This window comes from Rhizobium sp. HT1-10 (genome assembly GCF_049472505.1).
Taxonomy (GTDB): Bacteria; Pseudomonadota; Alphaproteobacteria; order Rhizobiales; family Rhizobiaceae; genus Rhizobium.
Map to the genome: position 1 here is coordinate 57,672 of NZ_JBCEBQ010000002.1, position 115,343 is coordinate 173,014.

102 protein-coding genes and 2 pseudogenes (1 of these 104 only partly in view) are annotated in these 115,343 nt (G+C 60.5%); 35 read left to right on the top strand and 69 right to left on the bottom strand.

Annotated features, from left to right (window positions below):
* From VH564_RS05400 to VH564_RS05480, 17 genes and pseudogenes are all read right to left on the bottom strand, one after another.
* A protein-coding gene (locus tag VH564_RS05400) for a LamB/YcsF family protein (RefSeq protein WP_423338795.1) crosses the window boundary here: on the bottom strand, positions 1–25 show its beginning. Its footprint begins 701 nt before the window's first position; the window shows 25 of its 726 coding nt (coding positions 1–25); the start codon lies at positions 23–25; the stop codon falls past the left edge of the window.
* Positions 26–84: 59 nt separating this feature from the next.
* A complete protein-coding gene (locus VH564_RS05405; protein ID WP_423338796.1) occupies positions 85–2,433 on the bottom strand; it encodes a xanthine dehydrogenase family protein molybdopterin-binding subunit in 2,349 nt (782 codons plus the stop codon).
* Complete coding sequence (locus VH564_RS05410) at positions 2,426–2,908, bottom strand: (2Fe-2S)-binding protein (RefSeq protein ID WP_423338797.1); 483 nt, start codon at positions 2,906–2,908, stop codon at positions 2,426–2,428. Before VH564_RS05410 ends, VH564_RS05405 begins: the two co-directional genes overlap by 8 nt.
* Entirely contained in the window at positions 2,905–3,759 is an 855-nt protein-coding gene (locus VH564_RS05415) for an FAD binding domain-containing protein (protein WP_423338798.1), read from the bottom strand. The genes VH564_RS05410 and VH564_RS05415 overlap by 4 nt, the downstream gene beginning before the upstream one ends.
* Positions 3,760–3,907: 148 nt before the next feature.
* A complete protein-coding gene (locus VH564_RS05420; RefSeq protein ID WP_423338799.1) occupies positions 3,908–5,875 on the bottom strand; it encodes a hydantoinase B/oxoprolinase family protein in 1,968 nt (655 codons plus the stop codon).
* Positions 5,876–5,878: 3 nt separating this feature from the next.
* On the bottom strand, positions 5,879–7,906 hold the full coding sequence (locus VH564_RS05425) for a hydantoinase/oxoprolinase family protein (protein WP_423338800.1): 2,028 nt from the start codon (positions 7,904–7,906) through the stop codon (positions 5,879–5,881).
* Between the two features lie 182 nt (positions 7,907–8,088).
* Positions 8,089–9,066 carry a helix-turn-helix domain-containing protein gene (locus VH564_RS05430; RefSeq protein WP_423338801.1) on the bottom strand — a complete coding sequence of 326 codons (978 nt, stop codon included), beginning with the start codon at positions 9,064–9,066 and terminating at the stop codon, positions 8,089–8,091.
* Positions 9,067–9,290: 224 nt separating this feature from the next.
* Positions 9,291–9,451, bottom strand: a pseudogene (locus VH564_RS05435) (IS30 family transposase); the annotation flags it as partial.
* A gap of 291 nt (positions 9,452–9,742) precedes the next feature.
* Positions 9,743–10,684: a sugar kinase gene (locus VH564_RS05440; RefSeq protein ID WP_423338802.1), complete on the bottom strand. Its 942-nt coding sequence runs from the start codon at positions 10,682–10,684 to the stop codon at positions 9,743–9,745.
* A gap of 30 nt (positions 10,685–10,714) precedes the next feature.
* Entirely contained in the window at positions 10,715–11,734 is a 1,020-nt protein-coding gene (locus VH564_RS05445) for a Zn-dependent oxidoreductase (RefSeq protein ID WP_423339378.1), read from the bottom strand.
* Between the two features lie 65 nt (positions 11,735–11,799).
* Positions 11,800–13,215, bottom strand: coding sequence for a mannitol dehydrogenase family protein (locus VH564_RS05450; protein ID WP_423339379.1), 1,416 nt, complete (start codon positions 13,213–13,215; stop codon positions 11,800–11,802).
* Positions 13,215–14,411: a mannonate dehydratase gene (uxuA, locus tag VH564_RS05455; protein ID WP_423338803.1), complete on the bottom strand. Its 1,197-nt coding sequence runs from the start codon at positions 14,409–14,411 to the stop codon at positions 13,215–13,217. The genes VH564_RS05450 and uxuA overlap by 1 nt, the downstream gene beginning before the upstream one ends.
* A complete protein-coding gene (locus VH564_RS05460; protein ID WP_423338804.1) occupies positions 14,408–15,175 on the bottom strand; it encodes a cyclase family protein in 768 nt (255 codons plus the stop codon). Before VH564_RS05460 ends, uxuA begins: the two co-directional genes overlap by 4 nt.
* 1 nt (position 15,176) lies before the next feature.
* Positions 15,177–16,112 carry an ABC transporter permease gene (locus VH564_RS05465; RefSeq protein WP_423338805.1) on the bottom strand — a complete coding sequence of 312 codons (936 nt, stop codon included), beginning with the start codon at positions 16,110–16,112 and terminating at the stop codon, positions 15,177–15,179.
* Complete coding sequence (locus VH564_RS05470) at positions 16,112–17,077, bottom strand: ABC transporter permease (RefSeq protein ID WP_423338806.1); 966 nt, start codon at positions 17,075–17,077, stop codon at positions 16,112–16,114. Before VH564_RS05470 ends, VH564_RS05465 begins: the two co-directional genes overlap by 1 nt.
* A complete protein-coding gene (locus tag VH564_RS05475) occupies positions 17,070–18,545 on the bottom strand; it encodes a sugar ABC transporter ATP-binding protein (protein WP_423338807.1) in 1,476 nt (491 codons plus the stop codon). The genes VH564_RS05470 and VH564_RS05475 overlap by 8 nt, the downstream gene beginning before the upstream one ends.
* Before the next feature lie 10 nt (positions 18,546–18,555).
* On the bottom strand, positions 18,556–19,641 hold the full coding sequence (locus VH564_RS05480; RefSeq protein WP_423338808.1) for an ABC transporter substrate-binding protein: 1,086 nt from the start codon (positions 19,639–19,641) through the stop codon (positions 18,556–18,558).
* Positions 19,642–19,898: 257 nt separating this feature from the next.
* Between VH564_RS05480 and VH564_RS05485 the strand changes: the two genes are divergently transcribed.
* Positions 19,899–20,642 (top strand): GntR family transcriptional regulator, encoded by a 744-nt coding sequence (locus VH564_RS05485; protein WP_423338809.1) that lies wholly within the window; start codon positions 19,899–19,901, stop codon positions 20,640–20,642.
* Positions 20,643–20,923: 281 nt separating this feature from the next.
* On the opposite strand, the gene VH564_RS05490 is transcribed toward VH564_RS05485, so the two are convergent.
* From VH564_RS05490 to VH564_RS05510, 5 genes are all read right to left on the bottom strand, one after another.
* A complete protein-coding gene (locus VH564_RS05490; protein ID WP_423338810.1) occupies positions 20,924–21,667 on the bottom strand; it encodes an SDR family NAD(P)-dependent oxidoreductase in 744 nt (247 codons plus the stop codon).
* Positions 21,668–21,778: 111 nt separating this feature from the next.
* Positions 21,779–22,186, bottom strand: a complete 408-nt coding sequence (locus VH564_RS05495; protein WP_423338811.1) for a VOC family protein — start codon at positions 22,184–22,186, stop codon at positions 21,779–21,781.
* A 78-nt stretch (positions 22,187–22,264) separates the two neighbouring features.
* Positions 22,265–22,948: an EthD family reductase gene (locus tag VH564_RS05500; RefSeq protein WP_423338812.1), complete on the bottom strand. Its 684-nt coding sequence runs from the start codon at positions 22,946–22,948 to the stop codon at positions 22,265–22,267.
* A 190-nt stretch (positions 22,949–23,138) separates the two neighbouring features.
* Positions 23,139–23,918: an alpha/beta hydrolase gene (locus VH564_RS05505; protein ID WP_423338813.1), complete on the bottom strand. Its 780-nt coding sequence runs from the start codon at positions 23,916–23,918 to the stop codon at positions 23,139–23,141.
* A 233-nt stretch (positions 23,919–24,151) separates the two neighbouring features.
* The gene (locus VH564_RS05510; RefSeq protein WP_423338814.1) at positions 24,152–24,544 is read right to left on the bottom strand and encodes a winged helix-turn-helix transcriptional regulator; all 393 of its coding nucleotides are present in this window, start codon (positions 24,542–24,544) and stop codon (positions 24,152–24,154) included.
* A 436-nt stretch (positions 24,545–24,980) separates the two neighbouring features.
* Here VH564_RS05510 and VH564_RS05515 point away from each other — a divergent pair, with 436 nt between their 5' ends.
* Positions 24,981–25,709 carry an SDR family NAD(P)-dependent oxidoreductase gene (locus tag VH564_RS05515; RefSeq protein ID WP_423338815.1) on the top strand — a complete coding sequence of 243 codons (729 nt, stop codon included), beginning with the start codon at positions 24,981–24,983 and terminating at the stop codon, positions 25,707–25,709.
* Positions 25,710–26,139: 430 nt separating this feature from the next.
* Here VH564_RS05515 and VH564_RS05520 read toward each other — a convergent pair whose 3' ends face one another.
* The gene (locus tag VH564_RS05520; protein WP_423338816.1) at positions 26,140–27,282 is read right to left on the bottom strand and encodes an FAD-dependent oxidoreductase; all 1,143 of its coding nucleotides are present in this window, start codon (positions 27,280–27,282) and stop codon (positions 26,140–26,142) included.
* A 96-nt stretch (positions 27,283–27,378) separates the two neighbouring features.
* Here VH564_RS05520 and VH564_RS05525 point away from each other — a divergent pair, with 96 nt between their 5' ends.
* Positions 27,379–28,050, top strand: a complete 672-nt coding sequence (locus VH564_RS05525; RefSeq protein WP_423338817.1) for a TetR/AcrR family transcriptional regulator — start codon at positions 27,379–27,381, stop codon at positions 28,048–28,050.
* Here the strand turns inward: VH564_RS05525 and VH564_RS05530 are convergent.
* The 4 genes from VH564_RS05530 to VH564_RS05545 all read right to left on the bottom strand — a co-directional run bounded on the left by VH564_RS05530 (position 28,022) and on the right by VH564_RS05545 (position 29,907).
* Positions 28,022–28,393 carry a hypothetical protein gene (locus VH564_RS05530; RefSeq protein ID WP_423338818.1) on the bottom strand — a complete coding sequence of 124 codons (372 nt, stop codon included), beginning with the start codon at positions 28,391–28,393 and terminating at the stop codon, positions 28,022–28,024. The genes VH564_RS05525 and VH564_RS05530 overlap by 29 nt on opposite strands.
* A gap of 292 nt (positions 28,394–28,685) precedes the next feature.
* Positions 28,686–29,033: a hypothetical protein gene (locus VH564_RS05535; protein ID WP_423338819.1), complete on the bottom strand. Its 348-nt coding sequence runs from the start codon at positions 29,031–29,033 to the stop codon at positions 28,686–28,688.
* 27 nt (positions 29,034–29,060) lie between these two features.
* Positions 29,061–29,300 carry a hypothetical protein gene (locus VH564_RS05540; protein ID WP_423338820.1) on the bottom strand — a complete coding sequence of 80 codons (240 nt, stop codon included), beginning with the start codon at positions 29,298–29,300 and terminating at the stop codon, positions 29,061–29,063.
* A 79-nt stretch (positions 29,301–29,379) separates the two neighbouring features.
* Entirely contained in the window at positions 29,380–29,907 is a 528-nt protein-coding gene (locus tag VH564_RS05545; RefSeq protein WP_423338821.1) for a hypothetical protein, read from the bottom strand.
* A gap of 278 nt (positions 29,908–30,185) precedes the next feature.
* Between VH564_RS05545 and VH564_RS05550 the strand changes: the two genes are divergently transcribed.
* Complete coding sequence (locus tag VH564_RS05550) at positions 30,186–30,515, top strand: HNH endonuclease (RefSeq protein WP_423338822.1); 330 nt, start codon at positions 30,186–30,188, stop codon at positions 30,513–30,515.
* A gap of 33 nt (positions 30,516–30,548) precedes the next feature.
* Here the strand turns inward: VH564_RS05550 and VH564_RS05555 are convergent.
* Both VH564_RS05555 and VH564_RS05560 read right to left on the bottom strand, forming a co-directional pair.
* Positions 30,549–30,788 (bottom strand): annotated as a pseudogene (locus tag VH564_RS05555) (LysR family transcriptional regulator); the annotation flags it as partial.
* 2 nt (positions 30,789–30,790) lie between these two features.
* Positions 30,791–31,720 carry a LysR substrate-binding domain-containing protein gene (locus tag VH564_RS05560; RefSeq protein ID WP_423338823.1) on the bottom strand — a complete coding sequence of 310 codons (930 nt, stop codon included), beginning with the start codon at positions 31,718–31,720 and terminating at the stop codon, positions 30,791–30,793.
* A 171-nt stretch (positions 31,721–31,891) separates the two neighbouring features.
* On the opposite strand from VH564_RS05560, the gene VH564_RS05565 reads away from it, so the two are divergent.
* Positions 31,892–32,719 carry an alpha/beta fold hydrolase gene (locus tag VH564_RS05565; protein ID WP_423338824.1) on the top strand — a complete coding sequence of 276 codons (828 nt, stop codon included), beginning with the start codon at positions 31,892–31,894 and terminating at the stop codon, positions 32,717–32,719.
* Positions 32,720–32,810: 91 nt separating this feature from the next.
* Complete coding sequence (locus VH564_RS05570) at positions 32,811–33,719, top strand: glyoxalase (RefSeq protein WP_423338825.1); 909 nt, start codon at positions 32,811–32,813, stop codon at positions 33,717–33,719.
* Between the two features lie 558 nt (positions 33,720–34,277).
* Here VH564_RS05570 and VH564_RS05575 read toward each other — a convergent pair.
* From VH564_RS05575 to VH564_RS05620, 10 genes are all read right to left on the bottom strand, one after another.
* Positions 34,278–35,348 carry an ABC transporter ATP-binding protein gene (locus VH564_RS05575; protein WP_423338826.1) on the bottom strand — a complete coding sequence of 357 codons (1,071 nt, stop codon included), beginning with the start codon at positions 35,346–35,348 and terminating at the stop codon, positions 34,278–34,280.
* A gap of 4 nt (positions 35,349–35,352) precedes the next feature.
* Positions 35,353–36,183 (bottom strand): carbohydrate ABC transporter permease, encoded by an 831-nt coding sequence (locus tag VH564_RS05580; protein ID WP_423338827.1) that lies wholly within the window; start codon positions 36,181–36,183, stop codon positions 35,353–35,355.
* Positions 36,184–36,187: 4 nt separating this feature from the next.
* Positions 36,188–37,123 (bottom strand): carbohydrate ABC transporter permease, encoded by a 936-nt coding sequence (locus VH564_RS05585; protein WP_423338828.1) that lies wholly within the window; start codon positions 37,121–37,123, stop codon positions 36,188–36,190.
* Between the two features lie 93 nt (positions 37,124–37,216).
* Positions 37,217–38,476 carry an ABC transporter substrate-binding protein gene (locus VH564_RS05590; RefSeq protein WP_423338829.1) on the bottom strand — a complete coding sequence of 420 codons (1,260 nt, stop codon included), beginning with the start codon at positions 38,474–38,476 and terminating at the stop codon, positions 37,217–37,219.
* 40 nt (positions 38,477–38,516) lie between these two features.
* Positions 38,517–39,683 carry a PLP-dependent transferase gene (locus VH564_RS05595; protein WP_423338830.1) on the bottom strand — a complete coding sequence of 389 codons (1,167 nt, stop codon included), beginning with the start codon at positions 39,681–39,683 and terminating at the stop codon, positions 38,517–38,519.
* Positions 39,680–40,411: a FadR/GntR family transcriptional regulator gene (locus tag VH564_RS05600; RefSeq protein WP_423338831.1), complete on the bottom strand. Its 732-nt coding sequence runs from the start codon at positions 40,409–40,411 to the stop codon at positions 39,680–39,682. Before VH564_RS05600 ends, VH564_RS05595 begins: the two co-directional genes overlap by 4 nt.
* A gap of 325 nt (positions 40,412–40,736) precedes the next feature.
* A complete protein-coding gene (locus VH564_RS05605) occupies positions 40,737–42,866 on the bottom strand; it encodes a putative bifunctional diguanylate cyclase/phosphodiesterase (RefSeq protein WP_423338832.1) in 2,130 nt (709 codons plus the stop codon).
* A 417-nt stretch (positions 42,867–43,283) separates the two neighbouring features.
* On the bottom strand, positions 43,284–44,489 hold the full coding sequence (gene pcaF / locus VH564_RS05610; RefSeq protein ID WP_423338833.1) for a 3-oxoadipyl-CoA thiolase: 1,206 nt from the start codon (positions 44,487–44,489) through the stop codon (positions 43,284–43,286).
* 13 nt (positions 44,490–44,502) lie between these two features.
* Positions 44,503–45,204, bottom strand: a complete 702-nt coding sequence (locus tag VH564_RS05615) for a 3-oxoacid CoA-transferase subunit B (RefSeq protein WP_423338834.1) — start codon at positions 45,202–45,204, stop codon at positions 44,503–44,505.
* The gene (locus tag VH564_RS05620) at positions 45,201–45,908 is read right to left on the bottom strand and encodes a 3-oxoacid CoA-transferase subunit A (RefSeq protein ID WP_423338835.1); all 708 of its coding nucleotides are present in this window, start codon (positions 45,906–45,908) and stop codon (positions 45,201–45,203) included. Before VH564_RS05620 ends, VH564_RS05615 begins: the two co-directional genes overlap by 4 nt.
* Positions 45,909–46,060: 152 nt before the next feature.
* On the opposite strand from VH564_RS05620, the gene VH564_RS05625 reads away from it, so the two are divergent.
* On the top strand, positions 46,061–46,801 hold the full coding sequence (locus VH564_RS05625; RefSeq protein ID WP_423339380.1) for an IclR family transcriptional regulator domain-containing protein: 741 nt from the start codon (positions 46,061–46,063) through the stop codon (positions 46,799–46,801).
* Between the two features lie 13 nt (positions 46,802–46,814).
* On the opposite strand, the gene VH564_RS05630 is transcribed toward VH564_RS05625, so the two are convergent.
* From VH564_RS05630 to VH564_RS05695, 14 genes are all read right to left on the bottom strand, one after another.
* Entirely contained in the window at positions 46,815–47,342 is a 528-nt protein-coding gene (locus VH564_RS05630) for a VOC family protein (RefSeq protein ID WP_423338836.1), read from the bottom strand.
* A gap of 29 nt (positions 47,343–47,371) precedes the next feature.
* Complete coding sequence (locus VH564_RS05635; protein WP_423338837.1) at positions 47,372–49,870, bottom strand: ATP-binding cassette domain-containing protein; 2,499 nt, start codon at positions 49,868–49,870, stop codon at positions 47,372–47,374.
* Between the two features lie 71 nt (positions 49,871–49,941).
* A complete protein-coding gene (locus tag VH564_RS05640) occupies positions 49,942–51,009 on the bottom strand; it encodes a substrate-binding domain-containing protein (protein ID WP_423338838.1) in 1,068 nt (355 codons plus the stop codon).
* The gene (locus tag VH564_RS05645; RefSeq protein WP_423339381.1) at positions 51,006–51,974 is read right to left on the bottom strand and encodes an ABC transporter permease; all 969 of its coding nucleotides are present in this window, start codon (positions 51,972–51,974) and stop codon (positions 51,006–51,008) included. Before VH564_RS05645 ends, VH564_RS05640 begins: the two co-directional genes overlap by 4 nt.
* 1,013 nt (positions 51,975–52,987) lie before the next feature.
* On the bottom strand, positions 52,988–54,049 hold the full coding sequence (locus VH564_RS05650) for a ketopantoate reductase family protein (RefSeq protein WP_423338839.1): 1,062 nt from the start codon (positions 54,047–54,049) through the stop codon (positions 52,988–52,990).
* Between the two features lie 313 nt (positions 54,050–54,362).
* A complete protein-coding gene (locus tag VH564_RS05655; protein WP_423338840.1) occupies positions 54,363–54,671 on the bottom strand; it encodes a Dabb family protein in 309 nt (102 codons plus the stop codon).
* Between the two features lie 316 nt (positions 54,672–54,987).
* Entirely contained in the window at positions 54,988–56,052 is a 1,065-nt protein-coding gene (locus VH564_RS05660; protein ID WP_423338841.1) for a maleylacetate reductase, read from the bottom strand.
* 23 nt (positions 56,053–56,075) lie between these two features.
* Positions 56,076–56,942: a dioxygenase gene (locus VH564_RS05665; RefSeq protein ID WP_423338842.1), complete on the bottom strand. Its 867-nt coding sequence runs from the start codon at positions 56,940–56,942 to the stop codon at positions 56,076–56,078.
* Between the two features lie 17 nt (positions 56,943–56,959).
* The gene (locus VH564_RS05670; protein WP_423338843.1) at positions 56,960–58,018 is read right to left on the bottom strand and encodes an SDR family oxidoreductase; all 1,059 of its coding nucleotides are present in this window, start codon (positions 58,016–58,018) and stop codon (positions 56,960–56,962) included.
* Positions 58,019–58,022: 4 nt separating this feature from the next.
* A complete protein-coding gene (locus VH564_RS05675; RefSeq protein WP_423338844.1) occupies positions 58,023–59,006 on the bottom strand; it encodes a zinc-dependent alcohol dehydrogenase in 984 nt (327 codons plus the stop codon).
* Between the two features lie 12 nt (positions 59,007–59,018).
* Positions 59,019–60,032 (bottom strand): Gfo/Idh/MocA family protein, encoded by a 1,014-nt coding sequence (locus VH564_RS05680; RefSeq protein ID WP_423338845.1) that lies wholly within the window; start codon positions 60,030–60,032, stop codon positions 59,019–59,021.
* The gene (locus VH564_RS05685; RefSeq protein WP_423338846.1) at positions 60,029–60,313 is read right to left on the bottom strand and encodes a YciI family protein; all 285 of its coding nucleotides are present in this window, start codon (positions 60,311–60,313) and stop codon (positions 60,029–60,031) included. Before VH564_RS05685 ends, VH564_RS05680 begins: the two co-directional genes overlap by 4 nt.
* 203 nt (positions 60,314–60,516) lie before the next feature.
* Positions 60,517–61,590: a 2,3-butanediol dehydrogenase gene (locus tag VH564_RS05690; RefSeq protein ID WP_423338847.1), complete on the bottom strand. Its 1,074-nt coding sequence runs from the start codon at positions 61,588–61,590 to the stop codon at positions 60,517–60,519.
* A 34-nt stretch (positions 61,591–61,624) separates the two neighbouring features.
* Complete coding sequence (locus VH564_RS05695) at positions 61,625–62,413, bottom strand: glucose 1-dehydrogenase (RefSeq protein WP_423338848.1); 789 nt, start codon at positions 62,411–62,413, stop codon at positions 61,625–61,627.
* 507 nt (positions 62,414–62,920) lie between these two features.
* Here VH564_RS05695 and VH564_RS05700 point away from each other — a divergent pair.
* The 8 genes from VH564_RS05700 to VH564_RS05735 all read left to right on the top strand — a co-directional run bounded on the left by VH564_RS05700 (position 62,921) and on the right by VH564_RS05735 (position 73,269).
* A complete protein-coding gene (locus VH564_RS05700; RefSeq protein WP_423338849.1) occupies positions 62,921–63,823 on the top strand; it encodes an NAD(P)-dependent oxidoreductase in 903 nt (300 codons plus the stop codon).
* Positions 63,824–63,926: 103 nt separating this feature from the next.
* Positions 63,927–65,645, top strand: coding sequence for an extracellular solute-binding protein (locus VH564_RS05705; RefSeq protein WP_423338850.1), 1,719 nt, complete (start codon positions 63,927–63,929; stop codon positions 65,643–65,645).
* A gap of 293 nt (positions 65,646–65,938) precedes the next feature.
* A complete protein-coding gene (locus VH564_RS05710) occupies positions 65,939–66,994 on the top strand; it encodes a LacI family DNA-binding transcriptional regulator (RefSeq protein WP_423338851.1) in 1,056 nt (351 codons plus the stop codon).
* A 46-nt stretch (positions 66,995–67,040) separates the two neighbouring features.
* Entirely contained in the window at positions 67,041–68,291 is a 1,251-nt protein-coding gene (locus tag VH564_RS05715; RefSeq protein ID WP_423338852.1) for an ABC transporter substrate-binding protein, read from the top strand.
* A gap of 67 nt (positions 68,292–68,358) precedes the next feature.
* Positions 68,359–69,294 carry a carbohydrate ABC transporter permease gene (locus tag VH564_RS05720; RefSeq protein ID WP_423338853.1) on the top strand — a complete coding sequence of 312 codons (936 nt, stop codon included), beginning with the start codon at positions 68,359–68,361 and terminating at the stop codon, positions 69,292–69,294.
* A 2-nt stretch (positions 69,295–69,296) separates the two neighbouring features.
* The gene (locus tag VH564_RS05725; RefSeq protein ID WP_423339382.1) at positions 69,297–70,172 is read left to right on the top strand and encodes a carbohydrate ABC transporter permease; all 876 of its coding nucleotides are present in this window, start codon (positions 69,297–69,299) and stop codon (positions 70,170–70,172) included.
* A gap of 32 nt (positions 70,173–70,204) precedes the next feature.
* The gene (locus VH564_RS05730; protein WP_423338854.1) at positions 70,205–72,157 is read left to right on the top strand and encodes a glycoside hydrolase family 127 protein; all 1,953 of its coding nucleotides are present in this window, start codon (positions 70,205–70,207) and stop codon (positions 72,155–72,157) included.
* 5 nt (positions 72,158–72,162) lie between these two features.
* Complete coding sequence (locus tag VH564_RS05735) at positions 72,163–73,269, top strand: ABC transporter ATP-binding protein (RefSeq protein WP_423339383.1); 1,107 nt, start codon at positions 72,163–72,165, stop codon at positions 73,267–73,269.
* Between the two features lie 321 nt (positions 73,270–73,590).
* On the opposite strand, the gene VH564_RS05740 is transcribed toward VH564_RS05735, so the two are convergent.
* A complete protein-coding gene (locus VH564_RS05740; RefSeq protein WP_423338855.1) occupies positions 73,591–75,597 on the bottom strand; it encodes an aldo/keto reductase in 2,007 nt (668 codons plus the stop codon).
* Between the two features lie 422 nt (positions 75,598–76,019).
* Here VH564_RS05740 and VH564_RS05745 point away from each other — a divergent pair, with 422 nt between their 5' ends.
* Both VH564_RS05745 and VH564_RS05750 read left to right on the top strand, forming a co-directional pair.
* The gene (locus tag VH564_RS05745; protein ID WP_423338856.1) at positions 76,020–77,222 is read left to right on the top strand and encodes an ROK family protein; all 1,203 of its coding nucleotides are present in this window, start codon (positions 76,020–76,022) and stop codon (positions 77,220–77,222) included.
* A 233-nt stretch (positions 77,223–77,455) separates the two neighbouring features.
* On the top strand, positions 77,456–78,253 hold the full coding sequence (locus VH564_RS05750) for a potassium channel family protein (RefSeq protein ID WP_423338857.1): 798 nt from the start codon (positions 77,456–77,458) through the stop codon (positions 78,251–78,253).
* Here the strand turns inward: VH564_RS05750 and VH564_RS05755 are convergent.
* Positions 78,228–79,190 (bottom strand): quinone oxidoreductase family protein, encoded by a 963-nt coding sequence (locus VH564_RS05755; RefSeq protein ID WP_423338858.1) that lies wholly within the window; start codon positions 79,188–79,190, stop codon positions 78,228–78,230. The two genes, VH564_RS05750 and VH564_RS05755, sit on opposite strands and share 26 nt — an antisense overlap.
* A 90-nt stretch (positions 79,191–79,280) precedes the next feature.
* Here VH564_RS05755 and VH564_RS05760 point away from each other — a divergent pair, with 90 nt between their 5' ends.
* Together VH564_RS05760 and VH564_RS05765 are read left to right on the top strand one after the other, a co-directional pair.
* A complete protein-coding gene (locus VH564_RS05760) occupies positions 79,281–79,736 on the top strand; it encodes a MarR family winged helix-turn-helix transcriptional regulator (RefSeq protein ID WP_423338859.1) in 456 nt (151 codons plus the stop codon).
* Between the two features lie 135 nt (positions 79,737–79,871).
* Positions 79,872–80,813, top strand: a complete 942-nt coding sequence (locus VH564_RS05765; RefSeq protein WP_423338860.1) for a dihydrodipicolinate synthase family protein — start codon at positions 79,872–79,874, stop codon at positions 80,811–80,813.
* A 117-nt stretch (positions 80,814–80,930) separates the two neighbouring features.
* On the opposite strand, the gene VH564_RS05770 is transcribed toward VH564_RS05765, so the two are convergent.
* The 5 genes from VH564_RS05770 to VH564_RS05790 form a co-directional block, all read right to left on the bottom strand.
* On the bottom strand, positions 80,931–83,453 hold the full coding sequence (locus VH564_RS05770; protein WP_423338861.1) for a methyl-accepting chemotaxis protein: 2,523 nt from the start codon (positions 83,451–83,453) through the stop codon (positions 80,931–80,933).
* A 258-nt stretch (positions 83,454–83,711) separates the two neighbouring features.
* Positions 83,712–84,743 (bottom strand): ABC transporter permease, encoded by a 1,032-nt coding sequence (locus VH564_RS05775; protein ID WP_423338862.1) that lies wholly within the window; start codon positions 84,741–84,743, stop codon positions 83,712–83,714.
* Entirely contained in the window at positions 84,740–86,320 is a 1,581-nt protein-coding gene (locus VH564_RS05780; protein WP_423338863.1) for a sugar ABC transporter ATP-binding protein, read from the bottom strand. The genes VH564_RS05775 and VH564_RS05780 overlap by 4 nt, the downstream gene beginning before the upstream one ends.
* Before the next feature lie 71 nt (positions 86,321–86,391).
* The gene (locus VH564_RS05785; protein WP_423338864.1) at positions 86,392–87,396 is read right to left on the bottom strand and encodes an autoinducer 2 ABC transporter substrate-binding protein; all 1,005 of its coding nucleotides are present in this window, start codon (positions 87,394–87,396) and stop codon (positions 86,392–86,394) included.
* Positions 87,397–87,480: 84 nt separating this feature from the next.
* Positions 87,481–88,467 carry an ABC transporter permease gene (locus VH564_RS05790; protein ID WP_423338865.1) on the bottom strand — a complete coding sequence of 329 codons (987 nt, stop codon included), beginning with the start codon at positions 88,465–88,467 and terminating at the stop codon, positions 87,481–87,483.
* A gap of 823 nt (positions 88,468–89,290) precedes the next feature.
* Between VH564_RS05790 and VH564_RS05795 the strand changes: the two genes are divergently transcribed.
* Both VH564_RS05795 and VH564_RS05800 read left to right on the top strand, forming a co-directional pair.
* Entirely contained in the window at positions 89,291–89,428 is a 138-nt protein-coding gene (locus VH564_RS05795; protein ID WP_423338866.1) for a hypothetical protein, read from the top strand.
* Between the two features lie 66 nt (positions 89,429–89,494).
* On the top strand, positions 89,495–89,818 hold the full coding sequence (locus VH564_RS05800; protein WP_423338867.1) for a hypothetical protein: 324 nt from the start codon (positions 89,495–89,497) through the stop codon (positions 89,816–89,818).
* A 207-nt stretch (positions 89,819–90,025) separates the two neighbouring features.
* On the opposite strand, the gene VH564_RS05805 is transcribed toward VH564_RS05800, so the two are convergent.
* On the bottom strand, positions 90,026–90,700 hold the full coding sequence (locus VH564_RS05805; RefSeq protein ID WP_423338868.1) for a CHASE3 domain-containing protein: 675 nt from the start codon (positions 90,698–90,700) through the stop codon (positions 90,026–90,028).
* 306 nt (positions 90,701–91,006) lie between these two features.
* Here VH564_RS05805 and VH564_RS05810 point away from each other — a divergent pair, with 306 nt between their 5' ends.
* The gene (locus VH564_RS05810) at positions 91,007–92,041 is read left to right on the top strand and encodes a LacI family DNA-binding transcriptional regulator (RefSeq protein ID WP_423338869.1); all 1,035 of its coding nucleotides are present in this window, start codon (positions 91,007–91,009) and stop codon (positions 92,039–92,041) included.
* 10 nt (positions 92,042–92,051) lie between these two features.
* Here VH564_RS05810 and VH564_RS05815 read toward each other — a convergent pair whose 3' ends face one another.
* Both VH564_RS05815 and VH564_RS05820 read right to left on the bottom strand, forming a co-directional pair.
* Entirely contained in the window at positions 92,052–93,011 is a 960-nt protein-coding gene (locus VH564_RS05815) for an alpha/beta hydrolase (protein ID WP_423338870.1), read from the bottom strand.
* Positions 93,008–94,156, bottom strand: coding sequence for a Gfo/Idh/MocA family protein (locus VH564_RS05820; RefSeq protein WP_423338871.1), 1,149 nt, complete (start codon positions 94,154–94,156; stop codon positions 93,008–93,010). Before VH564_RS05820 ends, VH564_RS05815 begins: the two co-directional genes overlap by 4 nt.
* Before the next feature lie 176 nt (positions 94,157–94,332).
* Here VH564_RS05820 and VH564_RS05825 point away from each other — a divergent pair, with 176 nt between their 5' ends.
* The 11 genes from VH564_RS05825 to VH564_RS05875 all read left to right on the top strand — a co-directional run bounded on the left by VH564_RS05825 (position 94,333) and on the right by VH564_RS05875 (position 104,302).
* On the top strand, positions 94,333–95,679 hold the full coding sequence (locus tag VH564_RS05825; protein ID WP_423338872.1) for an ABC transporter substrate-binding protein: 1,347 nt from the start codon (positions 94,333–94,335) through the stop codon (positions 95,677–95,679).
* Positions 95,680–95,770: 91 nt separating this feature from the next.
* Positions 95,771–96,613, top strand: a complete 843-nt coding sequence (locus tag VH564_RS05830; protein WP_423338873.1) for a carbohydrate ABC transporter permease — start codon at positions 95,771–95,773, stop codon at positions 96,611–96,613.
* Positions 96,610–97,446, top strand: a complete 837-nt coding sequence (locus tag VH564_RS05835) for a carbohydrate ABC transporter permease (protein WP_423338874.1) — start codon at positions 96,610–96,612, stop codon at positions 97,444–97,446. The genes VH564_RS05830 and VH564_RS05835 overlap by 4 nt, the downstream gene beginning before the upstream one ends.
* Positions 97,447–97,449: 3 nt before the next feature.
* A complete protein-coding gene (locus tag VH564_RS05840; protein WP_423338875.1) occupies positions 97,450–98,268 on the top strand; it encodes a sugar phosphate isomerase/epimerase family protein in 819 nt (272 codons plus the stop codon).
* Between the two features lie 12 nt (positions 98,269–98,280).
* Positions 98,281–99,357, top strand: coding sequence for a Gfo/Idh/MocA family protein (locus tag VH564_RS05845; protein ID WP_423338876.1), 1,077 nt, complete (start codon positions 98,281–98,283; stop codon positions 99,355–99,357).
* Positions 99,357–100,178, top strand: coding sequence for a sugar phosphate isomerase/epimerase family protein (locus tag VH564_RS05850; protein WP_423338877.1), 822 nt, complete (start codon positions 99,357–99,359; stop codon positions 100,176–100,178). Before VH564_RS05845 ends, VH564_RS05850 begins: the two co-directional genes overlap by 1 nt.
* Positions 100,175–101,005, top strand: coding sequence for an alpha/beta fold hydrolase (locus tag VH564_RS05855; protein ID WP_423338878.1), 831 nt, complete (start codon positions 100,175–100,177; stop codon positions 101,003–101,005). The genes VH564_RS05850 and VH564_RS05855 overlap by 4 nt, the downstream gene beginning before the upstream one ends.
* A complete protein-coding gene (locus VH564_RS05860; RefSeq protein WP_423338879.1) occupies positions 101,002–101,727 on the top strand; it encodes a ribulose-phosphate 3-epimerase in 726 nt (241 codons plus the stop codon). The genes VH564_RS05855 and VH564_RS05860 overlap by 4 nt, the downstream gene beginning before the upstream one ends.
* Positions 101,724–102,752 (top strand): ROK family protein, encoded by a 1,029-nt coding sequence (locus VH564_RS05865; RefSeq protein WP_423338880.1) that lies wholly within the window; start codon positions 101,724–101,726, stop codon positions 102,750–102,752. The genes VH564_RS05860 and VH564_RS05865 overlap by 4 nt, the downstream gene beginning before the upstream one ends.
* A complete protein-coding gene (locus VH564_RS05870; protein ID WP_423338881.1) occupies positions 102,745–103,830 on the top strand; it encodes an ABC transporter ATP-binding protein in 1,086 nt (361 codons plus the stop codon). The genes VH564_RS05865 and VH564_RS05870 overlap by 8 nt, the downstream gene beginning before the upstream one ends.
* Before the next feature lie 52 nt (positions 103,831–103,882).
* Positions 103,883–104,302 (top strand): GlcG/HbpS family heme-binding protein, encoded by a 420-nt coding sequence (locus tag VH564_RS05875; protein WP_423338882.1) that lies wholly within the window; start codon positions 103,883–103,885, stop codon positions 104,300–104,302.
* 156 nt (positions 104,303–104,458) lie between these two features.
* Here the strand turns inward: VH564_RS05875 and glcF are convergent, their stop codons facing one another.
* The 3 genes from glcF to VH564_RS05890 are packed head-to-tail and all read right to left on the bottom strand — an operon-like array spanning position 104,459 to position 108,447.
* The gene (gene glcF / locus VH564_RS05880; protein WP_423338883.1) at positions 104,459–105,781 is read right to left on the bottom strand and encodes a glycolate oxidase subunit GlcF; all 1,323 of its coding nucleotides are present in this window, start codon (positions 105,779–105,781) and stop codon (positions 104,459–104,461) included.
* Positions 105,782–105,814: 33 nt separating this feature from the next.
* Positions 105,815–107,011 (bottom strand): glycolate oxidase subunit GlcE, encoded by a 1,197-nt coding sequence (gene glcE / locus VH564_RS05885; protein ID WP_423338884.1) that lies wholly within the window; start codon positions 107,009–107,011, stop codon positions 105,815–105,817.
* Positions 107,011–108,447 carry an FAD-linked oxidase C-terminal domain-containing protein gene (locus tag VH564_RS05890; RefSeq protein WP_423338885.1) on the bottom strand — a complete coding sequence of 479 codons (1,437 nt, stop codon included), beginning with the start codon at positions 108,445–108,447 and terminating at the stop codon, positions 107,011–107,013. Before VH564_RS05890 ends, glcE begins: the two co-directional genes overlap by 1 nt.
* A 183-nt stretch (positions 108,448–108,630) precedes the next feature.
* Between VH564_RS05890 and VH564_RS05895 the strand changes: the two genes are divergently transcribed.
* Both VH564_RS05895 and VH564_RS05900 read left to right on the top strand, forming a co-directional pair.
* On the top strand, positions 108,631–109,527 hold the full coding sequence (locus VH564_RS05895; protein ID WP_423338886.1) for a LysR family transcriptional regulator: 897 nt from the start codon (positions 108,631–108,633) through the stop codon (positions 109,525–109,527).
* Positions 109,528–109,636: 109 nt separating this feature from the next.
* Entirely contained in the window at positions 109,637–111,802 is a 2,166-nt protein-coding gene (locus tag VH564_RS05900) for a malate synthase G (protein ID WP_423338887.1), read from the top strand.
* A gap of 106 nt (positions 111,803–111,908) precedes the next feature.
* Here VH564_RS05900 and VH564_RS05905 read toward each other — a convergent pair whose 3' ends face one another.
* From VH564_RS05905 to VH564_RS05915, 3 genes are all read right to left on the bottom strand, one after another.
* Positions 111,909–112,745 (bottom strand): ABC transporter permease, encoded by an 837-nt coding sequence (locus VH564_RS05905; RefSeq protein ID WP_423338888.1) that lies wholly within the window; start codon positions 112,743–112,745, stop codon positions 111,909–111,911.
* A gap of 1 nt (position 112,746) precedes the next feature.
* Positions 112,747–113,691, bottom strand: a complete 945-nt coding sequence (locus VH564_RS05910; RefSeq protein ID WP_423338889.1) for an ABC transporter permease — start codon at positions 113,689–113,691, stop codon at positions 112,747–112,749.
* A 123-nt stretch (positions 113,692–113,814) separates the two neighbouring features.
* Positions 113,815–115,338 carry an ABC transporter substrate-binding protein gene (locus VH564_RS05915; RefSeq protein ID WP_423338890.1) on the bottom strand — a complete coding sequence of 508 codons (1,524 nt, stop codon included), beginning with the start codon at positions 115,336–115,338 and terminating at the stop codon, positions 113,815–113,817.
* Positions 115,339–115,343: the final 5 nt, after the last annotated feature.

Sequence of the window (115,343 nt, forward strand, 5' to 3'; positions counted from 1 at the left end):
CCATGTCGCAATTCAACGTAATCATGCTTTTATACTTTTCATAACAATAGGATCAGTGGTGTGCAGTCGGTTGGCGTTGGTCACTCAATTCAGGATGTTGGCCGTCCAGTCAGCCGCGATATGAGGATGGACAGGCGCGGGCTCGAGACCATGGATCAGCCGCAGGACGCGCGGCGGCGTCAGCGGCAATCGCGCCACCGGCTTGCCGATCGCGTGTGCGACGGCACAGGCGATGGCCGAGCCGACCGCAAGAATGGGAACCTCGCCGGCGCCTTTCGTGCCGAGCGGCCCCATGGAAGGCGCACCCTCGTAGAGATCCGCGACGACCGGAACTGCGTCCTGCGCCAACGGCACCCGATAGGTTTCGAAGCTGTCCTGGGCAATCCGCCCGTCCTCGGTGATCGTCACTTCCTCATGCAACGCGTAGCCGAGGCCCTGCACGACGCCACCCTGGATCTGCCCCATGATGGCGCGCGGGTTAAGCGCCCTGCCGACGTCCTGCACCACCCTATAGGCCAGGACTTCGACATGCCCGGTATCGGGATCGACCGCCACTTCCGCTTCGTGGACGACGAAGACCGGGATATCGAGGGCATCGACGAAATGGCCCATCGCGCAGCCGGCCATGGCGGGCGTGTTCCTGGCGGTAAAGCTCCCGGTGCCGCTGATCGGCCCCGTTGTTGCCTGCGCATGGGCGACAACCGTGGGGATCGAGACACCGGAACCGGGGCGGCCAGCGACTTCCACCCGCCCGTCCCGCAGCACCAGCTTTTCCGGCACGGTCTGCAGCATCTCGCCGGCGGTGCGCAGCAGCTTCTCCCGCACCTCCGCCGAGGCGCCCATGCTGGCAGCGCCAATGGAAACCGTCGTACGGCCGCCGCCGACACCGACGTCGAGCCCCGCCGAATCCGTGTCGGCTTCGCGGACCACGACCTGCTCCGGTTTCAGTCCGAGCTGGCCCGCCACGATCTGCGGCAGCGATTGCATCATCGTGCCCGAACCGATCTCGACGCCCGATGTGACCAGTGTCGCGCTGCCGTCCGCGTTCAGATTAATGGTCGCGGCGGACGGGCCGACGAAGATGAACCAGGTGCCGACCGCCGTCGCGCGACCGTAGAGGCGGCCATCCGCCTTGTGCTCGACTGTCCCCGTCCTGGCTCGCAGCGTCTCCATCCGCTCCAGCATCGGACGCAGGACATCGCCCTCGAAAACCTGGCCCGTCGGTCCAAGGTCGCCGTCGCCCAAAACGTTGCGCTTGCGGAATTTCATCGGGTCCATGTCGAGCGCGGCGCAGATCTCGTCTGTGTGGCGCTCCAGCGCAAAGCTGTTGTAGACTCCGTTGCACGCCCTGAACGCGCCGTTCGGCGGCGTGTTCGTATAGACTGCACGACTGACGAGGCGGGCGGCCCCAAGCCGGTAGCTGCCACCGAGCGTATGGGACGTCATCGTGGTGAGGAAAACCTGCTCGCCGCCATAGGCGCCGCAATCCATCAGCACGACAGCCTCGCGTCCGACAATTTCCCCGTCGGTAGTCACCGCCGAGCGTATGGTGATCTCTGCGTTTTCGCGGCAGAGACATGTCGCCATCTCCTCCTGCCGCGTATGCTCCAGGATGACCTTGCGACCCGTGATGCGCGCCAGAAGCGCGGTTATCGGTTCGATCGATGCATCGAATTTGAGGCCAAAGCCACCGCCCACCGGCGGAACCGTGACTCTTACGCGCCCGGGCGGTAGCTGCATAACGCGCCCGGTGACGTTGCGCACCGTCCAAGGCACCTGTGTGGATGCCTGGATATGGGCGCGCCCGTCTTCCCAGCTGCCGATCGCCACGCGCGGCTCGAAAGGAACATGGCTTTGCCGACCAACGGCGAAGCTGCTTTCGACGATGGTGACATCATTGCGTGCGAAGGCGGCATCGACATCGCCGCGCACGGATTTCGCCTCCCAGGCGATATTGCCGGAGCGGGCGCCACCCTCGCTCAGGACATCGTAGCTGCGCCAATCCTCATGCACCAGCCGCGCCCCCGGGGCGAGAGCGTCGGCCATGGTCAGGATCGGCTCGACAGGCTCAATTTCCAGAATGATCGCGGCCAGCGCCGCACGGGCCTCGTCTTCGGTTTCCGCAGCGATGGCAGCGATCGGCTCACCATTGTAGCGGATGGTGTCGAGGGCAAACAAAGGATGATCGGCAATGCCGATGCCGTAATTTGCAGAGGCATCGGCGCCCGTCACGATCCCCCGCACGCCGGGGCATTCGAGCGCCGCCGATACGTCGAGGCGGACGATGCGCCCTGACGGAATGGTCGATCGCAGCAGCGCCGCATGCAGCATATCGGGCGTGGCACGGTCATTGGTATATCTGGTCCGGCCGCGCAGTTTGTCGCGCGCGTCGCGGCGGGGAAAATCCATCACGGTCGCGGCAGCGTCATTCATCGACAGATCCTCCCGGCTGTGTCGCAAGGAAGCCCATGATGGCATCGACGATACGTTCATACCCCGTGCATCGACAGATGTTGCCCGCCATCGCGGCCTTCACCTCCGCGCGGCTGGCGGATGGGTTGTCCTTGAGAAACGGCGAAAGAGCCATCACCATGCCGGGAAAGCACATGCCGCACTGGACGACGTCCGCCGCCTCGAATGCGGCCTGCAACGGATGCAGCGGCCCGTCGCCCGTCGCCATTCCCTCGATCGAGGTCACGACCGCACCATCCAGCAAGCCAACGGGTCGAAGGCAGGACATGACGGCCTCCCCGTTGACATCGACCGTGCAGGCTCCGCAAAAGCCTTCGCGGCAGACGGCTTTCGTGCCCGTGAGGAAGCGTTCGCGGCGAAGCAGATCCACCAGCGGCAGCATCGGGTCGCCGGTGAAGCGGCAGGCAGAGCCATTGATCCGAAGTGTAACGGTCATGCAGCGACCCCCGCGGTGAAAAGCGCACCCATGCTGCGGCGGACGAGCGCCGGCATTACTTGCCGGCGATACCAGCCGTCGGCCTCCGTTCCATCGCGCCCCTGAAAGTCGTTGCAGTCTCCGGCGAGTTCGGCCGCCTCTTCGGCGCTCGCCGGCCGGCCGCCGGGCCGGGCAGCAAATGCATTCTCTAGGGAATTCCATCGGCGCGCGACGTTCTCGACAGATCCGACCGCAACCGACATCCTGCCGTTGATGTCCACGGCCATCGAAACAATGGCGACCGGATAGTCCCCCGCCTTGCGCAACGGCAGCCGCGCGTGAGCACTGGCGGCGATCGTGCGGTCGAGGATAACCCTGGAGAGGATGGCATCACCAAGAAAGGTCTTGCGATCCTTGAGAAAGGCGCCGATCGGCAAAAGCAAAGGCCCGTCCGAGCCTTGCAGTTCCACGGTCGCTCCTGCCGCAAGGAGTGCCGGCAGGAGGTCGGCAGCGGCAAAATCCTGTGTGCAAAGATTGCCGCCCACTGTCGCCACACGGCGGATGGCGGGGTTGGCCGCGCCCATTGCTGCAGCGACAATTGCCTCAAAACCCGCTATGTCGATCAATGATCGGCCCAGCGCCTCGTGGGTTACCGCTGCACCGACAGAGATGCTGTCGCTACCAATCTGAATGTCGGTGAAGCCAGGGATTTTATGTAAGGTCACCAGTGCGTCGGCGATCGGTCGACCGCGACGCGGGTCTCGCATCAGCCATGTACCGCCGGCCAGGATCGCAGCACCTTGCCGACATGCGGCAAGCGCCTCGTCGATACTGCCAGCAACGGTCAGCGACCGCTCCGGTTTATCGAACATTGTATAGTACCCCTAAATGCCGTCTTCTGCGGCGTTGCAGCATACTGTCCCAGGCGTGCGCTCATGTGAAATAGTAGTTTTTTGAAAGTAATATCGATAAAACAGATACGGGCGCTGACACCGTGGCAGCGCCCGTCAATGCCGACGTTCAAGCCCAGTGCGCGACGCTGCGCTTTTCGAAGCTCTCGCGAAACTGAGCGGTGGTCTTCTCGAGCACTTCGCCGCTCTCCCATTCCAGGATCACGGCAAACCGGCGCACGGCATCCAGCGCGTTGATCTCGCCTGCCTTGTAGCGGGCGGAAACGATCGACGGGTCCATGCGGGCCCACGCCTTGCGCTGGCTGCGGATATCGGCGCGAGCAGCATCGGTCGCTGCGGCTTCGATTTCGTAGGCGCACATGTCGCGATCGATCACCTTCAGCACAACGCCATAATCGACAGCTGCCCGTTCGATCGAAACGTAGTCGTCGATCACGTCTTCCATGACGTGAAGCGGGTCACGCTCCAGCGGGTCCCCGAAACCACCCCCACCGGCCGTCGGACGCGCAAACTCGTCCCCGGTGAAAACGGGATAGTCGGAGAATACCGAACCGAGCCAAGTGTCGGCATCTGTTCCGGCGCGGCGGATCGTGAGACCATGCGGCATGGAGGGCAGCCCCCCCTCGATGCCCCAGACGACAGCGCGCTCGCGATCGCAGATGTAGGACATGACGGCATTTTCGGCATCGAGCAGCACGGATGTCTTCTGCACGCCCACGCCGCCGCGCCATTTGCCCGGCCCTGCCGAATCCGTCTTGATCTGGAACTCGGTCGTCCTCGTCGGGTTGACGCGCTCGTTACCTTCGTTCGGCTGGGACATCAGTCCCGTGCCGAAGCAGGCGGTGGTCACATCGGCCCCATCCTTGCCGTTGCGACCGCCCCAGCCGCCTGGCAGCCACTCGTAGAACATGAAGATCGGCTTTTCCGGCTTTCGGGCATCCCGGCCACCGGCCAGTAGGTATTCAAGATTGAAAGCGCAGGCGATGGCGCGGTCGGGCATGATCTGCGACCACATCTCGAAAATTGCATTCATGATCTTCTCGAAGGGCATGAGAAAGCCGGTGACCGCCACCGGCCATTCGGCGCTGACGATGCTGTTCTTTGGTGCGGTGACCTGGATCATCCGGTAGAAGCCGCTGTTGAGCGGCAGATCGGGAAAGAATGTCTTCATGCCGGCGACAACAGCCGAAAACGTCGCGCCCGGCGCGGAGTTGTACATGGAAGCGATCGTCGCGTGGCTGCCGGCAAAATCGTAGTGCACTGTGTCGCCCTTGATCGTCATCTTGATACGGATCGGGATCATCCCCTCCCCTGCGCCGAGATCACGGTCGATGTAGTCAACGGTCTCCCATGTGCCGTCAGGAAGCTCGGCAAGCCGCTTGCGAACCGCCCGCTCGACGTAGTCCTGGACTTCCTCCATGCCACGGGTCACCTTTTCGCGGCCGTATTTTTTGACGAGACGCAGAAGTTCACGTTCCGCCGCCTGCGTCGCCTGTGCCTGGGAATGGATATCGCCGATGATCGAGGCGGGATCGCGCGTGTTGGCGGCGATCATGTTGGCGACATCGGAACAGAAGCGACCGGCTCGAAACAGCCGCACGGGCGTGATGCGCAGCCCTTCCCGGAACATGTCCCGGGCGGTCACGTCAAAGGAACCAGGGACGGAGCCGCCGAGGTCCGACCAATGACCATTTGACTGGGCAAAGCCGATCAACGTGTCTTCATCGAAAATCGGACGCACGAGGCGCACGTCGCTGAAATGCGTTCCGCCGGCATAGGGATCGTTGATGGCGTAGACATCGCCCGGCGCCATATCGTTTTCGAAAACGCGGATAACTTCCTTGCAGGTGTTGTGCAGGGTGCCGACATGGACGGCGATGTCATAGTTACCCTGCGCCACGGAATTGCCGTCGGCATCATGCAGTGCGTTGGAGAGGTCGCGGTTATAGATGACGAAGGAATAGCAGGTGCGCAGCATCTGCTCGGCCATCTGGTCGACCGTTGTGATGAAGGAGTTCTTGAGGACTTCGAAGGTGACGGGATCGAGGCTCTTGTCCGCTTCCATGGGCGTGCTCATGTCTCAGCCTTTCGTTCCGATAAGAATGTTCAGGAAGGCATCGACCCTGGCGCTCATGGCGGGCGGGACGACGGTGGTGGAATCGAATTGCTCGACGATGGCCGGACCGCGGAAGGTCGCCCCCGCCTCCAGCGCTTCACGCTGATAGATTGCCGCATCGTAGGCGACGCCGTCGAACCATACCGGTCGGTGGCCGACCGGTGCCGCTGTATGTTCGCGGACTTCGTATTTCGGCAATTCCGCCTTTGGCACGACGCCAACAGCCTTGATGGCGATCCGGAAGATCGACACCGGCTCTTCATCGCGCCGATAATTGAATTCGCGTTCATGCTCCGCATGAAATGCTTCGATCAGGGCGGCAACGCTAGTGATCGGGGCCGGCGCGCTGACGCTCAGGGAGCGCCATTGTCCCTGATACATCATCTCGACCGTGCGCTGCATCGCCATGTCCGCAGGCGCGATGCCCTCATGCGCAAGCCGTTCAGCGGCCTGCGCTTCCATGCGGCCGAACGCCGTTTCGATATTGTCCACCGAGACGACCGAGGCATCGGTCATGAAGCTTTCGGAAAAGTCGTGCTGGACATCGACGAGCAGGCAGCCGAGCGCTGAGGTAACACCGGGATTGGGAGGAACGATAACCGTCGGTATAGAGAGCTCCTTCGCGACCGCAGCGCCATGCAAGGCACCGGCGCCGCCGAAGGCGACGAGTGCAAAATCGCGGGGATCGTAACCGCGGCTGATAGAGAGCAGACGGACAGCATTGGCCATGTTGGCGTTGGCAACCGAGACGATGGCTTCCGCCGCCTTGTGCAGTTCCATGCCGAACGGTCCCGCCACCGTCTGCTGGACGGCTTGCGAAGCTAAGGTGGGATCAAGGGTGATCTTGCCACCGGCCAGGCTGCTGCCAAGCCGGCCGAGGACCACGTTTGCATCCGTGTTCGTGGCCACCCGGTTGCCGTTTCGGTAGCAGGCGGGCCCCGGATGGGCGCCTGCCGATTGCGGACCATTGCGCAACGAACCGCCCTCGTCCTGCCAGGCCAGCGAGCCACCCCCGGCGCCGATCGTCAGCACCTCGATCGATGGAAAGCGGATGGGATATCCATACTCGATGTACCAGTCCTTGGTGATGCGCGACTCACCGTTCCAGGCGAGCGACACGTCGGTGCTGGTCCCCCCCATGTCAAAGCCGATGGAATTCCGGAATCCGCAGAGATTGCCGATGAACCGGCTGGCGATGGCACCGGCGGCTATACCCGATCCAGCCAGCCGCGCCGAAAAATCGCGGACACTGGCAGGCGTCATGACGCCGCCTCCGGAGTGGAGCAACAACAGGTCGCGCCGGTAACCGCCGGCGGCCAGCTTCTCGCTCAGTCGCGAGACGTAATCGACCACCACAGGCGCGCAGACCGCATTGGCCATGGTGGTGGAAAAGCGCTCGTGTTCGAAGATCTCCGGCATCACCTCGGAGGATATCGACACCGGCAAATCAGGCATCACCTCCTTGACGATGTCGCGCATCCGGCGTTCGTTGGCGCCGTTGGTATACGAGTTCACGAAACAGATCGCGATCGACTTGACCTGGCGTCTTTTCAGTATGCCCGCGACACGATAGGCATCCGCCTCGTTCAGAGGCTGTAGCACGACACCCTCTGCATCTATCCGCTCGCCGACCGTCAGCCTGTCACGGCGCGGGATGTAGGGCTTGGCGACATCCTTGTAGGTGTCCCAGAGATCTTCCTTGTTGGCGCGGCGGATCTCGACGACGTCGCGAAATCCTTCCGTGCAGATCATTGCCGCGCGCGGCAGGCGCCGGGTGATCAGAGCGTTTGTCGCAACGGTCGTGCCGTGCGAGAACATCGTCACCTCCGAGAGATCGATCTTTGCCTGCTCCACTCCATCAAGGATGGCGCGCATCGGATCGTCGGGCGTGGAACCGATTTTCTCGATCCGGATCGCCCCTGTTTCCTCGTTCATGATGCAGATGTCGGTGAAAGTCCCACCGACGTCCACGGCAACCCTTGTCTTGGTCATGCTCAATCCTCTGCGGCCGGTGCAGCCAGTGACATTCTATCCACCCGCCCCACAGCAGGGCGGCATCTTCGTCGTCTGCGAGCGACAGCAGTCGGAGAGCCCGTAGTAGGCGCAACCTCGCTCCTTCCGCTTTCAGGAAAAGCGGAACAATCAAAATATAAGACATTGAATCAATAGCTTGATTAGTGCCGAAGAGCCGTTTCCGATGCCCTTGCACGAAGCGCTGCTTCGCGCCGGGTCTCTCCGGGCGAACAGCCGAAGCGGGCGCGGTAGTGTCGGCAGAACTGGGACTGGTCCGCGAAGCCCCACCGGTAGGCGATTTCCGCTATCGTCGCAGTCGATGTCACGGACATCAGCTCCTCGGCGCAATGATCGAGCCGACTGTCGCGAATAAAGCCGTTGATCGATTTCTTGTTTTCCTGGAACAGCCCTTGCAGATAGCGAAGCGATATACCGCCGGCTTCGGCAACGGCTTGCGGACCAAGATGGCGGCTTTTGATGTTGTCGCGGATATATTGTTCGGCACGGTGGAGATGCCCGGCGCGGATCGATGAGACATTGCTGTCGAGCACACGGTCGTCGCTGACGATCGACAGGCACAGCATTTCGAGAAGATGTCGACCGGACATTTCACGCGCCGCGTCATCGATCTCCCCGACACGGCCGATCGTGGTGCGAACGGTATCCAAAAACAGCGCGGCGATGCCACGCGTTGCATCGAAACTCAGGGCGCTGAACCGATCGGCCGAGCCAATGCGCGACCGCACACTGGCAGACGGGACCTTGAGAACCCAGAGGGCGTTCGGTCGCCCGTGCCAGAATTCATAGGGTGCGTCGCCGCGCTCCAGGATGAAACCGCCTGGATTGCACTTGACGCTGCGTGAGCCCTGGGAAAAGTTAATTTCGCTCACCTCCGGAATAGAGATCAGCAAGCTGGCGTCACCCTCGTTGAGGAAATGTCGTCGCTGGCGCTTATAGCAGACGCCGTCGCACTTCATTCGCGAAACGCCGACGAGCCCGAGCGACCACGTCTCAAGCTCCCCAGCAAATTCATGCCGGTTTCGGTATTCGGTATCGAGCGGAAAATAGGTTTCTGTGACAGCGGCCTGCCAGGCATCGCCAGCAGCACGTCGGCCAATCGTGTCGACTACGTATCTCATGTCTCGACATTCCCCTGATGGCCCGGTTTTCCGGTTCCGTGTTATTGAGGAAAAGAATACATCAATTTTATCGCTGATATTGACAGAAAACGCATAAATTTGTGAGCCTCACCGCAATGGCGGTTCCGCCGATGTTCATCCGTAAATCGGTTGCGCTACATTCTCTGGTGCTGTCCGAGAGCCATAACTTACTTCCAGTGGATTAATTTAGCGGGGCAAGGTCACGTCTCATGGCCGACGCAATTTTTTTGACCTTTGACCTGTAGCCGGCCGGCATTTTGCTGTGGCGACCAGCCATGCAAATCTGCCCGATGACTCCCTGACTCAGCTCGGAGAGACGGGCAAGCTTGCGCAACTTTGCGCGCCTGTCGCGCGCCATCTCGTGATGGGAACGTTTGCCGCCACAGGTGATGAAGGCGTCGGCGATCAGCGAGGGTGATCTGCGTATAGCACCGATTCATACCAAATCCCAAAGTGAAACCCTTGAAGTCATTGGCAAGTTGTACTTGGAAATAGAGTGTACTCGGCTACATCTATAAAATAGATAAAAACTATCTATGGAACTCATGTGAGGAGCGGCAACGCCTGGCATGATCCGCCTTGACTTGTATCGAGCCGACGGCGCCCTTTTTCGACCGCATCAGCTACCGATATGTCCATCACTTCTTTCCTTACATCAATTTGATTTGCTGGGAATGCATGGTGACATCAATTTGGCATGGGGGGTCAGAGCGCCTTTGCTCTGGATCGAAATAGCCGCGACCGAATGGGCGTCACGCAAGGAGATCGAGATTCCACGACCAAGCAGGCGGTTCGCTAGATATCCACCATTGAAGGCATCACCAGCACCTGTCGTATCGACGGGTGTGTGAACGGTTTGCGCTGGCGATGTTCCTCCGTCTCCATCCAGACGGTAAAATGCCGGATCTGATCCACACTTCACCACGATTTCGCTTGGACCACTCATGGAAACTCGATCGAGCGTGGCGATGGGATTTTCATCGCCATAGAGGCTTCGCTCATCATCGAATGTTGGCAGGACTATATCACTTAGCGATAGAGCCTCGCCGATCACCTCCATCGCGAACTTTTGGTTGCTCCACAAGCGGCTGCGGTAGTTGGGATCAAATGCAATCCTGGTGCCACGTTGGCGTGCGGCCGAAAGTTCATCAAAAAGAGTTTCAAGATGTTCATTGGGCATGACTGCCGTTGTAATGCCGGAGAAGTAGATCAGGTCTCTTCCAGAGAGGCTTTGTCTCAGTGCGTTACGGTCAACAGCCAACTGGCGTGCGGCGGACTGGCTACGCCAATAATCGAAGCTCCGCTCATAGCCATCCAGCGTAGTGGCGTAGAGACCGGGTCGCAATCCTGGGATGACTGGGCTGTGGGCAGTGCCGATCCCGCGTTCGTTGAAGAATGCCTGTTGTCTTCGAGAGAATCCATCGTCTCCGAAGGCCGTCACAAAATCAAGAATGCTATCAGAGGGCAGGAGCGCCCGCATCGTCCATAGAGTGTTGAACGTATCACCAGCATAGGCCGACTGCCAGCTGTCCGGCCCGGTGCTGGATAGCTCGATCATGCACTCCCCCACGGAGGCAATGCTCAATCTCTTTTCCATGTTATCCCACTACTACAATTGCGCATACCATCACGCATCAAAAGCCAGCTGTACTTTCAGCGTTTGCTCAGGATGCTTCTCGACCAAATCGAAGGCCTTGCGAGCGTCGGCCGCGTTGAATGTTTGCGTGATCATGTCTACGGGTTTCAGCTTGCCCGTCTCGAGCCAATGCACGACTTCGGCGATGAACCGTCGGTTGAGGCGCGAACCAACTAGGCTCAATTCCTTGCGGACGATTTCCTGCTGGCTAACGTTGCACGGCGCTGCAGAGAAGCCGAGAAGCCCAATGCGGCCGGCTGGGCCAGCAATGCGGCAGGCTTCATTGAGTAGTGCCGGGATACCTGCACCATCGATGACGACCGATGGCCCCAAGCCCTCCATCTCCGCTGCGACCTCCTCGGGAACCGATTTCTCCCGGGAATTGATGACGATATCGGCACCAAACTCAACGGCTCGCTCGAGGCGTTGCGGGTCGATATCAGCGACGATGCAGCGCGCGCCGCGCATCTTCGCAACCTGAAGGACCGTGATACCCACCGTACCGGCGCCGTAAATCATCACGACGTCGTCAGCGCCGCATTCTGTGCGAGATAGAACATTCGCCGCCACCGCCAGCGGCTCGGCAAGTGCTGCAACGTCAAAGCCGAGCGACGGCGAGATCTTGACGGCATTTTCCTGCGGGATGATGGCGACCGACCGGAATCCGCCGTCTCGGTGGACGCCAATGACCTGCAACTTGGCGCAAACGTTCGAGCGGCCAATGCGGCATGGATGGCATTTGCCGCAGGATATCACCGGATCGGCAACCACATGATCGCCGATCGCGAGGTGAGATACGCCACGGCCAAGCGCCGTTATAACTCCCGCGAACTCGTGCCCGATGATGCGCGGATAGGTTACGAACGGATTGGAGCCGTGAAGGATGTGCATATCCGAGCCGCAAATACCGGCCCTTATGACTTGGATAGCGACCTCCCCTTCGCCCGGCGGCAGCGCATCGCGCTGGTCGATGCCTAGCTTGTGGGGTTCCAAAACAGATATCGTAACCATGTTGTCTCCGTTGTTGTCTTGTCTGGTGCCAGACCTCCGGCGGAGGGTCCTTTGAAGAGCAGTGCTCAGACCGATTGAATGGATTTCAGATGCCGGTCGACGCTGGCTCGCCACGCAGCATCAATCATGAGTGTAGGCGGAAAAAGCCCAGGGATATCGAAGAAAGCCACGGAACCGTCATTGCGTAGCGTACTGTCTTGGGCCGCTTTTCGCAGCTCGTCAGCACGGGGGTCATCAACATTTTCCGTTGTCAGCACGTAGGCGATCCACAATGCCGTAGCATAGGCGAATGCGTCGGCCTCCCGTCCGGCTGCTATCGTCTCTGATGCTGGAGCAAAGATCCGCTGCGGCAATTTCTGGGTACCATCCATGGCGATCTGCGCCGTCCGATGGGCGATAGCCGGATTGGCAAATCGGGCGATCAACTGCTCGATATATGCGTCAAGATCGATTCCGGGCACCGGATCGAGCGTCGGCAGCGCTGCTTGCATATGGTGGCGAACGATTTGCTGATAATCGGCTTTGGCCATGACATCGCGAACGTATTCCAGGCCGCGTATTTGCCCTAGATAGGCAATAAGCGAATGCGAGCCGTTGAGAAGTCTGAGCTTCATCTTCTCGTACGGTTCGACTGCCTCAACAAAAAGCGCGCCACCCGCCTCCCAGGCGGGTCGTCCGGAGACAAAGCTGTTTTCAATCACCCATTGCGTAAACGGCTCGGTCTCGAGTGCCAGGGCGTCCGCAGCTTCGATGATGCTGGCCGCGCGTTCACGGTCAGCGTCTGTTGCGGCCGGCACGATGCGATCCACCATGCTTGACGGGAAACGGCCTTGCGTCTCGATCCACTGGCCGAGCTCAGGATCGCGTCGAAAGGCCATTTCAATCACCAAACGGCGAACGACATGGCCATTGCCGGGAAGGTTATCGCAGCAAAGCACGGTGAATGGCGCGTGGCCAAGCGCATTCCTGCGGGCAAGGCCTTCGACGAGAAAGCCTACTGCTCCGACGGGATGATGGGGATCCGCGAGATCGTGAGCCACTGCGGCATGACCCGTATCGAGACCACCGGTGCTCGGATCTATACCGTACGCTTTTTCGCTGACAGTCAACGTCACGATCCTGATGGCCGGATCTGAAAGGCAATCGAGAAGTGCATCTCGATCTTCAGTTGCCGCGATTGCCCTGACAGTCGAACCGACGATACGTGCACGATCTCCCAGGTGGTCACGCGTAACGACACTGTGCAGGCAATTTTGCACGGTCAGTGCGTGGACGATGTCTGTCGACCGGAGACTTGCTCCGACGATGCCCCAGTCACCGAACTCGTGCGCAAGCGCATCGTCGGTATAGACCGCCTGATGGGCACGATGGAAAGCGCCGATACCGAGGTGGACGATGCCCGGTTTCAGCCTTGCTCGGTCGTACCCAGGCAGCTGCACGCCTTCTGGGAGGGATGTCTGCATACTCAACCTTTGCATGATCAAGCCAGTCCATAAGTCGCGTGCGACAGGGTCCGCTCGATGCCGCGAAGCTCTGCCAGGCCCTTGAGCCGGCCGATGGCCGGATAGCCCGGTTGCGCGCCGCGCGTCAGATCGTTGAGGATTTCCTGGCCGTGGTCGGGTCGCATGAAAATCTGGTGATCTGCGCGGCCCTCAGTCCTGCGGCGATTTTCTTCAGCGACGATAGCAGCGATAACCGCCACCATGTCGGTATTGCCCTCCAGATGTTCGTCCTCAAAGAACGAGCATGGCGTAGTCTCATCTTCCCGTCGGACGTTGCGCAGATGCACGAAGTGGATGCGCGGTGCAAGGCGCCTGACCATGCCCGGAAGATCATTATCGGCGCGCACGCCAAGCGAGCCGGTGCAGAACGTCACGCCGTTTGCGGGACTGTCGACGGCGCCGAGCACCTCGACATAATCCGCTTCCGTCGACAGGATACGCGGTAATCCTAGCAGCGGCCATGGCGGATCATCCCCATGGGCACACAGACGCATCCCGAGCTCTTCGGCAACAGGAACCACCTCCGACAGGAACGTAATCAGGTTGGCGCGCAGGGTCTTCGCATCGATAGATGCGTAGCGCGCGAGTGCCTCGCGCAACTCGCCGATGCTGTAGCCGTCGGAAGACCCTGGAAGGCCGGCTCCAATATTGCGAGAGAGCGCGTCCTTTTTCTCATCGGACATGGCTCGGTATCGCTCCTCGGCTTGTGCGATCACATTTGGCGGGTAGTCCGCGTTAGCTGCGGGTCGCTGAAGAACATGGATATCAAACGCCACGAAGTCGATCAGGTCGAAGCGCATTGCCCGTGCACCGCTCGGCGTTTCCCAGCGGAGGTCGGTCCGTGTCCAGTCTAGGACCGGCATGAAGTTGTAGCAGACAGTGAAAATGCCGGCGCCTGCCAAGACGCGCAGGCTTTCCTTCCAGGCCTCAACATGGGCCTCCCAATCGCCCGACATGGTCTTGATGCTTTCGGATATCGGAATGCTTTCCACTAGTTCCCATTCCAGGCCCCCGGCCCGGACCTCGCTTTGTCTCTTGGCGACGTCCTCGGTCGTCCATGCCGTTCCGGTTGGCACATGGTGAAGTGCGCTGACGATAGCCTGAGCCCCCGCCTGGGCCGCGTCGCGAACACTGACCTTGTCGATGGGCCCGAACCAGCGCCATGTATGTCTCATGCCTTACCTCTTGTATTCATTTCTGCGTGCAAAGCACCCGAAGCGCCTCGATCGGATGCCATGTTAGATTCGACGAGTGCCACTGCTCTCGCTGGAGATCCGGAGCCGCCCACGATTGGCAATGGCAAGGCCACCAGAAAGCAGTAGGGCGGCAATTGTCCGAGATTGGCAAAGTTTTCGCCGACGAGGATGTTTCCGCCAAGGAGGATATTGTGGGCGGGGAAATTCGAACTGCCATAGCAATCGATCGAAAGGCAGTCTGAGCCGACGACGCGAACGCTCCGCTCCTGCAACAACTCGCTGGCAGCCTGCGACAGGCCTGGCCAATCCTTGAGAAAGCAATCCTGTTGGGAGGCATCATTCCAGTAGCGGTCCCAACCGAAATGGAAGAACACCGCATCTCCTGCCTCGATCGGACCGTAGCGGTCCTCGAACTCCAGGATTCGATCGATAGTTACGGCTTCGCAAGGGGCACAATCTTGCGCGTCGATGGTCGCGAGGCGGCCAAAGAATTGATCAAGGGAAATCTCTGCAATCGACTGGCCACCCTTGATAAAATGCAAAGGCGCATCGAAATGCGTGCCGGAATGTTCGCTTAAGCAAAGCGAGTGATTACAGGCGAGATCGCCGTTATCATAGCTCTCGATGACTTCCTGACAGAATGCCGGATGGGTTGGCCAGACCGGCATCCCTTCTTTCATGGGATGGGTGAGATCGATCAACCTGAAGCGGCCTTCCTTGAAGAGAGCGGTGAGGTTGTCCATGTCAGGCAACCCGCGGTCGGGGCGCGATTGCCACGATGAGGATGATCAACGCGCCGGTCAGCACGAAGCGCACGCCCGCCTGCATCTGGAAGGTATTCAGCATTGTCGCCATCAGATTGAAGAAAAGCGCGGCACCCCAGATGCCGACGGCATTTGCCTGGCCGCCCGCGACGCTGGTACCGCCAAGCACCACGACGGCAATGGATTCCAGAAGGTAGACATCCCCCATGTTCAGCGCTGCACCGCCGGAAAAGCCGGACAGCAGGAAGCCCGCGAGACCGCCGGCAACGCCGCAAAGGCTGTAGGCAATAAGCCGAACACGCCCCGCCGATATACCGGCCAGCCGCGCTGCCGGCTCGCTTTGGCCGACGGCCAGAAGACGGCGACCCCAGATGCCGCGCGAAAGGACAAGCATGGTGATGACGGTCAAGAGCATGACGGCGAAAGGCATGAATGGAATGCCCCCAACGCGCCATTGTGTGAACGCAGACAACATGGCCGGCGGCTTCAGCGTCGCCTCTCCGCCAAGGTTGAAGGCGAAGGACTGGAACACGAAACTCCACGCCAGCGTCGCGATGATCGGCGGTAGTCGTAGAAGCGTAATGGCAAGGAAATTGAGCATCCCCGCGACCGCGCCCACGGCAATCGCTGCAAGCAAACCCGCCAGGATCATGCCGTCCTGGGCCTTCATCACGGTCATGGACACATAGGCCGCAAGCGTCAGCACCGATGGTACCGACAGATCGATATTACCCGGCCCCGATGCAATGACCAACATCTGGCCGGTTCCTACCAGCACGCTGAAGGCGCCGAAGGTAAGCGCAGCTGTCAGGGTTGCCTCGGCGCTACTAAAGCCGGCATAGGCGGTGGTGGCAATCCACATCAACAGCGCGACGATGAAGCCGTAGGTCCAGGGTGCAAGAGTAAGACGGGACATCATGATTTTTTCTCCGACAGGAGGACACGCCCGGCCAGCACGAGGAACAGGATCCCGCCCTGTGCGCCGATCTGCCATGTTGGAGGCACCTGCAGGAAGCTCAACAGAGACCCGGCAAGGGAAAGCGTCAGTGCGCCGATGACCGTTCCGACCGGCGAGACGACGCCGCCGTTGAACGAACCGCCGCCAAGAATGACGGCGCCGACCCCAAGCAGCGTATACGCTGGCGCCACGTTGGGATCCCCTGAAGTCGTCAGACCAGTCAACGTTACACCGGCAAGGGATGCAAGCACGCCGGCTGCTGCGTACACCAGCACACGGATACGAGTGGTTGACCAACCTGCCCGTTCGATCGAACGGGGATTGGCGCCAGCACCGCGAAGAACCGCTCCATAGGAGGACCGGGTAATGATCAGGTGGCCCACCGCAGCGGCGACGACGGCTAACAAGATCGGCAGCGGAATGAGTGGTGGACGCCAGTTCATGAAGCCCGACAGCCATGCTGGCACCGAACCGCCCGGCGAGGGCAGGATGATAATGGCGATGCCTAGCCAGATGAACGACATGCCAAGCGTGACGATGATCGAGGGCAGCTGGCGAAGATGGATGAGCAGGCCAATGCCGGCATAGACGGCGATCGTCACCATATAGAGGAGAACCGCCAGCAACGGATGGGGGTCGAGGTTGAGGGCGGTGATGCAGGTGATCAGCCCGACGAAGGCGCCATTGGACAGATCGATATCACCCAGCATGATGATCAGCATCTGGGCAAGCGCTGCAAAGACCAGCGGCGTCGCCAGCTTGAAAAGCAGCGTGAAGCCAAAATAGCTCATGGCGGACGGCCTTATCCAGAAGATGACCGCAAGCATGAGAACAAGCGTGACTGCTGGCAGACCAACCTGCAGCGCCGCGGACAGCCATGCGGGACGGCCGACCGACTGAGGTCGGATCATCACATCAGCCATTTGCACCTCCAAACGAAGCTTCAAGGATTCGGCCATGATCGATGTCAGCGCCGTGTATCTCCTCCACGGCCCTGCCCTCTCGGAATACATAGAGCCTGTCGCAATTATTGAGTTCCTCCATCTCGGTCGTGTACCAGACGAAAGTTCGGCCCCGCTCGGCTTCGCTGCGAATCAATTCATAGACCTCCTGCTTGGTGCCGACATCGACGCCGCGCATTGGGTCATCCAGGAAAATGACGCTGGCGTCGGAGGCGAGAGCTCGTGCGAAAAGCACTTTCTGTTGATTTCCGCCGCTGAGGGACAGGATCGGCGTATCGATGGATGGTGCCTTCACCTTGAGGCGTGCAGACCACTTTCCGGCGAGATCTTTCGCTCCGGCGCTCGATACGAAACCGTATTTCTGCAGGGCATTAAGACTGCGAATCGTCAGATTATCGGCGATCGACCATAGTCCGAAAATACCTTCCAGCCCGCGGTCGCCGGCGACATAGGCCGCTCGGATCTTGCCGCTCCTTTCGATCGCCGCGAAGATTGCGCGTAATCTCTCTCGCTGGCCGTGGCCGTCGAGACCCGCAAATCCGATGACCTCGCCGGCTGCGGCTTGGATCGGCCGGTCGGCAGCATCGATCCCTGCATGATCTATCTGCGGCTTGCCGAAGCCACGCGAACTCTGATTTTGTCTATGCTCGTGCGCTGCCTCGATGCTGCCCATCATCTCGACCAGATTGGAGCGCGACAATCCTCGAGTTGCGCGCTCCGCAACGACCTTGCCGTCCACCATGACGACAGCACGGTTGCAGACAGAAATGATTTCGTTCAGTCGGTGCGTAATGAGAATACAGGCGACACCCTTTGAGGCTGCCTTGCGGATATAGGCCAGGAGTTGCTCTGTGGCCTGATGCCCGAGGGACGATGTCGGCTCGTCAAGGATAACGCAGCGGACAGGGATATCCGTTTCCGTGAAGGCTCGGGCAATTTCCACCATCTGCCGCAACGCGATCGAAAGCTCCGAGATCTTCGCATTTGGATCAATGCCGTGGCCGGGAAAGATTTCATCAAGCGACCTCGCGATCAGATCTCGCGCGCGGCCGCGCCAGCCAAAACCCCGCAGCTGACGGTGGACAATGCGCGTGTTCTCGGCAGCAGAAAGGTTGGCGCAAAGCGACAGCTCCTGAAATATGCAGCGCAGGCCTCCCGACTGGGCTCGCCCTGCGCTCCATATATCAACGTCTTCTCCACCATAGCGGAAACTGCCTGCTGTGCGCTGGACTGCGCCTGACAGGACATTCATCAGCGTCGACTTGCCGGCGCCGTTGTGACCGACCAAGCCAACCACCTCGCCGGAGCGTAGCTGAAAATCCACACCACCGAGTGCGTGAACTGCGCCGTAGCTCTTACGAATATCGCGAACATCGATCATCTCGCCTGCTGCAGCCTGCGCCGACGAGGGGGTTGCAAGGTCATTCATATGTCAATTCTCACTTCGGTGCTGGAACAGCCGGAAGAGCAGTCTTGTTGACGTTGGCATCAATAATCTTCGCCACGAGATCTTGCGGGTACTGCGCGTTGACCACGCCACCTTCCGGAACCGTCTTCAACCATGCGTCGAGATCGGGCTGATTGATCTGCAGCAAAGGCACCTCGACGAATTTCGGCACCTTTTTGCCCGCCAGGATCTGCTGGGCGACCCAGAATGCCACCTGTGAAACCGATGGCGTTGCGCCAAGTGAGAAGGTCTCGTAGCCCGACGCATCATGCTCCTGCTTCCACAGCGCCAGTTCATCCTGGCGATTTCCCATGATGATGATCGGCAGATCACGCTTCGCCGCCTTGAAAGCCTGAGCCGCGCCATAACCATCGCCGCCCTGGGTCAGGACTGCATCGACCTTCGGCAGAGATGGCAGGATGCCGGAGACTTCCTTCTGGGCGACCGTGGCCGTCCACTGCCCATAGACTTCGCCAACGCTCTTGTAGGTCGGATGCTCGGCCAGCGCCTTGACGACGCCGTCATGCAGGCGCTTATCGAAGCCATCGCCAGCCATGCCGCGGATCTCGAGGATATTCGCCGGCTTGTCGCCCTGCTTTCCCTTGATGAAATCAAGCTCTGCCTTGGCATAGGAATTAAGGTTGTAGTCAACTACGTAGGCGCAAGGTTCGGTTACGCCGCTGGCGAAAGCAACGACAACGATACCCGCATCGCATGCATCCTTGATCGCGCCGTTGAGTGCTGTATCCGAACCGGCCAGAACGATGATTGCGTCATACCCTTGCAGGATCAGGTTCTGGATCTGCGAGGCCTGTTCGGTAACCGAGTTGTTGGCGCTAACGACCGCCGTATCGGCGATCTTGCCGTCGACCTTCGCCTTTGCGCCCATGTCCTGGAAGCTCTTGATCATCACCTGGCGAAACGAATTGCCGGCATAGGAATTGCTGAACGCGATCTTTTTACCAGCGGTGTCGCCGGTCGCGACACCATCCTCTGCCCGTGCGAGACCGACCATAAAAGTCGTTGTCAAAAGTGCGACGCCAAGCGCAATGGCTGCCCTATTGTAAATGTAATTCATGGGTGCTCTCCTCCACTCCCCGTTAGAGGGCCACGCTCTTGTCGAGACCCTAGGGTTGGCGCAGATCGATCAACGATTGGTTCCACAATGGCATCCACCGTTGCGAACATCCTGACGCAACTTCGTCGACCATCCTCCGCTCCCCAAAAACCAATATATAGGCTGCCATGGTAGCATGTCAATCTCTATGGTAGACTGCCTGGAACGGATATGCGATTTGCGAGTTGTGACGATACACGCGGTGCGGAGAGTGAAGGATGGCAAATAAACGCCGTGTGGAAGAACCAGCAGGGGTCGAGGGCACATTGGTCTCAGGAACCGAGGGGCTTGAAGCGATCAACATTCGCCAGCCTATCGCACCGCAGGTTTACGAGCGTGTCCGACGGGCCATCACCACGCTTGCAATGCTGCCTTCCGAAGCGCTGAGTGAAAAGGAGCTATCACTTCAACTCGGGGTAAGCCGAACGCCCGTCCGGGAAGCATTGATCCGTCTGGCGGACGAAGGTCTTATCGACATATTGCCACAACGCGGAAGTTTCGTAGCGCCCATACGCCTCAAGGACGTAGAAGAAGCTCAGTTCATCCGCGAGTCGCTGGAAGTCGCCGTTGTGCGGCGACTGGCTGGACAGTCTTCACCGCAGTTCTTGACCGACATCAAAGCAAACCTTGCCCGCCAGGAAATTGCTGTGGCAGATAGAAATGGCGACCTCTTCCTCGAGCTTGACGAAGCGTTTCACAAAAGCTTTTGCGAGGAGGCCGGATTATCCAAAAGCTGGCGCGTCATTCAGACGGTGAAACTGCAGATGGATCGCGTTCGTTATCTGAGCCTCCCCGATCCTGCTCACTTGAAGACGCTTCTGGCACAGCACTGGGAGATCGTTCATGCAATCGAACACCAGGAACCGCAGCACGCGAGTGACGCCATGACAGCGCATTTACAGGAGGTGCTTCGGACTGCGCGGCGGTTGAGCGTTCAGCGAGCCGACCTCATCGAGCGATGACCCCTCTTTAATCACCTAGCGATTTGAATATCCCGGGACCAATAGCCGGAAGACGATGTCGGCGTCGATCGAATCGGCCAGGCGCGACTGACCTTTCCTCGTTCATGACCTGTGTTGCCCGTTCAGGATTGCCCGTGGGCAGGCTGGCGTTGAATTTCCAACTATCCGGGCGATAACTCATCACTCTCGTTGCTTGCTTGCGCTGGAGCAAAGACGAGATAGTTACGCCCGGATAGTCGGCAGATTAGTTCCAGTTGGACGTCGTAAATGAATCAGAGAATTCAGACGGCAGCAACACCACCATCGACGAAGAGTTCGTGACCGGCAACAAAACTACTATCGCTCGATGCGAGGAACATCACGGCACGTGCGACCTCCTCGGTCTTGGCCAATCGCCCAAGCGGAACACTTTGCGTGAGCATTTCCTCCACGCCCGGTCGCTCATCGAGATAGTTGCGGATCATTGGTGTTTCCGTGCCGGCGGGCGCGACGACGTTGACCCGAATACCACGGTCCTTGAGCTCGTTCGTCCAACTCCGCGCGAAGGATCGGACTGCTGCCTTGCTGGCATTATAGAGCGATTGGTTCAGCAGGCCTTTAACGGAAACAATCGAGCCGCTCAGGACAATAGCGCCGCCCGCTGTCATCAGGGGCAAGGCTTTCTGAACGGTAAAAATCATGCCTTTGACGTTCACGTTCAACATACGATCGATGTGATCCTCGTCGATGTCCTCGATCCCGACGACCTCGTAGATACCCGCATTCGCGAATACGACGTCTACCCGACCGTGATCAGCCTTGATCCTCTCGTACAGTCTAACAACATCCGCGCTATCGGCGACGTTTCCCTGAACGCCGATGGCTCCGTTTCCGATTTCGGCCACCGCCTTATCGAGCGGCTCCTGCCGCCGACCCGTGATGTAAACCAGGGCGCCTTCACTGGCGAAAAGCTTCGCTGTGGTTAGCCCGATGCCGTCGCTACCGCCGGTGATCACGACAACCTTGTTCTCAAATCGCTTCGTCATTTGCTTCCTTTCGAGGGTAGTGGAGAATTGCTTGATATTCTTGTAAAATTCACGCGGCGCATGCTGGTGCCTGCACGGAAAGGCAGAGCAGCATGGCGTCTGTCTTTCGGGTCAGATCTGAGAGGCCGGCGTCCCGGCACGGAGCGGTGCGAAAATATGCCGCTCTACCAGTTCGGGCGTCCACTGGACGTATTCGACCACGCTGCCGTCGGCATGCCGCATGTACATCATTCGCCCGTTCGTGATGTCTCTGACATCTTGCATCACGGAGGCGCCGTTCGCGAGAAGCATGCCCTTTACGGCCTCGATGTCCTCGACGATCCAGGGACCGTAGCTGCCGCGGATCGGCTCCAGCGCCTCATCGGTTCCACCGATCGCGAGCACATCGCCAATGCCGACGAGCGTTAATGGATCGTAGTTGAACCTGAAATGCGGTTCCGTGCCGTGAACCGCCTTAAGTGTCGCGACGGTGGCTTCGATGTCCGTCGTGAGGATGCGGGTGTAAGTCTTGAGGATCATGAAACTGCCTTTCTGCTGAAATGAAGGCCAAGAAGGCGGCTGGCTCAAGGCTCAACCGCCCGGCGTCCTTGACGAAGCTCAGCGCACGAACCGCTCCGAGACCGCCAGCATGGTGACGGCGTGACCGGCCTGGGCGAGGAGCTCGTCGAAAGCTGCCCGATCGGCGTCCACGCCGTCCTGGAACGCCGTCAGGGTGGGCCACCACAACTGGCGGGCACCTAGGAACGGTGCGCCGCCGCTGTGCACCTCCGCGCTCGGCCGGTTCACCGCGTGACGCAGCGCACCGATCCGCAGGCCTAACTCGGCGTCGTTCGCGCCCGCCCAGCCGAGATTGCCATCAAGGTGCACGAACTGCAGGAGATGGATGCTCGTCGGCCGCTCCAGCACGTCCCATTGCCGATCGACGGCGGATACGGCTCCGATTGGGGGCCGCGAGACGATTACATCCTCTTCGGTGATGAAGAAGATGACATTCGGCAGATCCTGGAACAACGGCTCGTCGGGGCGGATGTTGTCGACGAACAAGGGCTCGTCGACCAGTGCGGCGGCGTCTTTCGGGGAGTCGAACGAGGGCATCGCGACGCCGTCGTACTTGTCCTGACCCGGGCCGAGGCGGTCGGTGTCGAACTGGTGCCCCTGGACGTAGGTGAGCATGCCCGGAATCTGGCGGCCCATGGTGCCGTGCGGGTGGCGCCAATGGTCATGGAATCGCTGGCGATCGATGTCGGGGCGGCGGGGGAGGAGGGCAAAGAAGCGGATCAAGGGAAACTCCTGATTTGGTTGAGTTGATTGACTTGGTTGGATCAAAACGAGCTTGATTGACTTGTTACGGGTGCGAGTGCCCTCCTCCTTGGGAAGGACCCTCGGGGCGCGGCTTCTCAGTCAAGCTCTGCTATCTGCCTTCGAAACAGCACAGAGGTTCCTCTATACGCCCACGGATGGGAGCGTTGCCCTATTTTACCGAGCTGGCGGCCTCAAGAATGACATCAGCCGTCTCCTGTGGGTGAGACATGTAGACCATGTGACTTGACTTCACTTCCGTCATCTTCGTGCCTGAGCGCTGATACATCCACCGCAGAAAGTCGGATGAGAGCACCTTGTCTTCGGTCGTCACGATGCCGAACGAGGGCTTGTCATGCCATGCAGCATGCTGGAACGGGATCTGGAATGTATCCAACCTCATCGGCTTGGACATCGCAGACATGAAATCGGTGACGTCGCGCGGAAGGTCCGCACCGATCATCTCGTGATAGGTCGCTGGATTTGGAACGAACCTCTTGTCGTTGTCGAGCTTCTTCATGTCGATGCCCATGGGAAAGCGGCTGCTAATCTCAAGCAGAGTTTCGCCCTTATCGGGTTGAAGGGCCGCTACGTATACCAGTGCCTTGACGTTGGGTGCTATGCCGGCCTCGGTGATAACGGCACCACCGTAGCTGTGGCCGACCAGAACCGTGGGGCCGCTTTGAGTAGCGACAGCCAGATTCGTTGCGGCAATATCATCTTCGAGGCTTGTATGCGGCAATTCGACAACAGTGACTGCCAACCCCTTCGCCCGTAGAATTTGGAAGACATCCTTCCATCCCGAGCCGTCCGTGGTCCCACCATGCACCAGGACAACGTTGGTTGCACCGGCATTGACAGATCCAACAACTTTGGCAGGCCCATCGGCTTTGGCAGGTCCCGAAATTGCTAGAGCCAACAGGGCACCAGCCAGAAATCTTTTCATCGTCATCCTATTTCCTTCAACTATCTTTGATGCGCGTCGGGACGCTCGTTTGTTCCCGACATCATCTCATGATGATGAGGCATAGATACACGATGGATATCTGATATCAATTACGCACCTAGATTAGCCTAGATATGGACGAGTATATCGGACCCGGAAGCCATCGCATCGCGCGCCGGATCATGCGCAGGCCGACGACCATCTTCCGCATCGAGCCCCAGCCGAACATAGCGACCTTGTCAGCGGCGATTTACCGTGTCGTCATAGCGCCGCGTGGCCGCCTCGACCTGGTCGCCATTGGCTTCTGCCCAGTCACACAGTGCTTCAAATGGCTCCCGCAGAGAATGGCCGAGCGCAGTGATTGCATATTCCACGCCAATCGGCTGCGTTGGCAGTACGGTTCTGGTCACAAGGCCGTTCCGCTCAAGCCTCTTCAAAGCGTCGGCCAGAGCCTTGTGCGTGATCCCGTCGAGACGCCGCTTGAGATCGTTGAAGCGTGAGGGTTTGGGACAGATCACCGTCAATATCATGATCGTCCATTTGTCAGCGATCTTGTCGAGTACCGGGCGAACCTGCGCCATGTCACCACAGGCACGCTGAGACAGTGCTTCAAGGTCAGTATACTGGTCCATATCTGGGCTAATCCGTGTGGTTAGAGGATATCAGGTATCCAGCGTATATCACGGAGAGACCGCTCGGGGAAAGGATATACGATGGCTCGAATGAGTAACGAGGTGGCTGGTCGCCAGCGGCGTGAACGGTATCGGCCTGCCTGTTGCGGAGTGACTTTCTGCCGAGGGTGCACCTGTCTTCATCACCAGTCGCAGAGGTGAAGATGCTGCAAAGGCCGCGACAGGCATCGGCAATCGCGCGGCCGGTATCGCTGTTTTTGATCGAAGCTACAGAGGCGGACACTGTTGAAATGTGATCGGTGCACCGGCGTTCCTGGCAGGTCTTCAACCCTGGCTGACACAGGTATACTCCTCGATATCTACTCTATATAAAGTGCGTAATTGACCCTAGATAGCAAATATATATCTATCACCTGTCACTTTTAATGGAGCCAACATGACCAGATTAGACAACAAAATTGCCCTCGTTATCGGGGGACAAGGCGGCATCGGTGGAGCCGTTTCGCAGCGGTTTGCCCACGAGGGCGCGCAGGTTTATGCGACCAGCCGCAAGGGCACGGATGGCGTGTCAGAAGAAACGGGCACAGGCAGCGTACGCGGCGTCCAGGCGGATGCGAGCAACACGGCCGATCTGAATCGTGTCTTCGAGCAGGTAAAGTCGGAACAGGGGCGCATCGACATCCTTGTCGTCAACGCAGGCCTATCCGAATACGCCCCCTTGGAAGACATATCCGAAGACCATTTCGATCGTGCATTCGGGCTTAACGTCCGCTCGCTCGTTTTCGCGGCACAAGGTGCTACCGACCTCATGCAACCCGGCGGGACGATTGTGTTGATCGGCTCCATCGCGGGCGAGATCGGCACCAAGGGATATGGCGTCTACGGTGCCACAAAGGCCGCTGTCCGCTCCTTCACCCGCACCTGGGCCAACGAACTTGCTCCCAAAGGCATCCGTGTCAACGTCGTCAGCCCCGGCCCGACCGATACGGCGATGATGGCCGGAGCCTCGCAAGAGGTCCGCGATGCGCTTTCCGGCATGATCCCGCTGGGGCGCATGGGCCGGCCAGACGAGGTTGCCGCCGCAGTCCTTTTCCTTGCCAGCGAAGAGAGTAGTTTTACGACCGGCGCGGAACTGGTCGTCGATGGTGGCATGGCTCAAGTCTGACGCGCACAAATGGGCGGCTGGCCGCGCGTTTCGCAGCTTTGCGTGTGCGCGTGGCAGACAGTCCGAATCAGCGTATCCGCCGCAGGCAACCGGCGGGCATCGTAAACTTAACGGATGAAAGGCCAGCGAAAAACGCCTTCCGCAGAGACCCCTCATGCTCGGGCAAGATGTCGTGTCGTGGGATTGGAAATAGGTTGGCGATTGGATCAGAATGTAGACGAATTGCTGCCGTATCAGTATCTTCGCCTTGATGGGAATCCAACCATCTCCCCCTTACTCATAGAGAGCCTTCTCTGGCGGTTGGCGTCCAAGGGAACACGATGGGTTCCTGTATTTCGTCGACATTCGCTAGGGCGTCCTGCCCCCAATTTTCCAGCGCGATATTGATTCCGGACGCAGATAGACTACGACCCATAGCGGCGCTTCCCGATCAGGCATTACCGGAAGCCGCTGCAACAATCTGCGTGAAGAACTCGACCAAACTGTTGGGTGCCCGGTTATCAAAAAAAAGTCCAAGGTTATGTTCACTTTCAGCCGCAAATGGTTCGGTTCGAACGACGAGATCCCTCTCGTACGCAATTAGAGCAGAATCGTAGACCTTTGGGCTGGAAGAAATAAATCGTCCAAGTTCAGCTCCGTCGAAAAGCGCCAAATTTGCTCCTTCACCAGCAAATGGAGACATCAGATGCGCCGCATCGCCAACCAAGGTCACGCCCGGTTTGTGATCCCAACGATGACCGACCGGGAATGCATAGATCGGGCGAACAATCGGTTTTGTCTCACTGTCAGTAATAAGGGCGGTGAGCGCAGGAGCCCAGCCTTCAAATTTTGCTGCTATTGTACTTAGGGCTAGCTTCGTATCGGTGAAATCAACGGATGAAAGCCAGTCCTTCGGCTTGTTGAGAGCTATATAGGCCTGCAGAGCCCCGTCCGCATGCCGATGGGCAAGAATGCCCTTGCCCGGCGCAACCGCCATCAGAGTGCCATTTCCGACGACTTCGGCTGCCGCCTTGTGACGGACATCTGCATTGTGCAAGACAGTTTCGATAAAAGACGTACCCGAGTAAACGGGCTGAATATCGGTAAGTAGCGGGCGAACTTTCGACCACGCGCCGTCAGCGCCGACCAGAAGGCTGGTTGTCACCGATGCACCGTTGGTGAAAGTCAAACGATATTGCGCGGCGTCTAATGAATGGACCTCCTTTAGCTTATGACCCCAGCGCACTGTTTCATCGGGAAGCGAATCGAGCAAGATCTGGCGCAAATCTCCGCGATCGACCTCGGGACGTCCGCCCATACCGGGCCAATCGACCAATATGCGTCCGTCTTTATCGGCGACCCTTTTGGCGTCCGCACCTTCAATAATAAGGCTGAGGAATTCGTCGTAGAGGCCGGCAGCCTTGAGCGCGAGCTGACCGTTGTATTCGTGAATATCGAGCAGGCCGCCCTGCATGCGCGAAGTTGATGAGGCTTCAGCTTCATAAACCGTCGAAGGGATTCCGTTGACGTGCAGCACACGAGCCAGCGCAAGCCCGCCAAGACCAGCACCAATAATGGTTATGGGAACGTCCATTATGTTCTTCCTTCAACAGCCAGCATCAAGTTGATCAAGTTATGGAATGTCATTCCATTGTATTGGAGCGCCGTTCCATTCGTGTCAAGATGCGGAATGGAGAAAGCCAAACGCACGACCGTCCGACGCAGCAGCGCCCTAACCCGCGAAGGGATCATTACTGCTGCAATCGAGATTCTGGACACTGCCGGAGAAACCGGTCTCACGTTCCAGTCCTTGTCGAAAAAACTCAAAACCGGTCCTGGTGCCCTATACTGGCATATCTCCGACAAGAGCGACTTGCTGGCGGCTGCGTGCGACGCTGTCATCGCTCCGAAACTTGAAATTCAATCCGTTGGCGCTACGCCGCAAAAAATCGTCCGCGATATTGCGGGAGCCTTGTTCGATACGATCGACCGGCATCCCTGGGTCGGCGCAGCGCTGATCCGTCTGCCGGGAAAAATGCCCATGGTGCGGGTTCTAGAATGTCTCGGGCAACAGGTTGGCGCCCTTAACGTCCCGGAAAATGATCAGTGGATCCTCGTCTCAACGCTTCTAATGTATATTCTCGGCGTCGCTGGGCAGAACGCGGCAAATGCCCAACTTGCTCAGGAACTGGCTCTTGAGAGATCCCACTTTCTGAACGAAGTATCGACGGCCTGGTCCAAGCTGCCTATGACAGGTTTCGCGTTTACCCGGAGCATGGCCGCGCGGTTGCAAAACCACAACGACCGGGAAGATTTCCTGAGCGGGGTAGACATTATCCTTCGCGGCGCAAAGTTCGCATGACTACCTCCGAAATCATCGGATCTTTTTCGGCCGCGCCGCCGTGGCCGGGCCTTGTCGCGTTTGCGATCGCCGCATCCGATCGGGCGAGCACGGCATCGATGGCGGCGTAGTCGATGCCGGGAAGATTTTCGATGTCGTCGACATCCGCCCCTTCCGCGTTGATCGCGACCGCCGACCGAACTCTGGCCGCCGTCCCCTCGTCCCCGCCGCTCGACCCGAACCGACTTCGCTGCCTATGATGGCTGCCAAAGCGGTTGGCGGACAAGGTAGGAGGCGGATGGATCGAATGCCAAAATTCACTGTGAGCATCGAGATGGATTTTGAGGCCGACGATGAGGAACACGCGGCAGCACTCGGCTACAAAGCGCTGCTGAACAATCCGCCACCGCTCTGGTATATGGTAACCGGCACTGACGGCAGAAGCAGAAATATCGTGGTTAAAAGGGAGGCTGTACAGTCGTTCGGAGTTAACGATGATTTCATTGAGGTAGCTGATTCACTGCTCTCAGCTCTTAAGCCTCGTCTATAGATCAGCAAGCCCGCGTCGGCCGCATGGCGCACCCGTCACTCAAGTCGGGTGGTCGTTAAGGTGGCAAACGAGTGCCATCTCTCGGCACCACAGAAGCCCGGCTTGGTTAGTCAACTCCCTGTCTGTGAGCCGTCCTCGTCGAGTCGGTTCGGTTCCCCACTTTTCCGACGATACAGGTGTGCTGCTCCTCGTACGGTCCGTAGGAAAGCAAAGGCATTGTTTCGGACACTTCTCTAAACCCGCTACTGTCTTCTGAAGCCGCTTGCCCGGTCAAGGAAAGGTATTTGCCACCATATCGTTTCACCTTCCCTTTTTCATCCAGCTTAAACTCGCCGGTCTTCATGTTATACACCGCGAGAAAGTCGGCATAAGACTCTGGATCCGGATGTTTGATCACGCAGCAGTTGTTGTTGTCGCGATTATGGATCGATGGCACTCTGGTGATCCGTATCATGAACTATCCTCAGGCGGACGGAATTGCTCAAAGCCAGCTGCGTCCGTCGGCACCGGCGCACCCGTATGGCGGCAACTGGCCCGGGAAACGCGCCTGAATTTTGTGGCAGCCCCAGCTGCGCAGCGGCCCTGGCATATAGCCATTCAGCGCAATGCCGACCTCATCGTACGGGCTGTCTGCAAGCGCCACGTACATATACCACCTCCCGCCAAACATCACGACAACGGCGACGAGGACGACACAGACGACCTGAATTACTTTTTGCATTGATTACCTTTTGTGAAGGAAAGCTGCCCCGTTGAAGGCAACAGGCATTAGTTTCAGCCACCGGCGTGGTCAATCATTATCATTGATAGGAGAACCGCCGATCACAGATATCGGTAGGTCGCGCTTGCCTTTGATAGCGGCCATCCTCTCCGCAAGTGGCCATCGCCGCGACCGGAGCCGCCGCTGTTGCCACCGGCTTTCTTCTTTGCGCACCGCCCTCATCGAGCCGCTTCATGTAGCCTGCTAGTTTCTCGTCGGCTTCGTTGATGAACCTGGTCAACGATCCACGCCTGAAGTTGCGATCCTTGTTGTTCACCGCATTGATGCACGTAAATCGACCGCAAGAAGCTCTCGACGAATAATCGGGCTGCCGGCACAGGATGTACCAACTCGCGGAATACCTGTTTGAAGGCCGACCGTTCACACGGCGGAGATCGCCGATGGTGCGCAAGTGACGCTGCGCCGCAGCTGCCAGATCACTTCGATGTTGCGATGGCCCTCCGCCTTCAGCCGCCGGCTGGATCGCACGGTTGATGTAGCCGGAAACGTACAACTTCAGCAAATCGGCAGGACCGTAACCCGGGCGACCGGTCTCCTTCGCAGCCACGAGCCCGAAGCCTGCGACAGCAAGATCGAGGCCGTCGACGAAGTCCTGAAGCGGACTGGGTCGTGCGGGCCGACGTACTCGTCCACCGCTTCCGGCAGAAGCAGCAATTGCGCGCGATCTGTTCCTGAAAGATGTCCCATGTCGCAAAAAACCGAGGCGCCGACCGCCTATTGCTGCATTTCCCAAAGGCGGATGACCTTCCCTTTTTTATTGTCGGCAGGCAGAGGATGAGCTACCGAAGCCGAACGGACGAAGTCCGACCGCCGACGGAGAGACTGATGGCACGCAAAATCAGAGACGATTTCGCTTCGCACGAGATGCAAGCGGAGCCGATCAACTGCCCGCTGTGCGAGCGGGTGATACCGAACGACCAGATAGAGGACCACCATCTGGTTCCCAAGAGCAAAGGCGGCAAGGTAAAAGTGCCCCTGCACCGCATATGCCACAGCCACATCCACGGGGTTTTCACCGACGCGCAGCTGGCGAAGAAGTTCTCAACGATCACCGCCCTTCTCGAGGACCCCGCGACCCAGAAGTTCGTCGCGTGGGTGAAAACCAAGCCACCAAGCTTCGAGGACAAGGCTGAGGAACCTACCAGACGTCGCTGACAATCTGCGACGGGACAGCCAGCGTTACGCGTCGTTGATGCCGGCTTCACACACCGCATTCACGTCAGGCATTATCCGGACAAGCCGTCCCGCGGCGGGACCGTTGAAGACGACGAAGCTCGGCGCCAGAAACACGCCCCGCCCTGTCACCGCGAGGTGTCGGAGCGTCTCGGCGCTGTTCGATACCACGTTTCCTAAAATCTTTACGCTCTGTTGACCTCCGTCAGGCCCTTCGAAACGCCATTCCTCTCCGTAGGGGTAATAGGCGTAGCGAGTTATTCTGCAGAAAGGGTGCCGGCCCAAGGGGCGTGTGAGAATTCGCGCGCGAGGTGCTCGATGACGGCCTTGACGCGCAGCGGACGCAAGGGGCTGGGCGGCGTGACGAGAAAAAGGCCCAGCGGATTTGCCGACCACTCCCGAAGTCCGATTTCGAGCCTGCCGGCCTCAACGTCTTTCCAGACCATGAAGTCGGGTTGCAGGGCGAGACCCTGGCCGGCCATCAAGGCGGGATTCAAGATGTCGGCGTTATCCGTCCAGATCTTGACAGGCGGCTCTACGGTTTCGTCGCCGAGAGTCGGATGGGTGAATTTCCAGATACCCCTCGCTGGGCCACCCGTGTAGCCCAATGCGCAATGGTTTGTCAGGTCACACGGGCGGGACGGCCGTCCATGCTTGGCGAAATAGTCCGGGGAGCCGACGAGCAAGATGCGAACGGTCGCCAGGCGCCGCGCCAGCAACGAAGAGTCCTCGAGGCTGGCGATCCGCAACGCCATATCGAACCCCTCGGCAATCAGGTCCACCTTGCGATCGCTGAGCGCCAGTTCAAGCGTGATTTCCGGATAGGTCTGCAGCAGAGTTGGTAGCGTTCCGCCGAGATAGGCTGTGCCGAACGATAGCGGCGCACTGATCCGGACAACACCGCGTGGCGCCTCTGTCTGCTCGCTTGCCTCTTCCTCAAGCGCTCTTGCTTCTTGGAGGATGCGGGTGGCTCGCTCAAGAGAGGATCTACCGGCCTCGGTGACGGACAGCCGACGCGAGGTGCGGGCGAACAGCGAAAATCCCAGCCGGAGTTCGAGGCGCGTGATTGCTTTCGACACGGTCGGGTTGGACAGGCCAAATTCCTCGGCCGTACGCGAAAACGAGCCGAGTTCGGCGACCTTCGCGAAAATGGCCCAGGCTTCCAGATCGGGGAGACGGTTTTTCATTGTCATTTCAGGAAACAATATGTTTCCAACGTTTCTATTTCGTCAAGATCGAAACCGCTGCATTCTGTCCTCGTCGGAACAACACACGGTCGAACGGACCTGCAGCCGGCAACGAGATTTGAGACAACCTTCTGAACATCATCCGAAACCTAGATATCAATGGAGACGACCATGCCGACGATCAAAACTCAGGACGGAACCGAAATCTTCTACAAGGACTGGGGCTCCAAGGATGCACAGGCCATCATGTTCCACCATGGCTGGCCGCTCAGCTCGGACGACTGGGATGCACAGATGATGTTCTTCCTCGAAAAGGGCTATCGGGTCATCGCCCATGATCGCCGCGGCCATGGACGCTCGTCGCAGTCCGCCACTGGCCACGACATGGACACCTACGTTGCCGACGTCGTCGCGCTGACGGATGCTCTCGACCTTCGCAATGCAATCCACATCGGTCATTCGACGGGCGGCGGCGAGGTTGCCCGGTATGTCGCCAAGGCAAAGCCCGGCCGCGTTTCCAAGGCGGTGCTGGTCAGTGCTGTGGCGCCGATCATGGTCAAGACCGAAAACAATCCCGACGGCGTGCCGATGGATGTCTTTAACTTCGTCCGCGAGCAGACCGCCACCAATCGCGCGCAATTCTTTTACGACTTCACGATGCAGTTCTTCGGCTACAACCGCGAGGGGGCGGATATCAAGGAAGGCGTTCGTCGCAACTGGTGGCGGCAGGGCATGATGGGCAGCGTGCTGGCCCACTACAAAGGTATTGCCGCTTTCTCGGAAACCGACTTCACCGAAGATCTAAAGAAAATCGCCGTCCCGACGCTGGTCATGCATGGCGAAGACGACCAGGTCGTTCCGTTCCCAACCACCGGCAAGATGTCGGCTGCGATCGTTCCGGGCGCAGTTCTGAAGTCCTACCCTGGTTATCCGCATGGCATGCCGACAACGAACGCCGACGTCATCAACGCCGACCTGTTGGCCTTTATCCAGGGATGAGCGCCGTCTTTGAGGAGGAGGCCAATAGTCGGCTCCCTCCTCAGATCTCCACAAACAGTCTACATTCTCCTATGACCATAAGGGATCATCCATGTCCAACCATAACAAACTTCGCAACGGACTACTGCTGACCGTGGGTTTGGCAACCTTCTTCTCGACGCCTCTGGCGGCTTTCGCCGACACCGCCGCGGTGGCCGTTGGACCGCAGTACGACACCACCCATGTCTACGTTGACGTCGCCGATGTCGATCGTTTTGTCTCGAGCTTCACGGCGACGTTCGGCGGGGCCTCTACCAAGCAGGTGGTTGCCACTGTGACACCCACTCCAAGCAGCACGAGCTCGCAGTTGGTCAAGACACCAGTCGGCGCGATTTCGCTCTTTGGGTTCAAGACGCCGATTCCATACCCGTTTGGCTCCGAGCGCACAGGCTATCTGGTCAAGGACATGGACAGCGCCGTTGACGCCGCCCGCAGCGCCGGAGCTGCTGTGATCGTCGACAGCTTTCCCGACCCGATCGGCCGGGATGCCATCATCCAGTGGCCAGGCGGCGTCAATATGCAGCTCTACTGGCACACCAGCGCGCCGTCCTACCAGGCCCTGACGACAGTACCAGAAAACCGCGTCTACATGTCCAAGGACACCGCCGACACTTTTGTTCGCGATTTTATTTCCTTCTCGCATGGCAAGATCAAATCAGATGTCAGAGATGCTCCCGGCACGGATATCGGCCGCGAGGCTGCGGAGGTCTATCGCCGTATCCAAATAGAATCTGACTTCGGGAAGATGACTGTTCTGGTCACCGATGGCCACCTGCCTTACCCCTTCGGCCTCGAGACGACCGGCTACGAAGTGGCGAACCTGGGCGAAACGCTGGGGAAGGCGACGGCGTCTGGGGCAGAAATCCTGGTCCGACCATTCAATGCCGACCGCCAGAAGGCGGCGATTGTGAAGTTCCCTGGCGGTTACATTGCAGAGATACATGGCCCGGTGTCTGAATAGCGTTTCTCGATGTGAGGGCGTGTTCTTGACAGATGCAGGCCACCGCAATGGAAGGGGGTTGGAAAGGTCGTGGCGGTGCGCGCTGGGCAGAGCCGCTTCCAAGCTATTGCCATTCCAGGTCTCGCGGCACATCGGGGCTTCGGCGGCAAGCACCGACAGCGGTGGCGGCAAGGTCAGATCAAGCATTGCCTTTCCTGAGCGCGCGCCACAACCTGGCAGGGGACATCCCTCCCTGCTCCACGCTCGCAACAACGACTGCTGGCCCGCCCCGCCGCCGAACCTCGATGCTCTCACCTTGCATGCCTGAAAGCAATCGCACCTGCGGCCCCACGGCTTGGAGCCTGAGTATCTTTAGACATCACCCCTCAATTTCAGACCTGTCGCAAAACTTCATCTGAACCGATGGGGATAAAATCGGCGCTGGCGCGCACTTGCCGATGATGACGAGCATCAAAATGAGTGCGAATGGGTGAAATGTAGATATTCATTTTGATTTCAGACAAACGACAGCGAATCTAACGCCTACGGCCACGGCGGCTGAGGCGCTACGCACGCTCCTTATTCTCTGGCTGATGCTATCCTTTTTCCATCGGCGTCGAAGACATGCATGTGTTGTGGTGGGAAAAGTGTCGAGACCTTCGGTTCAGCCTGCAAGACCGCACGATCGAGCGTGAAGATCTTGAAGGGCACACCATGCAGCGAGAGATGGACGATAATGCCAAATCCCGTCGGCTCGATCAGCACGACGTCAGCCTCGATACCCGATCCGTCAGATGTCAGCCCGACATGCTCGGGCCGTATCCCCAGGGTCACTTTCGCGCCCGGCGCCAGGTCCAGTTTGGTGTCGGTGGCAACGACCGTCCCGTCCCCGAGTTTGATCTGGCCGGCCTCGACGGTCGCGTCGAGAAAATTCATCCCCGGAGAACCGATGAACCCTGCAACGAACAGGTTGGCGGGTCGATCGTAGAGTTCGAGCGGGCTGCCGACCTGCTGAACCACGCCGCCATGCATGGCGACGATCCGGTCGGCCAGCGTCATTGCCTCGATCTGGTCGTGGGTGACATAGATCGAAGTTGCCTTGAGGTCGGCATGCAGCTTCTTGATCTCGGCCCGCATCTGTTCGCGAAGACGGGCATCGAGGTTGGACAGCGGTTCGTCGAAGAGGAAGGCCTTGGGCTCGCGCACGATGGCGCGCCCCATGGCGACCCGCTGCCGCTGACCGCCGGACAGCGCCTTCGGCCGGCGGGCCAGCAGCGGATCGAGGCCGAGCTTGGCAGAGGCGAGCGACACGGCCGCGGCAATCTTTTCCTTGGCGATCTTCCGGATCTTGAGGCTGTAGCTCATGTTGCCCGCGACATTCATATGCGGGTAGAGCGCATAGGACTGGAACACCATGGCGATGTCCCGGTCCTTCGGATGTAGCTCGTTGACGCGGCGGCCGGCGATGCGGATCTCGCCGCCGGTCACGTCTTCCAGCCCGGCGATCATCCTCAGCAGCGTTGACTTGCCGCATCCGGACGGGCCAACCAGCACGATGAATTCCCCGTCCTCGATCTTGAGGTCGACGTCGTGCAGGACCTGCACATGGCCGTAGGCCTTCTTGACGTTCTGGATATCGATCGATGCCATGTGACTAACCCTTGACCGCGCCGGCCGTCAGGCCCTGGACGAGATAACGTTGAATGAGCAGGAAGAAGAGCGCAGCCGGGACGAGCGCCATGACGCCGGCGGCCATCATCTGCCCGAAATCCACGGAGAATTTCGAAACGAAGGTGAGCAGCCCAACCGGGAAGGTGGCGGCCTGGTTGCCGTTGATCAGCATCAGCGCAAACAGCAGCTCGCTCCAGGCTGCGGTGAAGACGAAGCCGAGCGTCGCGGCGATACCGGGCAGCGTCAGTGGCAGGATGATCTGCCGGAACGCAACGAACTGGGTCGCGCCGTCGATCATGGCGGCTTCCTCAAGGTCCTTGGGAATGCCGTCGAAGAAGGATTGCATCAGGAAGGTCGCAAAGGGCACGTTGAAGGCGGTGTAGACGATGACCAGACCGGTCAGGCTGTTCGTCAGATGCAGCGGCGACAGGATCTTGAAGATGGGCGCAACCAGCATGACGAGGGGAAACATCTGCGTCAGCAGCATGAGCGCCACGATCCAGTATTTGCCGCGGAAGTCGAACCTCGACAGCGCATAGCCGGCCAACGACGCGCAAAGAGTGACCGCGATGGCTGTCGACCCCGACACGATGAGGCTGTTCTTGAAGAAGGTCGGGAAGTCGCTGTGTTGAAGCACGAAAGCATAATGCTCCCATGTGGTCCGCGACGGCCACATCCGCACGCCCTCGGTATAAAGCAGGTCGTTCGGCGTCAGCGACACCTTGAGCAGCCAGTACAGCGGGAACAGTGCGAAGACGACATAGGCCAGGATCGCGAGCCGGTGGGCAATAGTCTGCAGGATGGATCGTCTCATGGTTCTAGTCCTTGTTCAGCAACGTCTGCCGGAGCAGGATGATCACCATGGAATAGGCCAGCAGCAGCACCAGCAGCACCAGTGCGATGGCCGAGGCATAGCCGAAATCCAACCGCTTGAAGGCTTGCGTGAATATATAGCTGGCGACGATCTGGGTCCTATCGGCCGGGCCGCCGCCGGTCATGACGACGATGAGGTCGGCAAAGTTCGAGACCCAGACGGTGCGCAGCAGGACGGTGATGGCGATCGTCGGCGCCAGGAACGGCAGCGTGATCGACCAGAACCGCTGGAACCACGTGGCGCCATCGATCGAGGCCGCCTCGTAGAGGTCGCGCGGAATGGCCTGCAGGGCGGCCAGAAGGGTGATGGCGAAGAAGGGGATGCCCCACCAGACATTGGCGATGATCGGTCCCCACATGGCATATTGCGGATCGGAAAGGATGTTCTCTGGCTGGTTCATCAGGCCAAGGGCAAACAGCCAGTGCGGGATCGGTCCGATGACCGGATTGAACAGCCAGGCCCAGTTGAGACCGGCGAGGAAGGATGGCACGGCCCATGGCAGGAAAACCAGCGCCTGGACGATGCCACGGCCCCAGAACGGCTTGTCCAGCAAAAGGGCAAGGATCAGCCCGAAGGCGAATTGCAGAATGACCGACGCACCGGTCCACCACAGGGTGTTGCGCAGTGCGCCGTAGAAGGCGGCATCCTTCGAAAGGTCGCGAAAGTGATCGAGCCCGATGAAGCCGCCGGAAAACGGCTTGAGCAGCTGCACGTCGCGGAATGCATAGGAAATGCCGATCACCAGCGGCACCAGCATGACGGCGATGATCAGGATCAGTGCGGGCGCGCTGTAGAGGTAAGGCTCCAAGGCATCGGCAAGACGCTTTAGCCGGGGCCTGCGTTCGCGACGCCTGTCGTGTGTGTCGGCGGTCATGGTCATCGGCCAAGGGTCCATTCCAGTTCGCTGCGGCGACGCCGCAGGCAAAGTTGCGTGCAGGCGCGGCGGCAGATTGCTCCGCCGCCGCGCCGTGCCTTACTTCTTGGTAAGGAATTTCTGCTGCGCCTTGGTCAGGTAGTCAGCCCACTGATCGGCGAGATCCTTAGCCGAGATATCGCCGAGCAGGGCCTGTTGCGAGGTCTTGATGGCGAGCGAGTCCTTGAAATAGGCGAACTCCTCGAGATAGGTCGGCATGACCGTGGGCACGGTGTTCTTGTCGGCCAGCTCCTCGAACCAGCCCTTGAACTGGTCGCCGGCATAGAAGGGGTCCTTCTCCGCCGACGTATAGGCCGGCAGCGCGCCGATCTTCTTGTTCCACTCGAGATTGCCTTCCTTGCCCTCGAGGGTGGCGATCAGCTTCCAGGACAGTTCCTTGTTCTCGCTCGTCGCGAACATCGACCAGCCGGCATAGCCGATGGTCGGGAAGGACTTGCCGCTTGGCCCCTTCGGCAGCGGCGTGACGCCGAAGTCGTCCTTGTTCATGCGCTCGGCAACGGCGATCAGCGCATCCGGATCCTGGTCGAGGAAGGCACAGGTGCCTGAGTAGAAGCCGGCGACGACTTCGTTGAAGCCCCAGTTGACGCTGTCCTTCGGCGCGTAGCCTTTCTTGTAGAGATCGACCATCCACTCGATGCCCTTGGCCCAGCCCTCGCTGTTCATGGTGGAGGTGCCGTCGTCCTTGAAGTACTTGTTGTCGCCGGCCATCGAGGCTGCAAAGATCATCCAGCCGTTGAGGCCGCCTGCTCCGCCGCGCATGCAGTAGCCGTACTTGCCGGGGATCTTGGAGACCGCTGCCGACGCCTTGACGAAATCGTCCATCGTCTTCGGCGGTTCGGAAATACCGGCCTGCGCCAGGAGCTTCTTGTTGTAGAACATGGCTCGCAGGTAGAAGCCGTAGGGCAGCATGTAGGCGGTGTTTTTCACATCGCGGCCGAGTTCGAGCGCCCGCGGCGTCAGTTCCTTGGTGGCATCCCATTTCGCAAGGTAGGGCTCAAGGCTTTCGAGCATGCCGTTGTTGCCGTAGAGCGACAGCCAAGTATCCGGCATTTCCATCACATCAGGCGTGTCGCCGGCGGATACCATTGTCGCGAATTTCTGGAAGGCCTCGTTCCAGGGCAAGGAAATGATGTCGACCTTGGTGCCGGGATTGGCGGCTTCGAACTTGCCGACGATCGACTTCAGCGTCTCCGTGCGTTCCGGGCTGGTGATGACCTCGACGAGCTTGAGCGTGGTATCGGCGAAGGCGGTTCCCGCCATCATCGCGGTAAAGAGTGCGGCTGTGATCAGTCTTTTCATGCTTATTCCCCCTCTTCGGTTTTTCTTCAGGTTGATGGTTCTACGAGGCGGCTGATATCGCTGCCTCGATGTCACTCCACAGGGCCTCGGTTCCTTCGAGACCCACATGCAGACGGACGGACCGCGCGCTGATCCCGAAGGTCTGCGCGGAATTGGGCTGTGCCTTCTGTTGAAGGACGACTTCGCCCGGGACGATGAGGCTCTCGTGGCCACCCCAGCTCACGCCCAGTTTGAAAAGCCTGAGGTGGTCGGCAAAGGCACGGATGTCGACGCCTTCCCGGAAGATGAACGAGAACAGGCCGGACGTGCCGTTGAGGCCGGCCGGCAGGCGATTGGAGAGGCCGGGATGGCAAACCATCTCGACGACGTCGAGGTCCTGCAGCCGCTTGGCGATGGTCATGGCCGCGGCCTCATGGGCTTTCATGCGCAGCGGCAGGGTGCGCATGCCGCGGATCAGCAGCCAAGCATCGAAAGGCGAGAGCTTGCCGCCGAGATAGGGATAGGCTTCCGCCTTGATCCGTCCAATGAGCACCTTCGAGCCCGCGACCACGCCGGCAACGACATCGCTGTGGCCACCGAGATACTTGGAGGCGGAGTGGATGACGAGATCGACGCCGAGCGTCAGCGGCTGCTGGAAATAGGGGCTGGCCCAGCTGTTGTCGATCATCGAGACAACGCCATGCCGTCTGGCCAGCGCCGCAAGCGCGCCGACATCGTGCGCTTCCATGACCCAGCTTGTCGGGCTTTCCATGTAGAACAGCTTTGCGCCCGGCAGCGCCCTGGCCACGGCCTCCTCGTCACGTCCGTCGACATAGGTGACCTCGACCTTCATGCGCTTCAGGATCGTTCCGAACAGGCGGAAGGCATCGGGATAGACATGATTGACGGCGACGATCCGGTCGCCCGGCTCGACGAAGCTCAGCACCGCCGAAGAGATAGCCGACATGCCGCTCGCAAATCCGAGCGCATCCTCGGCCGCCTCGAGCTTGGCCAGCATCTCCTCGAACATCCGCACCGTCGGGTTAAGGCCGCGCGTGTAAATCGGCCGGACCTTTTCGCCGCGATAGGAAGCGATCATATCGTCGTAATCGGAAAAGGTGAAAAGCGATGTCTGGAAGATCGGCGGTACAACGGCTTCAGCGTAGTTGCCCTCGTCATGGGCGGTGATCAGCGAGGCGAGATCGAATGGCTCGAGCGATCCGGTCATTTGGACATTTCCTTGATATCTTCCTCGACAACGTCGAGAATCCTGAGCGTTTCGACGCGGGCAGCCTCGGGGTCCCGGCTGACGATCGCGTCGAACAATGTGCGGTGGAAGGGAAAGGAGCGGCGGGCGAAGTCCTGCCGCTCGAAAGGATGGGTCCAGAAGCGCTCGAACGTGCCGCGCATCTGCTCCAGCAACTGCTTGAACAACGGGTTGTGGGTCGCGTCGTAGATGGCAAGATGGAATGCCAGGTCCTCAGGTCCCGAGGTGCCCTTGGCAATATGCACCCGCTCCATCTCGTCGAGCCTGGCCTCGATGACGGCGAGGTCCTCGTCCGTGCGCTTCCTGGCCGCGACCATGCCCGCCTCGCACTCGATGCCGCGGCGAACCTCCAGCGTCTGCAGCAACGCATCGCGCAGATGCGGCGTGTCCATCGACAACGGCATGTGGAGGGTCGTCTTGGAAACGGGCTTCAGCAGATAGGTGCCGCTGCCCTTGCGGGTCTCCATGACCCCGAGCGCCTGGAAATGGGTCACCACCTCGCGAATGGTTGAGCGCCCGACCGAGAGGGCCGTCATCATTTCACGCTCGGATGGCAACCGCTCGCCCGACTTCAGCTTCGTCTTCTCTATGAAATCTGACAGGGCGTCGATGACTTGCCGCGTCCGATCATGTGTTGGCAGGGGTGTGAGCAATGTGCTTCTCCGACTGCCAACAAATTGGTCTGACATCTGCTGTCAGGTCAACTGCTATTTTCGCTTTTCCAACGCATCAAGTGACTGGCCCGTGCGAGATGGGTCTGGCTTCCCATTTCTTCGGGAGTCGCTGGGTTGCTGGAGATGCTTCGCGACCCGGTCGCGCACCCGCGTCTCGAAGCAATCGAGGCCGGGGCAATGGTCAAGCGTAAAGACGATGCGGGTTTTTCACGTTTGCACAGGGGCCGCAGTTGCCCGCAGTGCTTGAAATGCCTTCTCATCATCAAGCACGCGGATTGACAGCTCCACCCCTAACGACGCAGCGACAGGAGGTTGGATGGTCGCCTTTCTGGCCTAAAACTCAAGCCGCAGATGAGCTTGGGCGGAACCCATTCCCGCCAGTTCTGAATCGAGACAAGTCTTCGGCCGACATCGGTCGCCCAACCATATATCCCTGAAGCTGATCGCAACCCGCTTCTCGCAGAAAGTTTGCCTGCCCCTCGTTTTCAATGCCTTCTGCTGTGACAGGGATTGATAAAGCAATGGCAAGCGCAATCGTCGCCTTCAAGACCTCCCGTCCTCGCCCGTCGTCGGCTGCCCAGACGAGAGACCGATCGATTTTCATGCTGTCAAAGCCGAACTGCCTGAGCGCACCGATACTGGCATAACCGCAGCCAAAATCATCAAGAGAAAACCGGACGCCGATCTTCTTAAGCTCATCGATCGCCCTTCGCGCATGAGTTGGGTTTGACATCAGGACCCCCTCTGTAATCTCCAGTGTCAGCCTAGCAGGCTCAAAGTCCTCTTCGTCCAGCAGGCTGGCAACCCGCGGAGCAAAGGAAGGATTGCATATCTGGACCGGTGAAACATTGACGGACAACCCAAGCTCCGGCCAGTCGGCGGCCGCTCTTACGGATTGGCGTAAGATTGACATCCCGAGTTGGTCAATCAATCCACAACGCTCTGCCATGGGGATGAATATTTCAGGACTGATGGCCCCCGTCGGGCGATGCCATCGCGCAAGCGCTTCCGCGCCGTTCAACTTGCCCGTGCCTGAGGCAACGAGGGGTTGGTAAGCGACGCTAATGCCGCCATCTGCAACGGCCTGTTTGAGCTCTCCTTCGAGCACGGCAGTCGCCTCGCGGTCGCGATCAAGCTCTGGCTGATAGTCTACAGCCTTTCCCTTGCCTTCGTGCTTCGCTCGATAAAGCGCCATGTCGGCTCGGCGAAGCAATTCAAAGGGGTCGGTGACGTCGCTTGACCGCGCGCTGCCAATGCTAACGCCAACTTCGACTGTCCGACCTTCGATCTCAAATGGCCTTTCAAAAAGCGAAAGCACCCGTGCCCCAAGATCTGTCGACGAATTCAGGGTGCGCTGAACAAGGGCAAACTCGTCACCTCCCAATCTCGCAGCAGACACAATTTGCGGGTGGCATTCGCGAATGGCCTCAGCAACTCGCTGGATGAGAATGTCGCCAATTTGGTGGCCCCAGGTGTCGTTCACTGCCTTGAAACCGTCCAGGTCAAGAAGGTGAAGCGTAACATCGTCAGCGTTTGCGATTGCTCCATTCAACTCCGTCAGGAGCCCGTTTCGGTTCAAGAGGCCACTGAGACCATCGTGGCTCGCTTCATAACGGGCCACGCGCGCCAGTCTGGCCATCTTCCGTGACTCCGCACCGCCCGCGATCACCACCACAACAAGGAATGCGACCAGAATGACTGCGCCGGCAAGGACTTGATTTCTGACCTCCTGATAAACTCGGCTCCCTGGCCGAAGTCTATTCCATCCCAGATAAGCAACGGGGACGCCCGAAGCGCCTCGCAGGGCGACGACGAGCATATGGCGGGGTGCTTCCTCATAAAGGCGCAGGCCTTCAAGCTGATACTGTTCGGCAAGCAAGCCAAGATCAGAATCCCGGACGTGCCGGAAAAGCGACAAGACTGCATAAGGCGTCATGACAGTCTTGCCGCCGTCCGGATGGATCATCGTAGACGCCAGGATATCCACACCGTCCCAGGTCTTAACGAATTCAACCAGCGGCTTGCCGTCGTGATTGAGAGCTGCCGAAGATTGCGTTTCGAGCACCTTTCCAAACCGTGTTGAGGGGTCGAAAACCGATCCTTTATAACTCGCCATAGCGGTCGCTCCACTACGCGTCGTGATTATGGCTCCATCGTAAATTGATGAGGCTCCGCTCGTTCCTCGCCATTTCTCAATCGCCCAGCGAGAGAATTCGCCAGTTTGTGAAACCTGATAGGCGTCACTTGATCCCGCATTGTCGAGAAGTGTCATCGAAACCCGCTCTTTAAGCGATCGGATTGCGGACTGGGCAGCACGGGAGGCACGCTCATCATCCCGAATGTCGGCGGAGTGGCGCATCGTTGTGATGACATTTGTTGTTAGAATGCCGAGTGTGACAAGGACTACAACAAATAAAGCAGTAGAGATAACAACGGACCACTTCGAAAGACCGGCCTGCATTGATAGCATTTATTTCTCCCCCAGAAATGAAGCATCCACGCGGTAAATTTTTAATCAAATATTTCCTCAATTTCGAAAGGTAACCCGACCTTATTATCATGTCGCTTACGCTTGTGGTTAAAAGCCAATTAATCTGACAAATCCGCGAAACTCATGGGCGACTGGGATCACGTTGTTCAAACTCATACGCCGTCAACTCAGCTCATAGCCCCCTTCAATCACCCGCGCGTCGTTTGACCGGGAAACTCGCGTTTCCAGGCAACGCCGCTTTGAAGGAAAGCTGGGAAGAATTGGGAGGTCCAATGCACAAGACACGACCCGCGCCGAGATGATCCCCGGCGTGATGGGCAGCGAACCACTGACGGTGCTATGTCAAAGTCAGGCCCATTGGCTATTCATGGGAAAGACACTTTAGCGAGCCCTGCGTCAAATCCTCTCGAGGGCAATGGCAATTCCCTGCCCCACGCCGATGCACATGGTCGATAGCGAATAGCATCCGCCCGTTTCGGCGAGTTCGAGCGCCGCGGTTCCGGTGATGCGGGCGCCGGACATGCCCAGCGGATGACCCAGGGCAATTGCCCCACCATTGCGGTTCACCCTGCTGTCGTCATCGGCGATTCCAAGCTCGCGAAGAACAGCTAGACCTTGAGAGGCGAAGGCCTCATTGAGTTCGATGACATCGAACTGGTCCTGGGTCATGCCGAGCCGTGCCATCAGCTTTCTGGAGGCCGGAACCGGACCGATACCCATCACCCGTGGTGGGACACCGGCCGCCGCGCCACCGAGGATGCGAGCGATCGGCCTGAGGCCATACTTCTTCGCCGCGGCTTCCGAGGCGATGATCAGCGCGGTAGCCCCGTCGTTCACGCCGGATGCGTTGCCGGCCGTCACCGTCCCACCTTCCTTCTTGAAGGGCGTGCCGAGCTTGGCCAGTGTCTCGATGGTCGTCGCGCGCGGATGCTCGTCCCTGTCGACGACAACCGGATCGCCTTTGCGCTGCGGAATCGCAACCGGCGTAATTTCCTTGGCGAGACGGCCGCGTTCCTGTGACGCAGCAGCCTTTGCCTGGCTCCTCACCGCAAACGCATCCTGATCCTCGCGGGTGACCTTGTAGTCTGCCGCAACGTTCTCGCCTGTCTCCGGCATGCTGTCGACGCCGTATTGCGTCTTCATCAACGGATTGATGAAGCGCCATCCGATCGTCGTGTCGTAGATCTCGGCGCTACGGGAATAGGCGGTCTCGGCTTTCGGCATGACAAAGGGTGCACGTGACATGCTCTCGACGCCGCCTGCGATCATCAACTCCGCCTCACCCGCGCGGATGGCTCGGGCCGCCGTGATGACAGCGTCCATGCCGGACCCGCAAAGGCGATTGATGGTCGTGCCGGATATCGAAACCGGAAGTCCGGCCAGAAGTGACGACATCCGCGCAACGTTGCGGTTGTCCTCGCCGGCCTGGTTGGCACAGCCGAAGATCACGTCGTCGACGGCCTCCCAATCGACCTGGCTGTTACGTGCCATGAGCGCCTTCAAGGGGATGGCGCCAAGATCATCGGTACGCACGCTCGCAAGCGAGCCGCCAAACCGGCCGATCGGGGTGCGGATGTAGTCACAGATGAATGCATCGGTCATCGCAGTCTCTCTTTCAAAGGGCGGGAACGACGAGGTCGGCAACGGGCCCATCGGTATGGAGCTTCGCGCCTGTGATCGCCTGTAGTTCTTCCATGCTCATGTCGACCAATTTCTCGCGGACGACGAATTTTCCGCCAACGATGTCGATAACCGCGTGGCTGGTATAGACGCGCGTGATGCAGCCGACGCCGGTGAGCGGGAAGGTGCAGGCGTCGACCAGCTTCGGCTTGCCATCCTTGGTGACATGCTCGGTGATGACGAAGACCTGTTTGGCCCCATGCACAAGATCCATGGCACCGCCGACGGCGGGTACGCCCTTGCTGCCGACACGCCAGTTGGCGAGGTCACCGCTTTGCGCCACCTGGTAGGCACCAAGGATCGCCACGTCGAGGTGCCCTCCCCGAACCATGGCGAAACTATCGGCATGGTGAAAGAAGGCGGCGCCCGGCTTCAGTGTCACGGCCCGCTTTCCGGCATTGATCAGGTCCCAGTCCTCTTCTCCAGCGGCCGGCGGCTCGCCGAAGTCGAGAATGCCGTTTTCGGTATGAAAAATCGCCTGCCGGCCGGGCGGCTGATACCTCGCCACCATTTCCGGAAAGCCTATCCCCAGATTGACATAGGCGCCGTCCTCGATGTCCTGCGCAGCCCGCCAGGCAATCTGGGCGTTGGAGAGCTTGATATCGTCGCGAGTGTTGACTGATGTATCGGCGGTCATGCGTAGGCCACTCCAGCGCGGATGAGTTCTTCTTCCTGTTGCGGCGCGGCGACTTCGACGACGCCATTGACGAAGATCCCGGGGGTCACTACCAGTTCCGGATCTATGGATCCGAGCGGCACGATCTTCGAGACCTGCGCGACGGTTCTGGCAGCCGCCATGCACATCAGCGGATTGAAGTTCCTCGCGGCCTTGTTGTAGGTGAGGTTGCCATGGACATCGCCGAGATGCGCCTTGACGATGGCGAAGTCTGCCTTCAGCCACCTCTCCTGGACATAATGCCTGCCGTCGAATTCGGCGATCGGCTTGCCTTCTGCAAGCTCGGTGCCATAGGCCGTCGGCGTGAAGAACGCCGGAATGCCGGCGCCGCCGGCGCGAATGCGCTCAGCAAGGGTTCCCTGCGGCACCAGTTCAAGCTCGATCTCGCCTGCCAGATACCGGTCGGTGAAGGCGCGTGGATCGGAAGAGCGGGGGAAGGAGCAGATCATCTTCCGGACCATGCCCGCATCGATCATCGCGGCTATGCCGATGCGCCCATTTCCGGCGTTGTTATTGATAACTGTAAGGTTCTTTGGGCCCTTGTCGATCAGCGCATGAATGAGCTCGATGGGCGCGCCGGAGCCGCCGAAGCCGCCGATCATGACGGTTGCGCCATCGCCGATATCCTTGACCGCCTCCGCGAGGCTCCCGATCGTCTTGTCCATTCGCATCCTCCTCGGCGGACCAGCCCGATAGCCTAATCCGCCCTCGAATTAGTAACGCCAGCCCATATCGACGGCAACGACTTTGTGCGATATAGATTTTTTGTTCTAATATCGCACATGGGTATTTCTTGGAAACCAAGCAAAGCGATCTTATGGGTGGGCTGGCGAAGGGCCTTCGTGTCATCGAGGCATTCACCGCCGAGAACCCGCGCCTCAGCATCTCCGAGGCCGCCACGATTGCCGGACTGGATCGGGCGACGACGCGCCGCTGTCTGCTGACCCTGGCCGAGCATGGCTACTGTGCCTATGACGGCAAGTATTTCACGGTAACGCCTCGTGTCCTTCGCCTCGGTACGGGCTGCCTGGCATCCATGCCCCTGCCGCGGATCGTTCAGCCGTGGCTCGACCATCTGTCGGAGCGGATCGGCCAGAGCACGTCGGTTGCCATCCTCGACGAAGGCGAGATCGTCTATGTAGCCCGCGCCGCTCAGCGCAAGGTGATGTCGATCGCCCTCATGCCAGGATCGAGGCTGCCCGCCTATTGCACATCCATGGGCAGAGTACTGCTGGCGGCACTACCGGAAGAGCGGGCTGAAAATATCCTGCGGTCCTCGACATTGGTCGCCCGCACGCCGAATACGATTGTCGATCTTGCACCCCTGCTGTCAGAGCTGGAGCGCGTCAGACGGCAAGGCTTTGCCTCTGTCGACCAGGAAGTCGAGGTGGGATTGCGCTCGATTGCCGTCCCGTTGAAAAACCCGCGCGGCCAGATCGTCGCAGCTTTGAACACGGGACTTCCGATGTCCGATGAAGTCATGCAAACGATCGTCGAACGGTACCTTCCACCGCTTCTGTCCGTCAGCAAGGAGTTATCCGGAATCGTTCTGGTTTAGATCCGGTCCGCGTTCATCCGTGAAGGCTCTGTCCCCTAGCGCGCCATAGCCGATGCGGGGAGCCGTCTTCATAACCTAGCTTGTCGAAACTGGCCACCTCTAGAACCAAGCCCCATGGCGCCCTGAAATAGATCCAGTTGAAACCGGCCAGAGGGCCAGTTTCAACGAGATTAGGACCATCCAGCATATCGACGCCGATCGAGCGCAGGCGGTCTGTGGCGGCAAAGACATCCTCGACCTCGAAACAGAGATGCATTCCACCGACTTCCGAAGGCCGCTTTGGCGGTTCCTTGTTTTCCTCGCCCGCATATTCGAAGAGCTCGACGCTCGTGCCCTCGCCGCATCGCAAAAACGCGAGATCGCGGATCTGAGAATGGGCTGCGGCGCCAAGCTTGTTGGCCATGAAATCGGCATCGACATCAAATGGCCCGGTGCGAAAAACCTCGATCGCGCCGAAAACAGCCTGGAAAAAGCGTATGCCTTCTTCGATATCCGGCACAGTGATGCCGATATGGTGCATGCCGTAGACTCTTGGCGTCATTCCACTCTCCTCCTGAACCAAGGGCAACATCAATTCGCTGCGCGTCTCCTGACGCCCGAGTAGACAAGCGCTGCCACGACGACCAGAATCCCCTGGAAGAAATACTGGTAGGTCTGGGTCAGGCCGAGGAAGGTTACCGCGTTGAGGACCTCGGTCAGCAATATCGCGCCGAGCAATGTACCGATGAACGTCCCTCTGCCTCCGGACAGGCTGGTGCCACCGAGAACGACCGCCGTGATGCTCGAAAGCGTATAGTTGACGCCCTGGCGCGGATCGCCAACGCCGATCTGGGTCATCAGCATGATGGCGCCGAGGCTGGTGAGTAGGGAACAGACGACATAACCGGCGATGAATGTCAGGTTGACGTTGATGCCGGCCCGACGCGAGGATTGCTCGTCCGAGCCGACCGCTCTCAGCCGCCAGCCGGCCTTCGTCTGGCGCAGAAGATATTCGCCGGCCAGTGTGAAAGCGACGAGCACCAGGAAGGCAACCGGAAAGGGACCCCACTGCCAGTTGATCCAGTCCGTCACCGTTGCACTGATGTAGCCATCCGGATTATCCCGGAGAAGGAAGCTGAACCCCTGTATCGCGATATACATTGCAAGCGTTGCAGCGATGGGCGTGAAGTTTGCGAAGCGTATGAGCAGGCCGTTGACAGTCCCGGTGATGAAGGCGCCGGCGAACATCAGCAGGAAGCCCATCACCATGATGGCGGTCGATTTGTCGTCGTTTATGAAGAATGACGCGACGACGACAAGGAACCCCGCAAGTGGGCCGACGGAAAGGTCGATGCCGCCCATAAGCAGCGCCACCGTCTGACCCATCGCGATGAAGCCCAAGGCCGCGGCCAGAAGGAAGATATTGTATATGTTGTACACCGAGAAGAAGTTGTCGTTCTGGCTATAGACATAAAGGCCGAGAAGAATCGTTACGATCGCAAGCGGTATGGCCGGCGCATTGTCCGATTGCAGTAGATGCCGGATACCGCCGGACTGCCTCGTATCGGCCTTGGAGATTTCTCCGACATGGGTCGTTGCGTTGACCGCAGCCGCGACAATGCGGCCTTCGGTCACCTCGCTTCCCGTCAGGGTCTCGACGACATGCCCGCGGGACATGACGATGACCTTGTCGCAGAGACCCTCGAGCTCGACGGCATCGGAGGAGTTGACGATGACGGGCGTGCCCGCTTCGGAGACCTCCCGCAGGATGCGGTAAATCTCAAAACGTGCGCCGACATCGACACCCTGCGTCGGTTCATCGGCTATGATGAGGCCGGGGTCGGACAGCAGAGCGCGTGACATGACGACTTTTTGCTGGTTGCCGCCGGACAGCGCCAGGATCGGCGCCTCCAGACCGGGTGTCTTCACGGCGAGCTCGCCGAAGATCGAATTGACCTGTTCGATCTCTCTTTTTCGGCTCATGATCCCCGCGACAGCAAATTTCTCGAGGGCGGAATAGGTGGCGTTCTCGCGAACCGTCAGGCCGCTTGCAACACCTTCGACGTGCCGATCAGAAGGCATGAAGGCGGCGGCGCGCAACAGTTCGCGCTGATCGATCGACCGGCCTCGCAGGACGATGGAGCCCTCGGCAGGTTCCAGCCCGGCAAGTACCCGCATAAGCTCGGGCTGACCGTTGCCCGCCACGCCCGCGATGCCAACGATCTGTCCGCGCTGAACCTCGAAGCTGACATTTTTCAGATCGCCGGTGCTTATTCCGGTGACCGACAAGCCTGTTTCCTCGGAGGCAGACTGTGCCTTCGGCGGGAAAGCTGCCTTCAAAGTACGTCCGACGATGAGGTTGACGAGTTCGGAGACACTGACATCCCGGACCATCGCGCCGCCGCGAACGCGACCGTCACGCAGGACCGTGACGCGGTTGGCGATCTGGCGAAGCTCGGCGAGACGATGGGTGATGTAGATGACGGATGTTCCCGCCGCCGCGACTTCCCGAATGCGGTCAAACAGCATGTCGGTCGATTCCTGGTCGAGCGACGCGGTCGGCTCGTCGAGGATAAGTACTTTTGGCTTGAGCGCGAGCGCCTTTGCGATCTCGAAGAGATGCTTCTGCGCGACCGTCAGACCGTCGGCGCGCATCCGCAACGGCACCTTCAGACCCATGGTATCCAGAACTTCGGTTGCAACGTCATTAGCATTGCGCTGAGCGAAGATAGACGAAGGCAACGCAACGCGTAGGTTTTCGAGGATCGACAGATCTTCGAGAATGGCCGGATGCTGGAAGCAGATGCCGATGCCGCGCGCCTTGGCCATATCGGGCCTCATCTGGCTGATCGGTTGGCCTTCGAAGCTGATTTCCCCTTGCGTGGGTCGAAGCGTGCCGGAAATGATGTTCATCAGCGTCGACTTGCCGGCGCCGTTCTCGCCAAGAATGGCATGAACCTCGCCCGCGTAGAATTCGACATTCACGTCGCTGAGCGCTGGGACGACCGAGAAGAACTTCGTAATGCCCGTCAGACGGATGATGACCTCTCCCGTCTGCGCCTCGATCTCTTTAGTCTTTGCTTCCGCCATGTGCTGTGACCCGTCTTGAGTGCTGGCCCGGAGGGATGTCCCTCCGGGGAGTTTTCATGGTGGCCTGTCGCTTAGTGGCTGACGGCTTTGGCCTGGTCCTCAGGAGAAAGCGCGGACGACATGTAGATCGCGCCCGGCAGATCCTTGCGGCACTGCACGGCATTCGGCTTGCCCGAGACCGAGTCCTCGAACGCCGATGCCTTGAAGATTTCGTCCTTCGGCTTTTCGCCGCCTGTGGCAAGTGCGACGGCCCACTGCACGGCGAGCCGTACATTGTCATTGCCGGTTGCAACGGTAAAAAGCTTGAAGTCCGGATTACTTGCGTGGTTTTCCTGCCAGAAGCAGCCGAGCGAATTGCCGTCAGAGGTGGCGAGCGCCGGGATCGACTTGCCCTGCTTGGTGAATGCCGGCAGTGCGCCGACCAGGGATGGGCCGAAGTCGGAGATGATCACATCGATCTTTGGATTCTTGGCGATCTCAGCGGTCAGGACTTTTTGGGTGAGTGCCGGATCCCAGTTCGTCACATCGAACGGCTGAGGGTTCACGAAGACATATTCGGCACCGAGCACGCTCTTCAGTCCCTTGAGTTCATCCAGTCCCTGGCTGTTGCCGGCAGGTCCGCTGAGGAACAGAAGATTTCCACCCTTGGGCAGTATGCTCTTGATCCAGTTACCCCAGGTCACGCCATCGTTTTCGAAGGATGAGCCGATGAACTTGGCGTAGTTTGTGCCTTCCTTGCCGCCGACTGCGACGCGGTATGGCACGATTATCTTGCCTGCCTTGTGGACGCTCGTGATGGCTGGCAACACAGCGGGGCCGGCGTCGCCGAAGACAACGAGCGCATCGATGCCCTTCGCCGCCATGCCCTTGATGTCGGAAATCGACTTCTGGGTGTCTCCCTGGCCGTCGGCATATTCGTATTTGGTGATGCTTGGGCAGAGGTCGACGACCTGCTTACCCGATGCTGTCGTCACCTGGCGCCAGCTGTTGCCGCCGTAGCCGTCGAGCAGGGCAAGGCTCGCTTTCTTGGGTCCGCACCAGGATGGTGTTTCGGCCTTGGCGAGACTGGCACTACCCAGCCCTGCAATAGCAGTTCCGACCGAAACGGCGAGAACCTTGGCAAATTTTGAATTTTTCATTTTCTCTCCTCCACAGTTTTTGTTCCAGTCGCTTTTCTTGAGTTTACCGTCCAGCGGAGCGAGTAAACACCGATGCCAAAACCCAGGGCCAAGGCCTGGATGATGGTTTGAGCCGAATAGGGCACCCCGACTGAGAGTGCGAATTGGCTCAATTGGTTGAGGAAGAAGGCCGCGATGACCGTCGATATCGGGTAGCCGCGGCCCCCGAGAAGCGAGGTCCCGCCAAGAACGACGACGGCTACCGACGGCAGCAGGAGACTGTCTCCCTGGAAGGCGGTCGGTTCGCGGGTAATGCCAGCGATCAGGATACCGGCCATGCAATAGAGCAACTGCGCATAGACATAGGCCATCATCTGATGCACGCGAACGTTCAGACCGGCCGCCCTGCCCGCCGGAGGGCTGGCGCCGATCGCCTCGAACCGGCGACCGGCCACTGTCTTCTTGAGAACGAACGAGACGACTGCCGTGGCAGCCACCGCAAAGAGAACCGAATTGGGTACGCTCAGGGTTTCGCCGCCGGCGATCTCAGCCAGGAGGTTCGTGGTGATCGACGGGACACCGCCCGACGTGGCAAAGACGGCTCCGTAGAGCAGCGCGTTCACCCCAATCGTCGCGATGATCGCATTCAACCGGAAAAAACTGACGAGTATTCCGTTCAGGAAGCCCGCGGCCACGGCGAAGGCCAATGCGAGCAGGACAGCTTGATAAAGAAGTCCATCGTTCTGCTGCGGATAGTGCGTCGATACAACGACGGCCAAGGATACCGAGCCTGGCAGCGAAAGATCGAATCCACCGTGCTGAACGACCAGCAATTGCCCGAGACCAACGATCGCGATGATCGCCGCAAACGGAAGGCTTCCGGACAACGCACCCCAGGAAACGCTCGATGGCGCTAGGATTCGGCAAAGTATGAGAAGCAGCAGCGTGGAGAATACGACGGTGACGAAACTGCGCGCCAAAGGCATGGCGAACAATCCCTGCTTGTCCAGCGCAGCGGGCGTAATCGAACTTGCATTCATGTCGCGCTACCTCCCATGATCATCTTGTTCCTACCTCTTATTCTGCCGCGGCTCTCGGCCGCGAAATCTGGATTCAAGGCACCTCAGTTCCGCCACAGGCGTGGCGGTCTGTGTCACCATGAAGCCAGTGCCGCGCCGTTCACAAAGCCGCAGCAAACTCATTCCGCCGCCTGGAACAGCATTTCGTTCAGTCGATTATTACGGGGAGACCAGCAGCGATGACGGTCGTCGTCGCTTCGAGAGCCATTTTCTACCTCCTCCGAGAATAGGCGTGTCTAAATTTCAACCGTCTTGCGTTTTTCGTTTCGACGACACAGTCCAGCTACTTCGCGTGTGTCCACAAAAATGGACACCGCAAAACATTACTGGCAGAGCTCGTGTATCGAAAGGAAAGCGACTCCTCCTAAACCGCTTAGCAACAGCTTCATGCATTTCTCGCCGCGTGGAAACACTGAAAATATCCGGTTTGGATAAGTGCTTAGGAGAGGGCAGAACTCCGCTTGACGGCTGAACGCCGGGAGGTCGCCCCCAACCCGAAGCCCATGCTGGCGGAGCGCGATGTGCGGGAGGCAAGCAAGCGATATACCGCCGCAATGCTGCGGCAGTTGAACAGGTTGTTCTGAAGCTAGAGGAACTTACAGCAGCCGCCGACATCAAGCGCGGCGCCGATGATATCGCTCGATTGTTGGATGGACAGAAAAAATGTGCTGTTGGTAGGTTTGGTTGTTTTAGCGGCTAGCCAGCAGAGGTTTTAGCCCACTCGACAGTCTGCATTTCCCAAGAGGAGATGCATCGCTTCTCGGCCTCCTCAGCGCCGGCAAGGCTGATTGCAAGCGCAAAACGGGGAACTCAAGACAGTCGACAGACGCCAACCTGCAGATGGATGTCTTTTACCAACAGCGGCATGACGTTCTCCTCTTCTTGATAGTTTGTGCCGGTTCACCTGCTGCGGCCACGCCTCACCGTGTGCCGGCAGCAGCCTCATAGGCTTCAATCAGAAGCTTCGAGTTCTCGACTTTCGCTTCAAGCTTGCCGCTCTCGATCTCGAAAGCGATCTCCATGATACGTTGGTTCATGGGCGCCGGCTGGCCGTGCGCCTTCAGGATGTCCACGACCCAGCCGTTGACTTCCTGGATCTCCGCACGGCGGCCCTTCCGCCAGTCCTGAAGCGACGTTGTCAAGGTATCGGCCTGCGAGAAGACCGTAAGGACCTCTTCGAAGATCTTGTCGACATAGCGCTCGGGATTGTTGGTGGTGACGGGCGGCATGCCGATGATCGGAACGATCGTTGCACCATCGGCAAGCGCCGCATGAATCGCTTCGTAGCCGGCGGCACGCATGGCCTCCAGCATGCCGGGGGCACGCGCTGCGTCGCCGAGGGGCATGTTGATGATGGCAGACGGGATCAGTTCAGCAGCGTTGACGACGAGCTTCATCCACTTGGCGGAGCGAATATCGTCGAAAACTTCGACGGTGCCGGAATTGCGCAGCAACGCGGCGACGGCTTCCACGCGCGGCTGCGTGTTCGGATCGAGCGCGCCGAGAGCGAACCAGGACGTATCGTGATCGTTTTGCCGATTGGTAACACCCGGCTCCCACATGTTCGAGGCGATCTCGATCACAGCGCCAATGGTCCGCTCGCGGCCGACGATCGCGGCGATATCCTCGTGCGTCATGCCGTTCTGCAGGCCGACGATCAGGCCATCCTTGGCGAGCACCGGCTCGATAAGCTGGCAGGCCCACTTCGTGTCGTAGGCCTTCACGACCATGAAAACGAGATCGAAGGGTTGCTTCACCTCGGCCACCTGGCAAAGGTGAAGCGCCGGCACCTTGGCGTTAATCGTGCGCGTCGGCAGGTTGACTGTGATGCCCCTTTCGCGGATTGCGGTAACGTGATCCGGCCACTGCTCGATGAACGTCACGTCGAGACCCGCCAGGGCGAAGTCGGCACCGATCGATGCGCCCTGCGCGCCCGTTCCCAGAAAGGCGATCCGTGGTCCGCCCCTTTTGTCCCAAGTCATAGTTTGGCTCCTCTCAGAAATGCGATGTTTATTCCGGCGCGTAGTTCTGATGTTTATACCCCGGCCAAAAGCGGCCTCGGGATGTTGCGACGGCGTTGGCCGCGCCATGAAATTTCTCGGTTGCATAAGCCACGAAACGATAAGCGGTCGAGACCTGCGCCCTGTGCCCCCCTCAACGGCGACGAGCCATGAAGCGGGTGCCTGCGCTTACCTCACCGCACTATCCGCGCAACGTCGAAGCCGGCGCGCAGACTGTCAGCCGAACCCGAAAGGTACTTGCGCGCCAGCCGCCATCAATTGAAGCGGCTTGCGCTCAGGCGTCGTCAGCTTCGTAGTCGACCTGGTGCCGCGCGATGCGCATGCCCTCGAGGTCGGCTTTGACCCTCTGATGTGCCGGGTGCTCGGCATAGACATTCAAGGCGTCGACATCTGCAAACTCGGAATAGAGGGCGACGTCGCAGGCGTAGGAAATGCGACTCATATCGATGCCGATTTCCAGCTTCTGCAAGCCGGGTATCTCTCCCACCAGCGCCTCGAATTTCGCCTTGATGAGCAATGCGGTCCGCCGCTTTTCCTCCGGCGTTTCGCCTCGCACGTTCCACATGACGATGTGCTTGATCACGTCAGCCTCCTAGCTCCTGACAAGACGGGCCGGATGTAGCTTCGCAATGATGAGACGACATCTGGGTCCTGGGGGCAATGTCGAATTTCAACCGCGCCCGGAAACCAGATACAGTTTCGGCGGCTGCTTCTTACCCGGCTGATCTTGCTTATCGTTGCTTCCATCATCGACGACATGTGCCGAACTGAGGGCGGACAGCCAACTCACCGTCTTTTGCCAAAGGCCTGCAATAATCCTACCCACGTGCTTACCTCCCATTGCAATTCCCGCTTGTTGAGCGATCGAGCCAACCGACCTTGCTCCGTCTTGATTAGCTCTAGGCGTGTCGAGGCCTGGTGCCTTCGTAGGCGTTTAACAGCAACTGTCGCAGCCCATCCTTGGTAAGCGGCTTCGGATTCCAATACGCGTTCGACATGGTCTGATCGACCGCTTCATCGATTCCGTCCTTGGGCATTGCCATGGATTTCAATGCCATCGAGGCACCAAGACCCGATGCCAGGTCGAAGAGACCGGTGGCCGCGTAGTCCGCACCCAATGCTTTTGCCACCCGCGCCATCGCCTCCGGCGCGGACGAGGCGTTATAGGCCACGGCATGGGGCAACACCGCGGTGTGCATCGGCGCATGCGGCAGGTTGAACATCCCGCCCAGCGTGTGGCAAAGCTTGTGATGCAGCGCCATGCCCACGGACCCCAGGCAGACACCGCAGAGCCACGCACCATAGAGTGCCTTGGCTCTGGCTTCCCTGTCGTCAGGCGTCCGTGCGATCGCCGGAAGCGCTTGTGCAAAGGCCGCGATGCCCTGTTCCGCCAGCAGCGAGATGATCGGATTGGTCTCGCGCGCATACAATGCTTCGACAGCGTGGGCGATGGCGTTGAGCCCGCTCGTGACGGACATCGATACCGGCAGCGTCATGGTCAAATCGATGTCATACACGATGACTTCTGGAAGGATGCGCGCATCGGATTTTGTTACCTTCCGGCCATTCTCCGTCTCGCCCAGGATCGGCGTTGCTTCAGACCCGGCATAGGTCGTCGGAACGACGATCTGCGGCAGGTCGGTGCGAAAGGCGATCGCCTTCCCAAGGCCTGTTGTCGAGCCACCGCCGATTGAGACGACCGCGTCCGCGCCGAGCTTCTCCACAACACTCATTGCGTCGGAAGTCACGTCCACAGGTGTATGCATCGTCGCCTTCGAATAGACGCCGACAACACGCGTACCGAGATGGCGCGCGATGTCCTCTGCCTGGCCGACCTGCTCGGGCGTCGAGAGGACAAGCAGGCGCTTCGCGCCCAAGCGCTCAGCCTCATCCTCCAGGCGCGAAACCGTGCCGCTGCCGAAGATGACGCGGCCGGGATTTCCGTTATAGACAAAGTCTTGCAAGGCTATCTCCTGGTGCTGTTGGTCTACGGCACGAGCACAAAATCGAAGTCGGAACGCCAGAGCGTGTCGCCGCCGTCCACCCTGGCAAATGGTGCGACCAGCGTCTTCTTCACGCCGAAGACAGCATCCGAAGTCAGATAGGTGTCGCCGCCGACAAAGGTGTGCGTAACGAGCTTCTGGAAGCCGTCGGCACGGATCATGTAATGCATATGCGCCGGGCGATAGGGATGGCGACCGAGGCTTGCCAGCATCTTGCCAACCGGGCCGTCATCCGGGATCGGATAGGACACCGGCCTGATGCCGACAAAGCTGTAATGTCCATCAGCGCCGGTGACGAAGACACCGCGGTTGTTCCATTTCGGCTGGATATCGGGCTGCTGCACATCGTAGTAGCCCTCCGCATTGTCGGACCACACGTCGATGCGCGCACCTTCGATTGGCCTACCATCGATATCGATAACGCGTCCGACGAAGAGACAGCTTTCGCCTTTCCCGTCGAGGCAGATTTTATCGCCCATTTCCCGCACCGGGGCGCCCTCGACGTGGAACGGGCCGAACACCGTATTCTCCGTCGCACCCTCTGGCCGGCGATTGTTGATCGCATCGACCAGCATCGACACTCCGAGGGTGTCGGAGAGCAGGATGAATTCCTGCCGTTCGCCGCTGCAGATCTGTCCAGTCTTTGTCAGAAAATCGACGGCGTACTCCCATTCCGCCTGGGTCAGTTCGACCTCACGGACGAAATGGTGGAGATGTTTCACCAGGCTGGCCATGACGGTGGCCAGGCGTGGTTCGACGTCCTTGCCCATGCGGGCATTCACCGTCGCAACCGAATTTTCCTCGGTGAAATAGCCGATTGCCGGCGTTTGGGTGTTAACTGTCTCGGTCATGGTCCGTCTCCTTCAGATCAAGGAATGATCCGATCGGCTCGCAGGCGGTCGAAAGCGTCCGTGAAGGATTCGGTGGTGTCCTGGTAATCCAGGAAGCCGAGCTTTCTGCTGCGCGCCATGTCGTTGAACGTTTCCACCTGGCGTCCGAGATCGGCATCGGTGTGCCAGAAGGATGCCACGCGGGAGAGTGGGTTTTGCTTGAGGTGGTGCTTGACGACGAGCCCGTCCCAGATCGGCGCTGCGTCCGCCATCTTTCCCTCGAGCGGCTCCGGCGTGCCGGAATAGGGTGCAGCCTCGATATCGAAATAGGCTGCAATGCGCGGCCAAAGCCACTTCCAGCGGAAGACGTCGCCGTTGACGATATTGAAGGCCAGATCGGCTGCAGCAGGCGTCGTCGCGGCCCATGCCAGCTGCTTGGCAAGGATGCGGGCGTCCGTGACGTCGGTGGCTGCCTGCCATTGTTCCGGGGAGCCGGGGAACGAAAAGGCCATCCCGGTCTCCTTGCAGATCGACGCGTAGATCCCCAGTGTGGCGGCCATGTTCATCGCATTTCCGACGGCATAGCCGATGAGCGTATGGGGGCGGTGGACCGACCAGGTGAATTTCTCTCGCGCGGCCGCACTGAAGATTTCGTCTTCCTGCACATAATAGAAATTCTGGTTGGGAAGACGCGCCTGTTCCTCGCGGAATGGCGTCTCCGGTGCGACTTTTGCGTAGGATTCGAACGGGCCGAGATAGTGCTTCGTGCCGGTAACCAGAGCGACGTGTCTGACACCGCGCCCGCGCAGCGCGTCGAGCACGTTGCGGACGATACCGCCATTGACCTTGCAGTTCTCATCTTCCGTCGCCTGGCGGGACCAGGCGGTGATGAAGACATGCGTCGGGCTGACCCCTTCCAGCGCGCGGCTGACGGATTGCGCCTCCGTCAGGTCGCATTTCAGGGTTTCGACGCCCCTCACCGGGCTCTCGGACCTCGAGAGGCCAGAGATTTTCCAGCCGCCCTGCGCAAGCAGGTGCTCCGCGAGATTACTGCCGGCAATGCCTGTAGCTCCGACGATGAGCGCGTGCTTTTCCATGGGTTCAACCGTTCAACAGAGTGATCTTGATGCTCTTGGTCGCGTCTTTGCCGAAGCTGAAAGCCTGCACGGCATCGGTCAGCGCGTAGTCGTGGGTCTGTATCGGCGAAAGGTCGATGCCGGTCCTTTCGAGGAAGCGGATCGCCGCAGGCCAGACGCCCGGCGAGCCGATGCAGCCCCTGACGGTCAGGTTCTTCATCTGAATCTGGCCAACGACGACGGGGACCTTGCGGCCGATGTTGATGCCGACCATCGACATGCGACCGTCTTCCCTCGCATAGTCGAAGGCGGCAGCCATCGATGCATCGTGCCCGGAGGCTTCGACGACGAGATCGGCGCCATGACCGCCCGTCATTTCACGGATGCGCTCTGCCGCACCGCCGTCCGATGGATCGAGCGCTGCATCGGCGCCCAGCTTCAGGGCAACTTCGCGACGGGTGGCGAGGGGATCGACGACGATGACGCGGGCGCCCATGCCAATAGCCGCGGCTGCCGAAACCAGGCCGATGGTCCCACCGCCTGATACGACCACGGTCTCGCTGGCATTCGTGCCGCCTGAACGCAGGACCGCATAGAAGCCACAGGTAAATGGTTCGATCAGCGCCGCCTTCTTGTCGTCGACGGCTTCAGGCAGCTTATGCAGCCACTCCGGATTGACATTGAAGAACTCGCGGTCGGCGCCACTCATCGAGAAACCGAAATGGTGAAGGCGCTCGGGCGTGCGCACCACGCACTCGCCGACGACGCGATCGCCCGTCTTGAAGCCCGTTACATTGCGCCCGACTTCCACGATCTCACCGCTCCATTCGTGGCCTGGGGTCACCGGATAGGAGATCGGGATGATGTATCGCCCGGCGAGGAGCTCGTAGTCGGAATGGCATATTCCAACGGCTCGCGTCCGCACGAGCACCTCGTTTGGGGAAATTTCCGGCATTGCCGCGTCGATGATGACCGGCTTGTCGGGCGCCTGGAATACCAAAGCCTTCATGCTAATCTCCTGTCAAAGTTGCTCGACGACGCCGGAGCGCGCGGATCGGATAATCGCTTCGAGAAGCGCGATGTTGTTGATCATGTCCTCCCCGGTGATCGGGTATTCTTCGGTGCCGCGGACGGCGCGTGCAAAGGCACGCAGATTGTCGCGAACCGGCTCGGCGGGTGCCACTTCGCGAACGGTGATCGGCTTGTCCTTCCAGCCTTCGGTGACGATCCAGCCGTCCGGCGATTCCACGTGAGCTTTGTCGCGCACCTCGATCCAGCCCAGCGTACCGAAAACGGCGAAGCGCGAGATGAAGGGCGTTGCCAGTGTTGCGGACACGTAGGACGAGCCGCCATTCTGGAAGCGGATATGAGCGCTCATCGTATCGCCCTGCGGGATGCTGGAAGCGAGGTTCTCGCAGACCACGCGGACGTCCCGGGCCGGCCCCATCAGCTTGACGGAAAGATCAGTCAGATGGATGCCTGTTGCCGTCATGCCGCCCGCCGGCGCCTGTTCCGCGTTGAGCCGCCAGTTGGACGGATCGAGATTGAGAAATTTGTCGTGGCTGAAGTTCGACTCGATCTGCAGGAGCCGGCCCAGCTTGCCGCTCGATGCCGCCTCCAGGATCTCGGCGATCGGTGGCTCAAAGCGCCGTTCGTGCCCCATGCCAAGGACGAGGCCCGCTTCATGACAGAGAGCCACCGAAGCTTCCGCATCCCTGCGCGTCATCGCCAGCGGCTTTTCACAGAAGACATGCTTGCCGGCTGCAACCGCCTGGGCGATCTGGCTCTGATGCAGGGAATGGGGCGTCGCGAGGATGACGGCCTCGATCTGGGGATCGTTCAAAGCATCAGAAAGATCTGACGAAAACTGGAGGCCGAGATCGTCGGCAAAGGCGCTGGCGTCCGGGTTGGGATCAATGCCGCGCACGAAATGCATTTCCGCACCACCCGCATTGACGAGCGTGGCCATCTTCTTGCCCCACCATCCGAGGCCGACGATTGCCGCCAGCACTGGCCGTTCCTCTATCATGGTCATCGGTTGTCCACCCGCTTGCTGAAGGGATGGATATTGACGGACTTCCAGACGCCTGCGGCGGTGAAGGGATCGGCCTTGTTGAACGCGACAATCTCTTCCTTGGTGTCGGCTTCGAACAGGAAGAGCGAGCCGATCATGGTCTCATTGTCATCCGCCAGCAACGGACCGGAGATGATGGTCTTCGTCTTTCCCGAGCCGAGATACGTCTTGTGGGCGTCATAGTTCGCAAGCCGCTTTTCGACGGAGCCCGGATGGTCAAGGCAGTGAACGATAAAATGCATGGTAATAACCTCTGTTCTGGTTAGGAGATCGAATAGCCGCCATCGACCATCAGCAATTGGCCGGTGATACCGCTGGACGCATCGACCGGAGAAAAGCGACGCCGGAAGCAATCTCTTGCGGCCTAATCAAGCGGCCAATGCCGCCCGCAGCTCCGGTGAGCAGGTTTTTGCGCCCGCTGAGATCCATCGGGTTCTTCATGGGGTCAGCCCTTCATATTGACGAGAATTTTCATGTGCGATGCGTTCGGATCGATCAGCGCTTCGAAGCCCTTCTCGACGACGTCATCGGGACTAATCTGCGCGGTGACGATCTGCTCAACCGGGAAAATGCCAGCGCCGATCATCTGCGCGATCCGCGGCCAGATGGTCACCGGATAGCACCAGACCGCCTCGACCGTGATGTCCTTCAACGCCCAGAGCATAGCGTCGATGGAGGCCGGCCGGACATGAAGCCCCACCTGCACGACGGTGCCCTGTCGCTTGACGGCCTTCGCACAGAGATTGAGAGAAGCCTCCGCTCCGACGCATTCGAGCGCGACATCGACGCCGACACCCTCCTCGGTATGCTCCCGGAAAAGGGCTTCCGCGTCTGTTTCTCGTGGATCGAAGACGATTGCTTCCGGCACCAGTTTCTTGGCAAGCGCGCGCCGGTTGGCATTGAGTTCCGACACAAAGATGGTGGTGGCGCCGGCCGCGCGCGTCGCCAGCAGAACAAGGGCGCCGATCGGGCCGACACCGGAGACGAGAACGGTACTTCCTGCCTCGACGCCACCGCGGTCCACGCCGTACACAGCAACGGCGGCCGGTTCGATCATAGCCGCCTGGATATCACTGACGCTGTCTGGAACTGGGAAGACATTGTACCCGTTGACGACGGCACGCTCCGCCATGCCGCCCCACTCCCAGGAAAGGCCGAAACAGGCCATCTTTTCACTGAGATGGAAGAGCCCGCGGCGACCATAGTAATCGTCACGCGGAGAAATCAGCGGCTGGATCGAAACGCGGGACCCGGGCGCCACGTGGGTGACATTCTTTCCAACCTCGAGCACACGCGCAGAGAGCTCATGACCGAGAATCTGCGGCAGGGTCGCGCCGGAATAGACATGCGGCGAACTCGGGGTCACGATGGGCCCGGCTATATATTCGTGGATGTCGGTGCCGCAGATGCCGCAGACCAGCGGCTCGATCAGGACCATGTCGTCACCAAGCGGGCCCGAGGGCGCTGGAACGTCTTCAACACGGATGTCTTTCTTGGTGTAGTAGCGAACCGCTTTCATCGAAAAATCCTCTTAAATGTTGCCTGTCACGACCTCAGATGAGAACCATGCCGCCATCGACCATCACTGTCTGGCCGGTAATGTAATCTGATGCCGGCGATGCAAGGAAAGTCGTGACGCCGGTGATATCCTTGGGAGCAGAGACGCGTCCAAGCAGGATCGACTGCGAGAACTCGTTGATGGCCTGCTCCGGCTTCGAGGTCAGTCCGTGATCCATGAATTCGCGATCCAGCTGCTGCCACAACTCTGTCGCGACGACGCCTGGAGCGAAACTATTGACGGTGATCTTGTGCTCCGCTAGAGCCCGCGCCGCCGCCTGGGTGATTGCCACGACAGCGAATTTGGACGCGCAGTAATGGGCAAACAGCGGGTAGCCCTGCTTACCTGCGATCGAGGCCGTATTGACGATCTTGCCGCCGCCGCCCTGCGCGATCATCTGTTTGGCTGCCTCCTGCGTGCCGATCAGTACGCCAAGGCCATTGATCTTCATGATGCGATTGAAGTCATCCTCGGTGACATCAAGGAAGGGGCAGGTCTGGCTAATGCCGGCATTGTTGAACATCACATCGAGCCGGCCAAAGCGGGAGACAGTATCGGCGATCACCGCCTTGACGCTTGCGCGATCTGACACGTCGACCGGGGCAGCCTGGGCCTCTCCGCCCTGTGACCGGATTGCCGCCGCGACGGCCTCCGCCGCCTCGCTATTCAGGTCGGCGATAACGACCTTGGCACCTTTGGACGCAAGATCATGCGCGATCCCCGCCCCGATGCCGCGTCCGGAGCCTGTGACTATGACAACCTTGTCCGCTACAGATTCGCTCATGAAATCCCCCTCCAAAATCCAACGCATGCAGGGGCTATCATCAGCATGATGACCTCGACCCTTTCGCGGTAGACTTTCAATCAACTGCTATTGCGGCTGAACAACACGTTCACTTGCTCGCTAGCGCGAACTTTCGTCGATAGTCTTGTCTGATGTATCTCATTGAAGTTCCTCCGATGCTTCGTCGCAGTGGGCGGCACCGGGCCAATGAATACTGACATCGTTTAGTCAGCGTCGGACTGGTGTCGCGGCCTTGCATCTCCTCCGATGCAACGCCATGCGATCGCTCTAAGAGGCTAGTTGATAAACATCCCGCCTCACAAACGCATTATTGTCCGGAATGGATATTTTAAGCCAAGCATTCTGCTTTCAGCTGGCCATAGTGAAGGCTTGGGAGGGTCACGGCGATGTCTGTTCAAACATCGGTGTCGCGACGAGATGCATCTCTCACAGTAGCATGGTCGACAAGCCTGATTGGGTGACCGCCGAGAAATACGGGAGGATAGGATGAGCGATAGATTTTCGGTCGGTTGGGCTGGAATTGGCAAGATGGGCGGGCCTATGAGCCGTCGCGTCCTCGATGCCGGCTATGCGCTGCATGTTTACGAGCCACTGCCCGAGAACCGGGCTACGATCGTGGCAGAAGGCGCGAACGTTGCGCACTCGCTCGAGGATTTGTCGGCGACCTCCGATGTCATCGTATTGACGATACCGAACGACGCGGTCCTTCGTGAACTGATATTTTCCAACGGCGGCCTCGCCAGTGTTATGAAATCGGGGCAAACGCTTGTTGAGATGAGTACCGTATCGCCGGCGATCTCGGCCGAGGTTGACGAAGCTATGACCGCGCTTGGGGTTGCCTACCTGCGAGCGCCTGTTTCGGGTAGCACTGCGACGGCCCTGGCCGGAACGCTTTCCGTCATGGCGTCTGGTCCTGAGCAGACCTATAAGCTCGTGGAGCCGATGTTCGAATGCTTTGCCTCGCGCCGTTTTTATGTCGGCAAGGCAGAGGAAGCCCGCTATCTCAAGCTTGTCCTTAACGCGCTCGTTGGCGCGACGTCTGCCCTTCTGGGCGAAGCCCTGACGCTGGGCCTCAAAGGCAACCTGACGCTCGAAACGATGCTTACCGTCATCTGCGAAAGCGCGGTTGCTTCGCCACTGATCGCTTACAAGCGAGACCTTCTTGTCGACCGCAATTTCGATCCGGCGTTTTCAGTTTCGCAAATGATGAAGGATTTCGATCTCATTCTCGGCGCGGCGCGATCGGATCATGTGCCGATGTATCTCGCCTCCATGATCCGTCAGCAGTACGAGGCAGCCTATACGGAAGGCCTTGCCGAAAAGGATTTCTTCGTGCTCTTCGAGCAGGCCGAACGTCTCGCCGGCATGTCGCCTCCTTCCGCGGGCTAATCATTTCACAGGTTATTCGCATAATCTCTTGCACGCCCATGGCTGCAAAGGCACAAGTGCGACGATCGTCAAGGTTGATTGACACGACGGACGGGAGGCCGACGTGAACGAATATGAGATGCTGCGGGTGATAGAGTTTCTGGAAAGGACCAGGCGGCCCTTCCAGGACGTGGTCGGCGATTTCGACGAGGACCCTGTCTGGAGGATCGTGACCTTCCTCATCAAGTCGCATATTCACAGCCAGACGGTCTCGATTTCGACGCTCGGGCAGGAATCCGGTATCCCTTACGCAACATCGATGCGACTGATCAACCGCCTGATCGACAGCGGCTATATAGTTAAGGTGGCGAAGGGTCAGACCGGCAAGAGCTTTGCCCTGCAACCGAGCGACCAACTGCTGAAATCCTTTCAAGCCTACGCGGGAAAGACGAAGTCGTTGTTGGCCCAGACGCTGGGCCTTAGAAGCGGCGAGCAGGAAGATGACTATTACTTCGGCGGTACGCCGCTCGGTTCGCAAATCATTCCGCCGATGCGACTGGTGCAAAAACGAGCGGAATCCCAGATCGAGCTCCGTTTTTTGCTGAACGACGACAACTATTTCTCAGCTATGCGCAACATGTGGGCTGACTTTCGAAACAACCTTGCCTCCCGCAAAAGTTTTGACCTTCTGCCGCTACCCGATCTTTACAACCGGGTCTTGGAGAACCGAAACAGCGCCGTCTCGAATTACGATGTCATCGCCATCAACATTCCCTGGCTCGGAGAGTTTGTCGAAAAGGACGTCATCCGGCCGATCGATGCCTTGATCCAGAAGACGGGAATCAACCCGCTGGATTTTCATCCGTCCATTTGGTCGACGGCCAAATGGGACGGCAAGGATTACGGCGTTCCGGGATATTGCACCGTTGAGATCCTTGCCGCCCGGAGAGATCTGTTTGCAGACGCCGGCCTGGACTTCCCGCGTAATTTCGAAGATGTGATTGCCGCAGGACGCCATTTTCACTCGCCTTCCCATGGCATGTACGGCGCAGTCTGGGATGGCGCGCGTGGCATGCCGATCGCATCGAGCTTCATGTTCTTTCTCGGCGCCTGCGGACAGCCGGCCATTTCCTTGCGCAAAACACGCGCCGGCTTCACGCTTGAGGGGGTGGACCTCGAGCAGTTGCACTGCACGATATCCTCGGACGCCGGCCTGGCAGCGCTGGATTTCATGCGGCGCCTCATTGAGGTCTCGCCGCCCGATATCCTGAACATGGCCTGGGACCGCACACTCGACGTCTTCATGAAGGGAAAGGCGAGCCTCGGCTATTTCTGGACGATGCGAACGGCGCGTTTTGAATATGACGTGCAATCCGTCGTCAAGCGGCGGGTGGAATATCTACCCCAGCCCTCCGGCCCCGGCGGCACGCGCGCCTCGCCGATAGGCGGCTTCCTGTTCTGCATTCCGACGAATCTGCCTGAGGAAAGGGTGGAATTGGCCGCCGATGCCATAGCTTGGATGGCATCGCGGGAAGCGATGAAGGCACATGTCAAGAATGGCTTTCCGATTGCGCCCCGCTTTTCGGTCAGCGCAGACCCCGAGGCCGCCGCAAGCTCACCAATTGTCAGGTTCGTGGACCAACTTGCAAAGAAAAACCTGCTGCACACATGGCAAAGACCGAACATCCCGCAATATACCGCGATAGAGCGCATCTTAGGCGAGGAAGTGCACAACGCCTTGTCTGGGATGAAGCCTGACAAGGTGGCACTTGCCGACGCCGCCCGCGAGATTGACCTTCACCTGCGGAAAAGCGCCTCGGGACGCCATGTGATCTGGTACTGAAGCCAGGTTTGGGGAATTATTTCCGACGCCGGGGGGATGATCCTGCTGATCTCGCCACGTACCTTCCCGCGATGCGCCACGCTCGTTTCCTGAGTGTTTCTGCCACAGCATAGTTCGTGCAACAGCGCCTCCGACAAATCAAGGATTACCGAAGGGTCTCACATCCTGCGTCAGCTCGAGTGTACAGAAATCGCTTGACGAAGGCTGAGAAAAGGGTTTTCCTAAGATGAGAAAACGGTTTTTCATGTTGAAGTTATGGACGTGCAGTGGTGTTGAACGAGAATAGAACAGGCGTGACGGGTTTGTCCGGTGACCGTGCGGAGGTCGCCGCACGCATCACCATCAAGGATGTTGCGCTCGCTGCGAACGTATCTGTTTCCACTGCTTCCAAGGCTCTAAACGCGCGCGGACGTATGACGGATGAAACCCGGAAACGCATACAGGATATCGCGCAAAAACTGGGTTTCCGGCCGAACGCCATGGCCCGTGCGCTAGTCCACCAGCGCTCGTTCACCCTTGGTCTCCTGACCAACGACACTTATGGCCGCTTTACCTTGCCGATCGCCGCGGGCCTCTCGGCTGCGATGGCCGATCGCGGGGTATCGGTCTTCCTGTGCGCCATTGACGACGACCCCGAGCGCGTGCGGCTCAATCTGGAAGCGATGGAGGACAAGCGCGTCGATGGGCTGGTCGTCTCCGGAAAGCGCATCGACCGTGTCCTGCCGGTCGATCTTCCCGCCGTCCACATGCCCGTCGTCTACGTCAATGCGGCCTGCCCTCCGGGCGCCATCGGTTTCGTGCCGGACGATGAGGGCGGTGCCTATGCGGCGGTCGCGCATCTTGTCAGCCTTGGCCGCAGGCGCATTGCGCATGTGACGGGTCCGCGCAGCTTCGGCGCCGTCGGCCTCAGGGAAAAGGGTTGGCTGCGCGCGCTTTCCGAAGCGGCTCTGCCCTGCTTTGGAGCGGCGCTGTCCGGAGAGTGGTCGGAAGGCTTCGGTTACGAAAGCGCGCAGCGCCTGATTGCCGATCCCGAAGCCGAGCGGCCCGATGCCGTGTTTTGCGGCAACGACCAGATCGCCCGAGGCCTGATCGACGCCCTGACGCTTGCCGGGGTTCGGGTGCCGGAAGACATCGCTGTCGTCGGCTTCGATAACTGGGAAATTTTTGCGACGGCAACGCGTCCGCCGCTGACCACGGTGGATATGGCTTTGAAGGAGCTGGGACGGTTAGCTGGCCTGACGCTCCTGGACCTTATCGACGGCAAGCCGGTGGAGGCCGGACAGCGCCGTCTCCCATGTCGTTTGAAAGTACGGCAATCGTGCGGTTCGGAGGAGCCGTCGACTGAATAGGATTTAACCGCACCCGAAACCGGGTGCAAAATGGGAGGGTAATGAAATGCATAAATGGATTTTGGGTCTCAGTGGCCTTGTTGCCGCTGCTCTTGCACTGCCGCTATCCGCCAGCGCGGACACGTTCACGCTCTGGACGCGATCGGACAGCTCGACCTTCATGCCGAAGCTCGTCGATGCCTTCAACAACAGCCAGAAGGAGCATCACGCGGATCTGCAGATCGTGCCGGTCAACGAGCTGGTGCAGAAATACGCCGTGGCAGCTGCAGGCGGCACGGCGCCGGATGCCCTTTCGCTCGACCTGATCTACACGCCCGCCTTCGCCGCGGCGGGTCAGTTGGAAGATCTCACGGATTTCGCCAAGTCCCTGCCCTACTTCAACGCCCTGTCGAAGGCGCATATGTCTGTGGGGACCTACAACGACCGCATCTACGGCGTGCCGTTCTCTGCCGATGGCTCGGTGCTCATCTGGAACAAGAAGCTGTTCAAGCAGGCGGGTCTCGACCCGGACAAGGGACCGACGACCTGGGCGGAAATCCGCACGGACGCAGAGAAGGTCAATGCGCTCGGCGGCGACATCAAAGGCTTCTATTTCTCCGGCAATTGCGGCGGCTGCAACATCTTCACCTTCACGCCGCTGATATGGGCGTCGGGCGGCGACATCTTCTCCGCCGATGGCCGCAAAGTGACTCTGGATACGCCGCAAATGCGGGATGCGATCGCCTTCTACCAGGGCATGGCAAAGGACAAGCTGATCCCGGCGGGAGCGCAGACCGATACGGGCGCCAACTTCTTCTCCGCCTTTGCCACCGGCAAGATCGGAATCACCCCCTCTGGCTCATTTGCGATTGGTGCATTGGCCTCGCAGAGTCCAGATCTCGAATACGGCGTTACCCCACTTCCCGGCAAGGACGGCGGCTCCTCCTCCTTTGCCGGTGGTGACAATTTCGTCGTCTCCAAGGGGACGAAGAAGATGGAGGCGGTGAAGGCGTTCCTCGAGTTTTCCTATTCGCTCGATGGCCAGAAGCTGCTTGCCCGCAACGGTTCGCTGCCAATCCGCAGCGATATCGCCAAGGAAGCGCTTGACGGCCTCGATTCACGCTATCTGATTGCTGCAGACGCGATGGCCAAGGGCCGGACGCCCTACTCCACGGTCTTCAACGATCTCATCAACTCTGCCAACGGCCCATGGATCACCATGCTGAACACGGCCTTCTTCGGCGGGCCGGATGCGATCGAACCGGCGATCCAGGCCGCGCAGAGTGCCATGCAGTCGATCGTCGACACCGCGCCCTGAGGGCTCATTCCTTGAGAGGCGGAGCGGCAATGCTCCGCCACACGGATATCAGCGGAGGACTAGATCAATGTCAGTCAACACCCCGGCGACGCCAGGCGGCGCGCCCAATGCCTCCCTGCGCCCGCTGCGCAAGCCGCGTCGCGACTGGATGGGACTTCTGTACGTGGCCCCGGCGCTGGCGCTGGTCCTCGTGTTCTTCCTGGTGCCTCTCGGCATGACCGCGTGGATGTCGTTGCACAACTGGCCGCTGATCGGCGTGCCGCGCTGGATCGGCTTTGCCAACTACAAGGCGCTCTGGAACGACAACAATTTCTGGAACGCGCTCGCCTTCACCATCCGCTACACCATCGCCGCCACGATCGGGCTCATGCTGGTGGGATTTGCGCTCGCCCTCCTGGTGGAGAAGCCGCGCCCCTTCGCCGGCTTCTATCGTACCGCGTTCTTTCTGCCTGTTGTAATCGGCTTTGCTTCGGCGAGCCTGCTGTGGAGCTGGTTGTCGAATGTCGACAGCGGACTTTTTTCGCCGCTCGCCGAGGCGCTGGGGTTGACGGACGGCCGCCTGAACCTGCTCGCCACCTTTGCGCCCGCCTTCTGGTCGGTCACCGCCATGGTGATCTGGAAGATGGCGGGTTTCTACATGGTCATCCTCATGAGCGGGCTGCACTCCATTCCGGCCGACTTCACGGAGGCGGCCCGGATCGACGGCGCAAGCGCGCTGCAGCGGTTCCGCTTCATAACGCTGCCGCTGGTGCGCCGTCCCTTTGCCCTTGCGCTTATCCTGTGCGTGTCCGGCTCCATGCTCGCCTTCGACCAGTTCTACATCATTCTTGCCGGCGGGCCGCAGAACAAGACGATCACCGCGGTTTACTGGATTTTCAGCCAGTCCTTCGTGTCCTTCCGTCTCGGCTATGGGGCGGCGCTGTCGATGGTGCTGCTCGCCATCCTGGTGGTGCTGAGCGTGATCCAGCTGCGGCTTCTCGGTGACAAGGAGACCGCACGATGACGATGACCGCGACGCTTCCCGTAACAACGTCGGCGCCGGCGCGCAGGCGCGGCAATGCTCGGCTCTACAGGGTGCTGTTTCACGTCACCGGCCTGCTCGTCGCACTGCTGTTTCTAGCGCCGATTGCGCTGGTGCTGCTCGCGTCTTTCCGGCCGCCTGCGATGGCGGGACAGGGGCTGCTCTCGGTCCAGGGCCTTGGCTTCGGCAACTACGGGCGGCTCGAGGATTTTGGCGCCGGCATCCTGCATTACGCCGGCAACAGCCTGTTCGTCGCCGTCGCCACGGCCATTCTCACCGTCGTGGTCTCGGTCTTTGCCGGCTACGGGTTCTCGCGCTTCCGCTTTCCGTTCAAGTCGGTGGCCTTTGTCCTTATTCTGTCGACGATCATGGTGCCGTTTCAATCCATCCTGACACCGCTGTTCCTGATCCTCGCAAAGCTCGGGCTGCAGAATACGTTGAGCGGTCTCGTCCTCATCTATGTCACGCTGCAGCTGCCCTTCTCCGTCTTCATGATGCGAAATGCCTTCGACGCGGTGCCGAAGGAGATCGAGGAGGCGGCGCGCATCGACGGCGTGAAGGGACTGCGGTCGCTCATCTATGTGATGGGACCGCTGGTCTTCCCGGGTGTCGTTTCTGTCGGCCTTTTCGCCTTCCTCAATGCCTGGAACGAGTTCCTTGCGGCGCTGGTGCTGTTGACCGACCAGGACCGCTACACGCTACCGGTGCTCGTCACGGCCGTCCGCTCCGGCCATTACGGCTCCGTCGACTGGGGCGCCGTGCAGGCCGGCGTCACCGTCATGATGATCCCCTGCCTGCTGCTCTTTCTCGCTCTCCAGCGCTACTACATCCGCGGCCTGACGGCCGGCGCGGTGAAGTAGGCGCACTACCAATTCAACTGAGGACCTACATCATGAGCCTGCCTTCTCCTGCCGTCGACACGATCCGCCAGAATGCCAAGTTCCGCCCACCGGCCGTCCATCAGGTGCGCGTCGGCGGCTTCTTCGGCCCCCGCATCGAAACCATCGCGACTGCCACTGCCCACACCCTGCTCGACCGCTGCATCGAAGCGGGCATGTTGGACCAGGTCGATCCGGACCGGCCGAACCCCGGACTGCGCATTCCCTACCAGCAGGGCAACGATACCGTCAGCACCCAGATGTTCTGGGATTCCGATTTCGGCAAGAGCATCGAGGCCGCCGCCTACGGGCTGCTGCACAAGAAGGATGCCGCGCTCGAGGCCCGGATCGACGAAATCGTCGATGCTTATGGCCGGCTGCAGGACGAAAATGGCTACCTGAATTCCTGGTACCAACGGATCGAGCCCGGCAAGCGCTGGACCAACATGCGCGATTGCCATGAGCTCTATGACGCCGGCCACCTGATGGAGGGAGCCGTTGCCTATTATCACGTCACCGGCAAGCGCAAATTCCTGGATATCATGGCGCGCTACGCCGATCATATCGCCACGATCTTCGGGCCCGGAAAAGACCAGAAGCCAGGCTATTGCGGACATCCCGAAATCGAACTTGCGCTCATCAAGCTCGGGCGCGCCACCGGCGAGCAACGCTATCTCGAGCTTGCCCGTTTCTTCGTCAACGAGCGTGGCCAGCGGCCCGACGGCGAACACTATTACGACCGCGAAGCCCGCGCACGGGGCCGGGATCCGGCCGATTATCATTTCGCGACGTACGAGTACTCGCAAAGCCATGTGCCGGTGCGCGAACAGCGCCAGGTGGTTGGCCACGCCGTACGTGCCGCTTATCTCTATTCCGGGATGGCCGATGTTTCGACCGAGTTCGGCGACGACAGCCTGAAACCGGCGCTGGAGGCGATCTGGGCCAACCTTACGGAAAAGAACCTCTATGTCACCGGCGGTTTCGGCCCCTCCGCCCACAACGAGGGCCTGACCTTCGACTATGACCTGCCGAACGAAACGGCCTATGCCGAGACCTGCGCGGCCGTGGCGCTGGTCTTCTGGGCCAACCGCATGCTGGGACTGGGTCCCGATCGCGCCTATGCCGATGTGATGGAGCGGGCGCTCTACAACGGCGCGCTGGTCGGCCTCTCGCTCGACGGCACCCAGTTCTTCTATGACAATCCCCTGGAAAGCCGCGGCAAGCACCATCGCTGGACCTGGCATCGCTGCCCCTGCTGCCCGCCGAACATCGCCCGGCTGGTGGCGTCCGTCGGCACCTACATGTATGGCGCGGCGGAAGACGAAATCGCCGTGCACCTTTACTGCGAGGGCATTGCCGATCTGGAAACGGCGGGTACGCCAGTCAGGATCCGCCAGGAAACCGCTTATCCCCTGGATGGCGCCGTCAGGCTGACCCTGGAGCCGCAACAGCCAGCCGAGTTCACCCTTTCCCTGCGCCTTCCGGCCTGGTCACCGGGCGCAACGATCCGTGTCAACGGCGAGCCGGTGGAGCCAGCCGCCGTCGAGCAGAAGGGCTATGCGAGGCTATCGCGCCGCTGGCAGCCGGGCGATGTGGTGGAGCTCGATCTCGAGATGCCGGTGCAGCGGCTCCACGCGCACCCGAAGGCAGGTATCGATCAGGGGCGTGTCACCCTCCAGCGCGGCCCGTTGGTCTATTGCCTCGAGGGCGTTGACAACGGCGCTGACCTGAACTCCCTGGTGTTGCAGCCGAAAAGCAGCTTCCGCTGCGAACCCGTCACCGCACTTGGCGGCATCCCGGCGCTTGTGACGACCGGACTGCGCGAAGTGGCCTCTGGCGAACAGCTCTACACGACGGAAACGCCGCACCGGGAGGAGACGGAAATCCGTGCGGTGCCGTATCATGTGTGGGACAATCGCGCAGCCGGAGAGATGCTGGTCTGGATCCGGACGGAGGGCGGTCAATGAATGCGATGGACAGGAGGGTGGCGTCGACGCTTTCGGCGCAGACCAGTGGCGTCGAGCTGAAGGGGGTTTCGAAAAGCTTCGGCGCCGTCGACGTCATTCACGACATCGACCTTTCCATCGCGGCCGGCGAGTTCGTCGTGTTCGTCGGACCGTCCGGCTGTGGAAAGTCGACGCTGCTGCGGCTGATCGCCGGACTTGAGGAGACGAGCCGGGGCGAGATCCTGATCGGTGGACGCGATGTGACGGAGGCCGATCCCTCGGATCGCGGCATCGCCATGGTGTTCCAGTCCTATGCGCTCTACCCGCACATGACCGTCGCCCAGAACATGGGATTCGGCCTGCGCATGGCGCATCGGCCGAAGAGGGAAGTCGCCGACATGGTGCAGGCAGCGGCCGAAATCCTCCATCTTTCCCCTCTGCTCGATCGCCGACCGGGACAGCTCTCCGGCGGCCAGCGCCAGCGTGTCGCCATCGGCCGCGCCATCGTGCGCGACCCGAAGGTCTTCCTGTTCGACGAGCCGCTGTCCAACCTCGATGCCGAATTGCGGGTGGGCATGCGCATCGAGATCGCCCGGCTGCACAAGCAACTCGGCAACACGATGATCTACGTCACGCACGACCAGACCGAAGCCATGACGCTGGCCGACAAGATCGTTGTCCTCCGGGCGGGCCGCATCGAACAGATCGGCTCCCCGTTCGACCTCTACAACGATCCCGACAATTTGTTCGTGGCCGGTTTCATCGGCAGCCCCAAGATGAACGTCCTGCCGGCGAGCTGCGAGGCCGGGTCGCTTTTGATCGGCGGCCAGCGCTTGCCGTTCGCCGTGCCTGCTGGCTTGCCGGCAAACCGCGAATTGCAGTTCGGTATTCGACCGGAACATCTGCGCCCGACCCGCGACAACGAACAGGGGCTCAGTCTTAGCGTCGACTTTACAGAATTCCTGGGTGGTGCGACCTACCTCTACGGGCAGCTTCAACCGGGCGTGTCGCTGGTCGTCCAGGGCGGTCGGGGCCCGGCGCCAAAAGTGGGGGAGACGATTTCGGTAACGTTCGATCCGGCGGATGCGCGCTTGTTCGATGCCGACGGGCAACGGATCCGCAGCAATGGTTGAGTAGTTGTCAGGGAGCGCCGCCGACCATACCGAGAGCGGCCGCCTGGTTAGGCTTCAGCTCGACAAGCACCTCTGGCGCGTTGTTGGTGTGACGGACCATCATTTGGGCTGCGCGATCTCGCTTGAAGGCAGCGCACAGCGTGTTTTTTTAACGTTGCAGCAAGACACGGTGCCGCTCTTGGCATTTTGTGCATGTCGGACATCGGCTTGCATGTCAGCCTCCGAACTGCGAATGCACTTCCTTGGTGTTGAGGTTGAGCGTTGCACTCCAGCGCTCGATGCCCAGATATTTGGCTACATGCCTGGGCATCCCAGGTGTCGCTAGCCTCGGGCGAGCCATTTGACCTCTTCGGCGTCGAGTTTAACGTCGAAGGCGGCGAGGCTGTGGTTGAGCTCGTAGAGGGACCGAGGGCCGATGAGCGGGACGACCGGCCAAGCCTGGTTAAGGACATAGGCAAGTGCCACCTGGATCGTGTCCTTGCCCTGCTTCCTGGCAATCTGCTCGGCCCGGTCCCGTCGATCGAAATTGGCGTCGGAATACCACGACCGCACAAGTTCGGGGTCCGTGAACTTGTCCCTGCCCGCCCGATCGGTGAAGAAACCCCGCGCCTGGCTCGACCAGGCAAAGTTGGTCACCGCCCGGCTTTGCAGCCACTCCATCCATTCCGCGCTGGAGCAGGCGATGCAGCCGTCCCAGACGGGTTGAATCATGTCGGCGAGCGCGAAATTGTTGGAAAGGACGCTCGGCTTCGTCTTTCCGGTCCGCTCGGCATAGGCAATTGCCTCGTCCATGCGTTCTCGGGTCCAGTTGGAGCCGCCGAACGGCCCGCGGATGCGACCCGCTTTGACTTCCGCATCCATCGCATCGACGAACTCGCCGACCGGGATATCCGGATTGTCGCGATGCATGAAATAGATGTCGACATAGTCGCTCTTCAGCCGCTCCAGGCTGGCGGTCAACTGCTTGCCGATGACATCAGGGTAGCAGAGGGGCGTGTGCACACCTTTTTCAATGACCACCATCTGGTCGCGCACCCCGCGGCTGGCGATCCAGTCGCCGATCAGCCTATCCTGCAGGCCGCCATTGTAGCCGAATGCGGAATCGACGAGATTGCCGCCTGCCTCGAAGAAGGCATCGAGCACGATCGAGGCGCCGGAGAAGGTCGAGAATTCCATCAGGCCGAGGGCGGCCATCGACATTTCCTTGGGCAGGTTGGCGATGCGGCCGCGCCTTATCTGGTTCTTTCCGGCGGCAAGGGGCGTGCCGCGCAAGGTGTGGGTTCGCAGCGCGGGCGTTTCGATTGCGTATTCCAGGCCGATTGCCGCCCGCCAACTGTCCATCGCGCGCAGGTTTCCGAGGGTATCGGCGCGGGTCATGCCGGGATAGGTAAATTCGCTCTGTCCCGCCCGGATCGCCGCGCCCGCGGCGTCGACCTCGAAGCTGTAGATGTGGCGTGGCTCGAAGACGGAGATCTCCTGCCGGGTGCCGTCGGCGGCAAAGACGCGGATGGTCGCTGTGCCGCCCGACTTGCCGCCGGCAGACCAGAACTGGTCGATCTCGATGCGGCCTTCGGTGCCGAAGATGCGCAGCACGTTGTCCTGCTCCAGGGACACCGAGCAGGAGAGTTCGGCAATCGCTCCGCTTGGAAAATGCAGAACCGCCGATGTCCATTCGTCGACGCCGGTCTCGCCGAGATGGCCCACGGCAAAAAGCTTATCCGGTTCCATGACGCCGCCTGTCTGCGCGCCGGCGATCAGCCGCGCCATCGACACGGGATAGCCGCCGACATCCAGAATGCCGCCGCCGGCACGCGCGTTGGACAGCAGCCGATGCTCCGGATCGAACGGCAGCTTGGCAAAGCCGAAGCTGGATTTGATCAGCCTGATGTCGCCGATGGTCTTGGCCTGCAGCAATTCGACGAGCTTCAGCGTCAGGGGGTGGAGGCGGTACATATAGGCTTCGCCGAGAAATGTGCCGGCCTGGCGCGAGGCTTCCTGCATCGCTTCCGCCTCGGCAGCGGACAGCCCCATCGGCTTTTCGCACAGAACATGCTTGCCGTGTTCCGCCGCCTTGATGGCCCATTCGGCGTGGCTTGGATGGGGTGTGGAGATATAGATCGCATCGATTTCCGGATCGGCGAGGAGAGCGTCATAGCCGTCGACGATTCGGGTTCCCGGAAAACGCTCCGCGAGGCCGGGCTTTTGCGGATTGCGCGTGCCGATTGCCGTCACGCGACCGGTCTCCGACTGCGCGACGCCGGCAAAGAAGTCCTGCGCGATGGCGCCGGGCCCGAGGATTCCCCAGCGGATCTTATCGGTGGTGTTCATGGATATGGTCCTTTCAAAGGCAAAGGCCGCGCTGGCGGTGCTGCGGGCCGATGGTCACCTCGAGGCAACGAGCGCGCAGCCGTAGGTTTCGAGGGAACGGTTACGGGCGACGGCCTGCCGCCTTGAGACAGTTGCGCCGGCCCGATGTCTTTCCACGCCTGTCGAAAGTCATATGATCTCCTCCCTGTCCGCTCTATTCGTTCCTCAGCGACGATGCCTGCGCCACCCTCCTCGGCCGCGCCTACATTGCCCGAATACCGCTGGACCAACGGCGCGCTGTAAGGCGCGGTCTGCATAAGTTACGGTATCTGGTCTTCTAACTGATCTCGTCCGCGCGAACCGGATGTTGCTCGGCAAGCAAAGTTATGCATATGTTCCGAGGGGCTGCAATAATTAATTTACAAAATTAAGAAAGGTGGCGCGTGCAGCTGAAGGGGGACCAGGGCACTTCGCGTGCCATCAACAGACGGCTCATTCTCAATCTGCTGCGGCAGGAGGGAGCCAAGAGCCGGGCCGAGATTGCCGCTCGTACTGGCCTTAGTCCGGCAGCCGTCACATTCGTCGTCAGCGATCTGATTGAGGAAGGCCACGTCTTGGAAGGCCGTACGGTCGCAGGCACGTCAGGCCGCCGGCCCATTCCCATTTCCATCAACTATGCCAATGGCCTGGCGATCGGTTTCAAGCTCATGGCCGGTGCTGTCGAGTGCGTCGTCACCGACCTCGCGACAAATCCGCTGGCCTCGATGCGGCTCTCCTTCGAGGGCACCGATCCTGCCCGGATCATCGGGACGCTGGCGGATGCGGTGCCCGAACTCCTGAAAGCGGCGGCCTGTCCCCAGGCAAAGCTAGCGGGGATCGGGATTTCCGTGCCCGGCGTGATCGACAACGACCAGGCAATTTGCGTCAGGAGCCACCGGTTTGACTGGGACAATGTACCCCTTGCCGCGATGCTGGCCGCGGTCGTCAAGGTGCCCGTCTGGCTGGAAGACGATACCAATGCCTATGCCATCGCGCAGCAGCTTTTCGGGCTCGGTCGACAACACAAAAACATGGCGGTCCTGGCCGTCGGCGTTGGTATCAGCTGCGCCATGGTCGTCGATGGCAAGCTCTATCGCGGTGCCCATGGGGCAGCCGGGAAATTTGGACATACCTTGATCGAGGAGGACGGTCGCCTTTGCGAATGTGGCAAGCGCGGCTGCCTGATGGCCTACTATTCCCTTCCATCCCTTTCTGCATCGCTGCGCGCCTCGGGCATCGCCGATGGGCCTGTCGATGCTGTCTGGATGCAAGGTCACCTGTCCACCGGCAACCCCGCCGTGACGGCTCTGGTGCGGGAGGCTGGGCGCTCCATCGGTCGTTGTCTTACCAATCTGATCAACGTCACGGACCCTGAAGTCATCGTCGTGGGCGGAGAGGCCGTCACCCTTGGCGACGTATTCCTCGATGAAATTCGTGCAGCTCTCCAGGCCCATTCGTTCAGGGCTCCCCCGCCCCTGCTTCCCGACTGGGAGGATGATTCCTGGGCGCGGGGGGCGGCTGCTCTGGTGACGCAGAGGTTTTTCGATTTCGAAAACACCGCGGGCACGATGGGTCAGCAGACCGGCGCTTTCTCGTTTGCAGATTAACGCGGCCGGCTCTGCCGCGGACATTGCTTCTTTCGTCGTGGCCGTTAGGCGATCTTCCCTTCGGCACGTTGAATGCCCTTGCAGCAAAAGGCAAAACTGCACCGCAAGCGCCTTTCGCATTGGGTCGCGGCCGGCGTTGAGCACGCTCGGCGCCGATGCCGCGATCGATATTGTTCCATGAAGTATTTTTTCCAATGCTTGATGGAGCTTATCGAGCGCCTATCTCCGGCATGATGAGCAAGATCGAAACCAATCCGGCGCGCGGCAATCGGAAAAGCCTTAGGACCGAACTGCGGAGGCTCGAGAGGGTCGAAGGGCGCGGACCGTTCATCATCCAATCGGTTCTGGCGATAATCGATATTGCCATCCTGGCTTTCTTCGTCCTCGGACCATACCTTCGCACCAGCCCGTCATATCTTGTCATCGATTACGCTATCGCGCTCTGGATAGCCGCCGAAACGACGGCGCGCGCAATCGCTTCGCCGTCGTTGCGACAGTGGATCCTTCGCCCGATGACATGGATCGACTTCATCATCCTCGGCACCCTGCTGTTGCCGGATGTGCTTTTCAACTTCGCGTTCCTCCGGGTCATGCGATTATGGGCGATCGGAAGAAGTCCGTTGCTTCGGGAAGCGCTCCGCATGGCGGGCTATGCCCATCTCCGCGATGTCGTGCGCGCCGTCATTAACTTCCTTGTCTTCCTGTTTCTGATCACGGGATTCGTCTACACCTCGTTCTTCTACCACCGCGATGGCGGCGAGGGATTTGTCGATGCCCTTTATTTTACCGTCGCGACGGTCACCACGACTGGTTTTGGCGATATCACTCTGCCCGGCACGGTCGGCAAGCTCACTTCCGTGGTCACCATGATCGTCGGTATTTCGCTGTTCGTCCGCCTGGCCCAAGCCGTGGTTCGGCCCTACAAGATGACTTATTCATGCCACCGATGCGGCCTTCAACGGCACGATGCGGACGCGGTTCATTGCAAGGCATGTGGCGAGATACTCAATATTCCGGATGAGGGAGCGTAAAGACGATGCGCCCGTCGCGGTCATCCTTGCTCCAAGCCTCTTCGACATCGGAAAGTGGAACGGCCTCGGTTGTGATCGCAAGGCCGGCTGTACGCGCCGCCGCAAGCATTTCGCCGATTGAGCCGAGGAGATTTGGCAGCGACACCGAACCAATGCCGCTACCCATCAACTCGATCGCGGACGAGCGCAAGGCTGCGGCCGGTAGTGCGATGTCGCCGCCAGCCATCGAGCCGATCTGCACAAAGCGGATTGCTCGGCCATCCGGCCCGAACTTTGCACCCGCAAGCAGGATGCTGCGCGCGCTTTCACCCCAGAGGTAGTCGAGAACCACGTCCACGCCGTCCGAGAAATGCTTCCGGAGATGGCTTTCGGTCTCGCCTCCGGTAAGCGGGATCGTGGCATCCGCACCGAGATCCTTGAGACTTTCCAAGGTAGCCAGGTTGCGCCCGGTCGCAATGATCCGCCCTGCCCCCAGATGCCTCGCGATCGCCACGGCAAGCCGTCCTGAAACCCCCGTCGCACCATTGATCAACACCGTCTCGCCCGGGTGCAAGCGTGCACGATGGCGTAATGCCGCCCAGGAGGACATGCCGGGATTGGCAAGCGCGGCAGCCGTGACATCATCGAGATCGTCGGGCACCGGCACGCAATGACTGGGATCGACGAATGTTTGCTCCGCCATGCCGCCGAAAGGCATGCGGGGCATGGCGAAATACACCCGGCTTCCGTCATCGAGACGGCCAACGCCGTCCACGCCCGGCACAAATGGAAATTGATTATCGGCGCTATAGTGACTGCCCGACGCCCTGCCGCGAGTCAGATGGGTGAGCGCGGCAGCGCTGACCCGCACCCTCTGTTCGCCCGATTGGGGCTCAGGGTGATCAAAGTCTCCGTAGATGGGTGCGACGCCCGGGCCGGTGACGATTGCGGCTTTCATTGGAAGTTCCTTTCATAACGATTAAATATGTGTAATATGCACATATACCTGCGCAGAATACGAGTCAAATAAAACATGCAAAATACACACATGTCAGAGAAGCTGAAGGCGTTGCACGGTTCGCTCATCGACATCGTCACTGTCATGAACCAACCGCAAAGAGACGAAGTCATCATCAGAGCGGCTGATATCAAGCTTGATCGTGCGTTGTTCCCATTGTTGGTGGGTATCCAGCGCGTGGGGCCAATCGGGGTTGTGGAGCTCGCCGATCGGGTCGGTCGTGACTACACCACGGTCAGCCGACAGGTCGCAAAGCTGGAGGCCCTTGGGCTGATCGAGCGAAGCGCCGGCGCCAAGGACAAGCGGATACGCGAGGCAGTCATTACGCCTGAAGGCAAGCAACTGACTGACAGGATCGATGCTGCCCGCGAAAGGATTGGCCGGGCCGTGTTTGGCGAATGGGAAGAGAAGGAGTTCGATGACATGGTTCGGCTGATGCGCAAGCTGGCCGACGCGATGCTGAAGGGTCCGCCGGCGGATGTTTGAACGGAAGTCGAGGTGTTGCTTGGCGGACCCCATCAAAACCGACGAACGCGAAATTACCAGTCGACTTTAAAATACAAACTGTATACATAGAACTCATCGCGGCGGGGATGCTGCTGGCCACCTTTGGAGATGATGATGACGTCTAATATCTTTACCGGCTGTATTCCGGCGCTGATGACACCCTGCCATGCCGACCGCAGCCCCGATTTCGATGGGCTTGTCCGCCGCGGCAAGGCTCTGGTGGAGGCCGGCATGTCGGCAGTCGTCTATTGCGGATCGATGGGCGACTGGCCGCTCCTGACCGACGCGCAGCGCATGGAAGGCGTCGAACGCCTCGTCAAGGCCGGGCTCCGGGTGATCGTCGGAACCGGCGCCGTCAACACCAAGGTCGCCGCCGAACACGCTGCCCACGCGCAACGCGTCGGCGCCCATGGCCTGATGGTGATCCCGCGGGTCCTGTCGCGCGGAACCTCAGTTTCCGCCCAGCGGGCCCATTTCAAGACCATCCTGTCGGCCGCGCCCGATCTGCCGGCGGTCATCTACAATAGCCCCTATTACGGCTTTGCCACCCGCGCCGACCTATTTTTCGACCTCCGCAGCGAACACAAGAACCTTGTCGGCTTCAAGGAGTTCGGTGGCCCTTCGGATCTGCGCTATGCCGCTGAAAACATCACCAGCCGCGATGACGACGTTACCTTGATGGTCGGCGTCGACACGGCAGTGTTCCACGGCTTCGTGAATTGCGGCGCTTCGGGCGCCATCACCGGGATCGGCAATGTGTTGCCGAAGGAAGTGCTGCAACTGGTCGCTCTCTGCGAAGCTGCAGCGGCCGGCGATGCCAATGCTCGGCAGCGCGCGCTGGAGCTGGAAGGAGCCCTTGCCGTCCTCTCCTCCTTCGACGAAGGCCCGGACCTCGTGCTCTATTACAAGCATATGCTGGTGCTGACGGGCCACCCGGAATTCACGCTGCACTTCAACGAAACGGATAAACTGTCCGACAGCCAGAAAGGCTTCGTCGAAAAGCAGTTCGCGCTGTTCCAGACTTGGTATGCGGATTGGTCGAAGCAGTTCGCCTGAGCCAAGCTGCGCTGAAGGACTGCGGGTCCTGGCTCAAAAATGGATTTTGCCGACATCCTGGGGATGTCGGCAAGCTTGCACGCTCGATTTTCGATCAGAGCAAAACAGCCTCAGAACCTAGGCGGCGCGGCTCATCGCGTTCAGCGCACGGCCATGGTCCAGGCTGAAATTGCCTACCAGCTCCGTGAGCGTGATGGTTTCGTCCGACAACTGCCGGGTCGCGGCGTTGGTCTCTTCCACCATCGCGGCGTTCTGCTGGGTCATGCGGTCGATCTCGTTGATCGATGATGTCACTGACTTCAGCGATCCCGCCTGATCGCTGCTCGAGGAAGCGATAAGCTCGATCTGCGCGAAGATCGCGATGATCTCCTGCGAAATGCCGATCAGCTCGTTGCCCGTCTCGCCGACATATTCGGAGCCCAGCGCTACTTCGTCAACGGACGTCCTGATCAGCTGGGCTATTTCCTTGGCGGCCTGGGCGGACCGCTGGGCAAGCTCCCGAACCTCCTGGGCAACCACCGCGAAGCCCTTGCCGGCATCCCCTGCCCTTGCTGCTTCGACACCGGCATTCAGCGCCAGCAAGTTCGTCTGGAACGCAATCGCGTCAATGACCGTGACGATGCTCGATATCTTCTCTGAGGACTCCTTGATGCGACCCATGGCGGATACCGCGTTCTTGACGATCTCAGCGGAAGCCTCGGCGCGCTGCTTGGTGTTGTGAACGACATTGAGGGCGGTGGTGGACCGCTCCGACGTCGTGGACACGGTCGAGGAAATCTCGTCGACGGCCGCCGCCGTTTCTTCCAGCGCCGCAGCCTGCTTTTCGGTGCGCATGGCGAGATCGTTGACAGCCGATGCCATCTGCTGGCCGTTGTCGTGTATGACCTCGGACGTGTTGCGGATGTTGACGAGCGTCTTGCGCAATCCATCGATCGAGTGATTGAAATCCTTGCGCAGGCCGTCGAGATGCTGGGCGAAGGGTGTTTCGATTACGAAATTCAATTCGCCCTTGGACATCCGACGCAGCGCCTGTCCGAGGGCCTCGATCGCGGCGTCTATCTGGTGGCGGGCCTCGCGGCGATCGGCCTCGTTTCTGGCGCGCTCGGCTTCGGAGAGGGCGCGGTTGGCCTCGGCTTCCTTCTCCATGGTCCGACGGGAAATGGCATTATCCTTGAAGACGGTGAGCGCCCGAGCCATGTCGCCGACTTCGTCGGCGCGGCTTTCCCCGGCAATCGACGTTTCGAGCACGCCCTCTGCAATCCTGCGCATCGCAGCCGTGATCTGGGCAATCGGTCCCTTCAGCGTCAGTACCAGAGCACCACCGGCGATCATGGCAATGAGCACGCCGATCGCCATGGCGCCGATGGAAACGCTATTGGCCTGCTTCCGCTCCAGCCCGGCATTGTGCTTCTGGCTGTCGGCAAACTGCGACAGCAGGTTCCAGGTGCTGTCGATCTGCGCGGCGGCAGCTGCAAATTGCGTCTGCTTCTCGACCGAATTCGCGGCAATGTCCGATGCGGCCTGGGTGAGCTTGTCGAGCACGGGCTGGAACTTGCCGGATATTTCGGTGAAGGTCGCGTCGTCCTTCACGAGATCCGCCAGCCGTCCGACCTCGGTCCCATACATATAGATCGATTGCTGGACCTTCTTGACGCTCGCCTCGTCGGGGTTGGACACCAGCTCGGCAAAGACCACGCGAATTTCATTGTTGCTGTTGACGATGGCGCGCAGCTTGTTGCCGATTCCCTCGGCCTTGGAAACCTCCTGATCGGACGCCGCCAGATCGAGCACGGACCTGAGCATCAACGCATTGGCTGTCGATTTCAGCTTATCGGAGGCCGCGACAAGGCCCGCCATCGCGATATCGGCACTGGCGGCCGACTGCGTGGGATCACTTGCCTTGGCCGCCTGGTTGAGCGCATCCAGCTGGACCTTGATATCGCCAAGCACCGTCGGCTGGTCTTTCGAAATCGCCGTTTCGAGCGGCGAAAGAGCTTCCGTCAGTTCAGCCGCATATTTTTGGGCGATTTCCGCCTTGGTATCAGGCGTCGAGGCTTTGGCGTAGTCTGCGCTGAGCGCGGTGATCTTCAAGGCGGCCGCGTTGATCGCGCCTGCGTTCTTAAGCCCGGCCTTGTTGGCATTATCCTTGATTTTCGCCGTTGCCATGACGCCGAAGGATCGCTTGCCAATTTGGCCCTGCAGGTCAAGCAGGGTGGCGGAGTTGGCCACGATGTCGTTCCAGATCTTCTCCTGGTTCGACTGCAGCTGCCATATGGCCTCGATCTTGTCGGGAATTGTCGCGGCTTCGGAGAGCGCCTGGTCGAGCAGAGCGACGTCGGACGTTGCGCGTAGTCCGTCCGCTGTCTGCTTGAGCAGTGCGATTTGGTCGTGCGCCTGTGCTGCAGCGCTGTCATGCGTCTCTTGCGAGGGCTTCATCAGGAAGGAGGTCATGCTGGAAAAGACGTTCTTGAATCCGCTCAACGATTGAAGAACCTCATTGGAAACTTCCATCCTCCCCTCGAGAAGACGCGATGCGTAGATGCCGGTGAGGCCCACTGCGAAGATGCAAAGGATGAAGGGGGTTACAAGCAACAAGACTTTGGTTTGAATCCGCACACGCGACATCAACCTGTCGATCATAAATTCCACTCCCGTATTCCCGAACAACTGCGCTCAAGCCTCATTCCGCAAGTTGTCATTAGTTCATAAATTAGACGTTAAGCACCGGACGCCCGCAAGCCAGGCGACGCGTTCAGTCGAGCAGACCGCCTGAGCGCGTTGCTGCCATGATCGCCTCCGGGTTTGACCTCATGGCAACTTATTCGGATGACAGATTTACAGACATGACAGCGAGACTTGACGCACAGTCCCGCCTGCCGCCTGCACGCCCCCAAATTCTCAGCGCTTTCGGCCGACAGAGAACAGCACGCCTGCCAAAATGATGAAGGCTCCGATGATCGCCAATTGCCAGGTGCTGGGAATGCCGACGAGGATCAGGACATTGTTGACCAACGTAATGAGGATGACGCCGAGCATCGTGCCTATCACGGATCCCGAACCACCGGTTATCCTTGCGCCGCCGAGAATGACGGCCGCAATGACCTCTAGTTCCGATCCGGCGAGGTCGAAGGGATTGGCCAGACGATTGCTTGCCACATGCATGATCCCCGCAATCCCCGCCAGCAGGCCGGCATAGGCAAATACGCAGATGCGCACGGTCCGCAAACTGTAACCCAATCTCTCGGCGATATGCGGGCTGCCGCCAACGGCGAAAATGGCGCGCCCCATCAGGGTGCGCTTCAGCAGATACCAGGTCACGACCGCAGCCACGAGCAAGACGAGCACATAGGCCGGAAGGGTGGCGACGGCGCCGTTCGCACCGGTGTAGTGAAACAACGGATATTTTCCGAAGGCATCCATCGAGTTCGGGATGTTCATGAACAGAGCCGTTCCAACGAATGTCAGCAGAAAACCGCGGATCACATATTGAGTGCCGATCGTCACGATCAGCGCCGGCGCCTTCAGGAGGCTCACGAGGACGCCATTGGCCGCACCGAGCAATGCGCCGCCCGCCGCTGCAATCACCAGAGTGACGGCGATAGGCATGTTGGGCATCCAATCCGTGACCAGCATGGTGATCGCGTACATCACCAGAGCCGCTATCGCGGTGAAGGAGACATCCAAGCCACCGGACGCAAGCACCACCAGAACACCCAGCGCGAACAGCCCGCGCACGACGCTGGACCGCGTCATGTCGAATAGGTTCGACACCTCCCAGAAAGACGGGTTGATGCTGCCCACGACGATGCAGACGAGAATGATCAGGGCCAGCGTCACCAGCGGCGGATAGCGCAGCGACAGCCGGCCGATACGGGCACCGAGGTTCTCCTTCGTGTCGCGATCGGCGGTACGGGATATCATGCCGGTCATTTCTGTAACTCCGGTGCGTCTTCTGAAATCATCGACTGATAGAGCGCCTCTTCCTCGACTGTTTCTGCGTCGAAGGTGGCGGCAATGACGCCTTTGCGCATGACCGAAATCCGATCGCAATTCTGCAAGAGTTCCGGCAGGTCGTCGCTGATGATGATCACTCCCATGCCGTCGGCCGCAAGCTTCTGAATGATCCGGAAGATCGTGTCCTTGGACCCGACGTCGACCCCCACGGTCGGACCATGGAGGATGAGTAACTTCGGATTGATGGTCAGCCAGCGGCCGATGAGGACGCGCTGCTGGTTGCCACCGGAAAGCGACATGACCGGATTGTCGATGTCAGGCGTCGCCACCTGCAGATCTGCGATGGTCTGCTGCGCCAAGGCACGGCTGCGTTCGCGACTGACGAGGCCGAGCTTCCCGCGCAGTCGGTCGAGCACGGCGACGATGATGTTTTCCCGGATCGACTTTTCAAGGAAAAGCCCTTCCGATAGACGATCCTCCGGCACATAGCCGATCCCCGCCTCGATTGCGTCTGTCGGACTGCGCAGGATGAGCTCGGCGCCCGAAAGCGTGATCCTCCCGCGATCGGCCGGCGCGACGCCGGCCAGTGCCAGGGCGAGCTCGTTTCTGCCCGAGTCAAGAAGTCCCGTCAGGCCCAGGATTTCGCCGCGTGCGAGCGTGAAGGAAACATCGCTGAATCCGCCGCTGCGACCGAGAGCTTTGATGGAGAGTATCTCTTCGCCACCATGCGGCGCGGTCCGGTAGCGCTTGTCGTCCAGCTTCTTGCCTGTCATGAGAAAGCCGAACTGCGTCTTCGTCTGCCCGGCCACATCGCATTCGGCAACCTTCAAGCCGTCACGCATGATGATCGCACTGCCGCCGATCGCCTTGCATTCTTCCAGCTTGTGAGTGACGAACAAGACCGACACGCCCTGCGCATGCAACTTCCCGACGACGTCGATCAGGTTGTCCACTTCTCGGCGGGTCAGGGCGGTTGTCGGCTCGTCCATGATCACAAGGCCGGCGTGGGAGGCAATCGCCCGGGCAATTGCGATCAGCTGTCGGGTGGCGATCGGCAGCTCCTCGACCGGCGTGATCAGAAACTCGGGGTCGGTCGGCAGGTTCACCGCCTCCAGCGCGCTGATGGCAGTCTGCTTCAAAGCCTTGAGATCGAGCCGGCGGGCCAGACTGCCGCCGGACGCGACCAACTGCCGTGTCAGGGCGACATTTTCGGCCACGCTGAGATTGGGAAGCAGCGATAGGTCCTGATAGACCGTTTCTATCCCGGCAGCCAAGGCACCGATCGGCGTAAGAGACTTTTCGAGCTTGCCGTTGATAATCAATTCGCCGCTGTCTGCAGATTGCGCGCCTGAGATGATCTTGATCAGCGTACTCTTGCCACAGCCGTTTTCGCCCATCAGATGGTAGGTACGGCCGCGCTCGATCGTGAAGCTCACCCCTTTCAGAGCCTTCACGCCGCCAAATCGCTTCTGCAGATTTCGCACCTCGAGAAAAGGTACGCAAGGATTCTGGCCTTCGGCGAGCGGAATATCGGCTTGAGTTGGCAAAGACATATTTTTGTTCCAGGCGTGGTCTGCGATAGGGCCGGCGCTTTGCGCCAGCCCACTTGTCGAAGTCTAAAGGATCAGAACGGATAGTCTTTGTAATTGGCCTTGGTCACATCGACCCAGGCTTGACCCGTCACGATGACGCCCTTGCCGGGGCCTTTCTTGACGGAAACCTTGTTGTAACCCTTGACGCCGAGATCCATGCCGTCAGTCATATCTTTGCCATCCATAACCATGTTGGCAATCTTGTTCATGACGTAGCCAGCATCCTTCGGATCCCAGAAGGAGATGCTCTGGACGGCACCCGATTCGAGATACTTGGCCGTATCCTTCGGCAGGCCGAGACCGACGACGCAGACCTTGCCGACAAGGCCGGCCTCTTCGACCGCACGGCCGATGCCGATGACGTCGATAGCCGAGCCACCCTGGAAGCCCTTGATATCGGGATATTTGCGCAGGATTTCCCGCGCCTTTTCATAGGCCTTGTTGGCGTCGTTGAAGGATTCGTTCTTCGCCGAGACGAGCTCCATTTCCGGATATTTGGCCTTGGCATTCGCGGCCCCGCCATCCGCCCATTCGACATGGGTGAGACTGCCAAGCGATCCCACGAAAGATGTCCACTTGCCCTTCTTGCCCATGCAATCTGCCAGCTGATCGTCGAAATGGGCGCCAAAGGCAGCGTTGTCGAACGCTTCCATGTCGACAAGCGTGTTCTTCAGGCTGCTACCCTCATGCGAGATCACCTTGATGTCGCGGTCCAGCGCGCGTTTCAGAACACCCTCGATGGCGGAAGGGTCCATCGGCACGACGGCGATGGCGCTGACCTTCTTGGCGACCAGATCCTCGATCAGCCGGCCCTGCTGGGCGGCGTCAGCCTTGGCGGGGCCGATTTCGCTCGTCTTCACGCCCGGATTGTCTTTTCCGTAGGCGATCACGCCCTGTTCCATGCGGGTAAACCAGTTCTCGCCGGTAACCTTGACGACGGTGACGATGGAGGGAGTGTCTGCGGCAAGCAGCGATTGAGCGGCGCACAGGGCACCAACCGCGACGGTGCAGGCTGCAATCTTACGAATTAATGACATCAGCGTTTCCTCAGTTTGGTTGTTTTACCCGTTTGATTGGCGTTGATGCCCGCACGGCGATGCCGCCGGCAACAACGGTTGACGTCACGCCCGTTTCGGAAACAGAGATCCGAAATCGAAGCGCGAGACGGCAAGGAAGAGCAACAGCAGCAGGCCCCAAGCGCAGTCGCGGAAGAAGTTCGATATGTCCAGGAAATTGAACAGGCTGGCGAGCATCTGCAGCGCGGTGGCCGAAAGCACGACGCAGATGATCCGCCCATAGCCGCCGTCCGGCCGAACACCTGCCATGACGACGATCAGGATGGCGATCAGGACATAGGAGGTGCCATAGTCCCACTTCACGCTTGAGGTGCGCGCCGCGATGACGATACCGGCGATGCCGGCAAGCACGCCGCAGGCCGTATAGGTCAGGAACAGCATCTTCCTGCGGGCGATGCCAGCATATTGGGCCGCCTTGGCGTTGCTGCCCATCAGATAGAGGCGCAAGCCGAAGGGACTGAAGCGCAGGACGACACCGATCGCGAGCGCGATCACGAGAAATAGCGAGAAGCAGAGCGGCACGCCCAGGAACGGAGAGTTTCCGAAATCGTCAAGCGGCTCCACATAGCCGATGCTGAGAGCCGAACCGTTGGTGAAAGCCACGGCGATACCAGTAAAGAACATCTGCGTGCCAAGCGTGGCAATGATCGGCGTCAGCCCGGCGAAGGCGATCAGATAGCCATTCACCATGCCGCCGACGAGGCCGACGATGATTGAAACGCCAGCGAATGCCCAGCAGAAAAGCATAGGTGAATCATCTGACGACACCCAGTCGCGCACCAGCAGATAGGACGTAACGCCGGCAAGATTGGCAAGCGCGATGCCGGACAGGTCGATGCCGCCATTGCCCGACACCATGGCAAGCATGACGCCAAGTGCCAGCAAGCCGAGTTCGGGGACCTGGGCGGACATGGACTGGAAATTATAGAGGCTGATAAAAGTCGTGCCCGCAAAGGCAACGGCTGCTGCTATCACCAGCAGGTTGGCAGCTGCCAGGAAATTGAGCTGCCGGTCCGCCATCATATTCTTCATCGTCAGTTCCTCCCCCAAGCGGCTTCGCCAATCTTCGCGTCATCGGTGTCGACCCTTGCTTTCCGAATATTCGCGCCTGCGCTGCACATTTTGTGCAGCCACAACGTGAATCTACAGAGCTGCCCATGGGCGCAGCAACAAGCACGACTTCGCATCAATGCGTTGAATAACTTGGATCTTCCTCACCACAGCACGGCGTCCTCCTCCATGCTCGATAACAAGGCTATAACGAGAATTGACATTTGTCGAACACTATTTGAATTATGTAGAAATCAAATTTTGTTGCCCCTCTGGTTGTGTTGGTTGAGGGATGGGGCGGTTGGAGGCTGGAAAAGCAGGAGTCCGGCTACGGCCGAGCGATCTCCTTAAACTGAGACGGTTCATCCTTCCTTCGGTCTCAGCGCACCGTCGATCTGTTTTCTCTATTGCTTGATGCATGAAGGATTGATCTATCCCCTTGCTACCAGCGGGACGAGCGAGCATAGTCGGGCGTCGGCAGCCATTTCACGGGCGCTGCTGCTTAAGGGCGTTACCCTGGCCCCAATCGAAGGAGGACTTCATGTCTTCCACTCAGACATTTATCTCGGGAAACCGCCGTGCCCATCGGAGCGCACAGGGCGGCGATGATGGATATGCGGGTTTGGGACCGGATGTCGTCCGCGCCACCAGCAGACCATGCCGAGCGCCTGACCTTTATCTGGAGGCATAGGCCTCGGCGACTGCTCCTGCAGAACTTGCCAAGGCGCATTGCCAGCCCATTCTGCTGCCTGGAGCGATGCGCTGTTTCCGGTCGCCGCCGCTCACACTATTGAAGGAGAAAGATATGGCGAAAGTCACGCTCATCAACGCCGTTTGGGTGTCCATCATGTGCGTCATACTCACCTGGGCGGCCATCTTGTACGGAGAGAAATTGCCGATCAAGAGGGGGGCCGGTCCCTCCCCTGTTGCCATGCTCGACTGACGGTCGGTGGGTGACGGGGATAAACGACGCTGATGAATGCTAAAGCATGGGGAGTAGGAGGCCAGAATGTACAACGCGAAACGTGACAGTAAAGGCGGCGTTGCCGCGCACGCCATCCCATCGATGGGAGAAATCGAGGGCAAGCTTACGGTTTTGGAGGTCGTTGCAGCGACGACGCTCCGCATGCTCCTGCAACAAGGCGATAAGCACGCCGCTCAACACGTCCTGTCCGAGGTCAAGCGGGCAATGCGGTCCAAGTGTGACGATATCCGCCTGTCCCCTTCGGATTCGAAGTCGGCCATTGAGTATGCGCAAGAACTTATTGACGCTATCTACGAGGACGCCGAATTTCGCACGCCGACGATCGAGGATGAGATGCTGATTGCCTAGGTAAAGGGTGGGCGCGCGATCTCGAATTTGCCTCGGAGGCTGGGTGCAGGGCTTCAGGGCGACCATTCAGCCGCAGAGGGCCGGCAAGCCCGGTGAGTTCGTCTCATCGCGCACCGCCTTTTTCAAGCTCGGCCTGATTGCGTTGCCTATGACCGGGCCGCTACATCGGCTGTTGTCGTGCTTCAGTTGCTCTGGAATTGAGCATCATCATTCCTGCCTTTGTCGTTGATGCTTATCGCGGCGAGCCAGGTAAAGCTCGATGCAAGCGCGGGTCAGGAAAGAAGCCAGCCCCACGAGAACGGCCACAACACGGATAAGCGTTTCGTCAGCCTCGACCTTCGATTGCCGCGTCGCCAACAGCGCTTTCTCCGCTTCGGTGATATCGCCGATGACCTTGCGGATGGCATCCATCGTGGCCTGTTCCATTCTGGCGATCTCCAGCGCCCTGGCTGCCTCGAACCCCGTGCTGTCGCGCAAGATGATCGATTGCTTGAGCTCGTCGAGCTTCTCATCGACCAACATGTCCAGCTTCGTCATCCTTGCGGACTGGTCAGCGTCATCCGACAAGGAGGCTTTCAGCGTGGCGCGCAATTGCGTCAGGCGCGACAACGCTTTTTGATAGGGATCGAGATAACGGCGGTCGCCGCTGAGAAGATACCCACGCTGGCCGGTTTCTGCGTCGTCCAGTCCGATCAGGACGTCTTTCGTCGTATCGACGATCTCGAAGGTGCGAACGACAAGCTGCTGATGGCTTCCCATAAGACTATGCGTCCATGTCGTCGCAATCACCCCTGCAGCAATCACAACACCAACGGGTATTGAGCGCAGGAGAACAGGTGTCGTCAGATAATTTCGACGCATGCTGCGCCACGACCAGTCCATGATCGGTTCCTCTTCCAAAAGCAGATCCGCCGTTTAGCGCCTGCGACCAATTGTGACCATCAGTTTCTGGAGCCGCTTTGATCGGTAAAGCCCATGCCCGCAAACCCGATGGCCGGCAGCTTCCGGCGTTTTGAAGCAAGCAACGCACAAGCGGCGCGCATGCGAAGCATCCGCGCGTCTGATCCGGCATTGGCTGCTGCGTGAGCGGCTTGGCGGCACATTTTTAGGAAGCGGTTGCACTCGCTATGGCGAAAACGCATAGTTCAGCTTCGCTACCTATTCGGCAGACGGGACCGCCAGGCATTCATGAAGAAATTGACGCATCGGACGATGGAGGATTTCGCGAAATCCAGCGGCATATCGCGTCCAACCCTATCGAAATATTTCGACGACCCCAGCCGAGTGAAGCCTGCAACGCGGGCGCTGATCGAAGCGGCGCTGAAATCCTCGGATTACCAGCCGAATCTCTATGCGCGAAACCTGAACCGCAAGCGTACCCGCAATATCGGCATTCTGGTGCCGGCGCTGGGCGACCCGTTCTATGCCGAGATGGTCAACCGACTGGAACTGCGGCTACGCACGAGCGGCTATTGGCCGATCGTTATCTCCTCTCACGGTCTGCCGGAACTCGAGGCGGAAGCCGTCAAGACCATGCTATCCCTGAAGGTCGCCGGCGCTCTGGTTGCCCCCCTGGGCTTCCGGTCCGATCCGCGCGTCTTTGAAAAACTGGGCCAGAACCTCGCCATGGTCTATTTCGATACCTTCCTCGAGGGTAGCGTTCCCTTTGTCGGCAACGACAACAGCCAGAGCGTCGCGACAATGGTCGATTATCTCTGCCGATCGGGGGAAGCGCCGGCCTATCTCGATATCCCGCATATCAACCATAATTCGCCCGAGCGGCTGGCGAGCTACCAGGCAGCCGTCAAGGCAGCCGGTTTCGAACCCCGGGTGATCGAAACCATCGCGGATTATACCTGGGACTTCGAGCGCATCGGCTACGAGCAGATGGACGAAATGCTGCGCCGGAAAACCCTGCCGAGCAGGACCATCCTTTGCGCCAACGACCGTCTTGCATTCGGCGCGATGGCGGCGGCCTTTGCCCATAACCAGCGGGTCGGACGCCGCAAAGGCGCGCACCTGCGCATCGCCGCCCACGACGATCACCCCTTGAGCCGCTATGCCTCCCCGCCGCTGACCACCATGGCTCAGGATTTTGCGGCCATGACCGCCAACAGTGTCGAGACGCTACTTGCCCTGCTTGGCGACGGTGACGCATCGACCATGCCTATTGCCCAGGCTATGCGCTCCGGCGGTACGCTGGTGATGCGCCAGTCCGCCTGACGGAGTGGGATCAACGAAGCGCTTCGATTTGGCGCCAGGCGGATATGGCATCTTCCACCGCCGTTCGCGCGGCGGGAATATATCTTCCCATGGAAACGAAGCCGTGGATCTGAGTGGGAAATTGCCGAAGTACGACGGCCACACCGTCCTCCCGGAGCCGCTCGGCATAGGCCGTGCCCTCGTCGGCGAGAATGTCGAGCGCTGCAATGGCGACGAATGCGGGCGGTGCGCCCGCAAGGTTGGGCGCCCTCAACGGTGAGACGCGCCAGTCCTCGATGTCGTCCATCGTCCGGATGTAGTGATCGCGAAACCAGCGCATCGTTGCTTTCGTCAAACCGAAGCCCTCGGCGTAGCGCCGATAGCTGTCGGCAGTCTGCGCCGCATCGGTGTTCGGATAGAGCAGCAATTGCGCCGAAATGCCTGGCGCCTTGCCGGTCCGGGACATCAGCGCCACCACCGCAGCCAGATTGCCGCCGGCGCTGTCGCCGGCCACGGCGATCCTCTCGCGGTCGATACCGAGGACATCAGCCTGATCCCCCATGAAAGCAAGCGTCGCAAGGCAATCGCCGAGACCTGCCGGAAACTTGTGCTCCGGTGCCAGGCGATAGTCTGGGCAAACCACGGTGCAAGCGGCACCATTCGCAAACCATCGGCAGATCTCGTCATGGGACTCGAGATTGCCGATGACCCAGCCGCCGCCATGCAGATAAAGGAGCGACGGCCCGGGCTCCGCCTGTGCGTCGATGCCCCGATAGATGCGAACGGTGATGGGCCCGTCCGGTCCTTCGATCACGCGGTCCACGATCGAGGCGACCGCTTCCGGTTCGCCATTCAGTTCTTTCGCCCCGCGATCGTAATCGCTGCGAGCCTCGCCGGGGGAGCCCAGCTCGAAAGGTCGCGGCTTGGCGGCCTTGCTCAGGCCGAGGACGCGTCGCGCGCCCTCATCGATGGTGTCACTGATATCCGTCATGCGAGCAGGCTTCGTGCTTCGTCTTCGCCGAGCACGGCGGGCTGCGCAATGCTGTCCTCGATCGTCACCGACTGCCCGCTTTCGCCTGATGTCAGGATCGCCTCCATGATATCGAGCACATGCAGGGCAAGGTCGCCGGATGCCCGAGGCGCGCGCTCTTCGTGCAAGGCGCGGACGAGATCGGCGACGCCGAGCATGCGATAATTGGCCCGGTCAGGGGCTGCGAACGGCCAGTTCTTCGCGCCATAGAGATCACCCTCGCTGGTGAAGTCCCGCCACTCGGCCCCGCCCTCGGACAGGGAAACCGTGCCGCCAAAGGTATCCGGGTCCGGCAGGCGCAGCGAGCCCTTCGTGCCATGAAGCTCGATCGGATGGTTGGAGTGGCGGAAGACATCCCAGGACGCGCCGAAGGTGACGGTCGCGCCGGATTGGAATTCCAGCAGGGAGAACACGTTGGTCGGCGTGCCCACCTTGAAGGTCGTGTTCTGGAAGGGGCCATCGGCGGTAATCAGCCGTTCCTCCTGGCCCTTGGTCGCCATCGCCATGACGCGCGCCACCGGTCCAAGCAGATTGACCAGCATCGTCAGATAATAGGGACCCATGTCGAAGACCGGTCCGCCGCCCGGCTGGTAATAGAATTGCGGATTGGGATGCCAATGCTCCATGCCACGGCCCATCATGAAGGCGGTGCCGCCGACGGGACGGCCGATCGCCCCTTCTTCCATCAGCCGCCGCGCCCGCCGGCCGGCCGCTCCGAGGAAGGTGTCCGGCGCCGAACCGAGCAGCAGGCCGCGTTCGCGGGCCTCCGCCACAAGTCTGCGCCCCTCGGCCGCCGAGGTCGCCAGCGGCTTTTCGGTGAAGACGTGCTTGCCCGCCGAGAGCGCCGACATGCTGACGTCGAAATGCACGGCAGGAACGGTCAGATTGAGGACGAGGTCGATCTCGGGGTCGGCAAGGAGTTCGTCGACATCAAGCGCCCGGATACCGTATTCCTCGGCGCGAAGTGCCGCCATATCGGCCGATATGTCGGCGCAGGCGCGCAGTTCGACCCCTGAAAACAGCGCGGCATTGCGGAGATAGGTCATCGATATATTGCCGCAGCCAATCACGCCAAGGCCGATTTTTGCTCTGTTTCCGTCTGTCATGAAGCGCGCTCCTCCCGCTATTTTTTAGCCTCCCAGAGCAGTGGCTATACACTGCACGAAGACCGAACATCCGATTTAAAGCATTTTATTTGTTGACGCGCGACAAATTTTTATAAATCATACGGCAATACCGGCATGGAGTTTTGAAGATGGCCGGCTGTCCTGGGAGGGATACAATGTCAGATATCAAAAAGGCGCCTTCGCGCTCCAATTCTCTTTCGAATTCAATGATGATCGATCGTCGCCGGCTGTTGATGGGCGCGGCTGGAGCGGCCGTTGGTGCGGCTGCCCTCGGAGTGACCTCAGGTCTTGGCATGGGGTCCGCGCGGGCTGCCGGCCGGACGGAGATCAGCTTTGCTTCCGCCAGCTTCTTCGGCAAGGAAGGTCTCGGCGATCTCGTCAAGGCCTTCAATGAATCGCAGGACCGGATCATGGTGAAGTTCATCGAACTGCCGCCGCCGAGTTCGTCGACCGAAGTCTATCAGGGCCTGATCCAGCAGCTCGCCCGTCGCAACGGCACTCCCGATGTGTTCACGCAGGACGTCGTCTGGATCGCCGGCTTTGCCGCCGCCGGCTGGGCGCTTCCGCTGGACGAGTATTTCCCCAAGGATAAGCGGACGGATTATTTCCCCGGCACGGTTGCCGCCTGCACATACAACGAAAAGCTGACGGCCCTGCCGTGGTTCGTCGATTCCGGCATGTTCTACTATCGCAAGGACCTCGTCGAAAAGCATGGCGGCAAGGTTCCGGAGACCTGGGACGACATGGCCACGATGGCGGCCGCCGCCCAGAAGGCAGGCGATGCCAAGTTTGGCTATCTCTGGCAGGGCAAGCAGGCCGAGGTGCTGATCTGCGATGCGGTCGAGATCATCACCTCCAACAACGGCTCCATCCTGGCACCGGACGGAAAGTCGTCCGTAGTCGGAGACAAGGCGGCGGTCGAGGCGATCCAATTTCTGCACGACACCATCAGCAAGACCAAGATCAGCCCGCAGAACGTCCTGTCCTGGGATGAGGAGCCGTCGCGCCAGCCCTTCACCTCGGGCGAGGCGATGTTCATGCGCAACTGGTCCTACGTCTACCCGATCGCCCAGGACGCAAAGGCCTCGCAGGTCGTCGACAAGGTCGCGGTTGCGCCCCTGCCGCATTTTGCCGGCGGCAAGAGCGCGGCCTGCCTCGGCGGCTACCAGCTTGGCGTCAACGCCAATTCCAAGAAGCGCGAAGCGGCGATCGAGTTCCTGACCTGGATGTCGTCGCCCGAAACGCAGACCCGTCTGGCGCTGAACTTCGGGCTGGCACCGTCGCGGCCGGCCATCTTCGAGGACGCCAAGCTGAAGGCGGAGCAGCCCTTCATGGCAAGTCTGCAAAGCGTCTTCACGGGCGCCACGCCTCGGCCGATCACGCCGCAATACGCAAAGGTCACCCTGGCACTGCAGTCCAGCATCTCAAAGGCGCTGGTCAGCGGCGACGTCAAGACCGAACTCGAGGCTGCGGCCGCGCAAATCAACAAGATCGTCGCCTGATATGGCTTTCACAGCCTCAGCCCCGTCGACGGGACAATCAAGCAAGGCAAGGAGGGCGCTACCGCGCGCCCTCTGGCCGTGGCTGTTGCTGTTGCCGGCTTTCTTGTCGCTTGCCTCCGTATCCTTCTATCCGATCGTCAACGGCCTTTATCTGTCGCTCACCAATCGTTCGCTGATCACCCAGGACAACGATTTCATCGGCTTTGCAAATTATGTGCAGCTGTTCAACGACCCGGCCTTCTGGAATGCCTGGCGTCACACGATCTGGTTCACCTTCGCCTCCACCGTGCTGGAAACGCTCATCGGCCTCGGCATGGCGCTCATCCTCTGTGAAGCCTTCAGCGGGCGAGGCGTGATCCGGGCAGCGATGCTCGTACCTTGGGCGATGCCCACGGTCGTCACGTCGAAAATGTTCGGCTGGTTATTCGACGGCCAGCACGGCGTGATCAATTTCATTCTCCTGCACCTCGGGCTGATCGACCAGAACGTCAACTGGTACGGATCGCCCGACACCGCACTCCTGACCATCATTCTGGCGGACGTGTGGAAGACGACCCCCTTCATGGCGCTGCTGCTGCTTACCGGCCTCCAGACCGTGCCGAAATCGCTGATAGAGGCGGCCCGGATGGACGGCGCCAAGGCCTGGATCATCTTCTGGAACATCCGCCTGCCGCTCCTCTTGCCGACCTTGCTGATCGCCGGGCTTTTCAGGGCTCTGGATGCCTTCCGCGTCTTCGATCTGGTCTACGTGCTGACCGGCGGCGGCCCGGCGGATTCCACCGAAACGCTGTCGACGCTGTCCTACAAGGTTCTCTTCTCGACGCTTCAGTTTGGTTACGGCTCCGCCGTCTCGACCGCGATGTTCGTCACCGAAGGCCTCATCGCCGTGGTCTTCTGCCTCTTCCTCGTCAGGCAGATAAGGAAAACGACATGACCGACAGTCGCTCCACCCTGCAGACAATTCTCATCTATCTCGGCGCTCTGTTCATCCTGATCTGGTCGGCGGGACCTTTCCTCTGGCAGTTTTCGACGTCGCTGCAGCTCGACAAGGCGCTGACGGAGGGAACGCCGAGGCTGATCCCGAGCCCCTTCACCTTGGAGCACTATTACAATGCCTTCGTCGAAAAAGGCCTGCATCACTATGTGCTGAACTCGCTGATCGTTTCGCTGGCGACCACGGCGCTTTGCCTGATCGTCGGATCGCTCTCCGCCTTCGCGCTGTCGCGCCTGGATATCAAAGGCCGGTTCGGCATCCTGATGGTGATCCTGTCGGTGTCGATGTTCCCGCAAATCGCGCTGGTCGGCCCGCTCTATCTGCTGGCCTCCGACCTCGGGCTGCTCGACACCCACACGGCGCTCATCATCACCTATCTGGCGCTCGGCCTGCCGCTGGTGACCTGGGTTCTGTTCGGCTATTTCGAAACCCTGCCCCGCGAGATCGACGAGGCGGCGCGCATGGACGGCGTCGGCGTGGTCGGCCTGCTCTGGCACATCATCCTGCCGATGTCGCTGCCAAGCTTGGTCACGACAGGCTTGCTTGCCTTCATCACCGCTTGGAACGAATTCCTGTTCGCGCTGGCATTCACCTCCGATCCCGACAGCCAGACCATTCCTGTCGGGATCGCCAACTTCACCAACCAATATTACGTGCCCTGGGGCGATATCGCGGCCGCGTCCGCAGTGGTGACAGTGCCACTCATCATCCTGGTACTGGTCTTCCAGCGGCATATCATCGAAGGCCTGACACAGGGCGGAATCAAGGAATAGACCATGACCAAGGACCTCAAGGTCGGCTGCCAGACGTTCACATGGGAGATGCTCGGGCCGGCCTGGACCGGTGATGTCGACGACCTGTTGGCGGCCATCGCCGCCGGCGGCTATGCAGGCATCGAAATCACCGACACCATGATCGGCAGCTATGCCGACAGGCCGGACGAGTTCGCCGTTGCCCTGAAGAACCATGGACTGCAGCTGGTATCCTTCGCTTTCGGTTCGCACACGGGTTTTACACTGGCAGACCAGATCGACGCCGATCTCGTCTCTGCCCAACGTTGGGTGGACTTCGCCGCACATTTCAGCGGCGCGCTGGTGTCGATCGGTTCTGCGACCGTGGTCTCCGACGGGCCGCGGTCGGAAAAATTCAAGGTTGCCGCCGAGTTCTACAACCGCGCCGCGGCCCTCGGCCAGGCATCCGGCGTCACCGTCGCGGTGCATCCGAGTTCGCACCACAACACGCTGCTGTTCGACCGCGCGGACTACGATACGGTCTTCGCGCTGCTCGATCCTGATTTGGTCGGTTGGGTGCCGGACACCGGCCACATCCTGCGTGGCCACGACGATATCCTCGACACGCTCAATACCTACCACGACCGCATCCGCTACCTCCACCTCAAGGATGTCGATGCAAACGACCAATGGGCGATGCTTGGCCAGGGTGTCCTCGACACGCCTGCCGTCATCGATATCGTCGCCAAGGCGCCGCACTTCAACGGTTGGCTGGTGCTCGAGGAAGAATCCGAGACGGCGGGGCGCGATCCGGCCGCTGCCGTGAAACTCAACCGTCAGACGATGCGCGGCTACGGCGCATAGGGAAACGAAGCGATGATCGAGAAAGAAAAACGTCGATTGCGTGTGGGAGTGCTCGGCTGCGGACCGATCGCCCAATTTGCCCATCTGGAATCCTGCGTGAAGGCCCGCAATGCCGATCTCTACGCGATCTGCGATGCGGCACCGGACCTTTTGGCACGCATGGGTGCGACCTACGAGCCGCAGAAACAATATAGCGACTACGACGCCATGCTGGCCGATCCCGAGCTGGAAGCGGTCATCGTCGCCACCTCGGACGCCTATCATGTGCCGATGTCGATCAAGGCGCTCGACGCCGGCAAGCATGTGCTTTGCGAAAAGCCGATCGGCGTCTCGGTCGAGGAAGGCCAGCAACTGGCCGAGGCGGTCAAGCGCTCGGGCAAGATCCTGCAGGTCGGCCATATGAAGCGCTTCGATCCGGCGCTCGAAGCAGCACGCGACTTCGTGCGAGACGATATCGGCCAGATCTTCGCGCTCAAGGCATGGTACTGCGATTCCACCCATCGCTACACCAATACCGATGCCGTGCAGCCGCTGCCGGTCACCAGCAAGCTGGCGCGCAAGCCGGGCGGCAATCCGAAAGCCGATCTCAGGCAATATTTCATGCTGGCGCACGGTTCCCATCTGGTCGACACGGCCCGCTTCTTCTGCGGTGAACTGGTCGCCGTCAGGGCACGTCTGCTAGAACGTGCCGGTGCCTATTGCTGGTTCGTCGAGACGGAATTCGCCAATGGCGCGCTCGGCCATCTCGATCTCACCGTTGCAGTCCGCATGGACTGGCACGAGGGCTTCCAGCTCTATGGCGAGCACGGCTCCGTTTTCGCAAAGACCTTCAATCCCTGGTACTTCCGCGCGAGCGAGGTCGATATCTTCCACGAAAAGGATGCGACGACGCGCAGGCCGCTGGGCGCAGACGGCCATTTCTTCCGCCGTCAGCTTGAAGGCCTTGCCGAGACGGTCCTCACCGGTGCACCGATGCGTGGCGCCAATGTCGACGACGGCATTGCCTCGATCCGCGCCATGGTGGCGATCGCCCGCTCGGTCGAAACCGGCGAACGCGTCGAAATCGCCTCCGTCACGGGGTCTGTCTGATGCAGGTCGGGATCTTCGCAAAGACCTTTTCCGGAACCGATCCGCGGACGGTGCTCTCGGCGGTTGCCGATAGCGGCTACAGCGCAACGCAATTCAACCTTGCTTGCTGCGGACTGCCGTCCATGCCCGATGCGGTCGAGGCTGGAACCATTGCCGCAATCCGGGACGCAGCAGACGCGAGCGGCGTCTCGCTCGTTGCCTTGTCCGGAACCTATAACATGGCCCATCCGGACGCAGCGGTGCGCGATACGGGATTGCGGCAGCTCGAGGTCGTCATCAAGGCGGCCTCCGCACTCGCCATCCCCCTGGTGACGCTCTGCACCGGCAGCCGCAATGCGGCCGACCAGTGGGCCCATCATCCCGACAACAGCGATCCCTCCGCCTGGCGAGACATGGCCGCCGAGATGGCCAAGGCCTTGCGGTTGGCCGAAGACCACGGCGTGACGCTTGGCATCGAGCCGGAGCAGGCAAACATCGTCACCTCGGCCGACGACGCGATGCGCCTCATCGCCGAGATGGGATCGCAGCGCCTGCGCATCGTGCTCGACCCTGCCAATCTCTTCGAAGCGGCCACACCCGCGACGGCCCGCTCGATCGTTGCCCGTGCCGTCGATACGGCGGCCGGCCATATCGCCATGGCCCATGCCAAGGATCGCCATGCCGATGGCAGCTTTGCGACGGCCGGCAAGGGCATTGTCGACTTCCCGGATTTTCTCGGCCGATTGAAGAGCGCTGGTTTCGACGGCCCTCTCGTGACGCACGGACTTTCGGCCACTGAAGCACCCGGCGTTGCCGTCTTTCTTAAGGAATTGGCGGGATGAGCGGCCCGAATCTCCTCATCCGCGATGATACGCGACTGGCTTTCTACGACACCGGCAGCGGTCTGCCGGTCCTTTTCCAGCACGGGCTCGGCGGTGACGTGGCGCAGGTGGCGCAGGCCTTTCCCGACGTAAGCGACCTCAGGCGCGTGACACTGGAGTGCCGGGGGCATGGCGCTTCTTCGCTGGCTAATGATCAGCCTTGTTCGATCGCCCTGTTCGCCGGCGATGCGCTTGCAGTCGCGGACCGATGCGGCATCGACAGGCTGGTGGTCGGCGGCATTTCGATGGGAGCGGCCATCGCTCTCCACCTCGCCCATTTCCACAAGGATCGGGTCGCAGCGCTTGTCCTGGTGCGGCCGGCGTGGACCTTCGATGCTTCGCCCGACAACATGGCACCGATCCGAACGATCGCCGAACTCATCCTGTCGCATCCGCTCGATCACGCCCGGGATTTGTTTGCGGCCTCCGAAGCTGCCGCCCAGCTGCAAGAAAACGCACCCGATAACTTTGCCTCCCTGCTCGGCTATTTCGACCGGGCGAATGCCAAAGCCTTTGCTGCCGTGCTTTCCGATATCGCCAAGGACGGCCCCGGCGTCTCGCAGTCGGCGGCTGCCGCCCTCGATATTCCCACCCTTGTGATCGGCAATCGGCAGGATGCCATTCATCCGCTGGCTTCGGCCGAAACGCTCGCGGCCACCATTCCGGGTGCCACCTTCACCGAAGTCGCCGCCAAGGCCGCCGACAAGGCGCGCCATTTCGCGGAGACCAGGACCGCCATCGCCCAGTTCCTTGCATCGCCAACCCTCCGGAGCCAATTCCCATCATGACGACGAAATCTCTCTCTGGCCCCGCCGCCATCGACGCCTTGCCCCGTGACCGGTTGCTCGGCGAATTTTCGCTCTGGTCGGCCGATCTCATCAACATGGAGACGGACCTGAAGCGCATTGAGGATCATGTCGATCTGCATCACATCGATGTCGCCGATGCCCGCTTCACCCCCGGTTTCCTGTTCTTTCCCGATCTCGTCGCCCGGATTGCCAAGGCGACAGCCAAGCCGATCCACGTCCACCTAATGGTCGAGGCTGAGATCGTCGAGGAGCAGACGCGGCAGTTCATCGAGGCAGGCGCCGATCTCATCAGCATCCACGCGGAAAACGGCGAGGCCGGACTTCGCGCACTGGCGCTGGCCAAGGAACTGGGTGCCGCCGGCGGCGTCGTGCTGCGGCTGGAGACACCGGTCGAAGCGATCAAGCCCTTTCTCGCCCATGTTGCCTTCGTCACGTTGCTCGGCACCTCCATCGGCGTCAAGGGACAGAGCCTGTCCGATAAGGCCTGCGACCGGCTGGTAGAAGCCCGTGCACTGATCCGCGAGGCGGGTCGCGAGCAGCAGATCATGCTCGCTGCCGATGGAGGCATTCGCGAGCAGACCGTGCCGCTGCTTCGCGGCGCAGGGGCGCAGACCGTAGTGCTCGGGTCGCTGGCCTTCGGCGACAAGGACCTCGGCGCCCGGATGAAGTGGCTGCATGCCTTGGAGAGCCACGCCCAGTGACAGACGTCGCCTTGGCATTCGATCTCGGAGGAACGGAGCTGCGCGCCGCGATGGTCAGCAGTGCAGGCGAAATCCTGTCGTTCCTGTCGGTGCCGACCATGGCAAAGGAAGGCCCTGCAGCCGTCTTGGGGCAGATGGAGAAATTGGCCGCCGAGATCCTGCTGCGAAGCCCGGGTATGGCGCCGATCGGAATCGGCGTCGGTGCGCCCGGGCCGCTCGATCCTCTCTCGGGTATCGTCATCGCGCCGCCGACGTTGACCGGCTGGCATGAGGTGCCGCTTCTCGCGCTCCTCAGCGAGCGTCTGGGCTTGCCCGCAAAGCTTGAAAACGACGCCAATGCTGCGGCGATCGGAGAGTGGCGCCATGGCGCCGGACGCGGGGCGACCTCGGTCGCCTTCGTCACCGTCTCGACCGGCATTGGTGGCGGCATCGTCGCCGACGGGCGCATCCTGCACGGCCGGCGCGGTCTGGCGGGCGAAATCGGCCACATGACCATTACGAGCCATGGTGACCGGTGTTTTTGCGGCGCGATCGGCTGTTTCGAGGCTGTGGCATCCGGGACCGCGCTTGGAAAGAGAGCGACTGCCGACACCAGACCCTTCGATGGTTCGAAGCTCCGTGCGCTGTCGGCGGATGGCGACGTTACCGGCCGGCATGTGGTCGAGGCGGCGCGCGCGGGCGATCCGCAAGCGCTTGAGCTGCTATCCGTCGAGGCCCATTGGCTCGGCGTCGGATTCACCAACCTTTTGCATTTGTACTCGCCCGACATCATCGTCATGGGCGGCGGTATCTCCAACGGCTTCGATCTCCTGGAGAGCGGCATCAGAGCGACGGTCGAGGAGCGCGCCATGTCCGCCTATCGCTCGGTTCCCATCGTCGCGGCGGAGCTCGGCCGCCACGCAGGTCTTGTCGGCGCCGCCAGTCTGATCCTCCATGGCGACGGCGGTCCCGCCCTGGCGCCTGACCCATCCCGCAATTCCGGCGCGGAATCTCCCGCCGATCTGAAGGAGGCCAGACATGGCTAATCTACAGCTGCGAAGCGCCCACAAGGCCTATGGCGCTATCGAAGTGATCAAGGGCATCGACCTCGATGTCGAGGATCGCGAGTTCGTCGTTTTCGTTGGCCCCTCTGGCTGCGGCAAGTCCACGCTTCTGCGGATGATCGCCGGCCTCGAGAAGATCACCGGCGGCGACCTGATGATCGATGGCCACAGGGCAAACGAGGTCGATCCGTCCGAACGGGGCCTGGCGATGGTGTTCCAGTCCTATGCTCTCTATCCCCATATGACGGTGGCGGAAAACATGGGATTTGCGCTGAGGATTGCCGGCGTTCCCGTCGCCGAGCGCGAGCGCAAGGTGCGGGACGCCGCGCAGGTGCTGGAACTGGCCCACCTGCTCGACCGGCGTCCGAAGGACCTTTCCGGCGGGCAGCGGCAGCGCGTTGCCATCGGCCGGGCGATTGTCCGTAATCCCAAGATATTCCTGTTCGACGAGCCGCTTTCCAATCTCGATGCGGCATTGCGCGTCAATATGCGTCTCGAACTGATGCGCCTGCACCAGACGCTGGAAGCCACGATGATCTACGTGACCCACGATCAGATCGAGGCGATGACCATGGCGGACAAGATCGTCGTGCTGAATGCCGGCCACATCGAGCAGGTCGGCTCTCCGCTCGATCTCTACAATCACCCGGTCAATATCTTCGTCGCCGGCTTCATCGGCTCGCCGAAAATGAACATGCTGCGGGTGCGCGTCGAGGCGATAGACGCCCACGGTGTTTCGGTTGCGCTGCCGGCCGGTGGCACCATCTCCGTGCCGGTGAACGGAGGGTCGATCAAGGTCGGCGACGAAATCACGCTCGGCGTTCGCCCCGAGCACATCCGCATAAACCCGGCCGGACAATTCAGTGGAGAAGTCATCCTTGCCGAGCGGCTTGGCGGCTTGACGATCTTCCATGTCGCCATCACGGCTGACGTCACCCTCGTGGTGCAGACCGATGGCGCCGACAGGACGGCCTTGCATGTGCCGATCGCGCTCGGGATCGATCCGCACAACTGCCACCTGTTTGACGCTGCAGGCAAGGCTCTCACGAAGTTGAACTGACAGGGGCCGCCTGTCGTGCCATCGGTCGTCCATTGAAATAGAGGTATAAGATATGACATTCACCCGCGAGACCCTGACGCTCAGCCATGCCGGCGCGCTGCAGGCGCTATCAGCCGCCGTCGACAAGGCGGTCGCCATTGGCGTGCCGCAGTGCATCTTCATCGTCGATACGAGCGGCGAGACGATCGCCAGCTTGCGGATGGATGGCGCCAAGTATCTGAGCATGCACACCGCCCGCGCCAAGGCCCGCACCGCAGCCTCGATCAACGCGCCGACCGGATCGATGCCGTTCGAGTTCGGCGCCGCCGCCGGGATCGCATCCCAGGGCGGCGTCACCCATCTGCCCGGCGGCCTGCCGATCCGTTTCGGCGGCAAGGCCGTCGGCGGCATCGGCGTGGGATCAGGCAGTGGCGAGCAGGATTTCGAAGTCGCCCGCGCGGCCCTGGCCGCCATCGGTGCGGACGCGGTTTGATTTGAAAAGACATCCCGCTGGGAGCAGTGCTATGTCTCGGCGGGTGGAACTGACTTATGGGAGCATAGCTCCGTCCCACCGATATTCTCCAAGACGATCGATAGCGTCTCAGAACTCAATACCGCCTAGCTGGGGCGTTTCCGCTCTTCGATGCAGCTATGCTCGCGCCGACAAGCCAGCTTTTTGCAGCTTCTGCGGCAGCATGCCCCCATAGGCCCAGTCCAGCAATTCTACCGTATGCAGGATCGGCGTCGCGGTGCCGCTGCCGATCTGGGTGATGCAGCCGATATTGCCCGTGGCGATGATGTCGGCGCGCGTGGCTTCGAGATTGCGCAGCTTTCGCGCCTTGAGTTGGCCCGAGATTTCCGGCTGCATGATGTTGTAAGTCCCCGCCGAGCCGCAGCAGAGATGCCCTTCTGCCGGATCGCGAACGATGAAGCCGGCGGCCTTCAGCAGAAGCTTCGGCGCCGAAGTGATCTTCTGGCCATGCTGCATCGAGCAGGCGGAGTGATAGGCGACGGAAATGCCTTTCGGTTCCTGCCTCGGTAGCTCGAGGCCTGCCAGATATTCCGTGACGTCTTTGGCCAGCGACGAGACGCGGGCTGCGTTATCGGCATAGGCGGGGTCGAGGCGCAGCATATGGCCGTAGTCCTTGATGGTCGTGCCGCAGCCGGATGCGGTGATGATGATCGCGTCGAGCCCGCCGCGCTCGATTTCCCCGATCCAGACATCGACATTGGCGCGGGCCTTCACCAGCGCCTGCTGCTCGCGACCCATGTGATGAACCAGCGACCCGCAGCAGACCTCGCCGGCCGGCACCACGACCTCAACGCCCAGCCGCGTCAGAAGCCGGATGGTCGCCTCGTTGATCGCCGGATCGAGAACAGGCTGGGCGCAGCCCGTCAGGATCGCCACCCGTCCGCGCCTGTCGCTCTTCGCCGGATGGGTGCCGGGCTCGGCAAAGGGGGAGGCCTTGGGGACAGAACGTGGGGCAAGATCGAGCATCGCCGCGAAGGGAAGCAGCGCCGGGACACGCTTCATGAGACCTCGGGCGGGCCGCCCGATGCGGGCAAGCGTCAGCGCAAGCCGGAAGCGCCGCGGATAGGGAAGCACCGCCGCCAGCAGATTGCGGATCAGGCGATCCATCAAAGGCCGCCTATAGGTTTCTTCGATATGGGCGCGGGCGTGATCGATCAGGTGGGTATAATCGACGCCTGAGGGACAGGTCGTCACGCAGGCAAGGCAGGACAGGCAGCGGTCGATGTGGGTGACCACCTCGGCATCGGCGGCCCGACCGTTTTCCAGCATGTCCTTGATCAGGTAGATGCGGCCGCGCGGGCTATCGAGCTCGTTGCCAAGCGTCACATAGGTGGGACAGGTGGCCGTGCAAAAGCCGCAATGAACGCATTTCCTGACGATCTGCTCGGAAAAGGCGACAGCCGGATCGCTCAGCTGCTCAGGCGTGAAGTTGGTCTGCATGTGATCTTTCGCTGACGGGATAAACGTCGCCGCTCATCCCATCTTCCCTGGATTGAATATGCCGGCCGGATCGAACTTTTGCTTGATCCGTTGCGATAGAAGAGAAACGGCCTGCGGCTGGGGCTCGAAGGCATCGTTTTCAGCGCGGGCCTGCGCGCTTGCGCGCAGCAAAGTCGCGTGGCCGCCGCCCACAGCTGCGATGTGATGGCGAAGCAAGGCTCCGTCCGGCTCCGCCTCCATCCTCAGCCAGACAAGGCCGCCCTGCCAGTCGTAGAAGGCGTCGACGCCGACCTCAAGCCGCAGCGCTGCGACCAGTCGATGTCCGGCGCTCGGCGCAACGGAGACGCGCCAGACCGGCCGCATCGTGCCATCGGCGAAAGGCGCCGCGTCGCGGATGGTTTGCCAGAGGGCTTGGCTGTCGCTCTCTTCGAGATGGCTGAGGCTGCCGAGGTTTCCCATGGCCGCCGTGAGCTTGTCCATCCGCACGGCGACGGAGCCGCTCAGGCCCTCGAGGCGCAGTAAGGTCGCCGATTGATCCGCCCAGGGCGCCGTGCGGAAGGTTGAGGCAACCGAGACCGGCAGGTGCGCGGCGCCTGATACCTCGACGGACAGGGCCATCGCCGCCGCCATGGCGGCTGTGGCGCCCTCGTCCGTCAGGCCGGAGATGACGAGGGTGCGCTCCGTCTGGTTGCGCGGCGGCACGCGGAAGGTGACCTCGGTCAGAAGGCCGAGTGTGCCGTGGGAACCGGCCATCAGCTTGGGCAGATCGAGCCCGGTGACGTTCTTCATCACCCGGCCGCCAGCCTTGACGATCTCGCCACGGCCGTTGACGAAGCGGATGCCCAGAAGGCTGTCGCGGGCTGCGCCTGCGATGATCCGACGCGGGCCGGAGACATTGGCCGCGAACACGCCGCCGATGGTCGGGACGCCTGACGTCGCCATCAGCGGACGGTGATCCATCGGTTCGAACGCCATCATCTGCTGGCTCGCTGCAAGCGCCGCCTCGATCTCGGCGACCGGCGTTCCGCTGCGCGCCGTCATCACCATCTCGCCCGGATTGTAGGCGACGATACCGGTCATGCCGCGTGCGCTCAGAGTGATGTCGCATGAGGAGGCATTGCCGAAGCCGGCGCGGCTGTTGCCGCCGAAGATCGACAGCGGCTCGCGCCGCGCCGTGTGATCGATGATGATGGCTGCTGCCTCTTCTTCGGTCGTCGGGATATGCAGCATCAGGCAGGGCGTCCTTCGAGAGGGAAGACCTTGGACGGGTTGAGCAGCCAGCCTTCGTCGAAGGCGCTGCGGACCGCCATCATCTGGTCGAGGTCGACGGCGGCATATTGGTGGCGCATCAGGTCGCGCTTCTCGATGCCGACCCCATGTTCGCCCGTCAGGCAGCCGCCGGCATCGACGCAGAGCCTGAGGATGTCCATGCCCGCCGCCTCGGCGTCGGCGGATTCCTTCGGGTCGTTGGCGTTGAACAGGATCAGCGGATGCATGTTGCCGTCGCCGGCATGGAAGACGTTGGCGACCCGGAGACCGTATCGGGCGACGATCTCCCCGGTCTTCTGCAGGACGTAGGACAGCTGGCTGAGCGGTACCGTGCCGTCCATGCAGATATAGTCGGCGATACGGCCGGTGGCGCCGAAGGCGGATTTGCGTCCTTTCCAGATCAGCGCCGCCTCGTGCGCGGACTGGCATTCCCGCACCGTCTTGACCGCGTGCCGGCGGGCGATCTCGACGATGCTCTTCAGCATCAGGTCCATTTCCGCTTCCGAGCCTTCGACCTCGACGATCAGAAGCGCGCCGACATCGAGCGGATAGCCGGCATGGGCGAAGGCTTCGCAGATCTCGATCGCCTGCTTGTCCATGAATTCGATCGCCACCGGGATGATCCCGGATGCAATCACCTCGGACACGCAGGCCCCGGCTTGCTCCGACGTGTCGAAGCCGAACAGAACGGGTCGTGCGCCCTCCGGTTTGGCGATCAGCCGAACCGTCGCCTCGGTGACGATCCCCAGCTGGCCCTCCGAGCCGCAGACGAGCCCGAGCAGATCATAGCCCGCCGCATCGAGCGCCTTGCCACCGAGCGTGATCACCGTTCCGTCGACAAGCACCATGGTAACGCCAAGCAGATTGTTGGTGGTCACGCCGTATTTCAGACAGTGGGCACCGCCGGAGTTCATGCCGATATTGCCGCCGATGGTGCAGGCAAGCTGCGAGCTCGGGTCGGGAGCATAGAAGAAGCCGTAGGCCGAAACGCGCTCCGAGATGCTGAGGTTGGTAACGCCGGCCTGCACTGTCGCAGTCCGGTTGGCGAGGTCGACGTCGAGGATCGCATTCATCTTCGACAGGCCGATCACGACCGCGTCTTCCTGAGGGATGGCGCCGCCGGACAGCGATGTTCCTGCCCCGCGCGGCACGACAGGGATGCCGTGGCGGTGGCAGTAGCCGATGACTGCAGCGACATCCTGCCTCGAGCGCGGCAGCGCAACGGCAAGCGGCATCCGCCGGTAGGAGACGAAGGCATCGGTCTCGAACGGCATGAGTTCGCGTGGCTCGTGGATCAGGCAGTCGGGCGGCAGCAGTTTTAAGAGGTCGACAATGATTTCGGCGCGCCGGGCCAGCACGGCGGAGCGCGGTTTTAGAAATTCGATTGCATCGGTCATGGCGCCCTCCTCAGCGACACGCAGAACTTCAACGTTAGCGCCCTCCCACATTCTTGCCAAGCAGCGAATAGTGCAAAGGACTTTTGCAAACAGGGAATAAATGGCCTAACGACACGAGGAGTGGTGGCTTGTTCGCGTGAGCGCAGCAGAAGAGCCGGCGGAGGCAGAGGGAGTATCTTCGACATGATCAACCTTCACGATCTTCAGATCTTCGTGGCCGTGGTGTCCAGCGGCAGCATGTCCGATGCCGGCCGGGCCCACGGCTTGTCGCCGGCTGTCGTGTCGAAGCGCATCAAGCGGCTGGAGGACCAGCTGGGCACGCGCCTGCTGCAGCGGACAACGCGGCAACTCTCGCTGACCGAGGTCGGACAGGGCTTCTACGATCGCGGTCTTGCGATCCTGGCCGGCCTGGAAGATGCGGAATCCTATATTGCCGGGCGTTCCGCCGACACCCACGGCGTGTTGAAGATATCGGCGCCGACGTCATTCGGGCGGATGCATGTGGCGCCTAGCCTCAAGACTTTCATGGCCCGGCATCCCAATCTTGCCATCAACCTGGTCCTGACCGACGAAATGTCCGATATTGTCGGAAGCGGTTTCGATGTCGCGATCCGTATCGCCGAACTCATCGATTCCAGCCTGGTCGCCAGACGTCTGGCGCCGGTGCGGCGGGTGCTGTGCGCCTCCCCAGCCTATATCGCGCGCCACGGCACGCCCGGCGACATAGGCGACCTCGATCGCCATGTTTGCCTTCCCGCGCATAACAACGACCCGTGGCGGCTGGAGGGGCCGAACGGGGCCGTTACGCTTCGACCCGTGGGGATGCTGACGACGAATTCCAGCGAAGTCATCCGCGAAGCGGTGATTGCCGGTCTCGGGATCGCCCTACGTTCGACCTGGGATGTCGGCAAGGAGCTCAAAGAGGGAAGGCTGGTGCAGGTCTTGCCGGCCTACGAGGGGTCGCAGGGCGTTGCCTTGTCGGCCGTCTACCCGAGCCGCCAGCATCTTCCCTCGAAGGTCCGGCTGTTCATCGATTTCCTCGCCGAGCTCTATGGTCCAGTTCCCTATTGGGAGCTGTAGCAGCGCGTTTATTTCCAAGGCAGCACAAATGTTATTCACTATCGCCGAATTGACTAGAGGAGTCCCCCGCCGCTAACTACGCGTCAAACAGGTTCCTGGAGGTGATGGCATGACACGGATTGACAAGAACGGGCTGCAGATCGAGACCGTGCTGCACGACTTCCTGGTGACGGAAGCGCTGCCCGGCACCGGTGTCTCGGCGGATGCGTTTTTTGCAGGCTTCTCCGCCATCGTCCATGATCTGGCGCCGAAGAACCGGGACCTTCTTGCCAAGCGCGATGCGCTGCAGGTCAAGATCGACGCATGGTACAGGGAGAATGGCGCCCCCTCCGACATGGAGGCCTATCAGGGCTTCCTGCGCGAGATCGGCTACCTCGTTCCCGAAGGTCCGGATTTCGCCGTCTCGACCGATCATGTCGATGCCGAAATCGCCACCATCGCCGGACCGCAGCTGGTGGTGCCGGTCATGAACGCCCGCTATGCGCTCAACGCCGCCAATGCCCGCTGGGGCTCGCTCTACGACGCACTCTACGGCACGGATGCGATCGCTGAAAGCGACGGCGCCGAGAAGGGCAAGGGCTACAATCCGAAGCGCGGCGAGAAGGTGATCGCCTGGGTTCGCAGTTTCCTGGATGCGGCTGCACCGCTTGCCGGCGCTGGCTGGAGCAATGTGCAGAATCTTGCCGTCGTCGACGGAAGGCTGGCCGTGACCACGCTCGACGATAAGGCCGTGACGCTTGCCGATCCCGCGCAGTTTGCCGGCTATCTCGGCGACGGCACCGCGCCGACCCACCTGCTTTTGGTCAACAACGGCATTCACATCGAAATCGTCATCGACGCGACCACGCCGATCGGCAAGGGCGACGCCAGCCATATCTCCGACGTGCGGCTGGAATCGGCCATTACAGCGATCATGGATTGCGAGGACTCGATTGCGGCCGTCGACGCCGAGGACAAGAAGGCGGTCTATCGCAACTGGCTGGGTCTTATGAAGGGCGACCTCACCGAGGAGGTCGAGAAGAGTGGCAAGACATTCACCCGCCGGCTCAACCCCGATGTGTCCTACACAGCGCCGGATGGAACGACCACGCTGGTGCATGCCCGCTCTCTGATGCTGATCCGCAACGTCGGGCATCTGATGACCAATCCGGCCATTCTCGACCGCGACGGGCACGAGGTGCCGGAGGGCATCATGGATGCTTTGGTCACCGCCCTGATTGCCCTGCACGATATTGGGCCCAACGGTCGCCACCAGAATTCGCGCCAGGATTCCATGTATGTCGTCAAGCCGAAGATGCATGGCCCGGAAGAGGTGGCCTTCGCCGCCGAGATCTTCTCGCGGGTCGAAGATCTCATCGGCATGCCGCACAACACCATCAAGATGGGTATCATGGACGAGGAGCGCCGCACCACCATCAATCTGAAGGAGTGCATTCGTGCCGCCCGGGAGCGCGTTGTCTTCATCAACACCGGCTTCCTCGACCGCACTGGCGACGAGATCCACACCTCGATGGAAGCCGGGCCGATGATCCGCAAGGGCGACATGAAGCAGGCCGCCTGGATTGCTGCCTATGAGAACTGGAACGTCGACATCGGCCTGGAATGCGGCCTGTCCGGACATGCCCAGATCGGCAAGGGCATGTGGGCGATGCCAGATCTCATGGCGGCGATGCTGGAACAGAAGATCGCCCATCCGAAAGCCGGCGCCAACACGGCCTGGGTGCCGTCTCCGACGGCCGCGACGCTGCATGCCACCCACTACCACCGTGTCGACGTGGCATCCGTGCAGCAGGATCTCAAGAGCCGCGCGCGTGCGAAGCTCTCCGACATCCTTTCCGTTCCGGTCGCAACCCGTCCCAATTGGACGGCGGAGGAAATCCAGCGCGAACTCGACAACAATGCGCAAGGCATTCTCGGTTACGTGGTGCGTTGGGTCGACCAGGGCATTGGCTGCTCCAAGGTTCCCGACATCAACAATGTCGGGCTGATGGAGGACAGGGCGACCCTGCGCATATCGGCTCAACACATGGCCAACTGGCTGCACCACGGCGTCGTCAGCGAGGCTGAGATCGTCGAGACGATGCGCCGGATGGCCGAGGTGGTCGACCGGCAGAATGCCGGCGATCCGCTCTACCAGCCAATGGCGAAGGATTTCGACGGCTCGATCGCCTTCCAGGCTGCCTTGGAACTCGTGCTGGAGGGGCGCAAGCAGCCGAACGGCTACACCGAGCCGGTCCTCCACCGCCGGCGCATCGCCCTGAAGGCGCAAGCATAGACCCGAGGACAGCTCCCCGCCCCACCCCATGTTCGCGCTCGCCGGCGCGAACGAGAAGCCACGGTCGCCGACCCGGCGTTGCCGTCTCGCTTGCGCAACGGCACGTTCAGTCGCGCGGATCGAAGAGGTCGCGCAGTCCGTCGCCGAGCATGTTGAACCCGAGCACGGCAAGCGCGATGCAGAGGCCCGGCAGGATAGCAAGCCACGGCGCGAGGCCGAGATAGGTCTGCGCATCGGCCAGCATCCGCCCCCAGCTGGGAGCCGGCGGTGCGAGACCGAGGCCGAGGAAGCTGAGGCCAGCCTCCGTGAGGATCGCGAGCCCCAGTTGGAGGCTCGCCTGGACGATGATCTGATCCATGATATTCGGCAGGACGTGCCGGAGAGAGATGGCAAGGCGCGTGTTGCCAAGCGCGCGGGCTGCCAGAACATAGTCGCGGCTCCAGGCCTGCGTGGCGCTGGCGAGCGTGACGCGGGCAAAGACCGGGATCATGAAGGTGGCGATGGCGACGATTGCCATGACGCGCCCCTGCCCGAGGAAGGCGCCGAGCATCATGGCCGACAGGATCGGCGGGATGGCGAAGACGACGTCGCAGGCGCGCATGGCGAGGCTTTCGAACGGCCCGCGAATGGCGGCGGCGGCAATACCGAGCATCGAGCCGAGCGTGCCGCCGATGGCGACCGCGCCGATGGCGATCGACAGCGAATTCCAAGAGCCGACCATCAACATGGATAGCACGTCCCGGCCGAACTGGTCGGTCCCGAGCAGCCCATGGGAAAGCGGCGGCTGCAGCTTATGAACGATCTGCATCTTCGCCGGCGACAGCGGCGTCCAGATCAGTGACAGCAGCGCGACTCCGATGAGCAGGCCGACGATCGCAGCACCGATCATCAGCGTCGTCCGCCGGCGGGAGAGACCGGAACCGTGGGAAGCAACGGGCATCATCTCATATGCCCCGTCGCAGGCGCGGATCGATCGCGAGATAGGCGAGATCAACGATAAAGTTGATGATGATGACGAGGGCTGTAAAGAACAGCACGACATCCTGCATGACGATGAGGTCTCGCTGCGACAGCGCCTGCAACGCGAGTCTTCCGAGCCCCGGCAGGTTGAAAACGTTCTCGACGAGCACCGCGCCACCGACGAGAAAGGTCGCCTGCAGACCGAGGACCGTTAGGATGGGGATCAGCGCGTTCGGCATCGCATGGCGCCACAGCACCGCCCGGGCCGAAAGGCCCTTCGCTCTGGCGGTGCGTATGAAATCCTCGTGGATCGTGCTCAGCACCGCTGCGCGGGTGACACGGGTAAGGACGCCCGCCTGCGGCAGAGCCAGGGCGACAGCTGGCATCAGCAGCGCCTCGATCGCAGCCCAAAATCCGGCGTCCCAACCTGGAAAGCCGCCCGCCGGCATGAGGCGGAGCGTCGTCGAGAACAGCATGATCAACAGCAGAGACACCCAGAAGGCTGGCACCGCCACGCCGATCTGCGAGACGACCGAAGCCAACCTGTCGAGAGGGCCGCCGCGATGCGAGGCCGCAAGCGCGCCCAGCGGGATGGCGAAGGCGAGGGACAGTAGGACAGCAATCAGAGCCAGCGGCAGCGTCACCGTCAGCCGCTCGGCTATCAGTCCCGCCACGGGCACGCCGTAGGTGTAGGACTGGCCGAGGTCGCCGGTCACGATACCCGCCAGCCAATGGCCGTAGCGCAATGCCAGCGGCAGGTCGAGGCCAAGCTGGTGGCGCATTGCCGCGATCGTGTCCGGCGAAGCGGAGGTGCCGAGCATGATCGAGGCCGGATCACCCGGCATCAGGTCCATCACCGTGAAGATCAGCAGCGAGACGACGAGCAGCGTGACCAGAAGACTGGCAAGACGCCTTACCAGGATTGTCATCAATCGACGCCTCCCTTGCCCCTCTGCCGCGCGCTCGGCCGGGCCGATCGGCGGGCCGAATGCGGAGCAGGCGCGCTCATCGGCGTTTCGATCTTCCGGTGCCGAGAACCGCCGATGCCGGTCTCACTCCTCCCAGAAAACATTGGTCAGCACATTTGACGGGACCGGCTCGTTTTCCCAGAGGCCCTTCAGCTTTTTGTTCCAGACCCCGAGCTTCGGCATGACGAACAGAAACAGCGCCGGCACATCCTCGGCGAGGATCGTCTGGGCTTCACCGTAGATCCCTGCCCGCCCGGCTGGTTCGGTCGTCTCCTGCACCTTCTTCATCAGCGCGTCGAAGGCCGGGTTGCGGTAGTTGAAATAGTAGGGATCGCGAGCATAGATGTCGATGTCCATCGGCTCGGCATGGGCGACGATGGTCATCTGGTAGGCGCGGTTCGTCATGACGTCCTGCACCCACTTTGCCGGAAATTCGGTGGGCTCGATCTTCATCGTCACGCCGATATCGGCCAGCATCGCCTGCATCACCTCCGCGCTGCGTGACGCATAGGCCATCTGGGGCGACTTGATGGTGAAGGTGAAGCCATTGGGATAGCCGGCTTCGGAAAGCAGCGCTTTCGCTTTCTCCGGATCGTAGGGCAGCCTCGTCGTCAGGTCGATATAGCCGGGGTCGTTAGGCGTGTAGTGGCTGCCGATCGGTGTCCCAAGGCCCGACCATGCGCCATCGACGACGGTCTTTCGGTCGATCGCCATCATCAGGGCCTGGCGGACGCGCTTGTCGTCGAATGGCTTTTCGGCATTGTTCATGCCGGCCACGACCTTCAGTTCGGTGTTGCCGATCTTCGTCGTCAGCCGCGGATCGCCGCTAAAAGAGGGCATAAGCTCGGGAGCCGCAAATTCAGGGATCGCGTCGACGCCACCGGATTTCAGCGCGGCCGCCTGGGCCTGCGGGTCAGCGATGAAGCGGAAGGTCACCCGCTCCAGCCGGATTGCCACAGCCTTGTTCCAATAGTCCGCGTTCCGTGCAAGCTCGACCCTGTCGCCCTTTGCCCAGCTGACGAAGCGGAACGGTCCGGTCCCGATCGGCCGCGTCTTGTCGTCGTCCGCCGACTGGGGCGCGACCATGACGGAGCATGGCCAGCCAAGCCAGGTGATGAGGCTCCCCGTCGGCGCCGAGAGGTGTAGCACCAGCGTTGCCGGATCGGGTGTGTCGATCAAGGCGATCGACTGGAAGAACCGCTTCTGCGGGTTGATCGAGTCCTTGCCCCGGGCGCGGTCGAGCGAGAATTTCGCCGTGGACGAATCGAAAACCTGGCCATCGTGGAAGCGCACGTCCGTCCGCAGCTTGAAGCGATAGGTCAGGCCGTCGCTCGAGATCTCCCAGCTGCTGGCCAGTTGCGGCTGCACCTTGCCGGTTTCGTCGATCGCGACCAAGCCCTCGAAGATATTCTGCCAGGTCACCTGGCCGATGGCGACCGGAGCCGCAATCGTCGGGTCAAGGCCGGTCGGCTCCACCGACATGCCGAGGTCGAGAGATGTCTTTGCAGCAAAGGCCGGCGCCGGGTGCAGCATCGACAGCCATGCCGACAGCGCGATGCCGAGGAACAAAGTCTGGAAGAAAGGCGCCGATGCAGGCTGAAAACCCATATTAT

Bases quoted from the DNA above. Each gene is read 5' to 3' on its own strand.
- VH564_RS05405 (WP_423338796.1), bottom strand. From the start codon at position 2,433: ATGAATGACGCTGCCGCGACCGTGATGGATTTTCCCCGCCGCGACGCG.
- VH564_RS05410 (WP_423338797.1), bottom strand. From the start codon at position 2,908: ATGACCGTTACACTTCGGATCAATGGCTCTGCCTGCCGCTTCACCGGC.
- VH564_RS05415 (WP_423338798.1), bottom strand. From the start codon at position 3,759: ATGTTCGATAAACCGGAGCGGTCGCTGACCGTTGCTGGCAGTATCGAC.
- VH564_RS05420 (WP_423338799.1), bottom strand. From the start codon at position 5,875: ATGAGCACGCCCATGGAAGCGGACAAGAGCCTCGATCCCGTCACCTTC.
- VH564_RS05425 (WP_423338800.1), bottom strand. From the start codon at position 7,906: ATGACCAAGACAAGGGTTGCCGTGGACGTCGGTGGGACTTTCACCGAC.
- VH564_RS05430 (WP_423338801.1), bottom strand. From the start codon at position 9,066: ATGAGATACGTAGTCGACACGATTGGCCGACGTGCTGCTGGCGATGCC.
- VH564_RS05440 (WP_423338802.1), bottom strand. From the start codon at position 10,684: ATGGAAAAGAGATTGAGCATTGCCTCCGTGGGGGAGTGCATGATCGAG.
- VH564_RS05445 (WP_423339378.1), bottom strand. From the start codon at position 11,734: ATGGTTACGATATCTGTTTTGGAACCCCACAAGCTAGGCATCGACCAG.
- uxuA (WP_423338803.1), bottom strand. From the start codon at position 14,411: ATGAGACATACATGGCGCTGGTTCGGGCCCATCGACAAGGTCAGTGTT.
- VH564_RS05460 (WP_423338804.1), bottom strand. From the start codon at position 15,175: ATGGACAACCTCACCGCTCTCTTCAAGGAAGGCCGCTTCAGGTTGATC.
- VH564_RS05465 (WP_423338805.1), bottom strand. From the start codon at position 16,112: ATGTCCCGTCTTACTCTTGCACCCTGGACCTACGGCTTCATCGTCGCG.
- VH564_RS05470 (WP_423338806.1), bottom strand. From the start codon at position 17,077: ATGGCTGATGTGATGATCCGACCTCAGTCGGTCGGCCGTCCCGCATGG.
- VH564_RS05475 (WP_423338807.1), bottom strand. From the start codon at position 18,545: ATGAATGACCTTGCAACCCCCTCGTCGGCGCAGGCTGCAGCAGGCGAG.
- VH564_RS05480 (WP_423338808.1), bottom strand. From the start codon at position 19,641: ATGAATTACATTTACAATAGGGCAGCCATTGCGCTTGGCGTCGCACTT.
- VH564_RS05485 (WP_423338809.1), top strand. From the start codon at position 19,899: ATGGCAAATAAACGCCGTGTGGAAGAACCAGCAGGGGTCGAGGGCACA.
- VH564_RS05490 (WP_423338810.1), bottom strand. From the start codon at position 21,667: ATGACGAAGCGATTTGAGAACAAGGTTGTCGTGATCACCGGCGGTAGC.
- VH564_RS05495 (WP_423338811.1), bottom strand. From the start codon at position 22,186: ATGATCCTCAAGACTTACACCCGCATCCTCACGACGGACATCGAAGCC.
- VH564_RS05505 (WP_423338813.1), bottom strand. From the start codon at position 23,918: ATGACGATGAAAAGATTTCTGGCTGGTGCCCTGTTGGCTCTAGCAATT.
- VH564_RS05510 (WP_423338814.1), bottom strand. From the start codon at position 24,544: ATGGACCAGTATACTGACCTTGAAGCACTGTCTCAGCGTGCCTGTGGT.
- VH564_RS05515 (WP_423338815.1), top strand. From the start codon at position 24,981: ATGACCAGATTAGACAACAAAATTGCCCTCGTTATCGGGGGACAAGGC.
- VH564_RS05520 (WP_423338816.1), bottom strand. From the start codon at position 27,282: ATGGACGTTCCCATAACCATTATTGGTGCTGGTCTTGGCGGGCTTGCG.
- VH564_RS05525 (WP_423338817.1), top strand. From the start codon at position 27,379: ATGGAGAAAGCCAAACGCACGACCGTCCGACGCAGCAGCGCCCTAACC.
- VH564_RS05535 (WP_423338819.1), bottom strand. From the start codon at position 29,033: ATGATACGGATCACCAGAGTGCCATCGATCCATAATCGCGACAACAAC.
- VH564_RS05540 (WP_423338820.1), bottom strand. From the start codon at position 29,300: ATGCAAAAAGTAATTCAGGTCGTCTGTGTCGTCCTCGTCGCCGTTGTC.
- VH564_RS05550 (WP_423338822.1), top strand. From the start codon at position 30,186: ATGGCACGCAAAATCAGAGACGATTTCGCTTCGCACGAGATGCAAGCG.
- VH564_RS05560 (WP_423338823.1), bottom strand. From the start codon at position 31,720: ATGAAAAACCGTCTCCCCGATCTGGAAGCCTGGGCCATTTTCGCGAAG.
- VH564_RS05565 (WP_423338824.1), top strand. From the start codon at position 31,892: ATGCCGACGATCAAAACTCAGGACGGAACCGAAATCTTCTACAAGGAC.
- VH564_RS05570 (WP_423338825.1), top strand. From the start codon at position 32,811: ATGTCCAACCATAACAAACTTCGCAACGGACTACTGCTGACCGTGGGT.
- VH564_RS05575 (WP_423338826.1), bottom strand. From the start codon at position 35,348: ATGGCATCGATCGATATCCAGAACGTCAAGAAGGCCTACGGCCATGTG.
- VH564_RS05580 (WP_423338827.1), bottom strand. From the start codon at position 36,183: ATGAGACGATCCATCCTGCAGACTATTGCCCACCGGCTCGCGATCCTG.
- VH564_RS05585 (WP_423338828.1), bottom strand. From the start codon at position 37,123: ATGACCATGACCGCCGACACACACGACAGGCGTCGCGAACGCAGGCCC.
- VH564_RS05590 (WP_423338829.1), bottom strand. From the start codon at position 38,476: ATGAAAAGACTGATCACAGCCGCACTCTTTACCGCGATGATGGCGGGA.
- VH564_RS05595 (WP_423338830.1), bottom strand. From the start codon at position 39,683: ATGACCGGATCGCTCGAGCCATTCGATCTCGCCTCGCTGATCACCGCC.
- VH564_RS05600 (WP_423338831.1), bottom strand. From the start codon at position 40,411: ATGTCAGACCAATTTGTTGGCAGTCGGAGAAGCACATTGCTCACACCC.
- VH564_RS05605 (WP_423338832.1), bottom strand. From the start codon at position 42,866: ATGCTATCAATGCAGGCCGGTCTTTCGAAGTGGTCCGTTGTTATCTCT.
- pcaF (WP_423338833.1), bottom strand. From the start codon at position 44,489: ATGACCGATGCATTCATCTGTGACTACATCCGCACCCCGATCGGCCGG.
- VH564_RS05615 (WP_423338834.1), bottom strand. From the start codon at position 45,204: ATGACCGCCGATACATCAGTCAACACTCGCGACGATATCAAGCTCTCC.
- VH564_RS05620 (WP_423338835.1), bottom strand. From the start codon at position 45,908: ATGGACAAGACGATCGGGAGCCTCGCGGAGGCGGTCAAGGATATCGGC.
- VH564_RS05625 (WP_423339380.1), top strand. From the start codon at position 46,061: ATGGGTGGGCTGGCGAAGGGCCTTCGTGTCATCGAGGCATTCACCGCC.
- VH564_RS05630 (WP_423338836.1), bottom strand. From the start codon at position 47,342: ATGACGCCAAGAGTCTACGGCATGCACCATATCGGCATCACTGTGCCG.
- VH564_RS05635 (WP_423338837.1), bottom strand. From the start codon at position 49,870: ATGGCGGAAGCAAAGACTAAAGAGATCGAGGCGCAGACGGGAGAGGTC.
- VH564_RS05640 (WP_423338838.1), bottom strand. From the start codon at position 51,009: ATGAAAAATTCAAAATTTGCCAAGGTTCTCGCCGTTTCGGTCGGAACT.
- VH564_RS05645 (WP_423339381.1), bottom strand. From the start codon at position 51,974: ATGCCTTTGGCGCGCAGTTTCGTCACCGTCGTATTCTCCACGCTGCTG.
- VH564_RS05650 (WP_423338839.1), bottom strand. From the start codon at position 54,049: ATGACTTGGGACAAAAGGGGCGGACCACGGATCGCCTTTCTGGGAACG.
- VH564_RS05665 (WP_423338842.1), bottom strand. From the start codon at position 56,942: ATGACCGAGACAGTTAACACCCAAACGCCGGCAATCGGCTATTTCACC.
- VH564_RS05670 (WP_423338843.1), bottom strand. From the start codon at position 58,018: ATGGAAAAGCACGCGCTCATCGTCGGAGCTACAGGCATTGCCGGCAGT.
- VH564_RS05675 (WP_423338844.1), bottom strand. From the start codon at position 59,006: ATGAAGGCTTTGGTATTCCAGGCGCCCGACAAGCCGGTCATCATCGAC.
- VH564_RS05680 (WP_423338845.1), bottom strand. From the start codon at position 60,032: ATGACCATGATAGAGGAACGGCCAGTGCTGGCGGCAATCGTCGGCCTC.
- VH564_RS05685 (WP_423338846.1), bottom strand. From the start codon at position 60,313: ATGCATTTTATCGTTCACTGCCTTGACCATCCGGGCTCCGTCGAAAAG.
- VH564_RS05690 (WP_423338847.1), bottom strand. From the start codon at position 61,590: ATGAAAGCGGTTCGCTACTACACCAAGAAAGACATCCGTGTTGAAGAC.
- VH564_RS05695 (WP_423338848.1), bottom strand. From the start codon at position 62,413: ATGAGCGAATCTGTAGCGGACAAGGTTGTCATAGTCACAGGCTCCGGA.
- VH564_RS05700 (WP_423338849.1), top strand. From the start codon at position 62,921: ATGAGCGATAGATTTTCGGTCGGTTGGGCTGGAATTGGCAAGATGGGC.
- VH564_RS05715 (WP_423338852.1), top strand. From the start codon at position 67,041: ATGCATAAATGGATTTTGGGTCTCAGTGGCCTTGTTGCCGCTGCTCTT.
- VH564_RS05720 (WP_423338853.1), top strand. From the start codon at position 68,359: ATGTCAGTCAACACCCCGGCGACGCCAGGCGGCGCGCCCAATGCCTCC.
- VH564_RS05725 (WP_423339382.1), top strand. From the start codon at position 69,297: ATGACCGCGACGCTTCCCGTAACAACGTCGGCGCCGGCGCGCAGGCGC.
- VH564_RS05730 (WP_423338854.1), top strand. From the start codon at position 70,205: ATGAGCCTGCCTTCTCCTGCCGTCGACACGATCCGCCAGAATGCCAAG.
- VH564_RS05735 (WP_423339383.1), top strand. From the start codon at position 72,163: ATGGACAGGAGGGTGGCGTCGACGCTTTCGGCGCAGACCAGTGGCGTC.
- VH564_RS05740 (WP_423338855.1), bottom strand. From the start codon at position 75,597: ATGAACACCACCGATAAGATCCGCTGGGGAATCCTCGGGCCCGGCGCC.
- VH564_RS05750 (WP_423338857.1), top strand. From the start codon at position 77,456: ATGAGCAAGATCGAAACCAATCCGGCGCGCGGCAATCGGAAAAGCCTT.
- VH564_RS05755 (WP_423338858.1), bottom strand. From the start codon at position 79,190: ATGAAAGCCGCAATCGTCACCGGCCCGGGCGTCGCACCCATCTACGGA.
- VH564_RS05760 (WP_423338859.1), top strand. From the start codon at position 79,281: ATGTCAGAGAAGCTGAAGGCGTTGCACGGTTCGCTCATCGACATCGTC.
- VH564_RS05765 (WP_423338860.1), top strand. From the start codon at position 79,872: ATGACGTCTAATATCTTTACCGGCTGTATTCCGGCGCTGATGACACCC.
- VH564_RS05770 (WP_423338861.1), bottom strand. From the start codon at position 83,453: ATGATCGACAGGTTGATGTCGCGTGTGCGGATTCAAACCAAAGTCTTG.
- VH564_RS05775 (WP_423338862.1), bottom strand. From the start codon at position 84,743: ATGACCGGCATGATATCCCGTACCGCCGATCGCGACACGAAGGAGAAC.
- VH564_RS05780 (WP_423338863.1), bottom strand. From the start codon at position 86,320: ATGTCTTTGCCAACTCAAGCCGATATTCCGCTCGCCGAAGGCCAGAAT.
- VH564_RS05785 (WP_423338864.1), bottom strand. From the start codon at position 87,396: ATGTCATTAATTCGTAAGATTGCAGCCTGCACCGTCGCGGTTGGTGCC.
- VH564_RS05790 (WP_423338865.1), bottom strand. From the start codon at position 88,467: ATGAAGAATATGATGGCGGACCGGCAGCTCAATTTCCTGGCAGCTGCC.
- VH564_RS05795 (WP_423338866.1), top strand. From the start codon at position 89,291: ATGGCGAAAGTCACGCTCATCAACGCCGTTTGGGTGTCCATCATGTGC.
- VH564_RS05800 (WP_423338867.1), top strand. From the start codon at position 89,495: ATGTACAACGCGAAACGTGACAGTAAAGGCGGCGTTGCCGCGCACGCC.
- VH564_RS05805 (WP_423338868.1), bottom strand. From the start codon at position 90,700: ATGGACTGGTCGTGGCGCAGCATGCGTCGAAATTATCTGACGACACCT.
- VH564_RS05810 (WP_423338869.1), top strand. From the start codon at position 91,007: ATGAAGAAATTGACGCATCGGACGATGGAGGATTTCGCGAAATCCAGC.
- VH564_RS05815 (WP_423338870.1), bottom strand. From the start codon at position 93,011: ATGACGGATATCAGTGACACCATCGATGAGGGCGCGCGACGCGTCCTC.
- VH564_RS05820 (WP_423338871.1), bottom strand. From the start codon at position 94,156: ATGACAGACGGAAACAGAGCAAAAATCGGCCTTGGCGTGATTGGCTGC.
- VH564_RS05825 (WP_423338872.1), top strand. From the start codon at position 94,333: ATGTCAGATATCAAAAAGGCGCCTTCGCGCTCCAATTCTCTTTCGAAT.
- VH564_RS05835 (WP_423338874.1), top strand. From the start codon at position 96,610: ATGACCGACAGTCGCTCCACCCTGCAGACAATTCTCATCTATCTCGGC.
- VH564_RS05840 (WP_423338875.1), top strand. From the start codon at position 97,450: ATGACCAAGGACCTCAAGGTCGGCTGCCAGACGTTCACATGGGAGATG.
- VH564_RS05845 (WP_423338876.1), top strand. From the start codon at position 98,281: ATGATCGAGAAAGAAAAACGTCGATTGCGTGTGGGAGTGCTCGGCTGC.
- VH564_RS05850 (WP_423338877.1), top strand. From the start codon at position 99,357: ATGCAGGTCGGGATCTTCGCAAAGACCTTTTCCGGAACCGATCCGCGG.
- VH564_RS05855 (WP_423338878.1), top strand. From the start codon at position 100,175: ATGAGCGGCCCGAATCTCCTCATCCGCGATGATACGCGACTGGCTTTC.
- VH564_RS05860 (WP_423338879.1), top strand. From the start codon at position 101,002: ATGACGACGAAATCTCTCTCTGGCCCCGCCGCCATCGACGCCTTGCCC.
- VH564_RS05870 (WP_423338881.1), top strand. From the start codon at position 102,745: ATGGCTAATCTACAGCTGCGAAGCGCCCACAAGGCCTATGGCGCTATC.
- VH564_RS05875 (WP_423338882.1), top strand. From the start codon at position 103,883: ATGACATTCACCCGCGAGACCCTGACGCTCAGCCATGCCGGCGCGCTG.
- glcF (WP_423338883.1), bottom strand. From the start codon at position 105,781: ATGCAGACCAACTTCACGCCTGAGCAGCTGAGCGATCCGGCTGTCGCC.
- glcE (WP_423338884.1), bottom strand. From the start codon at position 107,011: ATGCTGCATATCCCGACGACCGAAGAAGAGGCAGCAGCCATCATCATC.
- VH564_RS05890 (WP_423338885.1), bottom strand. From the start codon at position 108,447: ATGACCGATGCAATCGAATTTCTAAAACCGCGCTCCGCCGTGCTGGCC.
- VH564_RS05895 (WP_423338886.1), top strand. From the start codon at position 108,631: ATGATCAACCTTCACGATCTTCAGATCTTCGTGGCCGTGGTGTCCAGC.
- VH564_RS05900 (WP_423338887.1), top strand. From the start codon at position 109,637: ATGACACGGATTGACAAGAACGGGCTGCAGATCGAGACCGTGCTGCAC.
- VH564_RS05905 (WP_423338888.1), bottom strand. From the start codon at position 112,745: ATGATGCCCGTTGCTTCCCACGGTTCCGGTCTCTCCCGCCGGCGGACG.
- VH564_RS05910 (WP_423338889.1), bottom strand. From the start codon at position 113,691: ATGACAATCCTGGTAAGGCGTCTTGCCAGTCTTCTGGTCACGCTGCTC.
- VH564_RS05915 (WP_423338890.1), bottom strand. From the start codon at position 115,338: ATGGGTTTTCAGCCTGCATCGGCGCCTTTCTTCCAGACTTTGTTCCTC.